Origin of the sequence: Pseudomonas sp. EA_5y_Pfl2_R50 (assembly GCF_963970475.1) — a bacterium.
Lineage (GTDB): Bacteria > Pseudomonadota > Gammaproteobacteria > Pseudomonadales > Pseudomonadaceae > Aquipseudomonas.
Genome location: NZ_CAXAPT010000018.1, coordinates 1 through 89641 on the forward strand (window position 1 = coordinate 1; position 89641 = coordinate 89641).

An 89641-nucleotide genomic window follows, 5' to 3' on the forward strand; every position below is an offset into this window, starting at 1 on the left:
TGTTTTTCGCCGGTAACCGACATGTACGCTGGTGTTGCCATGGGGTGCTCTCCTTGCGGATAAAGTTAGGGTGCCCGGGAGGCGATATCGCCCGGTGGGTGGCTGACTGTTATCAAGGAGCGTGCCAGGTTTGCTGTGACCCCCGAAAATGCGAGGTAAAAACGCTGTAAAGTGCATGTTTCGAGATGTTTCGTGTCGGTTTCAGGCAAAAAGTGCGCAACTTCTTGCGCAGTGGTGTGCAAGAAGTTGCGCACTTGGCTACAGGTGCCGGTACATGGGCGTTCTATCGAATCGTGAGGCGAAAATCGGCGAACAGGTGCGCAAAAAGTTGCACATACAGGCGTCTTGCCATCATTTTGTAAATCGAGTTCGGCCTGGAAATGACCATTCCATCGATTTTTTTTGCCATTCCCGACTGGCCTGCCAGCCCTGAATAGTCGGGAAGTCCCATCCCAGAGCCTTCCCGCCCACCCCGCCGGACAGACCCGAGGGTTAAAAGCGTCTTATAAATGAAACACCGCCCTCGGCTATACTCCCCCACATTTCGATCAGGCACGAGGAATCACTGTGAAGAACTGGACGTTGCGCCAACGCATTTTGGCGAGCTTTGCGGTGATTATCGCCATCATGTTGCTGATGGTCGTTGTCTCGTATTCGCGATTGTTGAAGATTGAGGCCAGTGAAAACAGCGTGCGTGATGACGCGATTCCCGGCGTCTACTACAGCTCGATGATTCGTGGCGCCTGGGTCGACAGTTATCTGCAGACGCAAGAACTGCTCGGACTCAAGGAAGGTCAAGGGGTTTCCAGCGAGGACGCGGCGGACTACAAAGCGTTCGAGGCGCGTTTGCAGGAGCAGATGGCGAACTATCGCAAGACCATGGCGACCGACGAGGATCGGAGCGAGTTCGCCGCGTTCGAGAAGTACCACGACGCCTACGTCCAGATTCAGGATGCCGTGCTGGACTTGCACACACGCAATCTGGAAGCGGACGCGGTCAGGATGTTCCACGAAAAGCTCACGCCAGCCTGGTATTCCGGGCGGATGAAGCTCAACGACATCATCGGCCAGAATAAAAGAGTCGCCGATCAGGCCATGAGCAACATTGACGATGCCGTGTCAGCGGCCAAAGTCAGCATGTTCATTTCCTTGCTGGTTGCCGTGCTCGCCGCCGGTCTGTGCGGTCTGCTGCTGATGCGCGCGATCATGGCGCCGATGAACCGCATCGTGCAGATCCTCGAAACCATGCGCACCGGTGATCTCAGCTCGCGTCTGAACCTTGAGCGCAAGGATGAGTTCGGCGCTGTCGAAACCGGCTTCAACGACATGATGACCGAGCTCACCGCGCTGGTGTCCCAGGCTCAGCGCTCCTCGGTGCAGGTGACCACGTCGGTGACCGAGATCGCTGCGACGTCCAAGCAACAACAAGCCACTGCCACCGAAACCGCTGCAACCACCACCGAAATCGGCGCGACCTCCCGTGAGATCGCCGCCACGTCGCGTGATCTGGTACGCACCATGACCGAAGTCTCCACCGCTGCCGATCAGGCTTCAGTGCTCGCCGGCTCCGGCCAGCAAGGCCTGGCGCGCATGGAAGACACCATGCATTCGGTAATGGGCGCGGCGGATCTGGTCAACGCCAAACTGGCGATACTCAATGAGAAGGCCGGCAATATCAATCAAGTGGTAGTGACCATCGTCAAGGTCGCCGACCAGACTAACTTGCTGTCACTGAACGCCGCGATCGAAGCGGAGAAGGCTGGCGAATACGGCCGCGGATTTGCCGTGGTGGCCACCGAAGTGCGACGTCTGGCGGACCAGACCGCAGTCGCTACTTACGACATTGAACAAATGGTTCGCGAAATCCAGTCGGCAGTGTCCGCCGGTGTGATGGGCATGGACAAATTCTCTGAAGAAGTGCGCCGTGGCATGTTCGAAGTGCAACAGGTCGGCGAGCAACTGTCGCAGATCATCCATCAGGTGCAGGCGCTGGCACCAAGGGTGCTGATGGTCAACGAGGGTATGCAGGCCCAGGCCACTGGCGCCGAGCAGATCAACCATGCGCTGGTGCAGTTGGGCGATGCCAGCAGCCAGACAGTCGAGTCGTTGCGTCAGGCCAGTTTCGCCATCGACGAACTGAGCCAGGTGGCCGTCGGGCTGCGCAGCGGCGTTTCGCGATTCAAAGTCTGATGAGCGAACTCATCGCCAAACGCGGTGCCGCGCCAGTGGCGAATCAGGCGTTGTTCCTGCTGTTTCGCATTGGCAGCGAGCGCTACGCCTTGCGCGCCACGGAAGTGGCTGAAGTGCTGCCGCGCCTGCCATTGAAACCGATTGCCCGCGCGCCGCAATGGGTCGCCGGGGTGTTTGCCTATCGCGGCGCCGTGGTGCCGGTGATCGACCTGAGTGCGGTGACCTTCGGTCATCCCGCCGAGGCGCGCACCAGCACGCGGCTGGTGCTGGTGCACTATTGTCCGGACGACTCACGACCGGCGCAATGCCTCGGGCTGATTCTCGAACAGGCGACCGACACGTTGCGCTGCAGTCCCGAGGACTTTCAGCCCTATGGCCTCGACAATCGCGAGGCGCCGTATCTTGGGCCGGTGCGCGAAGATGCGCAGGGGCTGGTGCAATGGGTGCGCGTCAATGACTTGCTCGATGATGCCGTGCGCCGTCTGCTGTTTCCCGATCCGCCACGTGATCCCGCGCAGCTTGAGGTGGCGCCATGATCGGCGACCAGCGCTTTTTCGACTTCCTCAAGGAACGCATTGGCCTTGATGTCGCTTCCGTGGGCCCGTCGATCATCGAGCGGGCCGTGCGCCAGCGCACGACGCTGTCGCAGGCGGCGCATGGCGAAGAATACTGGCAGTTGCTGCAAGGCTCGCGGGATGAACAGCAGGCGCTGATCGAAGCGGTGATCGTCCCGGAAACGTGGTTCTTCCGCTACCCGGAGTCCTTCGCCACGCTGGGCAAACTCGCCAGAAATCGCCTCAAGGAGCTGAACAACATGCGCGCGCTGCGCATTCTCAGCCTGCCGTGCTCCACCGGCGAAGAGCCTTATTCGATTGCCATGGCGCTGCTCGATGCCGGGCTCAAGCCCCATCAGTTCAAGGTCGACGGCATGGACGTCAGCCCGCTGTCGGTGGACAAGGCGCGACGGGCGTTGTACGGCAAGAATTCGTTTCGTGGCCAGGATCTGGACTATCGCGAGCGGCATTTCACCCCGGAACAGGACGGCCACCGCGTCAACGAAAACGTCCGGGAACAAGTGCGTTTGCAGGTCGGCAACGTCCTTGATCCGACGTTGCTGACCTGTGAGCCGGCGTTCGATTTCGTGTTCTGCCGCAACCTGCTGATCTATTTCGATCAGCCGACCCAGAAGCAGGTGTTCGAGGTGCTCAAGCGCCTGACCCATTTCGATGGGGTGCTGTTTATCGGGCCCGCCGAGGGCAGCCTGCTCGGGCGTTTGGGCATGCGCTCCATTGGCATCCCGCAGTCATTTGCCTTCAGCCGTCACAGTGATCCGCACCCCGAACCGTTGCCGGCGCCTGCTCCGGTCCTGCTGCCCGCCGTTGCGGCACCTCGCCACACACCGCCCGCGCTCGCGCGCATTCGCCCGTTTGCCTCGGTGACGCCCTTGACGACGGCGAACAAAAGCGCAAACCCGGACGCGGCGACCCTGCTGGCGAACATTGCCGCGCTGGCGAACGAAGGCAAAAGTACCGAAGCCCGGGCTGCGTGCGAGCAGTATTTGCGCAGCCACGAACCGGCGGCCCAAGTGTTTTACTGGTTGGGCCTGCTCAGCGATGTGGCCGGCCTGAGCCTCGAAGCCCAGGGCTTCTATCGCAAAGCGTTGTATCTCGAGCCGCAACACCCTGAAGCGTTGATGCACCTGGCCGCGCTGCTGCAAGCTCAGGGTGACAGCGCCGGTGCCAGACGATTGCAGGAGCGCGCCGCCCGCAGCGGCCGCACCGCCGACAGTGAGCGTAAACGATGATCCCGTCCGACACCTTGAACGTCACCCACGAAGACGCCCGGGCCATCGACGATTGCTGGAACCGCATCGGTATCCACGGCGACAAGTCCTGCCCGCTGCTCGAAGAACACATTCATTGCCGCAACTGCGCGGTCTATTCCGCAGCGGCCACGCGCCTGCTCGACCGCTATTCATTGCAACAGGACGAACGCGATCCGGTAGCGACGGCCGTCGAGTCCGACGTGAAAACCCGTTCGCTGCTGATGTTCCGTCTCGGCGAAGAATGGCTTGGGCTGGCAACGCGCAGCCTGGTGGAAGTCGCACCGATGCAGGCGATTCACTCGTTGCCGCACCAGCGCTCGCGGGCCTTGCTCGGTGTGGCCAATGTGCGCGGCGCATTGGTGGCGTGCCTGTCGCTGGTCGAACTGCTCGATCTGGATGGTAGCGTCGCGCCGACCACCAGCGGGCGAATCATGCCGCGCATGTTGATCATTGCGGCCCACGGCGGGCCGGTGGTGGTGCCAGTGGACGAGGTCTATGGCATCCACGCCATCGATGAGCGAATCCTTGATGCTGCCTCGCAATCCGGCGCGCAGAACAGTGCCAGATACACCCGTGGCGTCTTGCCGTTCCAGGGTCGCAGCCTGCGTTGGCTGGATGAAGAACAGCTGTTGTCCGCCGTGACCCGGAGCCTGACATGACCCCCGAGCAAATGCGCGATGCCTCGCTGCTTGAGCTGTTCAGCCTCGAAGCCGAAGCCCAGACCCAGGTGCTCAGCGCCGGCCTGCTGGCGCTGGAGCGCAACCCGACCCAGGCCGATCAACTGGAGTCGTGCATGCGCGCGGCGCACTCGCTCAAGGGCGCGGCGCGCATTGTCGGTATCGACAGCGGCGTCAGCGTCGCCCATGTGATGGAAGATTGTCTGGTCAGCGCACAGGAAGGGCGTCTGCTTTTGCGTCCGGATCACATCGATGCCTTGCTGCAAGGCACCGATTTGCTCATGCGCATCGCCACCCCGGCAAGCGCGCCACAGGCGCCGGACATTGAGGCTTACGTGGCGTTGATGGCGCGCCTGCTCGATCCGTCGGCTGCGCCCGCGCCGCTGGCTGCGCCAGTGATGGCCGAGTTGCAGCTTGAGCCGCCGCCAACCCCGGCGCCTCCGGTCGAAGCCCCGGTCGAGGTGCCCGAACCAGCGCCGCGCAGCAGCAAGCGCACCACCGAAGGCGGTGAGCGGGTGCTGCGAGTCACCGCCGAGCGCCTGAACAGCCTGCTCGATCTGTCGAGCAAGTCGCTGGTGGAAACCCAGCGCCTCAAGCCGCATCTGGCGACCATGCAGCGCCTCAAACGCATGCAGAACAACGGCCTGCGTGCGCTGGAAAACCTCAATGTGCATCTCAAGGAACATGCGCTGAGCCTTGAAGCGGTGGAAGCGCTGGAAGACGCACGGCGCCTGCTCGCCGAGTCCCAGCAACTGCTCAGCGAGAAAAACGCCGAACTGGACGAATTCGCCTGGCAAGCCAGTCAGCGCGCGCAAGTGCTCTACGACACGGCGTTGGCCTGCCGCATGCGGCCATTTGCCGACGTGCTCACCGGCCAGGTGCGCATGGTCCGGGATCTGGGGCGCAGTCTCGGCAAACAGGTGCGTCTGGAGATCGAAGGCGAAAAAACCCAGGTCGACCGCGATGTGCTGGAAAAACTCGAGGCGCCGCTGACGCATTTGCTGCGCAACGCGGTCGATCACGGCATCGAAACCCCGGAGCAGCGAGTGCTCCAGGGCAAACCTGAAGTGGGGCTGATCCGCCTGCGCGCGTCCCATCAGGCCGGTCTGCTGGTGCTGGAATTAAGCGATGACGGTAACGGCGTCGATCTGGAGAAGGTCCGCCGCAGCATCGTCGAGCGACAGTTATCCCCCGCAGAAACGGCTGCGCAATTGAGCGAAGAAGAGCTGCTGACCTTTTTGTTCCTTCCGGGATTCAGCCTGCGCGACAGGGTGACCGAAGTGTCCGGTCGCGGCGTCGGCCTCGACGCGGTGCAGCATATGGTTCGTCAGTTGCGCGGTGCGGTGGTGCTTGAGCAGACAGCGGGCGAGGGCAGTCGCTTCCACCTTGAGGTGCCGCTGACGCTGTCGGTGGTGCGCAGTCTGGTGGTGGAAGTCGGCGAAGAGGCCTATGCCTTTCCGCTGGCGCACATCGAACGCATGTGCGATCTGGCCCCTGAAGACATCGTGCAGGTCGAAGGCCGCCAGCATTTCTGGCACGAAGGCCGGCATGTCGGGCTGGTCGCAGCCAGCCAGTTGCTCAATCGTCCGGCCAGTCAGAACAGCGGCGAAACCCTCAAAGTCGTGGTGATCCGCGAACGCGATGCGATATATGGCGTAGCCGTAGAGCGCTTCATAGGCGAGCGCACGTTGGTGGTCTTGCCGCTCGACGAGCGTCTGGGCAAGGTGCAGGACATTTCCGCCGGCGCCTTGCTCGATGACGGTTCGGTGGTATTGATCGTCGACGTCGAAGACATGCTGCGCTCGGTGGACAAACTGCTCAACACCGGACGCCTGGAGCGTATCGCCCGCCACGGCAATCAAGGCGCCGAGGCCGCGCGCAAGCGGGTGCTGGTGGTCGACGATTCGCTGACCGTGCGCGAGCTGCAACGCAAATTGCTGCTCAATCGCGGCTACGACGTGGCGGTCGCGGTGGACGGCATGGACGGCTGGAACGCGCTGCGTTCGGAGGACTTCGATTTGCTGATCACCGACATCGACATGCCGCGCATGGACGGCATCGAGCTGGTCACGCTGTTGCGCCGCGACAATCGTCTGCAATCGCTGCCGGTGATGGTCGTGTCGTACAAGGATCGTGAAGAGGATCGCCGCCGTGGACTCGACGCCGGGGCGGACTATTATCTAGCCAAAGCCAGTTTTCATGACGACGCCCTGCTCGACGCAGTGGTCGAGCTCATCGGAGGAGCGCGGGCATGAAGATCGCAATCGTCAATGACATGCCGATGGCGGTGGAAGCGTTGCGCCGGGCGTTGGCCTTCGAACCGGAGCACCAGGTGGTATGGGTGGCCCGCAACGGCGCCGAGGCGGTGCAACTGTGCGCCGGAAATACCCCTGACCTGATTCTGATGGATCTGATCATGCCGGTGATGGACGGCGTCGAAGCGACCCGCCGGATCATGGCTGAAACGCCGTGCGCCATCGTTATCGTCACGGTCGACCGTCAGCAGAACGTGCACCGTGTCTTCGAAGCGATGGGCCACGGCGCACTGGATGTGGTCGACACCCCGGCCCTCGGCGCCGGCGACGCGCGGGAAGCCGCCGCGCCGTTGTTGCGCAAGATCCTCAACATTGGCTGGCTGATCGGCGAGAAAACGCCCCGCTCGCGACCGGCGCCGACGCCTCAGCGCAGCTCGGCTTCGTGCAAGCGTCTGGTGGCAATCGGTTCCTCCGCGGGCGGGCCGGCGGCGCTGGAAGTGCTGCTCAAAGGCTTGCCGAAGGATTTTTCCGCGGCGATTGTGCTGGTGCAGCATGTCGATCAGGTGTTCGCCGCCGGTATGGCCGAATGGCTGGCCAGCGCCAGCGGCCTGGACGTGCGTCTGGCCCGCGAAGGCGAGCCGCCGCAGAACGGCGTGGTGCTGCTGGCTGGCACCAATCACCATATCCGCTTATTGAAGAACGGCACGCTGGCCTACACCGCCGAGCCGGTCAACGAGATTTACCGACCCTCCATCGACGTGTTTTTCGAGAGTGTCGCCAGTTTCTGGAATGGTGACGCTGTCGGGGTTTTATTGACGGGGATGGGACGCGACGGGGCGCAAGGGCTTAAGCTCATGCGTCAACAGGGTTACCTGACCATCGCGCAGGATCAGCAAAGCAGTGCGGTGTACGGCATGCCCAAGGCCGCTGCGGCGATTGACGCAGCCGTGGAAATCCGTCCATTGCAAAAGATAGCGCCACGATTGCAGGAAATTTTCCCCAAATGAACAGGTTTATCCGCAATCCTGGCCCGCGCAATACTCAGGTGACCGCCCATGAATGACTTACAGATCGACGACATTAAAACCGACGAAAACGCTGCCATGGTGTTGTTGGTGGATGATCAGGCGATGATCGGCGAAGCCGTGCGCCGTGGGCTGTCGAACGAAGAGAACATCGACTTCCACTTCTGTTCCGACCCGCATCTGGCCATTGCCCAAGCGGTGCGGATCAAGCCGACGGTGATCCTGCAGGATCTGGTGATGCCCGGTCTCGACGGTCTGAGTCTGGTGCGTGAGTACCGCAATCACCCGGCGACCAAGGACATCCCGATCATCGTGTTGTCGACCAAGGAAGACCCGCTGATCAAGAGCGCGGCGTTCTCGGCCGGGGCCAACGATTATCTGGTCAAACTGCCGGACACCATCGAACTGGTGGCGCGCATCCGCTATCACTCGCGCTCCTACATGACCCTGTTGCAGAGGGATGCGGCGTACCGCGCGCTGCGGGTCAGCCAGCAGCAATTGCTCGACACCAATCTGGTCCTGCAGCGGCTGATGAATTCCGATGGCCTGACCGGGCTGTCCAATCGCCGGCACTTTGACGAATACCTGGAACTGGAGTGGCGCCGCTCGTTGCGCGATCAGAGCCAGTTGTCGCTGCTGATGATCGATGTGGATTACTTCAAGTCCTACAACGACAGTTTCGGCCACGTTGAGGGCGATGAGGCGTTGCGCAAGGTCGCCACGGCGATCCGCGACGCCAGCGCCCGGCCTTCTGACCTGCCGGCGCGTTATGGCGGTGAAGAGTTTGCCCTGGTGCTGCCGAACACCTCGCCGGGCGGCGCGCGGCTGGTGGCAGAGAAGCTGCGTCAGACCGTGGCGGCGCTGAAGATTCCGCACAATACCCCGGAGGAGGGGGCGAGCCTGACCATCAGCATCGGACTGGCGACCATGGTGCCGCAGGCGGGCAGCGATTGCCGGTTGCTGATTTCGGCGGCGGATCGTGGGCTGTACCTGGCCAAGAACAGCGGGCGTAATCAGGTCGGGATCGAATAGACACGCAATACCCCTGTGGGAGCGAGTCTGCTCGCGAAAGCGGCAGCACAGTCGACATTGATGTTGCCTGACGCACCGTCTTCGCGAGCAGGCTCGCTCCCACATTTGAAATGTGTCGAGCCAATGTCAAGTGAATGACCCTCACACCCGCCAGACGGGCTGCCGTGCCAGCCCGATTACGTTATACTCGCCGGCTTTCAAAAGTTCGCCAACGAGTGCTGCCCGTCATGGAAATCAACCCGATCCTGAACACCATCAAGGACCTGTCCGAGCGCTCCGAAACTATTCGGGGGTATCTTTGACTACGATCAAAAGCATGAGCGTCTGACCGAAGTCAATCGCGAGCTTGAAGATCCGAGTGTCTGGAACAAACCTGAGTACGCCCAGGAACTGGGCCGCGAGCGCGCTGCGCTGGCGCAGATCGTCGACACCCTCGACGAACTGAACGCCGGTCTGGCCGATTGCCGCGACTTGCTGGACATGGCCGTCGAAGAAAACGACGAAGGCGCAGTGGGCGATGTCGTCGCCGAGCTGGCCCGTCTCGAGGAAAATCTGGCCAAGCTGGAATTCCGCCGCATGTTCAGCCATGAAATGGACCCGAACAACGCCTACCTGGACATCCAGGCCGGTTCCGGCGGCACCGAAGCCCAGGACTGGGCCAACATCCTGCTGCGCATGTACCTGCGCTGGGCTGACAAACGCGGTTTCGACGCCACGATCATGGAACTGTCCGCCGGTGAAGTCGCCGGTATCAAAGGTGCGACCGTGCACATCAAGGGCGAATACGCCTTTGGCTGGCTGCGTACCGAGATCGGCGTACACCGTCTGGTGCGCAAGAGCCCGTTCGACTCCGGCAACCGTCGTCACACCTCGTTTTCTGCGGTTTTCGTCTCGCCAGAGATCGATGACAAGGTGGAAATCGAAATCAACCCGGCAGACCTGCGGATCGACACCTATCGTTCCTCCGGTGCCGGTGGTCAGCACGTAAACACCACCGACTCGGCTGTACGTATCACTCACGTACCGACCAACACCGTGGTCAGCTGCCAGAACGAACGTTCCCAGCACGCCAACAAGGACACCGCCATGAAAATGCTGCGGGCCAAGTTGTACGAGCAGGAAATGCAGAAACGCAACGCCGCGTCGCAAGCGCTGGAAGACACCAAGTCCGACATCGGCTGGGGTCACCAGATCCGCTCTTACGTGCTCGATGCGTCGCGGATCAAGGATCTGCGCACCAACATCGAACGCAGCGACTGCGACAAGGTACTCGACGGCGATATCGACGAATACCTGGAAGCCAGCCTGAAATCAGGGCTGTAAAAAGACGCGATACGGCATCGGCAGATTCAGTCCGATCCCTGTAGGAGCCAGCCCCGCTGGCGATCCCCGGGCCGCAAGGTCCGGGGGCAACGAACCTGATGGAATATCTAAAGACATGAGCGACCAACAACTCGACCCGCAAGCCCTGCAACAGGAAGAAAACTCCCTGATCGCCCTGCGCAAGGAAAAGCTTGCTGCCGAGCGCGCCAAGGGCAACGCTTTCCCGAACGACTTCCGCCGCGACAACTACTGCGATGCGCTGCAGAAACAGTACGCGGACAAGACCAAGGAAGAGCTGGCAGAGGCTGCAATCCCGGTCAAGGTTGCCGGTCGCATCATGCTCAACCGTGGCTCGTTCATGGTGATCCAGGACATGACCGGTCGCATCCAGGTCTACGTCAACCGTAAAACCCTGTCGGAAGACACCCTGGCCGCGGTGAAAACCTGGGACATGGGCGACATCATCGCCGCCGAAGGCACCCTGGCGCGTTCCGGCAAGGGCGACCTGTACGTCGAAATGACCAGCGTGCGTCTGCTGACCAAGTCGCTGCGTCCGCTGCCGGACAAGCACCACGGCCTGACCGACACCGAACAGCGCTACCGTCAGCGTTACGTAGACCTGATCGTCAACGAAGACGTGCGCCAGACCTTCCGCGTGCGTTCGCAAGTGATCGCGCACATCCGCAGCTTCCTGATGAAGCGCGACTTCCTCGAAGTCGAAACGCCGATGCTGCAGACCATCCCTGGCGGCGCAGCAGCCAAGCCGTTCGAAACCCACCACAACGCGCTGGACATGGAAATGTTCCTGCGTATCGCGCCTGAGCTGTACCTCAAGCGTCTGGTGGTTGGTGGTTTCGAGAAAGTGTTCGAGATCAACCGCAACTTCCGTAACGAAGGCGTTTCGACGCGTCACAACCCTGAATTCACCATGTTGGAGTTCTACCAGGCTTACGCCGACTACGAAGACAACATGGACCTGACCGAAGAACTGTTCCGTGAGCTGGCCCAGCTGGTTCTGGGCAGCACTGACGTGCCCTATGGCGACAAGGTGTTCCACTTCGGCGAGCCGTTCGTGCGTTTGTCGGTGTTCGACTCGATCCTCAAGTACAACCCTGAACTGACTGCCGATGATCTGAACGACATCGACAAGGCCCGCGCCATCGCCAAGAAAGCCGGCGCCAAGGTGCTCGGCTTCGAAGGTCTGGGCAAACTGCAGGTGATGATTTTCGAAGAGCTGGTCGAGCACAAGCTGGAGCAGCCGCACTTCATCACTCAGTACCCGTTCGAAGTGTCGCCGCTGGCTCGTCGCAACGACGACAACCCGAACGTCACCGACCGTTTCGAGCTGTTCATCGGTGGCCGTGAAATCGCCAACGCCTATTCCGAGTTGAACGACGCGGAAGACCAGGCCGAGCGTTTCATGGCGCAGGTGGCCGACAAGGACGCCGGCGACGACGAAGCCATGCACTACGACGCCGATTTCGTGCGTGCGCTGGAGTACGGCATGCCGCCAACGGCCGGTGAAGGCATCGGCATCGACCGTCTGGTGATGTTGCTGACCAACTCGCCGTCGATCCGCGATGTGATCCTGTTCCCGCACATGCGACCGCAAGCGTAAACGTTTCAGTTAAAAAGCCGCCTAAAACAGGCGGCTTTTTATTGCCTGTCTGGTACAAATGTATCAGTTGGTTAATTTTGCAATAGCAGAGGAAGTTCTGTCGTGATGGGTGCAATAGCTCAAGAAGGTGCAGCGGGTATCGCCACTGCGGTCGCTGAAAGTGTTCAGTACCAGGGCCGCAAGGCCAGCCGACAGGGCAGTGAGCAGCGTCGACAGGACATTCTCGACGCGGCGATGCGCATTGTCGTGCGTGACGGTGTTCGTGCGGTGCGGCACCGTGCGGTGGCTGCGGAGGCCGCTGTGCCATTGTCGGCCACCACCTATTACTTCAAGGATATCGATGACCTGCTCACCGATACCTTCGCCCAATACGTCGAGCGCAGCGCGGCGTACATGGCCAAGTTGTGGATCAACAACGAAGGCCTGCTGCGTGAAATGGTGGTCAGCGGCGACGGCAGTCCCGAGTCGCGCTCGCAACTGGCTGACGATATTGCGCGGTTGATGGCCGATTACGTGCACCGGCAACTGGTCAACCGTCGCGAGCATTTGATGGCCGAGCAGGCGTTCCGCCAGGAAGCGCTGCTCAACCCGCGTCTGGCGATTCTGGTGCGCTCGCATCAGCAGATTCTGCTGCAGGGCACCTGCCAGTTGTTCCAGGTATTGGGCTCGCGCGAACCGCAGCAAGATGCCAAGGTGTTGACGGCGATTATCGGACGGATGGAATATCAAGGCCTGCTCAACGACGCCGAGCCTTTGGCTGAAGAGGACATGCTCGGGATTCTGACGCGCTACATGCACCTGGTGCTCGCGTCGGTGTAATCCTTTGTTGCTTCATAGGGAGTATCGAATGAAAGCCTGGCGTGGCGTGCTGATCGCCTTGTCGTTCCTGCTGCTCAGTGGCTGTCTGGTGACCTTCAAGGAACCACTGGCCGCCACTGAGCCGGTGCCAAAAGGCCTGCTCGGCAAATGGTCGAGCACCAATGCCTGGGGCGAGCCGATGAACCTTGAACTGACGCGCCTGGGCAATGACCGCTATCAGGCTGTGACCTATTTCAAGGCCAAACCCCGCGAACGCGAGGCCTATCCGTTCACCGTATCGCGTCACGGCAGCCGCTGGTACCTGTCGGCGAAAGTCCCGGCGCAGTACGGCGGCCACTACACCATCGCCGGCTTCGAGCTCACCGACAAACACGAACTGGTGATCTACAACCTCGACCTCGAGCAGATCAATCAAGCGATCAAACAGAAAGCCCTCGACGGTCAGACCTTCCAGACCGACGAGGGCGACGGTGTGCAAGTCGACAGTAACCTCGACAAGGTCTTTGCTTACCTCGACGATCCGGCCAATTCCGATGTCTTCGTTGAGGCCGCGCGCTATCAGCGCCAGGCCAGCGCCAAATAATTCAGTTTCTACAGGAGTTTCGGGTGGACGATTACCAGCAGACGATACGCATGTTGTCCGATCGCATTGTGCTGGCGCAGACGCCGATCCGCGTACTCGATGCGGTCAAGTGGGATGAGAGCATCCGCAAGGGCTTCCTCAAGGCCAAAGGCAAGGAAATGCCGGCGGTGGATCGCGACTATTACCTCAATCGCCCGCTGAGCTTTGATTCGAGCAAGGTCAAACTGGAATTCCAGAACATCGAGCGTGACATCACTCGTCAGCTCGGTCAGTTCAACCCGGTCGGGCAGATCATGCGGCGCATGTGCAAGGAATACCGCATGGTGGTACGCATGCTCGAAGCGCGCGGTACCGAGGATTTCGGCCTGATCTCTCAGGAGCTGTACGGCGCCGCGTCCGATGCCTTCCACGCCGGTGACCCGACTCTGGCCGACCTTGGCCTGATGATGTCCGATTACCTCAACAACATCGATGGCCGAGGCGATCTGAAGGACGAGCCGAAAACCCTCACCGCCAAAGACGCCGTGCACCTGCTGCAAACCCGCCTGAACAAAGTGTTCGGTGAAGCTGAGGAAACCATTCGTGTGTTCGAGTCCGACGGCATCGTCGCTGACGCGGCGGCGGGTGCCGATTACATCAAGATTCGCACCGACGCGTTGTTTAACGACCGCGACGTGCGTGCGCTGGAAGTCCATGAAGGTCTGGTCCACGTCGGCACCACGCTCAACGGCCTGAACCAGCCGATCTGCACCTTTCTGTCCAAGGGCCCGCCGTCGTCGACGGTGACCCAGGAAGGCCTGGCGATCCTGATGGAAATCATCACCTTCGCCTCCTACCCGAGCCGCCTTCGCAAACTGACCAACCGCACCCGCGCGATTCACATGGTCGAGGAGGGCGCCGACTTCTTGCAGGTGTTCGAGTTCTTCCGCGAGCAAGGCTTCGAAATGGCGGAAAGCTATGGCAATGCCAGTCGCGTTTTCCGTGGCTCGACACCGAACGGTCTGCCATTTACCAAAGACTTGTCCTACCTCAAGGGCTTCATCATGGTTTACAACTACATTCAGTTGGCCGTGCGCAAGGGCAAGCTGGAGCAGATTCCGCTGCTGTTCTGCGGCAAGACCACGCTGGAAGACATGCGTACCCTGCGGCAGTTGGTGGATGAAGGGTTGGTGGTGCCGCCGAAGTACCTGCCGGATCAGTTCCGCGATTTGAATGCGTTGTCGGCGTGGATGTGCTTCTCCAACTTCCTCAATCACCTGAGCCTGGACCGGATCGAGGCGGATTACTCCAACATTCTCTAGACCACAACAATCTCCCCTGTGGGAGCGGGCTTGCTCGCAAAGGCGGCGTGTCAGGCAACTGATATCCTGAATGTTCAACCGCATTCGCGAGCAAGCCCGCTCCCACATTTGATTTGCGTTAACTCCATTTTTTTCGCGAGGTTTCACCGGATGAGAATCCTCGGCATCTTCTGCCTGCTTCTGACCCTTGGCGGTTGCAGTTCCCTGTTGTTCTACCCCGAGCCCGGACAGGTCTTCACCCCGGACAAAGCCAAACTCGACTACCGTACCGTGACGCTGGTCACCGCTGACGGCCTGAAGCTCAACGCCTGGTGGCTGCCGGCCAAACCGGGCGTCGAGGTCAAAGGCACTGTTCTGCACCTGCACGGCAACGGCGGCAATCTGCCGATGCACCTGGGCGGCAGCTGGTGGTTGCCGAAGAACGGCTATCAAGTGCTCCTGGTGGACTATCGCGGTTATGGTTTATCTGAGGGCGAACCGAGTTTGCCGGCGATCTATCAGGATATCGACGCCGCGTTCGCCTGGCTCGACAAGGCGCCTGAAGTCAAAGGCAAACCGCTGGTGCTGCTCGGTCAAAGCCTCGGCGGTTCGATGGCCGTGCACTGGCTGGTGCAGCATCCGGAACGGCAGAAACAGCTCAAGGCGCTGGTGCTCGACGGCGTGCCCGCCAGCTATCGCAGCGTCGGCCAGTACGCACTGAGCACATCGTGGCTGACTTGGCCGTTCCAGGTGCCGCTGTCGTGGCTGGTGCCGGACGGCGACAGCGCAATCAACTCGATGCCGCAACTCAACGGCGTGCCGAAACTGATTTTCCACAGCCTCGACGATTCGCTGGTGCCGCTTTCCAATGGCATCCGCCTGTACCAAGCGGCGCCGCCGCCGCGCGTCCTGCAACTGACCCGTGGCGGTCATGTGCAGACCTTTGGCGACCCGGTGTGGCGTCAGGTGATGCTGCGCTACCTCGACGATCCCGAGCATTTCAATGGCCTGCGCCGCCTCGGCGAAATACCGAATTACCCGCAACCCTCGAATTCTGAAGATGAGAGTCCGCAATGACTGAAGAACGTAACGCCATCCCGCTGATCATCACCGGTATCTGCAGCATCCTCGGCACCGTCGGGGCGCTGTGGTACTACGGCTATCTGCATTTCGCCAAACCCGAGGATGCGTTGCTGCTCAATGAATTCACCATGCTCAAGACCGTGCCGGGCGAAGACTACAAAGTCTCGCTCGCCCCGGCGCCGCAAGTGGCGCAATGCATTGATGGCGTGCTGGTGTTGTTCGATACCGAGCAGAAAGGCCTGACTGGTGTGCTGATCAATGCACAGAAAAAAGCCGTGCGTTGCATGGGCGAAGAGACCCCGCAGAAACTGCAAGAGTGATTCTGCTGGTGCAGCCCTCACCCTGACCCTCCCGAAACGTCGGACCGCCCAGAGGGAGAGGGGCCGCAATTTCAGCTCACACCAAAAAGCCCCGCCTGATCACTCAGGCGGGGCTTTTGCATTGCAGCTGGGAGCTTAGTTCGAGCTGACCGCCGAACGCGGCATCACTGGCTGGTTGTCGTTGGAAATGGTCACTTCCACACGACGGTTCATCGCACGGCCGGAAACGCTGCCGTTATCGGCAACCGGGTATTCCTTGCCATAACCCTGAACCACGATGCGCGAAGGATCTACGCCCATCTTGATCAGCGCAACCTGCACGGACGTGGCACGACGCTCGGAAAGCGATTGGTTGTACGAAGCAGTGCCGGTGCTGTCGGTGTAACCCTCGACGATCACTTTGCGATCCGGGTTTTCCTGAAGGAACTGCGCCAGTTTGTTGATGTTGACCAGGCCGCTGGATTTCAGGTCAGCCTTGTTGGTGGCGAACAGCACGTCACCGAAGGTCACCAGCGTACCGCGATCAGTCTGCTTGGCATTCAGGCTGTCCTGCAGCTGTTTGATCTGCTGGTCACGAGCATCCAGACGCGCCTGGGCACGTTGGGCAGCGGCGTTCTTCAGGTTGTTCTCAGCGGTGCGCAGAGCGATGGTCTGCTTGGCCACTTCCACGCGCTGGTTGGTCAGATAGGCCAGTTGGTCGACCTTGGCCGCGTCTTGCTTGTCCAGGTAGGCCTTGTCGGCCTTGTCCAGGTAATCGCTGGCGTCTTTGGTTTCCAGTGCCGCGACTTTGCTCGCCTGCGGGTTGGCTTGCAGACCGGCGTAGTTGGTACGTGCCTGTTCCAGATTCGGGTTAGGCGGCGTCGAGCACGCAGCCAGAGCAACACTTGCGGCCAGAAGAGCGGGGATCATCAGTTGCTTACGCATAATTTTTTCGTCCTTTCTATCGATAAAGTTTCAGCGTTGCGGTCGGGATGCGCGCTTACTGCACGGTGCGCTGACTTTCCTGACGCAGTTCCTGAACACCTTTCTGGGAATCCTTCACTGCCTGTTCGGCTTTCATCGCCTGAGCCTTGCGTTCGGCGACGCGAGCGTCCCATTCGGCTTGTTCGGCGAGGGTGCGCGCTTCGTCATACTTCTTGTCGTGCATGGCGATTTCGGCTTGTTTCAGTTTGTCCTGCGCTTGCTTCATTTCGACGGCGGCGAATTCGGTACCGCCAGCGCTGACGGCGCTGTTGACTGCCGATTGGGTCACGGCATATTGCTCGGTCGGTGGATTACCGGCGCAACCGGCCAGTACGAAACTGGTGCCGATGGCCAGGGCGGCCAGTTTCAGACCGCGCAGGTGTGTAAACGACATTGGGTTTTTCATGGTCTTCAACTCCATTAGGCATCTCCTGAAAACAACTGAATCCATCCTGGTCGAGGAGCCGAAAAGCGTCGTATGACAGGCGTTTTTGAAACGCTCGTTCCAGGCGTGGTTAATGGCTCCGACCGGCGGCGTTTTTCAAAAGTTCAGAAAAGATGGCCTATCGCCAAAATAATTTTTGACTGAATGGACAAGGCTCTAAAGCGGGAACTTTGGCGGGAGGACGCGGTACGCGCGGGCGTTTTCAATACCGGAAACACGTCGTTATGGAGTCAGAAATTCAGGCCATGCGGGAGTGAGCCTGCTCGCGAAAGCAGTGGGCCAGGCAGCATCGATGTCGGCTGATATACCGCTTTCGCGAGCAAGCCCGCTCCCACAGTACTGATGCGTGTTGTGTCAGTGTTTCTGCTTGCCGGCAGCCGCCGAGAGATCATGCAAATGGCGGCGCGATAGCGCGAGAAAACGCGGTGTAGGCCCGACATCTTCATACAGCGGGTCACCTTCCTCATCGGTCGCCACCACCGTCGAACCCTTCACATACGGCAGGCTCGCTTCAAACTCTTCGAGCGCTGCGCCGATCAATTCGCCGAGCAGTTCTTCGGCATGCCGTTTGGGATACATCTCGGCAATCGCCGCCAGTCGTGCGGCGGCTTCGACATCCAGATGAATCGTGTAGCCGGTGTCGGTCAGGCGACCCTTGGCGTTTTCTTCCCAATGCTGGGCGAGTTCACGAATTTTCATGATGACCTCATTTCGCGCCTGCTCATGGCAGGTCGGGGTGAGTGTCCGGCAGGGCCGGCGGCAAGCCGTTGTGTGGCTTACTGTTGAGACTAGCTTTCGCCCGCAAGGTTTAAAGTCACTTCGTCGGCTGCTTGTAAGAAGCGTCGCAGAGCGGCACTCTCTAGGTCATGCACTCGTTTCTGAGCCGTCCGGATTACTGCTGGGGAATTGCTGATGACCGATATTGATGCACGCTTGCGCGAAGACGTTCACCTGCTCGGAGAGCTGTTGGGCAATACGATTCGAGACCAGTACGGCGAAGCCTTCCTCGACAAGATCGAGCAGATTCGCAAAGGCGCGAAAGCCGATCGCCGTGGTTCGATGGACGCTGAGCTGAGCGCCAGCCTGAATCAATTGAGCGAGGACGAATTGCTCCCGGTGGCGCGGGCGTTCAACCAGTTTTTGAACCTGGCGAACATCGCCGAGCAGTATCAGTTGATCCACCGCCGCGAAGAGTCCCGGCCTGCGCCGTTCGAATCCCGCGTGTTGCCTGAATTGCTTGCGCGTTTGCGCAACGAAGGTCACAGCGCCGAATCGCTGGCCCGGCAACTGTCACGGCTGGAAATCGAACTGGTGCTGACCGCGCACCCGACCGAAGTGGCGCGGCGCACGCTGATCCAGAAGTACGACGCGATTGCCGCGCAACTCGCCGCGCAGGATCACCGCGACCTGACCAGCGCCGAACGCGAACAGATCCACACCACCCTGCAGCGGCTGATCGCCGAAGCCTGGCACACCGAAGAGATTCGCCGCACGCGACCGACGCCAGTTGATGAAGCCAAATGGGGTTTCGCGGTGATCGAGCATTCGCTGTGGCAGGCGATTCCCAACCATATGCGCAAGGCCGACAAGGCTCTACATGAAGCGACGGGCCTGCGTTTGCCGCTGGAAGCTGCGCCGATTCGTTTCGCCTCGTGGATGGGCGGCGACCGTGACGGCAACCCCAATGTCACCGCAGCAGTGACCCGCGAAGTGCTGCTGCTGGCGCGCTGGATGGCCGCCGATTTGTACCTGCGCGATGTCGATCATTTGGCTGCCGAACTGTCGATGCAGCAGGCCAGCGATGCCCTCAAAGCCCAGGCCGGCGACAGCGCCGAACCGTACCGCGCGGTGCTCAAGCAATTGCGCGAACGCCTGCGTGCGACGCGCAATTGGGCCCACGCCGCGTTGACCGCGCCAACACCGGCACCGGTCGATGTGCTGCACAACAACCGCGATCTGCTCGACCCGCTGGAGCTGTGCTTCAACTCGCTGCACGAGTGCGGCATGGGCGTGATCGCTGATGGTCCGTTGCTCGATTGCTTGCGTCGGGCGGTGACGTTCGGCCTGTTCCTTGTGCGCCTGGATGTGCGTCAGGATTCCTCGCGGCACAGTTCGGCGATGACTGAAATCACCGATTACCTCGGTCTGGGTCGCTATGAGGATTGGGACGAAGAGCAGCGCATCACCTTCCTGACCGGCGAACTGAGCAATCGCCGGCCACTGCTGCCGGCGCATTTCAAACCGTCCGCCGACACCGCCGAAGTACTCAACACCTGCAAGGAAATCGCTGCTGCACCGGGCGCCTCGCTCGGTTCCTACGTGATCTCCATGGCCGGCGCTGCTTCCGATGTGCTCGCCGTGCAACTGTTACTCAAAGAGTCTGGCGTGCTGCGGCCGATGCGTGTGGTACCGCTGTTCGAGACCCTCGCCGACCTCGATAACGCCGGGCCGGTCATGGAGCGGTTGTTGCTGTTGCCGGGTTATCGCGCGCGGTTGCAGGGCCCGCAGGAAGTGATGATCGGTTATTCCGACTCCGCCAAGGATGCCGGCACCACGGCGGCGGCGTGGGCGCAATATCGTGCGCAGGAGCGCTTGGTGGAAATCTGCCGCGAACAGCAAGTCGAACTGCTGTTGTTCCACGGTCGCGGCGGCACCGTGGGTCGCGGCGGTGGCCCGGCCCACGCAGCGATTCTGTCGCAGCCGCCGGGTTCGGTGGCGGGGCGTTTCCGCACGACTGAACAGGGTGAAATGATCCGCTTCAAATTCGGCCTGCCGGACATCGCCGAGCAAAACCTCAATCTCTATCTGGCGGCGGTGCTCGAAGCGACATTGCTGCCGCCTCCGCCACCGACCCCTGAATGGCGCCACTTGATGGACGAATTGGCGGCGGACGGTGTCAGTGCATACCGCCAGGTGGTGCGGGAAAATCCACAGTTCGTCGAATACTTCCGCCAGTCCACACCGGAGCAGGAGTTAGGGCGTTTGCCGCTGGGCAGTCGTCCGGCCAAACGCCGCGCCGGTGGCATCGAAAGCCTGCGGGCTATCCCCTGGATCTTCGGCTGGACGCAAACACGATTGATGTTGCCGGCGTGGCTCGGTTGGGAATCGGCGCTGAGCAAAGCGCTGGAGCGTGGAGAGGGCAAGCTTCTGGGGCAGATGCGCGAGCAGTGGCCGTTCTTCCGCACGCGCATCGATATGCTGGAAATGGTCCTGGCCAAGGCTGACGCGGACATTGCGCTGTCTTACGACGAGCGTCTGGTCGAGCCGGATCTGCTGCCGTTGGGCGCGCAGTTACGCGACCTATTGTCGCAGGCGTGCGCGGTGCTGCTCGGCTTGACCGGGCAGTCGCAGCTACTGGCACATAGCCCTGACACCCTCGAATTCATCCGCCTGCGCAACACCTACCTCGACCCGCTACATCTATTGCAGGCAGAACTGCTGGCGCGTTCGCGACAGCAGAATGTCGAGCAGGGTAGCCCGGTGGAGCAAGCACTGCTGGTGTCTGTGGCGGGGATTGCCGCCGGTTTGCGCAATACCGGCTAAGGTTTCTGGCGTGGCGAGCGGCACCGGCAACATGCCCCGGTTGCCGCTTGGCCTGACGGGCGAAAGTGCCATCAAGCGACAGTTAATGATGGGGTTGCGACTTGGGTCACCATGTCGCGAGGTCGCGGCGGGCGTCGGTTTCTCCGACTTTTGGCGTCTTGTGTGGGCGCAGCCTGCTGTGTATCTTGATCAGCCTTTGGCCGTTTGTGCGGCCACGACCCGTATTTTTAAGATTGGCCCCAAGAGGCGAATCCTGTTGTTTTCTATATAAAAAATTGAGGAGCACATCGATGCGCGTCATTCTGCTGGGAGCTCCCGGGGCCGGTAAAGGTACTCAGGCAAAGTTCATCACCGAGAAATTCGGCATTCCGCAAATCTCCACCGGCGACATGCTGCGTGCTGCGGTCAAGGCCGGCACTCCGCTGGGCGTTCAAGCCAAGAGCATCATGGATGCGGGCGGCCTGGTGTCGGATGACCTGATCATCGCGCTGGTGCAGGATCGCATCGCTCAGCCAGACTGCGCCAACGGCTTCCTGTTCGACGGCTTCCCGCGCACCATTCCGCAGGCCGAAGCACTGGTCACTGCCGGCGTCGAGCTGGACGCCGTGGTGGAAATCGCCGTTGAGGACGAAGAAATCGTTCAACGTATCGCTGGCCGTCGTGTTCACGAAGCCAGCGGCCGCGTTTACCACATCGTCTACAACCCGCCGAAAATCGCTGGCAAAGACGACATCACCGGCGAAGAGCTGGTACAGCGCAAGGACGACACCGAAGAAACCGTGCGTCATCGCCTGTCGGTCTACCACTCGCAGACCAAGCCGCTGGTAGAGTTCTACCAGAAGCTGTCGGCTGCCAACGGCAAGCCGAAGTACAGCCACATCCCTGGCGTCGGTTCGGTGGATGCGATCACCACCAAGGTGCTGGCAGCGCTGAGCTGAAAAGTCTGAACCGCAGCATCATCCACGGCCCGCTTGCGGGCCGTAGTTGTTTATACTGACGCACTTTTTCCCACACCTGTTTTGGAAACATCGATGAGCACCTTGCTGGCCCTGGACACCGCGACTGAAGCTTGCTCCGTTGCCTTGCTGCATGACGGCAAGGTCACGAGCCATTACGAGGTGATCCCGCGCCTGCATGCGCAGAAGCTGCTGCCGATGATCCAGCAACTGCTGGCCGACGCCGGCACCACACTGCAAGCGGTCGACGCGATTGCCTTCGGTCGCGGGCCGGGTGCGTTTACCGGTGTGCGAATTGCGATAGGCGTGGTGCAGGGTCTGGCGTTTGCGCTGGATCGCCCGGTGTTGCCGGTGTCCAACCTTGCCGTGCTGGCGCAGCGTGCGTTGCGTGAGCATGGCGTGAGCCAGGTCGCGGCGGCCATCGATGCGCGGATGGATGAAGTGTATTGGGGCTGCTACCGCGAGACGGCGGGGGAGATGCGACTGGTCGGCACCGAAGCAGTGTTGCCACCGGAAGTTGCCGCACTGCCGGCGGATGCGAGTGGCGAGTGGTTCGGTGCTGGCACCGGTTGGGGCTATGGCGAGCGGATCGCCGTCAATCTGACGGGCTCCGACGCCGGCATGCTGCCCCATGCAGTAGACCTGCTGACCCTGGCGCGTTTCGCCTGGGAGCGTGGCGAATCGATCCCGGCTGACGATGCGCAACCGGTTTACCTGCGCGATAAAGTCGCCACCCCCAAGGCTCGTTGATTCACTCGATACCGAGTTACCCCTTCGCGAGCAGGCTCGCTCCCACAGGTACAGCGTCGTTCTTGTGGGAGCGAGCCTGCTCGCGAATGGCTTTCTGCCGCCAACACCAATCGTCAGTTTCTAACCCTCGCTTTAAACCTTTTGCGCTTTATGTGTTCTAGTTATCACTCGGCGGTTTGCTAAGTCGGTCAGGTGCCGCTAAATTGCCATCATCGATACCGAGCATGAAATTATGCGTATAGACGGCCTTTCCTCTCAGTCCTATCCCATCAAGCGCAAGCCTCGCAAAGGCCCTGTGAGCGTGGATGAATCCGTCGACGATATCGACGGCGAGCTGGAATTCCCGACTGAAGAGCAACTGGCCGCCCGTGCTGCCGCCAAAGCCGCTGCGCAACGCCTGAGCAATCTGCCCGCCCGCCAACAAGACATGATCTACCACCGCGCCATGAGCAAAAGCGTAGCGATGGCCCTCGCCAGCTACCTGAGCACCGCCGGTTTTGTCGATTGGGATGCGGACGTGCTGGGCCTCGATCTGTACATCTGATGGCGCTGCCTTACTACCTCGGCTGCCCGTCCTGGAGTGAAAGCGCCTGGCGCGAGTATCTCTACCCGCAAGACGCCAAAACCTCCGATTTCCTCGGGCTGTATTCCCAAGTGTTCAACGCCGTCGAAGGCAACACGACCTTCTACGCCAGCCCGTCGCCGGCCACTGTGCAGCGTTGGGCCGAAGTCATGCCGGAACACTTTCGCTTTACCGCCAAATTCCCCGGCGACGTCAGCCACAGCGGTGACTTGCGTGAGCAACTGACTGCCGCCGAAACCTTCCTGCAATTGCTCAAGCCCCTTGGCGAACGCGTCTCGCCGTTGTGGCTGCAACTGTCGAAGAGTTTTACCCCGCATCGGCTGCCGGAACTGGCAGCATTCATCGATGCACTGGATTGCCCGCTGGCGGTGGAAGTGCGTCATGAACAGTTCTTCGCCAAGGGTGAGAGCGAACGGCTGCTCAATCGCCTGCTGCTGGATCGTGGTGTCGAACGCATTTGCCTTGATCCACGGGCGTTGTTCAGTTGCCTCTCGACCGAGTCTTCGGTGATCCACGCGCAATCAAAAAAACCACGTGTGCCAACGCGACCGGCGGCGTTCACGCAGTCCCCGCAGGTGCGCTTCATCGGCCATCCCGAACTGGAAGCGAATGACCCGTTTCTGGTGCCGTGGGTGGCGAAAATCGCCGAGTGGATCGAAGAGGGGCGCACGCCATACATCTTCCTGCACACCGCCGACAACCTGTTGGCGGCGAAGCTGGCGCAACGTTTTCACACGCAATTGATGCAACGTTTGCCTGGCCTGCCATCCCTGCCTGAGCTATACAGAGAGCCCGCCGCCGAGCAACTTGGCCTGCTCTGAGGCGGATCTTTTCCTGCCCAGGAGCCTGTCGATGGACGCCCAAGCTCAAGAACAAGTCCGTAAAGCCCACGCCTTCAAAGCCCTGCATGAACGTCCGGGGCTCTTCATCATTCCCAATCCGTGGGATGCGGGTTCGGCGAAGATGCTCGCCAGCCTCGGCTATCCGGCACTGGCAACGACCAGCGCCGGATATGCGTTTTCCCAGGGCAAGGCCGATGGTGCGTTGAGTCTCGATGAGACATTGGCCAATGTTCGTGCGATTGTCGCCGCGACGGATCTGCCAGTGGCGGTGGATCTGGAAAACGGTTTTGCCGATGCGCCGGTCGAATCCGCTCAAAGCCTGATTCGTGCCGCCGAGGCGGGCGCGGTTGGCGGCTCGATCGAAGACGCCACGGGCCGCCCGGATGCGCCGATCTATTGTTTCGAACATGCCGTGGCGCGCATCGAAGCCGCTGTCGCTGCCGTGCGCACCCTGCCATTCCCCTTCATTCTGACGGCCCGTGCGGAAAACTATCTGCACGACAATCCCGACATCAACGACACCATCCGCCGCTTGCAGGCTTTCGCCGAGGCTGGCGCCGACGTTTTGTATGCGCCGGGTTTGCGCAACGCCGAAGAAGTGCTGGCGGTGGTGCGTGCGGTGGCGCCGAAACCGGTGAATGTGTTGATGTCCGGTGGCTTGAATCTGACCGTGCAGGCGCTGGCAGAAATGGGCGTGCGCCGGATCAGCACTGGCTCGGCACTGGCATTGGCGGCGTTCGGCGAATTCTTGCGCGCCGCTGAAGAAATCCAGCAGTCCGGCACGTTCGGATTTACCTCGCAATCGATGCCTTATGCCAAGGCCAACCGCTTTTTCAAGGGCTGAACATGGGGCGATGGATCTTCGGCTTGGTGCTGCTGATGATTGGCGGCGCTGCGATCAGCGTCTGGCGTGGCTGGCTGGACATGCCGCCGCAGTGGAACCCCTGGGCGCCGCTGGATGTGAAAGCCACGCCCAACTGGCTGACCGGCTACAAGCTGATGCGCCTGCGCAGTGACCCTGAACGCTGCGCGCAGGCGCTGAGTAGCGCTGAGCTGCGCGTCACGCGCCAAGCCGACAGTCCTGACGCCAAGTGCCCACTGATCGCTGCCGTGCGCGTGCAGGGCGGCGAGGTGGCGCTGAGCAGCAGTTTCCTCGCCAGTTGTCCGCTGGCCGTCGCCTACGCAATGTTCGAGCACCACACCCTGCAACCCGTCGCGCAAGCTGTTTACGGTGAGAAAGTCGTGCGTCTGGATCACCTTGGCAGCTTCGCCTGCCGCAATGTCTACAACCGCGAGAGCGGCGCGCTCAGTCGCCATGCCAGCGCCGATGCGCTGGACATTGCCGGGTTCCGGCTGGCGGATGGGCGGGTGATCAATGTTCTGAAGGACTGGCCCCGACAAAATCAGGATGCGCAGTTTCTACGGCAAGTGCGCGACGGCGCCTGCGAGGCGTTCAGTGTGGTGTTGAGCCCGGACTACAACGCCGCCCATCGCAATCACTTTCATGTCGATGTCGGCCGCTGGAGTGTCTGTCGCTGAGGATCAGGCGGCCAGGCGAACGTTCTGCAGAACGATAGGGCGTGCCCAGCCATTATCAAAGTCCAGCGCCTTCTGCTGCTCGACAATTTCTTCTGGCGGGAACGGCGGATAAGGTTTTTGCAGCAGATCCAGATCGAATTCGGCAATCGGCAGGTACAGCGGTTTCTTCTGCGGTGCTGCGCCCGGTTCCGGGATCGGCTGGCCGTTGTTGATCACCACCGGGCGCACCCAGCTGCTGTCGAAATCCTGCTGCGCTTGCTGAGCCTTGATTTCTTCCGGCGGGAACGGTGGGAACGGCTTGTCCAGCAGCTCGGTTTCGAATTCGGCGATGGGCAGGAACAGCGGCTCAGGCGGGCGCACTTCGGTTTCAACCACCTCGCACTCGCGCTGACTGACGATGTGCGCGTGCAGTTCACTGCCCAGGGTCGGTTCTTCAGGACTGCTCAGGTCGACCGGTGGAAACGTGCCGCAGGCGGGTACCACATCACTCGTCTGTTCGGCCATCGCCTGGGCAAAGAAATCCTGCCACAGTTGACTGACGCCGCTCAGTGCTTGAGTGTTTTGACGGCTAAAGTCGCCATGGGGCGAAATGTAGCCAATCGATGTGGGAAGAATGCCTGACATTTTTTTCGGTTGACGCTCAGCTCTGGCAAAATGTGCGTTGAATGAGTTATCGGCGGTTTTTGCCGCTCCTTGAATTTTTGAGCGTGTTTTCCATGATTGAGCAACCCGCGGCCTGCCGCATCCATGTCCAGGCCCTCGGCCCGACGTTTGAAGCGCAAGCCGGGCAGTGGGCCGAGCGACTCGGTCTGCCGCTGGAAGTGGCAGACGGCGAGTTTGCCTTGCAGGTCGGCGAGCAGGGGTTGCAGTTGCAACAGCTTGGCCCGGAGGCGCCGGGGCCGGTGCGCGTTGACTTTGTCGAAGGTGGCGCGGCACACCGGCGGCTGTACGGCGGTGGCAGCGGGCAGATGATCGCCAAGGCCGTCGGTATCGCCCAGGGCGTGCGCCCGCGGGTGCTGGATGCCACGGCGGGGCTCGGCAAGGATGCGTTCGTGCTGGCGAGCCTCGGCTGCGACATGAGCCTGATCGAGCGCCAGCCCCTGATCGGCGCCTTGCTGGAGGATGGCCTGGCACGGGCGGCGGAAGATTTTGACGTCGCGCCGATTGTGGCGCGGATGAAATTGCTCAAGGGCAACTCCATCGAGGTCATGCAGCACTGGGAGGGTGAGCCTCCGCAGGTGATTTATCTCGACCCGATGTTTCCGCACCGTGAGAAGACTGCGCTGGTGAAGAAGGAAATGCGCCTGTTCCGCCCATTGGTTGGCGATGATCCCGATGCGCCGGCGTTGCTCGAAGCAGCGCTGGCACTGGCGACGCACCGGGTGGTGGTCAAGCGACCGCGCAAGGCGCCGTGCATCGCGGGGCCGAAGCCGAGTCATGCGCTGGATGGCAAATCCAGCCGCTATGACATTTACCCGAAGAAAGCGCTCAAGCCCTGAGACCGAGTCGCGCCAATCGCTGGCAAGCCAGCGATGGCGTCAGTGCCGACACTGCAGAAATCAGGGCCGATAGGCGCGCATAAACAACGCCACAACTTCCTGCACATGGCTCTGCGCTGCCTCTTCCGTCAGCGGCTCCCCACAGCCATACAGCAACCGAAAATTCCCCGCCCCCTTGATCAGGCAGAAGAAATGCTCGGCGGCATTGCGCGGCAGATCAATGCTCAGGGCGCCGGTCTCGTGGATGCGCGTCAATAAACGCTCCATCCCCTGCACCATGCGCTGCGGGCCGGCCTCGAAGAAGATCAGTGAAAGCTTCGGATCCTGACTGCCCAGCGCCATGATCAGACGGTGCAGATTCACCGATTCATCGCTGTTGATCAGGTGATGAAAACCTCGGGCAATGTTCAGCAACACATTCTCTACGGCGATGCCTTCGGGCAATTCGAAGAACAATGGCGGTAATTGCTCCTCGCATTTAGCGACCACGGCAGCGGAGAACAGCGTCTCCTTGTCGTTGAAATGGCTGTAAACGGTCAGCTTCGAAACGCCCGCCTCGCTGGCGACCGCGTCCATGCTGGTGTTGGCATAACCATGACTCAGAAAGAGGGTTTTCGCCGCGTCGAGGATGGCTTGGCGCTTGGCCAGATCCTTGGGGCGGCCCGGACCGTTTGGAGCTGAAGGATTGTTCGACATTCTTCGCTTTTAATACTGGACTGGTGAGTTTGCTATTAATAACATACCCGCCAGTATAATTATTCCAAGCACCATTAGCGAAAGGTCCGTCACCATGTTCCGTCATGCACTGCACCTCACGTGGCCCTTTGCATTGCCCGTCAGTCTGGCGTTTTTGTTATCGGCGTGCGGTCAGGAAGTGGCGACCCCAGTCACCGTGCGACCGGCCTTGGTGGTGCAGCCAGAGCCTTCGGCGCAGGCGATGGAAAGTTATCCGGGCGAGGTGCGCGCCCGCTACGAACCCGATCTGGCGTTCCGTATCGGCGGTAAAGTCAGCCGACGACTGGTCGATGAAGGTCAGCGTGTAAAGGCCGATCAACCCCTCGCTGAACTCGATCCGCAAGACGTGCGCCTGCAACTGGAAGCCACGCGCGCTCAGGTCGCCGCTGCCGAAGCCAATCTCAATCTGGTGCGTGCCGAGCGTGATCGCTATAAAACACTGATGGATCGGCAGATGGTCAGCCGTTCGGCCTACGACAACGCCGAAAACCTTTACCGCTCCGGTGAAGCCCGCCTCAAACAAATCAAAGCCGAATTCAACGTATCGACCAATCAGGCCAGTTACGCGGTATTGCGTGCGCCGCAGGATGGCGTGGTCGCCAAGCGCTCGGTGGAAGTCGGCCAGGTGGTTGCCGCCGGGCAAACCGCCTTCACCCTCGCCACCGATGGCGAGCGCGAAGTGCTGATCAGTCTGCCGGAGCAGAGCTTCGGCCGCTTCAAGGTCGGTCAGCCCGTGACTGTCGAGCTGTGGACGCAGCAAAATCAACGCTTCACCGGACAAATCCGTGAACTGTCACCCGCCGCCGATCCACGCTCGCGAACCTTCGCCGCACGGATTTCTTTCAACAGCGGCAAAGTCCCGGCCGAGCTGGGCCAGAGCGCCCGGGTGTTTGTGCAATCGGCCGATAGCGTGTCGCTGTCGGTGCCGCTCTCGGCACTCACGGCGGAAAACGGCGCGACCTACGTCTGGGTCGTCAACGGCAACAACACCTTGAAGAAAACCCCGGTGCGTATCGGCCCGTTCGGCGAAAAGACCGTGCCGGTACTCGAAGGGCTGAGCGCCAGCGACTGGGTGGTCGCCGCCGGCGTGCATGTGTTGCTCGAAGGGCAGCAGGTGCGACCGGTGGATCGCTCCAACCGTGTGGTCAATCTGGCGGACAAGGAGTAAGTCCCGATGCGCTTCAACCTTTCCGAATGGGCGCTGCGTAATCGCCAGATCGTATTGTTCCTGATGCTTTTGCTGGCCATCGTCGGAGCGTTGTCCTACACCAAGCTCGGCCAGAGTGAAGACCCACCGTTCACGTTCAAAGCGATGGTGATCCAGACCCGCTGGCCGGGTGCGACCGCCCAGGAAGTCTCGCGCCAGGTCACCGAGCGCATTGAAAAGAAACTCATGGAAACCGGTGAGTACGAGCGTATCGTCTCGTTCTCGCGCCCTGGTGAATCGCAAGTCACGTTCATCGCCCGTGACTCGATGCATTCCAGGGAAATCCCCGACCTTTGGTATCAGGTGCGCAAGAAGGTCGGTGATATCCGTCAGACCCTGCCGCCGGATATTCAGGGGCCGTTTTTCAACGATGAATTCGGCACTACGTTCGGCAATATCTATGCGCTGACCGGTGACGGTTTCGACTACGCGGTGCTCAAGGATTACGCTGACCGCATCCAGATCCAGCTGCAACGGGTCAAGGACGTCGGCAAGGTCGATCTGCTCGGGCTGCAGGACGAGAAAATCTGGGTCGAACTGTCCAACGTCAAACTGGCGACCCTCGGCTTGCCCCTGGCGGCGGTGCAACAAGCGCTGCAAGAGCAGAACGCGGTGTCCACCGCCGGGTTCTTCGAAACCGGCAGCGAGCGCTTGCAGCTACGAGTCTCCGGGAATTTTCAGACTGTCGATGAGATCAGGAACTTCCCGATCCGCGTCGGTGATCGGACCTTCCGCATTTCCGATGTCGCCGATGTGCGTCGCGGTTTCAATGATCCACCGGCACCGCGCATGCGCTTCATGGGCGAAGACGCCATCGGTCTGGCCGTGGCGATGAAGGACGGCGGCGACATTCTGGTGCTCGGCAAAGCGCTGGAAGGCGAGTTCTCGCGCATCCAGAAAAACCTTCCGGCCGGCATGCAGCTGCGCAAGGTCTCCGACCAGCCGGCAGCGGTGAAAACCGGGGTGGGCGAGTTCGTCCAGGTGCTGGTCGAAGCGCTGGCGATTGTCTTGCTGGTGAGTTTTTTCTCTCTCGGCGTGCGCACCGGCATGGTCGTCGCACTGACCATTCCGCTGGTGCTGGCGATGACCTTCGCCTGCATGTATTACCTCGGCATCGGCCTGCACAAGATTTCCCTCGGCGCGCTGGTACTGGCGCTGGGTTTGTTGGTGGACGATGCGATCATCGCCGTGGAAATGATGGCGATCAAAATGGAGCAGGGCTTCGACCGCATCCGCGCGGCGAGTTACGCCTGGACCAGCACCGCGTTCCCGATGCTCACCGGTACGTTGATCACCGCTGCCGGGTTCCTGCCGATTGCCACGGCGCAGTCCGGTACCGGCGAATACACCCGTTCAATCTTCCAGGTGGTGACCATTGCGCTGGTCGCGTCCTGGGTGGCAGCGGTGATGTTCGTGCCGTATCTGGGGGAAAAACTCCTGCCGGATCTGGCGAAGATTCATGCGGCCAGACATGGAGCCGGCGATGGTCAGCCAGACCCTTACGGCACGCCGTTCTACCAGCGCGTTCGACGTCTGGTCGAGTGGTGCGTGATGCATCGCAAGACCGTGATCGTGCTGACGGTAGGGCTGTTCATCGCCTCGGTGATGTTGTTCCGTTTCGTTCCGCAGCAGTTTTTCCCGGCTTCCAATCGACTGGAGTTGATGGTCGATTTGAAGTTGGCGGAAGGCGCGTCGCTGGCCAATACCACCGGTGAGGTGAAACGGCTGGAGGCGATGCTCAAGGATCACGCCGGCATCGATAATTACGTCGCCTATGTCGGCACTGGCTCGCCGCGTTTCTACCTGCCGCTGGATCAGCAATTGCCGGCGGCGAGCTTCGCGCAGTTTGTGGTGTTGGCGAAGACCATCGAGGAGCGTGAAGCGCTGCGCAGTTGGTTGATTGAAACCCTCAACGAGCAATTCCCGGCGTTGCGTTCACGGGTTACGCGCCTGGAAAACGGCCCTCCGGTTGGCTATCCAGTGCAGTTCCGCGTCACCGGTGAACACATTGAAGAAGTCCGCGCACTGGCTCGCAAGGTCGCGGCCAAGGTTCGCGAGAATCCGCATGTGGTCAATGTGCACCTGGATTGGGAAGAGCCGAGCAAAGTCGTGTACCTGAACATCGATCAGGATCGAGCTAGGGCGCTGGGTGTGAGCACGGCCAATCTGGCGAAATTCCTGCAGAGCTCGTTGACCGGTTCGAGTGTCAGTCAGTATCGCGAAGACAACGAATTGATCGAGATTCTGCTGCGCGGCACCGTGCATGAGCGTACCGAGTTGTCGTTGTTGCCGAGTCTGGCGGTGCCGACGGATAACGGCCGCAGTGTGGCGTTGTCGCAGATTGCCACGCTGGAATACGGCTTTGAGGAAGGGATTATCTGGCACCGCAATCGTCTGCCGAACGTGACGGTGCGGGCGGACATTTATGGCAAGGAACAGCCGGCGACGCTGGTGAAGCAGATCATGCCGACGCTGGATTCGATTCGTGCCGAGTTGCCCGATGGTTATCTGCTGGATGTCGGCGGCACGGTGGAGGACTCCGAGCGCGGGCAGAAGTCGGTGAATGCCGGGGTGCCGATGTTCATCGTCGTGGTGCTGACCTTGCTGATGGTGCAGTTGCGCAGTTTTTCGCGCACGGCGATGGTGTTTCTGACGGCGCCGTTGGGGTTGATCGGGGTGGTGCTGTTCCTGATGGTGTTCCGTCAGCCATTCGGGTTTGTGGCGATGCTGGGGACGATTGCGCTGTCGGGGATGATCATGCGTAATTCGGTGATTCTGGTGGATCAGATCGAGCAGGATATCGCCTCGGGTTTGAAGCCTTGGCAGGCGATTATCGAGGCTACGGTTCGACGCTTCAGGCCGATTGTGTTGACGGCGTTGGCGGCGGTATTGGCGATGATTCCGTTGTCGCGCAGTGTGTTTTTTGGGCCGATGGCGGTGGCCATCATGGGAGGGTTGATTGTGGCGACGGCGCTGACGTTGTTGTTTTTGCCGGCGTTGTATGCGGCCTGGTTCAGGGTTCGTCGGGAGGTTTGATCTTTTGTGACGTGGCGGCCTTCGGGCCGACCGTGTTCTTGGGGTTTGGGTGAATATCCGTTGCTTCGGGTGTTGGGGCTGGCGGTTTTGCCCTTACGGCGAGTCCCTTTGGCAAGCGCCCCAAAGGAACCAAAGGTCTGTGCCCTGACGTCCGGCCCTCGCCAAGGCTCGGGTTCCTTCGCTCCGGGTTCATCCGGGGGCATCGCCTACGGTTTGCTTCGCTGCACCTCCTCTCGATGCTTTCCCCGTATGAATCCCTCCACTCAGCCTCCCGACGGGCTCTGAGATCAACATCAAGGTCAAAAGCAGGCGAGCTGACACTCGGCCTAGTGTTGGCGCGTTAGTGTGGGAGCTAGCTTGCCAACGATGGCGGCCTGACAGCCGACCACGCTCTGCCTGATTCAACACCATCCACCTGTGGGAGCGGGCTTGCTCGCGAAGGCGGCCTGACAGCCGACCTGATTCCTGCAGATGTACGCCATTCAAAGATTTCTCTCGCGGAGTGACCGGTGAATCGCGTCTTCGAGCAAGTCGATTCGCAAATCTGACCCTCACAAAAAGCCCGCTGAACCGGTGACGGTCAGCGGGCTTTTTGTCGTTCAGAACATTACAGCGTACCAAACACCTTCTTCGCCAGGCTGGTCGCCGCAGCGGCGGGGTTCTGGCGGATGGTTTGTTCCTGTTTGCCGATCATTTCGAACAAGCCATTGAGCGCTTGCTCAGTCACGTAGTTTTCAACGTTGGCGCTCTTCGCGTCGACAACGCCAAACGCAGCCGCCTGTCCAGCGAACGAGTTGTACTTTTGCGCTACGCCAACCTTGTCGGTCGCCTGTTTGACGATTGGCAGGAACTTGGCGCGGATCTGTTCGCGGCTGGATTTGTCCAGGTATTGCGTGGCCGAGTCATTGCCGCCGCTGAGGATGCTTTTGGCGTCTGCCACGCTCATTTTCTTCACGGCGTCGACGAGGATCGGCTGGGCCTGGGTCACGGCGCTTTCGGCTGCCTTGTTCATGGCGGTTTCCAGTTCTTCGACCTGGGCGCCCATGCCGAAGGCTTTCATCTTGCTCGCGGCTTTACCGAGTTTGCCCGGCAGTTCAATCTTCACCTCGGGGTTGTTGCTGAAACCGCCCGGTGTACCCAGTTGCTTGACGGCGATTTGCGCGCCTTGGGTCAGGGCATCCTTGAGGCCGCCGGTAGCGTCTTTTTGCGACAGGTCACTGAGCGACAGGGCCAGCGCGCTGGCGGAGATCATCAGGCCCGCGCACAGGCCGGCGAAGCGAAGGGTAGGGCGGAACATGGCAGCTTCCTTGATAGGCAATTAGCGAATGGCGTCGACGCGGATTTTCAGCGGCTGCGGATCGTTGCCGTCGAGGTGCACGGCGTGGTTTTCGGTGGTGATGAACATCAACTCGCCGTTGACTTCGATGCGTGCGCTGACCGCGTAGCGGTGGCCGGGTTTGACCTGGGCTGGATCGTAACTCAAGTGAAACGGCAGCGGCACCTGGCCTTTGATCGGGCCTTTTTGCTCGTCCAGCACGACGGCTGGCGCATCGGCCAGCGAGACGTCTTGCAAGCTGACGCTCAGGGTGGCGCTCGGTGGCAGGGCGATGCGCTGCAGGTAGAACACTTCACCGTCGAGTCCGACCTTGCCGGCAGGTGTGGTCGATTGGCAGGCGCTCAGGAGTGTGGCGGCGGCGAGGGTTAGCAGTTTCTTCAAGGTACATCTCCTTTCAATGTTGGAGCTGGCTTGCTCGCGAAGACGGTTTCTCATTCAACACAGGGGTTGTTTGATCCACCGCTTTTGTGAGCAAGCCCGTTCCCACAGTTTTCTTGCGTCAGACTTGAGTGTCCATGGCCGGTTGGTCTGCGGCGTCTTCACTGCGATGCAGCGCCACCTGACGGATCGACAAGCGAATCTCCGCCGGCAACACGCGTTTGGCCGCACCTTCGGCCAGCTCGCCGAGCAGTTCGTGATAACTCAGTTTGCCAGCCTCGTCGCGGCGCAGCACGTCGAGGTCGAGCATCGTCTGGATGAAGTGGCGGAACAGACTCTTGTCGAAGAACTCCGGGGCGTTGAGGCCGTGGAGGATCGACAGGCGCTGGGCCATGACCGTGCACAGGTCTTCCAGTTCTTCGGCGCTGATGCTGTTCTGGCCGCTGTTGAGCAGCAAGGACACGGTCATGTAGAAGCGCTGCAAGGTCTGCGCGATGCTCTTCGACAGCAATGTCAGGAGGACGAAATGCCGCGAACTCGGCGCAGGGCGCAGATAGACGTCTTTCTCGAAACGCAGCAGGCCTTGCTCGACAAACGCTTCCAGCCACTGATCGACTACGGCGTCGAGTTCGTCCAGCGTCCAGCGGATGAACAGCTCCGACTGCAAGTACGGATAGAGCGCGCGGGTGTAGCGCAGGATCTGTTCGCGGCTCATGCGCGAGGTGCTCTGGAAGAAGCTCGCCAGCAGCGACGGCAGCGCGAAAATGTGCAGCACGTTGTTGCGGTAGTAGGTCATCAGGACGGCGTTCTGCTCGTCCAGATAGAGAATTTTACCCAGCGCATCGTTCTGCTCGGCGAGCAGATCCATGTCTTTGACGTGCTCGATCAGCGCGCGGCCATCGCCTTCCGGCAGCGTGGTGTGCGGCGAGTACGGAACCCTGCGCAGCAGTGCCAGATACAGGTCCAGCACCCGCGCCATGGCGCGATCATCCAGCGCCAGACGCGTGGTCGACAGCAGTGCCAGTGCCACCAGGTTGACCGGGTTGATCGCCGCCGCTTCGTTCAGATGCTGCGCGACTTTTTCGCCGAGGCGATTGGTGGTTTCGTTCAGCCACGCCGGTTTGTACTGCGGGCCAAGGTCCTGCTGGCGCCAGTCCGGCTGCTCGCTGTCGAGAAATTCCGCCAGTTTGATCGGTTCGCCGAAGTTGACCGCGACCTGACCGAAGCGCTGCTTGAGCGCGCCGATGACTTTGAAGATGTCGAAGATCGATTCTTTCTTCTTGCTCGCGCCACGCAATTCGCCGAGGTAGGTGCGACCTTCCAGAACGCGCTCGTAACCGATGTACACCGGCACAAACACGATCGGCATCCGCGACGAGCGCAGGAAGCTGCGCATCGTGATCGCGAGCATGCCGGTTTTCGGTTGCAGCATGCGTCCGGTGCGTGAGCGGCCGCCTTCGACGAAGTACTCGACCGGGAAGCCTTTGGTGAAGAGGGTGTGCAGGTATTCGTTGAACACCGAGGTGTACAGCGGATTGCCCTTGAACGTGCGGCGCATGAAGAACGCGCCACCACGCCGCAACAGGCTGCCGATCACCGGCATGTTCAGGTTGATCCCGGCGGCGATGTGCGGCGGGGTCAGGCCGTTGCGAAACAGCAGGTACGAGAGCAGCAGGTAGTCGATGTGGCTGCGGTGGCACGGCACGTAGATTACTTCGTGCCCCTGCGCGACTTTCTGCACGCCTTCGATGTGGTTGACCTTGATGCCGTCGTAGATCTTGTTCCAGAACCAGCTCAGCACCACTTCGAGAAAACGGATGGCGGTGTAGGTGTAGTCCGAGGCGATCTCGTTGCCGTAGCGCAGGGCCAGGGCCTTGGCTTTTTCCGGGGAGATGTTTTCGCGCTCGGCTTCGTCGAGGATCGCTTGCTTGACCAGTGGCTGGTTGAGCAGGCCTTTGACGAGGTTACGGCGGTGGGAAATGTCCGGGCCGATGACGGCAGCTTTCAGATTGCGGAAGTGCACGCGCAGAATGCGCTGGGCCATACGCACGGTGCGTTCGTGGCCCTTGTTGTGTTCGATCAGTTCACGCAGATGAATTGGCGCGGAGAACTGCACGCGGGTCTTGCGGCCGAGGACGATGATGCTCAGCAGCCGGCGCAGGCGTCCGGTGACCGCCCAACTGTCGGCGAACAGTAACTTCCACGGACTGTTTTCGCTGTCCGGCGACTGGCCCCAGAACACGCTGACCGGAATGATCTGCGCGTCTTCGGCGGCGTTCTGCGAGAGGGCGCTGACCAAGCGAGTCAGGGTCGGCGGCGCGCCGCGTTTGTCCTGGCGACCGAGCCAGTCCGGGTCCGGCGTCAGGTAGAAAAACGCCGCCGGCTCGATCAGCGAACCCACCGACACCGCCAGCACCGGGCGTGGCAGGCCGGCCTTGGTGCACTCGGTGTCGACCACCGCCAGATCAGTCAGCGAAGGATTTTGCAGGACGTAGAACACCGGACGACTGCGGTCGAGGTTGAGGGTGAACGACGACTGGTTGATCGTCTCCGAGCGAACCCAGAGGTACAACAGTCGGCGCAGGGTGCCAAACACAAGACGGCGGAACGGGGAACGGGTCATACGGCTTCTGCGTGAGTGAATAAAACCGAGCGTTTGCTCGGGAGGGCGATAGTGTGCCGTATAAGCTGAAAATCGGCAAAAAAGCGGCGAAGTAATCTCCTGTTGAGACTTTTCGCACCTGTCATATACTCGGCGGTCTGTCGCCGGGGCCCTTTTATGGACGTCGGACGCAGGCTGACGTTCCGCAAAGGCTTTCCTGCGAAAAGCCTGTTCAATAATAAAAAAGGAGTATGAACAGATGGCAACACGTGAAACCGGCAACGTGAAGTGGTTCAACGACGCCAAGGGCTACGGCTTCATTCAGCGCGAAGACGGAGTGGACGTGTTCGTGCACTACCGCGCGATTCGTGGCGAAGGGCATCGGTCGCTGACCGAAGGCCAGCAAGTCGAATATGCGGTGATTACTGGCGAGAAGGGTTTGCAGGCTGAGGATGTTGTAGGCTTGTAACAGCAGCTTCAAGTTTCAAGCTGCAAGCCACAAGCGATAAGCAGTTCCGCTTGAGGCTTGCAGCTTGCAGCTCAGAACTTGCAGCTGCTTTTAAGCCGTTTTCCAGGTGATTTCTTCTTCACCGTCTGCGCTGATGCGAATCCAGCGATCCGCCGTTTCCTCACCTTCTTCCTCGACCCACGTGCCCGGCGCGCAGCGCACTTCCACGTTCAGCGCAGCAAAGGCGGCGCGGGCGCAGGCGATGTCGTCGTCCCATGGCGTCTGGTCGCTTTCCAGGTACAGGCTGTTCCACTTGCCCACGGCTTTTGGCAGCCAGGTCACCGGCACGTTGCCGGCCTTGCATTTGTAAGTCTGGCCTTTCTGTACCCAGTCGCTGCATGGACCAAGGGCTTCGCCGAGCCAGGCCGAAATGGCCTTGTGGTCGACGTCGGCGTCTTTCAGGTAAATCTCGATGTCCGGTTGGCGCATGGATATCCTCACTGCGGGTCTGAAAAATCCATTCGCGGATTTAGCCGGCCCCGGGCGTTTGCCCGGAACCAAAAGTTATTGAAGAACGAAATAATCGTAGCGCATCGACACGGTGGTCACGAACGGCTCGGCCTGTTCGATCACCGCCGCACGCCGCTCGGCACTGGCGCGCCAGCCGTGGGGTGTCATCGCCAACAGGTTGGCGCGATCCTCGGGCCTGGTCAGCGTCAGCTTGAATTCCAGGGTCTCACTGTGCGCCAGCGCCATGCCTTCCGGCACCAGGGCCAGATGCTTGTCGTCCGTGTACTCGCGCACTTCGTCGTACAGGCGTTCGCGCAACTCCATCAGGTGGCCGCTGGTCGGGCCGACTTTCATCAGACCGCCGCCGACACTGAGTAGACGCTTGGCTTCTTCCCAGTCCAGAGGGCTGAACACGCTGGCGAGAAACTGGCAGCTACCGGATGCCAACGGCACGCGGGCCATGCTGGCGATCAACCAGCTAATCGCCGGATTGCGTTTGCACGCGCGTTTGACCGCTTCACGAGAAATATCCAGCGCGTAGCCATCCGAGTCCGGCAGGGCCTCGGCGATCTGCGCGGTGTAATAACCCTCGCCGCAGCCGATGTCGACCCAGCGATCCGGCGCATAACTCGCCGCCAGCTCGGCCAGACGCCTGGCCACTGGCGCGTAATGGCCGGCGTTCAGGAAGTCACGGCGGGCTTCGACCATGGCCTGGTTGTCGCCAGGATCGCGGCTGTTCTTGTGCTGCACCGGCAGCAGGTTCAGGTAACCCTGCCGCGCACGGTCGAAGCGATGGCCGGCGGGGCAGACCACGCCGTTGTCCACCGCGTTGAGCGGTTCACTGCAAATGGGGCAAGCGAGCATCAGGCGAGCAACTTGATCAGGGTCTGGTAGTAGATCTCGGTCAGCACGTCGAGATCCGCCGCCAGCACGCGCTCGTTGACCTGGTGGATGGTCGCGTTGACCGGGCCCAGTTCAACCACTTGTGTGCCCATGGTCGCGATGAAACGGCCATCGGAAGTACCACCGCTGGTGGACGCCTTGGTCTCGCGAGCAGTGATGTCCTTGATGCTCGACGACACGGCGTCGAGCAGCGCGCCGGGTTCGGTGAGGAATGGCAGGCCGGACAGTGCCCAGTCGATGTGCCAGTCCAGATCGTGCTTGTCGAGGATGTCAGCCACGCGTTTCTGCAGGCCTTCGACGGTCGATTCGGTGGAGAAGCGGAAGTTGAACACCGCGACCAGATCACCCGGAATCACGTTGGTCGCGCCGGTGCCGGAGTTGACGTTGGAGATCTGGAAGCTGGTCGGCGGGAAGAAATCGTTGCCGTGATCCCAATGCTCGGCGGCCAGTTCGGCCAGCGCCGGAGCCGCGAGGTGGATCGGATTCTTCGCCAGATGCGGATAGGCGACGTGACCCTGAATGCCTTTGACGGTGAGCCTGGCGCCCAGCGAGCCGCGACGACCGTTTTTCACCACGTCGCCAACCAGCGTGGTGCTCGACGGTTCGCCGACGATGCACCAGTCCAGACGCTCGTTGCGCGCGGCCAGACGCTCGACTACCGCTTTGGTGCCGTGGTGCGCCGGGCCTTCTTCGTCGCTGGTGATCAGGAACGCGACCTTGCCTTTGTGGTTCGGGTAGTCGGTGACGAAGCGCTCGGCGGCGACGGTCATCGACGCCAGGCTGCCTTTCATGTCCGCCGCGCCACGGCCGCAAAGCATGCCGTGCTCATCGATCACGGCGTTGAACGGGTCGATCTGCCACGCCGTGACCGGGCCGGTCGGCACCACGTCGGTGTGGCCGGCGAAGCACAGCACCGGGCCGTCGTTGTTGCCGTGGGTCGCCCAGAAGTTATCCACATCTTCGATGCGCATCGGCTCGAGGGTGAAACCGGCATCGCCCAGGCGCTGCATCATCTGCTTCTGGCAATCGGCGTCGACCGGCGTCACGGACGGACGGCGGATCAGGTCGATGGCAAGTTGGAGGGTCGGCGAAAGGTCGGCGTGGGCCGTCATGGAAAACTCCGAAGATCATGAATGTGGGCGCGGACTGACTGTGGGAGCGGGCTTGCTCGCGAAAGCGATTGATCAGTCAACATAGATGTTGAATGTTACAAAGCCTTCGTGAGCAAGCCCGCTCCCACAGGGGATACGGTTATCACGCCAAGCCCCGCAAAATGGCGGTTATCTTAAAGCAAAACGGCGACCATTGGCCGCCGTTTAGTGCATCGATGAGGATTTAGACGACTGGCGCCGGCTCAGGCTTGGCCACCGGTTTGGGCAGTGACGACAGGAACGCCATGATCAGCGCCGCCAGATACGGCAGCGACTGCACCAGCAGCATCACCACCCAGAAACGCATGTCGTTGCTCGGCATGCCGTTGACCAGGAAAATCCCCAGCGCCGCGCCCCACAACAGCAGCATGATGAACAGCTCTTCCCGTGCTTCGGAAATCGCCACCCAGAAGCCATGGTTGTCGGCGTTTTTCGGCGTGCGGAAGAACGGAATGCTGCTGGTGAAGAAGCCGTACAGCACCGCTTTGGCGATGGTGTGCGACAACGCCAGCCCGGCCAGTGCCGCGCAGAAGGCATCTTTCAGGTTCACGCCGACGGCGCGACGGTAGAGGAAGATGATCTTGCCGACCTTGAACACGAACAGCGCCAGCGGCGGAATTGCGAAGATCAGCAGCGGCGGATCGACCCGTTGCGGCACGATGATCATCGCCGCCGACCACAGCAGCGCGCCAACAGTGAAGAAGATGTTCATGCCGTCCGCGACCCACGGCAACCAGCCCGCGAGGAAGTGGTAACGCTGGCCGCGCGTCAGCTCGGTGTCCTTGCCACGCAGCAGGCTGCCGGTGTGGCGCTTGATGATCTGGATCGCGCCATAGGCCCAGCGGAAACGCTGCTTCTTGAAGTCGATAAACGTATCCGGCATCAAGCCCTTGCCGTAGCTGTCGTGGTAGTAAGCCGCCGACAGGCCTTTCTCGAACACACGCAGACCGAGCTCGGCGTCTTCACAGATGCACCAGTCGGCCCAGCCCAATTCTTCCAGCACCGAGCGACGGGTCATGGTCATGGTGCCGTGCTGGATGATCGCGTCACGGTCGTTACGGGTGACCATGCCAATGTGGAAAAAGCCTTTGTACTCCGCGTAGCAGAGCTTCTTGAAGGTGCTTTCGTTCTGGTCGCGATAATCCTGCGGCGACTGCACGACGGCGATTTTCGGGTCAGCGAAGTGCGGCACCATGTGCTTGAGCCAGTTCGGGTGCACGCAGTAATCGGAGTCGATCACGGCGATCACTTCGGCATCCTTGGCGGTGTGCGGGATCAGGTAGTTCAGCGCGCCGCCCTTGAAACCGGCCAGCGGCGAGACGTGGAAGAACTTGAAGCGCGGGCCGAGGGTTGCACAGTAGTCGCGTACTGGTTCCCACACCGCCGGGTCCTTGGTGTTGTTGTCGATGATCAGGACTTCGTAGTCCGGGTAATCGAGGGCGGCGAGGGCATCGAGGGTCTGTTTGACCATCTCCGGCGGCTCGTTGTAGCACGGCACATGGATCGAGACTTTCGGGCGATAGCTGGAGTCGCCCTCGACCGGCAGGAATTCGCGCCGACGTTTGTGAATCCAGACGGCTTCGGCCAACTCATGCGCTTCGGTCAGCAAGACGATAAACACCCCGAGCGCACCCAGCGCCAACAGGAAACCGACCGTCAGACTGAACCACGTGCTGTATTGCAGGCTGTAGTCGTAGCCGATCCACACCAGCACCGATCCGCAAAGGAAAGCGATGAAGGTCAGGAAGACCCGCCCACGCTGACGCAGGGCCGAACCGTCGATCATCAGCAAGGTCAGCGACAACAGCGCCAGTACCACCGAACCCACCGCCAGCACGCGCCATTGCGGGATCGCGACCACAGGGCCTTCGAAGTTGAATTTTTGCTGGCGCGCAGCGTTGAACACACCCCAATACGCGCCAACCGAACCTTCGTCGCTGGCCTTCCACGGCTGGTCAAACGCTTCGATCACAAAATAGTTGAAGCCTTGGCGGTTGAGCTTGTTGACCAGATTGCGCAGATAGATTGCCTGATCCGCCGGCGACGCATCGGCGCCACCGCGCATGCGGCCGTTGCTCGGCCAGCCGATCTCGGAGAGCAGCAGCGGTTTTTTCGGGAACATCTTTTTCAGGTCGCGGGCGCGGTCAAAGACGAACTGGCCGGCCTTGTCGACCGGGATGAATTCCCAGTACGGCAGAACGTGGGCGGCGATCAGGTCAACGTGCCTGGCCAGTTCCGGATGTTCTTCCCAGACGTGCCATTGCTCAGACGTGGTCACCGGTACTTTCACCGCTGCGCGCACACGATCAAGCAGCACGCTCAGCTCCTGGGCGGTGATTTCCTTGCGGAAGATCGCCTCGTTACCCACCACCACGCGCACCACACTGCGCGAAGTGTTGGCCAGTTCGATGGCGCGGGTGATTTCCCGTTCGTTGCGTTCCTGGTCCGGGCTGATCCAGATCCCGAGGGTCACGCGCAGACCGAACTCCTCGGCGAGTTTCGGGATGTCCTGCAGGGAGCCGTCGACCGAGTAGATGCGGATGTTGTCCGTCAGCTTGCTCATGATTTCCAGATCGCGGCGCATCTCCTCGTCAGACGGATACTGATCCTTCTGGGGGAATTGTCCTTGCTGAAACGGCGAATAAGAGAAGCCGGAGATCTGTTCCGGCCAGTTCGGCGCCGAGACCGGGCGGTTGATCAGCGCCCAGAAACCGGTGAACAGCGCGGCGATTGCCAGAACCACCACCAGGTTGAGTCCAAATTTACGCGATGACATAGCTATTTCGGGTTCCAAAGGCTGTGGAACGAAGGAACGGTCGGCTTACGCCAAAAGGGCGCGAATCCTACACCGGCATTCCACCAGTCGTACACCAAACAGGGAAATGCCCGACTTTGGGCAGCCGGCTTTGACTTAAGTTCTTACACTTGTAGTTCGAAGCTTAAAACTTGTCGCCGTGTAGCCCTATAATGCGCGCCGGTTTTTGGGGTAATGGTCATGAGTACAGAAGATCCGCGGTTTGCAGGCATCGCCCGTTTGTATGGCATCGAAGGCATGGAGCGCTTGCGCGCGGCCCATGTGGCGATTGTCGGCGTCGGTGGTGTCGGTTCCTGGGCGGCGGAAGCCATCGCCCGCTGTGGCGTCGGCGAAATCTCGCTGTTCGACCTCGACGATGTCTGCGTCAGCAATGCCAACCGCCAGTTGCACGCCCTGGACAGCACCGTCGGCCAACCCAAGGTCGAGGTCATGGCCGAGCGCCTGCGCGGGATCAACCCGGATTGCACCGTGCATGCGGTGGCGGACTTCGTCACCCGCGACACCATGGCCGAATACATCACCCCGAACATCGACTGCGTGATCGATTGCATCGACGCGGTCAACGCCAAAGCGGCACTGATCGCCTGGTGCAAGCGCCGCAAGATCCAGATCATCACCACCGGCGGCGCGGGCGGGCAGATTGATCCGACGCTGATTCAGGTGTGCGATCTCAACCGCACGTTCAACGATCCGCTGGCCTCGAAAGTGCGTTCGACGTTGCGCCGGGATTACGGGTTCTCTCGCACCATGACCCGTCACTACAGCGTGCCGTGCGTGTTTTCCACGGAGCAGCTGCGCTATCCGAAACCGGATGGCAGCATTTGCTTGCAGAAGAGTTTTGTTGGCGATGGCGTGAAGCTGGACTGCGCTGGCGGGTTCGGCGCGGTGATGATGGTAACGGCGACGTTCGGCATGGTTGCGGCGACCAAGGCTGTGGACAAGATTGTGGCGGGAGTGCGGCGCCCAGCGGATCGCATTAAACCTGAGGTTTGATCGGTGAGGCTGATGGCCTCTTCGCGAGCAGGCTCGCTCCCACATTGAAATGCATTTCCCTGTGGGAGCGAGCCTGCTCGCGAAGGCGATTAACCGGCCAACTCATTCATTCGCTGGAGCACGGCATTCAGGCCATTGCTGCGCGATGGCGATAACTGCCGGGAAAGGCCGAGTTGACTGAACCAGTCTGGCAAGTCCACCTGCTGCAACTCGACGGCCGATAACCCGTTAACCCGCAACAGCAACAATGCCACCAATCCGCGAATCATCCGCGCGTCGCTGCTGGCGCTGAACTGCCAGTGACCGTCACGCAATTCCCCAACCAGCCACACCTGGCTTTCACAACCATGCACCCGGTTGGCCTCGCACTTGTCCGCGTCATTCAGCGCCGGCAAGCGCTCACCAAACTGCATCAACAACCGCGCGCGCTGTTCCCAACCGGCAGCGCTCTGAAAAGTTTGCAGTGCCTCGGCAGCGTCGACCGGCAAGCTCATCGCAGCAACTCCAGCGCCTGATCCAGTGCTTCAAAGAATCGCTCCAGATCCTCAGAATCGTTGTACAGCGCCAGCGACACACGAATCGCCCCGGCCAGCTCATAGCTTTTGAGCAGCGGCATCGCACAATGATGCCCGGCGCGCACAGCAATGCCTTGCTCGGTCAGCAAGTGCGCCAGATCGGCGTTATGCACGCCTTCGACGACAAAACTGGCCAGGGCCAATTGCGGCTTGCCGAGCAAGCGAACGCCGTTACGCGCCGCGAGGCCACGCAGCAAATAGTCATGCAACGCCGCTTCATGGGCGGACACCGCGTCCTGATCAAGCCCGGCCAGATAATCGAGCGTCGCGCCGAGGCCGATGACACTGGCAATCGGTGGCGTACCCGCTTCAAAGCCCAGCGGTGCAGGGCGGAAGCGCGAGTCGTGATAGTTGGCTTCCAGCACCATTTCGCCACCGAACTGCCGTGGCTTCAACAGCTCGAGCGCCGCGTTGCGCCCGAACAGTACGCCCAGGCCATCGGGGCCATACAGTTTGTGGCTGGAAAACACGTAGAAATCGCAACCCAACGCTTGTACGTCATGCCGACCATGCACCACGCCTTGGGCGCCATCGACCACAGTCAGGGCGTTCTGCGCCTTGGCCATGCCCAGCAGAGCGGGCAGTGGCTGCCAGGCACCGAGGACGTTAGACAGCTGACTGACGGCCAACAAGCGCGTGCGCGGACCGATCAGATGCACCGCTGCGCCGAGGTCGATCACGCCATCAGCATTCAGCGGCAGAATGACCAGCTTCAGGCTGCGTCGTTGAGCCAGTTGCTGCCACGGCAGCAGGTTGGCGTGATGCTCCAGGGCGCTGATGACAATTTCATCGCCCGGCTGGAAAAGATGTTCCAGGCCATAGGCCAGGAGATTCAGCGCGCTGGTGGCGCCATGGGTAAAGATGATCTGCCCGCTGTCACCGGCATTGAGCCATTGCGCGACCTTCAGCCGACTGTCTTCGAACGCCTGCGTGGCGTGGGCGCCGGGCAAGTGTTGCGCACGGTGCACATTGGCTGCGCCGTTGGCGTAGTAATGCGTCAATGCGTCGAGCAGGGCTTGGGGTTTTTGCGTGGTGGCGGCGTTGTCCAGATAGGTCTGGTCTTGCCGTTGCAGCGCGGCGATGGCCGGGAAATCGGCGCGCCACGGGGAGGGAATCATCATGTGTATACGCCTGACCCAGTGGGAGCGAGCCTGCTCGCGAAGGCGTCCTCGAGGACGCTAAAAGCTTCGCGAGCAGGTCGAACCGTCGCTCCCACAGGTTATCAATGTGCCGCTTAGTTGTGAGCGTGCAGCGCTTCGTTCAGTTCGATTGCCGATTTGTGGGTTTTGCATTCCACAGCACCGGTTTCCGAATTGCGACGGAACAGCAGGTCGGTCTGACCGGCCAGCTCACGCGCCTTCACAACTTTAACCAGGTTGTTGTTTTCGTCCAGCAGCGCAACCTTGGTGCCGGCGGTCACGTACAGGCCCGACTCAACAGTGTTGCGGTCGCCCAACGGAATACCGATACCGGCGTTGGCGCCGATCAGGCAGCCTTCGCCAACCTTGATCACGATATTGCCGCCGCCCGACAGGGTGCCCATGGTCGAGCAACCGCCGCCCAGGTCCGAACCCTTGCCGACGAATACGCCAGCGGAAACGCGACCTTCGATCATGCCCGGGCCTTCGGTGCCGGCGTTGAAGTTGATGAAGCCTTCGTGCATCACGGTGGTGCCTTCACCGACGTAAGCGCCCAGACGCAGACGTGCGGCATCAGCGATACGCACACCGGCCGGCACCACGTAGTCGGTCATTTTCGGGAACTTGTCCACCGAGAATACTTCCAGCAGCTCGCCGCGCAGACGGGCTTCGAGTTGCATTTCCGCCAGTTCGCTCAGGTCGATGGCGCCTTGGCTCGTCCAGGCAACGTTCGGCAGCAGCGGGAAGATACCGGCCAGGCTCACGCCGTGCGGCTTGACCAGACGGTGCGACAGCAGGTGCAGCTTGAGGTACGCCTCAGGCGTCGAGGTCAGCTGCGCGTCTTCGGCCAGCAGGGTGGCGACCAGCGGCTTGTGGCTTTCAGCCAGACGGGTCAGCAGCTTGCCTTGCACGGCGTCGATGCCTTTCACGGCTTCAGCCAGTTGCGCCGCCTGGGCGGTGGTGAAAGTGATGGCCTGGTTCCCTTCGGTGTAACCGAGGATTGGCGCAACAGCGGCGACCAGTTCGGCCGAAGGGTTGAGCAGTGGCTGGGCGTAGAACACTTCCAGCCATGCCCCTTGACGGTTCTGAGTGCCGACACCAAAGGCGATGCTGAACAGGGAATTGGACATGTAAATACACCTCTACAAAGAGTGACGGGCTGCTTGCTTCAGAGCGGCCGCGTAGATATCTGGCTTGAAGCCAATCAGGGTTCGGTCACCGAGATCGAGCACCGGGCGCTTGATCATCGAGGGTTGAGCGAGCATCAGTTCGATGGCTTTCGACTGGTCGAGATCGGCTTTGCGTTCGTCTTCGAGTTTGCGAAAGGTCGTGCCTGCGCGGTTCAACACCGTTTGCCAGCCGTGTTCGTTACACCATTGGGTCAGGTGCTCACGGTCGATGCCGGCGGTTTTGTAATCGTGAAAGTCGTAGCTGACAGCGTGTTCATCGAGCCAGGTGCGCGCCTTCTTCATGGTGTCGCAGGCTTTGATGCCGAAAAGGTGCAACGTTTTACTTGATACGGTCAAGGAATCGCCCCCTTTACAGGTGCTGGAGAAAAAATGGTGACGGATTATGCCATGACCAAACGGTTTCGTCGGCCACGGTTGTCGTAACGCTGCAAAACCTGTGGGATCGAGCCTGCTCGCGAAGAGTCCTTGTCAGTCAAAATCTCTGTTCATGACACACCGTATTCGCGAGCAGGCTCGCTCCCACAAGGGGACTGCGTTCCAACAGTGCGACATAGGTGCAACGGTCAGACACAGCCTAAGCGGCTAATATGGCAGTTCAACGCTGTCGATTGTCTGAGATTTCCGCTTTATGCAAACCGCTTACACCGTCCTGATCCTGCTGATGCTGGTCAGCGTTTCGCGTCTTGTCGGACGGGTCATCCCGCTGCCCTTGCCGCTCGTACAAATCGCGGCAGGCGCCTTGCTTGCCTGGCCGACGCTGGGGCTGCACGTGGCGCTGGACCCCGAACTGTTCCTGTTTCTGTTCCTGCCTCCGTTGCTGTTTTCCGACGGCTGGCGCATGCCCAAGCGCGAGTTCTGGCACCTGCGCGGCCCGATCCTGACGCTGGCGGTCGGTCTGGTGCTGTTCACCGTGGTCGGCGCCGGCTACTTCATTCATTGGTTGTTGCCGTCAATTCCGTTGCCGGTGGCCTTCGCCCTGGCGGCGGTGTTGTCGCCGACGGACGCGGTCGCCGTTTCGGCCATTTCGCAAAACCGCTTGCCGACCCCGCTCATGCATATCTTGCAGGGCGAGGCGCTGATGAACGATGCCTCGGGCCTGGTGACTTTCAAGTTCGCACTGGCCGCCGCTATCACGGGCGTGTTTTCGCTGACCAATGCCAGCCTGACTTTTGTCCTGGTGGCGCTCGGTGGGTTGGCGGTCGGCGTGGCACTGAGCTGGCTGGTCGGGCGCCTGCGTGCGTGGATGATCGCCCGCGGCTGGGACGATCCGGCGACCCATGTGGTGTTCATGTTGCTGCTACCGTTTGCCGCCTATGTGCTGGCCGAACGACTGGGCGCTTCGGGCATTCTTTCGGCGGTGGCGGCGGGGATGATGCAGAGCTGGCTCGATCTGTTGCCGCGGCAGACCAGCACCCGCTTGCTTAATCGCAGCGTCTGGTCGCTGCTGGAGTTTGCCTTCAACGGTCTGATCTTCTTGCTGCTCGGCCTGCAACTGCCGGACATCATCAAAGCCGTGGTCAGCCACGAACCGACGCTGTGGCCGACGTTGCTGTACCGGGGCCTCGACGTGGTGGCGATCTTCCTCGCGCTGGTGCTGTTGCGCTTTATTTGGGTGCAGAGCATCTGGCGTCTGTCAGTATTGCTGCGGCGTATGCGCGGCAAGGGCGACCTGACGCAAGTGCCGACAGCCCGTTCCTGCTGGCTACTGACCGTCGGCGGTGTGCGCGGGGCGGTGACGCTGGCCGGTGTGATGTCGGTGCCGATGTTGATGGGAGCCGAGGCGTTCCCTGAGCGTGACCTGCTGATTTTCATTGCGGCCGGGGTGATTCTGTTGTCGCTGATCTGCGCCTGTATCGCCTTGCCGTTGCTGCTGCGCGGTATCGAAAAAAGCCCGGACGACAAGCGGCGACAGGAGGTGCGCGACGCTTGGCGCAAGACGGCTGAGGCGGCGATTCATGCGCTGGAAACCGAAGAGGTCGGCCCGCAGGATGCTGCGCAGGCTGCGCTTTCGGCGGAGCTGAAGGCGCGGATCATGTCCGAGTATCGCCATCAGCTCGACGTGTTCAACGATTCGGCGGAAGCCCAGGCGCTGGCGTTCCAGATGGATCTGCTGGAGCGCCGCCTGCGTTTGAAGGCGCTGCGGGCGCAGCGTCTTGAGCTGTATAGCCTCAGCCGCCATCACCAGATCGGCGATGACGTGTTGCGTGAGGTATTGGGTGAGCTGGATTTGAGTGAAGCGAATCTGGGGCAGGTCAAGTGACCTGCGTCCTGCTTATTCGCTCTGCGCCTCGGGTTGCGGATAAACCTGGCTGACAAAAGCCTTATCCGCATCGCTCAGGGTGTAGTTGAAGTCAACTTTGAAATCCCCAATCGTCCATTGCTGTCTGATTTCATAGTGCATGATGGATTTTGAATCATAGGGTGAGAAGTTAACTTCGCTAAGATCCAGAAGATTAAGGAAAGCGGCGTCGACCTGTTCTTTTGTGGGGGCATAAACAGGATTGCTTTCATCCAGTACACCGCGCGATTGATATAAGGCCGGTTTGTCCCATGGGATATTGCATTGCGGATGCAAGTGTTCGTGTTCCAGTCCCAGCATATGTCCGAACTCGTGAATGATATTCGGGATGTAACGGTCCCACCAATAATCCGTACCGATGTGCATGGTGGGCTCATCAGGATCATCGATCAGTAACGCATCTGTACCAATCGTCGATGCATAGTAAGAGTAGGTGTTACTGCTGATGCGAATGTCGCCCTGCGTGCCTTCCACAAAGTCGAAGTTGAGATTGATATGAGTCTCCCAGGCAGCGGCGGCGTCCTTGACGGTTTGTTTGAATTTCTGGTCGCCGTTGAGGAAGGCAATCCTGAGTGTGCGGCCTGGGGTCCAGAATTTGGTGTGTTTGCCCACCGAGCGTTTTTGTCGGCCAGATGTCGAAGACGGCCGGTTGTGCGGGTTTTCATTAATTGCCTTTTCATAGGCATCGGTAATGTTGCCCGGCTTTATAACTTCGCAAAGCACTATGCTTTCCATGCGTATAAGTTCCATGTTTGTCTGGATGGTAAGTTTGAGTTGCGCTGCGAAGAATAACGCCGAGATTGAACTTGGAGAAGTTTAATGGTGTTTTTATGTATTGCTGTATGTTGGGGGTGCTCGCACGACATTGCATCGTGCGAGCGCGGTGTTATCAAGAAGGATGACGAATAATAAAAGCCTTTATCCGTTCGGCGGCTTCAACGCATTCAGCCAATGGTGCAACGAGTGCCATGCGCACGCGACCGGCCCCTGGGTTCACACCGTCCACTTCGCGCGACAGGTAAGAGCCTGGTACCACGGTGACATGTTCTTCGGCAAACAGATCCCGGCAGAATGCCGCGTCGTCACCCTGTACGTTCGGCCACAGATAGAAGCTGCCGTCCGGGCGCTGCACGTCCATCACCGGACTTAGGATTTCCAGCACGGCGTCGAACTTCTCGCGGTACAGCGCACGGTTGGCGCGGACATGGACTTCATCATTCCAGGCGGCGATGCTGGCCAGTTGGGTTTGCACCGGCATGGCGCAGCCGTGGTAAGTGCGATAGAGCAGGAAACCCTTGAGAATCTCGGCATCACCCGCCACAAATCCGGAGCGCAGGCCTGGCAGGTTGGAGCGCTTGGACAGGCTGTGGAACACCACGCATCGCTTGAAGTCCTGGCGGCCCAGTTCGACGCAAGCGCTGAGCAGGCCCGGTGGCGGGGTTTGCTCGTCGAAGTACAGTTCGCTGTAGCACTCGTCGGCGGCAATCACGAAGTCGTGTTCGTCGGCCAGGGCGATGAGCTTTTTCAGCACGTCGACCGGGATCAGCGCACCGGTCGGGTTGCCCGGCGAGCAGAGGAACAGGATCTGGCAGCGCTTCCAGATGTCCGGCGAAACGGCGTCGAAATCCGGGTTGAAGCCGTTTTCGTCCAGGCATGGCAGATAGTGCGGCTTGGCCCCGGCGAGGAACGCCGCGCCTTCGTAGATCTGGTAGAACGGGTTCGGGCTGACGACCAGTGCGTCGTCGCCACGATTGACCACGGTCTGGGTGAACGCGAACAGCGCTTCACGGGTGCCGTTGACCGGCAGCACGTTACGCGCCGGATCGATCCAGCCGGTCGGTACGCCGAAACGACGCTCGCACCAGCCGGCGATGGCTTCGCGCAGGGCCGGGATGCCGAGGGTGGTCGGGTACACCGCCATCTGGTCCAGACTGTGGGCCAGCGCCTCGGCGACAAAACTCGGCGAACGATGTTTCGGTTCGCCGATGGACAGCGCGATAGGACGCATGTCCGGATTCGGCGTCACCGTGCCGAGCAGGGCGCGGAGCTTTTCGAACGGGTAGGGCTGGAGCTGGTTCAGAGCGTTGTTCATTGGGGCCTCTTTCAATCTGCAAGAGAATCCCCTCGCCACAGGGGATTGTGTGTTCCAGGGAAATGCAGGGGGCTGCTTTCACAGGGGAAGGGGTGTTCAAATACCGATGCGTGAAAGCTTGATATCTGGTTCCTGATTGACGCTCAACTGCTCAACGATCGCATCCTGCAAGCGGCTGCACAGCAGCGGATCGGACAGCGGCTGGTTATGGGCGTCGGTGATGAAGAACACGTCCTCGACCCGCTCGCCCAGGGTGGCGATCTTGGCATTCTGCAGCGAGAGGTCGAATTCCAGGAATATCCCGCCGACGCGCGCGAGCAGGCCCGGGCGGTCAGGTGCGGTGAGTTCCAGTACCGTGACCGGGCGCTGGGCGTCATTGTGGATCGTCACCTGCGGCGCAAAAGCGAAATGCTTGAGCTGGCGCGGCACCCGTCGCTGGATGATCGTCGGGTAATCATCAGGGTTGCGCAGGGCTTCGGTCAGGCCTGAGCGGATCTGTTTGACCCGTTCCGGGTTGTCGCCAATCGAGTCGCCATCAGCGTCGAGCACGATGTAGGTGTCGAGGGTGAACTGGCTGCTGGAGGTGATGACCCGGGCGTCGTGAATGGTCAGGTTGAGCTGGTCCATCGCGGCCACGGTTACAGCGAAGAAATCGTGCTGGTCTGGCGCATAAATGAAGATCTGCGTGCCGCCCTCGAACTCGCGCTGGGTGGTTTCCTTGATCAGCACCAGCGGACCGCCATCGGCCGGCTGCTGGAGGATCGCGTCGCTGTGCCAGGCCACGTCGCCGGCGGTGTGGCGCAGGAAATAGTCATCGCCCAATTGCGCCCACAGCTGCTCGACGTCGTCCGGATCGGTACCGCCGCGAACCAGAATGTCCAGCGCGGCGCTTTGCGTCTGGCGAATCTGCTCTTCGCGATCCACTGGATTTTCCAGACCACGGCGCAGGGCGCGCTTGGTCTCGGTATAGAGCTGACGCAACAGGCTGGCACGCCACGAGTTCCACAGCGTCGGGTTGGTCGCGTTGATGTCGGCCACGGTCAGCACATACAGATAGTCGAGGCGGGTTTCGTCACCGACTGCCTGCGCGAAATCGTGGATCACCTGCGGGTCGGACAAATCCTTGCGCTGGGCGGTGGTCGACATCACCAGGTGGTTCTGCACCAGCCAGACGATCAGGCGGCTGTCCCATACCGGCAATTGATGACGCTGGCAGAACGCCTCGGCATCGACCGCGCCGATCTCCGAGTGATCGCCGTGCCGACCCTTGCCGATGTCGTGGTACAGGCCGGCCATGTAGATCAGTTCAGGCTTAGGCAGTTTGGCCATCAGCTTGGCGGCCAGCGGGAATTTTTCCGACACCTGGGTGTACTGCAACTTACGCAAGTGCTTGATCAGATTCAGCGTGTGCGCATCGACTGTATAAATGTGGAACAGGTCGTGCTGCATCTGCCCGACGATAAACCCGAACTCCGGCAGGTAGCGCCCGAGAATGCCGTAACGGTTCATCCGCCGCAGGTTGCGATGGATGCCGATCTTGCATTTGAACAGCTCGATGAACAGGCTGGTGTTGCGAATGTCGTTGCGGAAATTGTCGTCGATCAGGTGACGGTTTTCCCGCAGCAGACGGATGGTGTCGGCGCGCACGCCTTTGATTTCCGGCTGCTGGGCCATCAGCACGAAGATTTCAAGCATGGCGAACGGCGTGCGGCGGAACACGTTGTCGTTACGTGCTTCGATGTAGCCGTCATGAAGCTGGAATCGCGCGTTGATCGGCTCTGGCGGCGCTTCGTCTTCGGGGGCGAGGATGACTTCCTCGAAGTGCTGGATGATCAGGTCGCTGAGCTGGGCAATGCTCATCACCACGCGGAAATATTGTTGCATGAAGTTTTCGACGGCCTGCTTGGCGTCGTCACCTTCGAACCCGAGCAGGCCGGCGATGGTGCGTTGATGATCGAACAGCAAACGGTCTTCGGAACGTCCGGCGAGCATGTGCAGGGCGTAGCGCACTTTCCACAGGAACTCCTGCGAAGAGGCGAGCAGGGCGTTTTCACTTTCGACCAGAAAGCCTTCGCCAGCGAGGGCGCGCAGGTTCAGCGTGCCGTATTGGCGCCGGGCGACCCAGAGAATGGTCTGAATGTCGCGCAGGCCGCCGGGCGAGCCTTTGACGTTGGGCTCGAGGTTGTATTCGGTGTCGTTGTACTTGTGGTGGCGAGCCTTCTGTTCGGCGCGCTTGGCGAGGAAAAACTCCTTGGCCGGCCACATGTGTGCAGTGCTGGTGACATCGAGCATGCGCTGACGCAGACGCTCGGGGCCACAAATGGTGCGGCTTTCCATCAGGTTGGTGACGACTGTAAGGTCGGCGCGGGCCTCTTCGGCGCATTCATCGACCGAGCGCACGCTCTGACCGACTTCCAGGCCGATGTCCCACAGCAACGTCAGAAAACGTTCGATGGAGTCGCGGAAAATCTCGTGATCGGCGCTGTCCAGCAGAATCAGCAAATCGATGTCGGAATAGGGGTGCAGTTCACCTCGGCCATAACCACCGACCGCGACCAGCGCGATGTCGGCGTCTTCACTCCAGTTGAACTGCTCCCAGGCCTTTTGCAGGATGTTGTCGACGAACCAGGCGCGATCTTCGATCAGCCGGCGGATGTCGCGGCCGCTGCGAAAACGCGCGTCGAGAACATCGCGGGCCTGGCGGATCGCTTTTTTGAACGCCGCAATGGGACTCGCTTTCAGGGCCAGTTCAGCCTGGAACTGGCCACGGTCGAAGAGTTCGGGGTCCACCTGCGGCATCGATTGGCTTTCCTTCTATAAAAGGCTGGGAGCGTTGAGTGGTTCAGGCCGAAACGCGCGGGATGGTGTCATCAGCGCGCAGGGTGAAGATTTCGTAACCGGTGTCGGTCACCAACAGTGTGTGTTCCCATTGGGCCGAGAGTTTGCGGTCCTTGGTGATCGCGGTCCAGCCATCGCCCAATACCTTGGTGTCGGCTCTGCCCTGGTTGATCATCGGCTCGATGGTGAACGTCATGCCCGCCTTCAGTTCCAGGCCGGTGCCGGCGCGACCGTAGTGAAGGATCTGCGGTTCTTCGTGGAAGACCTTGCCGATGCCGTGGCCGCAGAACTCGCGAACCACCGAGAAACCGTTCTTTTCAGCGTGCTTCTGGATGACTTCACCGATGTCGCCGAGGCGGCAGCCAGGCTTGACGATTTCGATGGCCTTGTACATGCATTCCTGAGTGACCTGCGACAGGCGCTCGGCCCACACCGGCACGTCGCCGACGTGAAACATGCGGCTGGTGTCGCCGTGGTAGCCGTCCTTGATCACGGTGACATCGATGTTCAGTGTGTCGCCGTTTTTCAGTGGCTTGTCGTTCGGGATACCGTGGCAGACCACATGGTTGATCGACGTGCAGATCGACTTCGGATAGCCCTTGTAGTTGAGCGGGGCAGGGATGGCCTGTTGCACATTGACGATGTAGTCGTGGCAGATCTGGTTCAGTTGATCAGTGGTCACGCCCGGTTTGACATGTTCGGCAATCATTTCCAGCACATCGGCGGCCAGTTTGCCGGCGACGCGCATGCCAGCGATGTCCTCGGGGGTTTTGAGGTTGACGGTCATACAGGCTCTCTCTGCGCTCGGCGGCGCTTGCTGATACAAATAGGGGCGCGGCTGTTCGTTTTGCGACCCTGAAAAACGCGATTCTATCAGACGCCCGGCGCAAATCCGCGCCGGTGTGCATCGCTTCTCTCTATACAATGGTGCGCGTCAGGCCTGTTCCAAGGGGGCTGCGTGCATGTCGTTGGGGTGATTGCTGATTTCTGGTTTCGTTTCTGTCAGCCCTGTGGTATAAAATGCGCCGCTTTCCGGGGATGCCCCGAAAGGCTTAAATCCACACACGTGTCGACACGATGACCTGGGTGCTTTTGGCTTTATGCCATTGGTTGGTCATTGGGATACGTGGAGGCCAAACCCGACTTATCAAGGAACTATCATGTCCCAAGTCAATATGCGCGATATGCTGAAGGCCGGTGTGCACTTCGGTCACCAAACCCGTTACTGGAATCCGAAAATGGGTAAGTACATTTTCGGCGCGCGTAACAAGATTCACATCATCAACCTTGAAAAAACCCTGCCAATGTTCAACGAAGCTCTGACTTTCGTAGAGCGTCTGGCCCAGGGCAAAAACAAGATTCTGTTCGTCGGCACCAAGCGTTCCGCTGGCAAGATCGTTGCTGAAGAAGCAGCACGTTGCGGTTCGCCTTACGTCGATCACCGCTGGTTGGGCGGCATGCTGACCAACTTCAAAACCATTCGTGCTTCCATCAAGCGTCTGCGTGACCTTGAAGTTCAAGCTGAAGACGGTACTTTCGCCAAGCTGACCAAGAAAGAAGCGCTGATGCGCTCCCGTGACCTGGAAAAGCTGGATCGCTCCCTGGGCGGCATCAAGGACATGGGCGGTCTGCCAGACGCACTGTTCGTGATCGACGTTGACCACGAGCGCATCGCGATCACCGAAGCCAACAAGCTGGGCATCCCGGTAATCGGCGTTGTCGACACCAACAGCAGCCCGGAAGGCGTTGACTACATCATCCCAGGCAACGATGACGCAATCCGCGCTATCCAGCTGTACATGGGTTCGATGGCAGACGCAGTAATCCGTGGTCGCAACAATGTTGCTGGCGGCACTGTTGAATTCGCAGCTGAAGAAACTCAGGCTGCAGCTGAGTAATTGACGCCCTGGCGTTGACTCAGTAAGCAAAAAGGGGGCTTGGCCCCCTTTTTGCCACCTCGAAAACCGTTTGTTGGTAGCGCAGCTACAGGCTCTGTAACGTGCAGCTGCTACAAGGTGGTTCGGGAAGAATTGAACGCCCGTTCGATCGGGTGGAATGGTTGAAAACCTATCCAAGAGGAATTTGAAAATGGCAGCAATTACTGCAGCGTTGGTTAAAGAACTGCGCGAGCGTACCGGCGAAGGCATGATGGATTGCAAGAAAGCCCTGGAAAAGGCTGACGGCGACATCGAAAAAGCCATTGATGACATGCGTGCTTCGGGCGCGATCAAGGCTGCGAAAAAGGCTGGCAACGTTGCCGCTGAAGGCGCAATCGCTATCAAGGACGACGGTAAAGCTGCCGTTATCCTGGAAGTGAACTCGCAGACCGACTTCCTGGCTCTGCAAGATGACTTCAAAAACTTCGTTGCTGCCAGCGTTGAAAAAGCCTTCGCTGACAAGCTGACCGATGCTGCTCCGCTGATCGCTTCGCAAGAAGCTGCTCGTGAAGCACTGGTTGCCAAAGTAGGCGAAAACGTCAACATCCGTCGTCTGACCCGTATCGAAGGTGACGTTGTAGGTTCGTACCTGCACGGCAACAAGATCGGTGTTGTTGTAGCTCTGAAAGGCGGTGACGTCGAGCTGGCCAAAGACATCGCGATGCACGTAGCTGCAAGCAATCCTGAGTTCCTGCTGCCTTCGCAAGTTTCGGCTGAAGCGATCGAGCGTGAAAAAGCTGTGTTCCTGCAGCTGAACGAAGAAAAAATCAAAGGCAAGCCAGAAAACATTGTTGAGAACATGGTCAAAGGCCGTATCAGCAAGTTCCTGGCAGAAGCGAGCCTGGTTGAGCAGGCGTTCGTCAAGAACCCTGAAATCAAGGTTGGCGAGCTGGCCAAGAAAGGCGGCGCAGAAATCGTTTCCTTCACTTACTACAAGGTAGGCGAAGGCATCGAGAAACCGGTCGACAACTTCGCTGAAGAAGTTGCTGCCCAGCTGGCTGCCGCCAAGCAATAAGACGGTTTTTCAACTGTCGCCCGAAAGAGGCTGCCCGCTCACGCGCGCAGCCTCTTTTCAGATGGGGTAGCCAATTTTTATTTGGTTTGCGCCTGGAACTGACTTACAAAGCCATGTTCCGATGGCGCTGAAGCAGCGCCACGCTAGAGTGAACGCAGCTGAAAACAGCTCGCAAAGAATTTTTTAATACGCCGCAGGAGAGATTCGCAATGGCTCAGCAGGGCAGTGGTTATCAGGCTCGCTATAAACGCATTCTACTCAAGCTTAGCGGCGAGGCCCTGATGGGCTCGGAAGAGTTCGGGATCGATCCGAAAGTGCTGGATCGCATGGCGCTGGAAGTCGGCCAGTTGGTCGGCATCGGCGTACAGGTCGGTCTGGTGATCGGCGGTGGCAACCTGTTCCGTGGCGAAGCGCTGAGCAAAGCTGGTATGGATCGGGTAACAGGCGACCACATGGGCATGCTGGCCACTGTGATGAACGCCCTGGCCATGCGTGACGCGCTGGAACGTGCCAATATCTCGGCCATCGTGATGTCGGCCATTTCCATGGTTGGCGTGACTGATCACTATGATCGTCGCAAAGCCATGCGTCACCTGAACTCCAAAGACGTGGTGATTTTCGCGGCCGGTACCGGCAATCCGTTCTTTACTACGGATTCGGCAGCCTGCCTGCGTGCAATCGAAATCGACGCCGATGTCGTGCTCAAGGCGACCAAGGTCGATGGCGTCTACACCGCTGACCCGTTCAAGGACCCGCATGCCGAGAAGTTCGATCATCTGACTTATGATGAAGTGCTGGATCGCAAGCTGGGTGTAATGGATCTGACCGCTATCTGCCTGTGCCGCGACCACAAGATGCCGCTGCGCGTATTCAACATGAACAAGCCTGGCGCCCTGCTGAACATCGTACATGGCGGCGCTGAAGGCACCCTGATTGAGGAAGGTCAACAATGATCAGCGAAATCAAGAAAGACGCTCAAGAGCGCATGCATAAATCCCTGGACTCTCTGGCCCATGCATTTGGCCAGATCCGTACCGGCAAGGCTCACCCAAGCATTCTGGGTAGCGTGATGGTGCCGTACTACGGCGCAGACACCTCCATCACCCAGGTCGCCAACATCACTGTAAAGGACTCGCGCACCCTGCAAGTCGTGGCGTTCGAGCGCAACATGCTCGCGGCAGTCGATAAGGCAATCCAGAGCGCTGGTCTGAACCTCAACCCGACCAACCTGGGCGAGTTGCTGCTGATCTCCATGCCAGCACTGACTGAAGAGACTCGCAAGGGTTTCACCAAGCAGGCGCGCAGTGCCGCTGAAGATGCTCGTGTTGCCGTGCGCAATATCCGCCGCGATGCTCTGAGCGAGCTGAAGAAGCTGGTCAAGGACAAGGAAATCAGCGAAGACGAAGAGCGTCGTGCCGCTGCCGACATTCAGAAGCTCACCGACAAGGCCGAGGCTGACATCGACGCGGCTACCAAGCAAAAAGAAGCGGATCTGATGGCCGTATAAGGTTCGAGCTTTTAATGGACAAGACCAAGCAGACTGCGCCGTCCGCGGTGCCGCGCCATGTCGCGATCATCATGGATGGTAACAATCGCTGGGCTAAAAAACGCTTTATGCCGGGTGTTGCCGGGCATAAAGCGGGCGTGGATGCGGTGCGTGCGGTGATCGAGGTCTGCGCCGAGGCGAAGGTCGAGGTGCTGACGCTGTTCGCGTTCTCCAGTGAAAACTGGCAGCGTCCGGCCGATGAGGTCAGTGCCTTGATGGATCTGTTTTTCAAGGCATTGCGTCGTGAGGCCAAGCGTCTCAACGACAACAACATCAGCCTGCGCATCATCGGCGATCGCTCGCGCTTCCATCCTGAGCTTCAGGCGGCGATGCGCGAAGCTGAAGCCATGACGGTCGGTGCCAACCGCTTTGTCCTGCAGATCGCTGCCAACTATGGTGGTCAGTGGGACATTGCGCAGGCAGCGCAGCGACTGGCGCGTGAAGTCCAGGCCGGCCATCTGCGCCCGGAAGACATCACCCCGGATTTGTTGCAGACCTGCCTGGCAACCGGCGATCTGCCGCTCCCGGACCTGTGCATTCGCACCGGTGGCGAGCACCGCATCAGTAACTTCCTGCTGTGGCAACTCGCCTACGCCGAGTTGTACTTCTCCGACCTGTTCTGGCCGGACTTCAAACACGATGCCATGCGCAATGCGCTGGCCGATTTCGCTTCGCGCCAGCGTCGCTTCGGTAAAACGAGCGAACAGGTCGAAGCTGGAGCCCGGGTTTAATGCTTAAACAACGAATCATCACTGCCCTGATCCTGCTGCCGATTGCCTTGTGCGGTTTTTTCCTGCTCGAAGGCTCCGGTTTTGCGCTGTTCATCGGTCTGGTCGTGAGCCTGGGTGCTTGGGAATGGGCGCGTCTGGCAGGTTTCGCTGCGCAATCTTTCCGCGTCGGTTTTGCCGCCGTGGTCGCCCTGATGCTGTTTGTCATGTACATCCTGCCTGGCCTTGCGCCGTGGGTGTTGGGCGCATCAGTGCTCTGGTGGATCGTGGCGACCTGGCTGGTGCTGACCTACCCGCGTTCGAGCGAGCATTGGTCCAGTGCCGCCACCAAACTGGTGATCGGCCTGTTGATCCTGTTGCCGGCCTGGCAAGGCCTGGTGCAGATCAAGCAGTACCCGCTGGGTAACTGGCTGATCATGGCCGTGATGGTGCTGGTCTGGGGCGCGGATATCGGCGCTTACTTTTCTGGCCGGGCCTTCGGCAAGCGCAAGCTGGCTCCGCAGGTCAGTCCTGGTAAAAGCTGGGAAGGTGTCTATGGTGGCCTGGCCCTGAGCCTGGTCATTACCGCCATTGTCGGGCTGGTGCGCGACTGGACGGTGGCCGAGTTGCTCAAGGGCTTGATCGGTGCGGCATTGATCGTGTTCATTTCGGTGGTGGGCGACCTCACCGAGAGCATGTTCAAGCGTCAGTCTGGCATCAAGGACAGCAGTAATTTGCTGCCAGGTCACGGTGGCGTGCTGGATCGCATCGACAGCCTGACCGCCGCCATTCCGGTATTCGCCGTGCTGCTGTGGATGGCCGCACCGTGAGCCGCCCGCAACAGATCACTGTTCTGGGGGCAACCGGCTCCATCGGTTTGAGTACTCTCGACGTCATTGCGCGTCATCCGGAGCGTTATCAGGTTTTTGCCCTGAGCGGCTTCACCCGGCTCAGCGAGTTGTTCGCCTTGTGCGTGCGCCATGTGCCGCAGTTCGCGGTGGTGCCGAAATCCGAAGCTGCGCGCAACTTGCAAGATGATTTGCGTGCAGCCGGGTTGCCGACCCGCGTACTGGTCGGGGAGGAGGGCTTGTGTGAGGTTGCCTCTGCCCCTGAAGTCGACGCGGTGATGGCGGCCATCGTCGGCGCGGCGGGGCTGCGCCCGACGCTGGCTGCGGTCGAGGCTGGCAAAAAGATTCTCCTGGCCAATAAGGAAGCGCTGGTGATGTCCGGCGCCTTGTTCATGCAGGCGGTGCGCAAGAGTGGCTCGGTCCTGTTGCCAATCGACAGCGAACACAACGCCATTTTTCAGTGTATGCCTCAGGATTTTGCCCGCGGTCTGGGCAAGGTCGGTGTGCGGCGGATCTTGCTGACAGCTTCTGGCGGCCCTTTCCGGCAGACGCCGATGATCGAACTGGCGCATGTTTCACCTGATCAGGCCTGTGCACACCCGAACTGGTCCATGGGGCGCAAGATTTCCGTGGATTCGGCCAGCATGATGAACAAGGGGCTTGAGCTGATCGAAGCGTGCTGGTTGTTCGATGCCAAGCCTGCGCAGGTCGAGGTGGTTATCCATCCGCAAAGCGTGATCCACTCGCTGGTCGACTACGTTGATGGTTCGGTATTGGCCCAGCTGGGTAATCCGGATATGCGCACGCCCATTGCCAATGCCCTGGCATGGCCGGAGCGTATCGACTCTGGCGTGGCCCCGCTGGATCTCTTTGCCATTGCGCGACTGGATTTCGAAGCGCCGGACGAGGAACGTTTTCCTTGTCTGCGTCTGGCGCGACAGGCCGCTGAAGCGGGTGACAGCGCCCCGGCGATGCTGAACGCGGCCAATGAGGTGGCTGTGGCAGCGTTTCTCGACGGACGGGTTCGCTATCTGGAAATCGCGAGTATCATCGAAGAAGTCCTGAACCTCGAGCCCGTGGTTGCACTGGACGATCTCGATGCGGTGTTCACGGCCGACGCGAAGGCTCGGGTTCTGGCCGGGCGATGGCTGGCTCGTCAGGGTCGATAGGTTTTGCAGCACAATGGCTTCATGCGGCACTGAACGGGATTGCGGAGAAAATAGATGAGCGCGCTCTATATGATTGCCGGCACCCTGATCGCTTTGGGTGTGCTGGTCACCTTTCACGAATTCGGCCACTTCTGGGTCGCGCGTCGCTGTGGCGTGAAGGTTCTGCGTTTCTCCGTTGGCTTCGGCATGCCGTTGCTGCGCTGGCACGACAAGCAAGGGACCGAGTTTGTCGTGGCGGCGATTCCGTTGGGTGGCTACGTCAAGATGCTCGACGAGCGCGAAGGCGAGGTGCCGGTCGATCAGCTTGATCAGTCGTTCAATCGCAAAACGGTACGTCAGCGTATTGCCATTGTTGCCGCTGGCCCTGTCGCCAATTTCCTGCTCGCTTTGGTGTTTTTCTGGGTGCTGGCCATGCTCGGCAGCGAGCAGGTGCGCCCGGTCATCGGTGCGGTGGAGTCCGGCAGTATTGCTGCCAAGGCCGGTTTGAGTGCCGGTGAGGAAATCGTCGCCATTGATGGGGAGCCGACTTCCGGTTGGGCGGCGGTCAATCTGCAGTTGGTACGTCGCCTCGGCGAGAGCGGTTCTTTGCAGTTGGTGGTGCGTGAGCAGGGCTCGACGGCGGATGCGCCGCGGGAGCTGGCGCTGGACAATTGGCTCAAGGGCGCTGATGAGCCGGACCCGATTCGCTCGCTGGGTATTCGCCCTTGGCGTCCGGCCTTGCCGCCGGTGCTGGCCGAGCTTGATCCGAAAGGTCCGGCCCAGGCAGCCGGGTTGAAAACCGGTGATCGCTTGCTGGCGCTCGATGGTCAGGCGCTGAATGACTGGCAACAGGTCGTTGATACCGTTCGCACGCGTCCTGATACCAAAATCTTGCTGCGCGTCGAGCGCGATGGTGCTCAAATCGACGTCCCTGTCACCTTGGCAGCCCGGGGTGAGAGCAAGTCGCCAAGCGGTTATCTGGGTGCCGGGGTGAAAGCTGTCGACTGGCCACCGGAAATGATCCGCGAGGTCAGTTACGGGCCGTTGGCTGCGATTGGCGAGGGTGCCCGACGCACTTGGACCATGAGCATCCTGACACTGGATTCACTAAAGAAAATGCTGTTCGGCGAGCTCTCGGTAAAAAACTTGAGTGGACCGATAACCATTGCTAAAGTGGCGGGCGCTTCTGCCCAGTCGGGCGTCGCTGATTTCCTGAATTTCCTTGCTTATCTGAGTATTAGCCTGGGAGTTCTGAATTTGCTGCCCATTCCTGTACTGGATGGGGGGCATTTGTTGTTTTATCTGATCGAGTGGGCGCGTGGTCGTCCCTTGTCGGATCGGGTGCAAGGTTGGGGGATACAGATCGGGATCAGTTTGGTGGTCGGGGTGATGTTGCTTGCTCTGGTCAACGATCTGGGTCGACTGTAACGCTTCGCTGAATTGCGAATCTGCCGCATTTTGCGGCAGTTTGTTTATTGCCAGTTGGAATAAGAAAGGACTTCATGAAACGTCTGCTGCTAACTGCGGTTCTCACCGTATTGATGATCGCCGAAGTTCACGCCGAGTCCTTCACTATCTCTGATATTCGCGTCAACGGCCTCCAGCGGGTCTCCGCGGGTAGTGTCTTTGGTGCCTTGCCGTTGAACGTCGGCGAGCAGGCGGATGATCGTCGCCTGGTGGAATCCACTCGTGCGTTGTTCAAAACCGGTTTCTTTCAAGATATCCAGCTGGGCCGCGAAGGCAACGTTCTGGTAATCACTGTTGTCGAGCGCCCGTCGGTCGCCAGCATCGAGATCGAAGGCAACAAGGCGATCTCCACCGAAGACCTGATGAAAGGCCTCAAGCAATCCGGTCTGGCCGAAGGCGAGATCTTCCAGCGTGCCACCCTCGAAGGTGTGCGTAACGAACTGCAACGTCAGTACGTTGCCCAGGGTCGCTATTCGGCCACCGTTGATACGGAAGTGGTATCGCAACCGCGTAACCGCGTCGGTCTGAAAGTGAAGATCAACGAAGGCACCGTTGCGGCCATTCAGCACATCAACGTGGTGGGCAACACGGTTTTCCCTGAAGAAGACCTGACTGACCTGTTCGAACTGAAAACCACCAACTGGCTGTCGTTCTTCAAGAACGATGACAAGTACGCTCGCGAAAAACTGTCCGGTGACCTGGAACGTCTGCGCTCCTATTACCTGGACCGTGGCTATATCAACATGGATATCGCCTCGACCCAGGTGTCCATCACCCCGGACAAGAAACACGTCTACATCACTGTCAACGTCACCGAAGGCGAGAAGTACACCGTTCGTGACGTCAAGCTCAGCGGTGACCTGAAAGTCCCTGAAGACCAGATCAAGTCCCTGCTGCTGGTGCAGAAAGGCCAGGTGTTCTCGCGCAAGCTGATGACCACCACGTCCGAATTGATCACCCGTCGTCTAGGTAACGAGGGTTACACCTTCGCCAACGTCAACGGCGTGCCTCAGCCACACGACGACGACCACACGGTCGACATCCTGTTTGCTGTCGATCCAGGCAAGCGCGCCTACGTCAACCGCATCAACTTCCGCGGCAACACCAAGTCCGAGGACGAAGTGCTGCGTCGTGAAATGCGTCAGATGGAAGGCGGCTGGGCTTCGACCTACCTGATCGATCAATCCAAGACCCGTCTTGAACGTCTGGGCTTCTTCAAGGAAGTCAACGTTGAAACCCCGGCTGTGCCAGGTGTCGACGATCAGGTTGACGTGAACTACGCCGTTGAAGAACAGGCTTCCGGTTCGATCACCGCCAGTGTCGGTTTCGCCCAGAGTGCCGGTCTGATCCTCGGTGGTTCGATCACCCAGAACAACTTCCTCGGTACCGGTAACCGCGTCAGCGTCGGCCTGACCCGAAGCGAATACCAGAGCCGCTACAACTTCGGCTACGTTGACCCGTACTGGACCGCAGATGGCGTGAGCCTGGGTTACAACGCGTTCTATCGCACCACTGACTACGATGACCTCGATGTCGACGTTGCAAGCTATGCGGTAGACAGCCTGGGTGCTGGCGTAAACGTCGGCTACCCGATCAGCGAGACTTCGCGTCTGACCTTTGGTTTGTCCGCTCAACAGGACGAGATCAAGACAGGTACCTATACCGTTGACGAGATTTTCGACTTCGTTAACAAGGAAGGTGACAAGTACCTTAACTTCAAGGCTTCGGCCGGCTGGTCCGAGTCGACCCTGAACAAAGGCGTACTGCCGACCCGTGGCCGTTCCCAGAGCCTGACCCTGGAAACCACCATTCCGGGCAGCGACCTGTCGTTCTACAAACTTGATTATCGCGGTCAGCTGTTCCAGCCGATCTCCGAGAACTACACCCTGCGTCTGCACACCGAATTGGGTTATGGCGACGGCTACGGTTCGACTGACGGCTTGCCGTTCTATGAAAACTACTATGCTGGTGGTTTCAACTCGGTTCGTGGCTTCAAGGACAGCACCCTCGGCCCGCGCAGTACGCCGAGCCGTGGTACCAACCCGGGTACGCTGGCTGACCCGGATCAGGACCCGCTGCCGTTCGGTGGTAACGTTCTGATCCAGGGTGGCGTCGAGGTTCTGTTCCCGCTGCCATTCGTCAAGGATCAGCGTTCCCTGCGCACTTCGGTATTCTGGGATGTGGGTAACGTATTTGACTCGCAGTGCAAGGACACTACCAATGCGAACGGCTCGTCGTCGAACACCAAGTGCAACGACATCAGCTTGAGCAATATGGCCAGTTCCGTCGGTGTGGGTGTGACCTGGGTCACCGCACTGGGTCCTCTGAGCTTCGCGTTGGCCATGCCGATCAAGAAACCGGATGACGCTGAAACTCAAGTGTTCCAATTCTCCCTCGGCCAGACCTTTTAAGTGTCTGACCCAAGATAACGACAATGGATTTTGTAGGAGTGCATCGTGCGTAAGTTGACTCAATTGGTTCTCCTGGCCTCCGTACTGGTGGCAGGCCCGGCATTTGCCGACATGAAAATCGCCGTTCTGAACTATCAGATGGCCTTGCTCGAATCCGACGCTGCGAAGAAGTACGCCGTGGATGCCGAGAAGAAGTTCGGTCCACAACTGACCAAGCTGAAAACCCTGGAAAGCAGCGCCAAAGGCATTCAGGATCGTCTGATGGCCGGTGGCGACAAGATGCAGCAAGGTGAGCGTGAGCGTCTGGAACTGGAATTCAAGCAAAAGGCTCGTGACTTCCAGTTTCAGTCCAAGGAGTTGAACGAAGCCAAAGCCGTTGCGGATCGCGAAATGCTCAAGCAACTGAAGCCGAAACTGGACAGTGCAGTGGAAGAAGTCATCAAGAAAGGTGGTTTTGACCTGGTGTTCGAGCGTGGCGCAGTGATCGATGTCAAACCTCAGTACGACATCACGCGCCAGGTTATCGAGCGCATGAATCAGCTGAAGTAACCCATGACCGTGACTATCAAGCTCGGCCAGTTGGCCGAGTTCCTCGGCGCCACCCTGCGTGGCGACCCCGAGAAGCAAATTACTGGGCTAGCCACTTTGCAAGAGGCTGGCCCAGCTCAGTTGAGCTTCCTGGCAAACCCCCAATACCGTAAATTCCTCACCGGTTCGCAGGCAGCAGCCTTGTTGCTCAAAGAGGCCGATGCCGAAGGTTTTGCCGGTGATGCGTTGGTGGTACCAGATCCTTATCTGGCCTATGCACGCATCTCGCATTTGTTCGATCCCAAGCCGAAAGCCATCGCCGGTATCCATCCTTCGGCGGTGATTGCGGCGGATGCGGTGGTCGATGCCAGTGCCAGCATCGGACCCTTCGTGGTGATCGAGGCCGGCGCGCGTATTGGTGCGCACGTGACACTGGGGGCGCACTGCGTCGTCGGTGCTCGCAGCGAAATCGGCGAGGGCGGCTGGCTCGCTCCGCGGGTGACGCTGTATCACGACGTGCGCATCGGCAAGCGTGTAGTGATCCAGTCGGGTGCTGTTCTAGGTGGTGAAGGCTTCGGCTTTGCCAACGAAAAAGGCGTCTGGCAGAAAATCGCCCAGATCGGTGGCGTAACCATCGGCGATGATGTGGAGATCGGCGTAAATACCGCCATCGACCGCGGTGCGTTGGCTGATACCGTGATCGGCAATGGCGTGAAACTCGATAACCAGATCCAGATCGCGCACAACGTCCAGGTCGGTGATCACACCGCCATGGCCGCGTGTGTCGGTATCTCCGGCAGCACCAAAATTGGCAAGCATTGCATGCTGGCCGGTGGCGTTGGTCTGGTCGGGCATATCGATATTTGCGACAACGTTTTCCTGACCGGGATGACCATGGTGACTCACTCGATTACCGAGCCGGGCGCCTACTCTTCCGGCACAGCCATGCAACCGGCGGCCGAATGGCGCAAAAGCGCGGCCCGCATTCGTCAGCTCGATGACATCGCGCGACGTTTGAAACAACTGGAAAAGCGCGTAGGGGAAGTGACCCCTGACGGCAATGCTTCATCAGATGGCTGATACCATTTCCATATCAAGTGTGCACAGCCTCTAGACTGCCTCCTTGATTTGCTAGAGGAGTGCGCGTCAGTCGCGCTCCCAATCTTTACATAGGCTTCCCCACGAAATGATGGACATCAACGAGATTCGCGAATACCTGCCTCACCGTTACCCGTTCCTGCTGGTGGACCGAGTGGTGGAACTGGACACTGAAGGCAAGCGCATTCGCGCCTACAAGAATGTCAGCATCAATGAACCGTTCTTCAATGGTCACTTCCCGGCGCACCCGATCATGCCGGGCGTGCTGATCATCGAAGCGATGGCTCAGGCTGCCGGGATCCTCGGTTTCAAAATGCTCGATGTGAAGCCTGCCGATGGCACGCTTTATTACTTCGTCGGCTCCGACAAGCTGCGCTTCCGCCAGCCTGTGTTGCCGGGCGATCAGTTGATCCTTGAAGCCAGGTTCATCAGCTGCAAGCGTCAGATCTGGAAGTTCGAATGCCAGGCTTCGGTCGACGGCAAGCCGGTCTGCTCGGCTGAAATCATCTGTGCGGAACGCAAGCTATGAGTTTGATTGACCCTCGCGCAATCATCGATCCGTCTGCCGTTCTGGCTGACGGCGTCGAGGTCGGCCCGTGGTCGATCATCGGCGCAGGTGTGGAAATCGGCGAGGGTACCGTGATCGGGCCGCATGTGATCCTTAAAGGCCCGACCCGCATTGGCAAGCACAATCGCATCTATCAGTTTTCTTCGGTAGGCGAAGACACGCCCGATCTGAAATACAAGGGCGAAGAGACGCGTCTGGTGATCGGTGACCACAACGTCATCCGTGAAGGTGTGACCATTCACCGTGGCACCGTGCAAGACCGTTCGGAAACCACGCTGGGCGATCACAACCTGATCATGGCCTATGCCCACATCGGGCATGACAGCGTTATCGGCAACCACTGCATTCTGGTCAACAACACGGCGCTGGCCGGCCATGTGCACGTGGATGACTGGGCGATCCTCTCCGGTTTCACCCTTGTGCACCAGTATTGCCACATTGGCGCCCACAGCTTTTCCGGCATGGGTACTGCCATCGGCAAGGACGTTCCGGCGTTCGTGACCGTCTTCGGCAACCCCGCCGAAGCGCGCAGCATGAACTTCGAGGGCATGCGCCGTCGTGGTTTCAGCGAAGACGCGATCCACACCCTGCGTCGCGCCTACAAAACCGTGTATCGCCAAGGGCTGACGGTCGAGCAGGCCCTGGCTGAACTGGCTGAGCCTGCCGCACAGTTCCCGGAAGTCGCGGTGTTCCGTGATTCCATTCAGTCGTCGACTCGCGGCATCACCCGCTGATCATGGCCAGTCTGCGTATTGCGCTGGTGGCCGGTGAAGCTTCCGGTGACATTCTTGGCGCCGGCCTCATGCGCGCCCTCAAGGCACAGCATCCGGCGGTCGAGTTCATCGGCGTCGGTGGCCCGTTGATGCAGGCTGAAGGCCTGACTTCGTACTTTCCCATGGAACGCTTGTCGGTCATGGGACTGGTGGAGGTTCTCGGTCGTTTGCGTGAGCTGCTCAAGCGCCGCAAAGACCTGATCGCCACGCTGATTGCCGAGAAACCGGATGTGTTCATCGGCATCGATGCCCCGGATTTCAACCTCAATATCGAACTCAAGCTGCGCCAGGCCGGGATCAAGACCGTGCATTACGTCAGCCCCTCGGTGTGGGCGTGGCGGCAGAAACGCGTGCTGAAGATCCGCGAAGGCTGCGATCTGATGCTGACACTGCTGCCATTCGAAGCAAAATTTTACGAAGAGAAAGGCGTACCGGTGCGGTTCGTCGGCCACACCTTGGCCGACACCATTCCACTGGAGGCCGATCGCGCTGCGGCGCGTGCCGAACTGGGCTTGCCTGATGGCCCGCTAGTGGCGCTGATGCCCGGCAGCCGTGGCGGGGAAGTTTCCCGTCTCGGTGCGCTGTTTCTCGATACCGCCGAGCGTCTGCGCGCCATGCGTCCGGGCTTGCGCTTCGTCATTCCGTGCGCCAACCCCGAGCGCCGCGCGCAGCTTGAAGAGCTGCTCGCCGGTCGTGATCTGCCGGTGACCTTGCTTGACGGCAAGTCGCATCTGGCCTTGGCTGCGTGCAACGCCGTACTGATCGCTTCCGGCACCGCGACCCTTGAAGCGCTGTTGTACAAGCGGCCGATGGTGGTGGCGTACCGGTTGGCACCGCTGACCTTCTGGATTCTGAAACGGATGGTCAAGAGCCCGTATGTGTCGCTGCCGAACCTGCTGGCCCAGCGTTTGTTGGTGCCGGAACTGTTGCAGGATGATGCGACGGTCGACGCGCTGGCGCAGACCCTGTCGCCGCTGATCGAAGGCGGCGAAGAGCAGACCCGCGGCTTCGACGAGATTCACCGCACGCTGCGGCTGGATGCCTCCAATCAGGCGGCGGATGCCGTCCTCAACCTGATCGGTCAATCACGATGAGCAAGACAACCCTGCAGATGGGCCTGGATTTCACCTTGGTCGCCGAAGTCGAAGAACTGGTGGCAGGTGTCGATGAAGTCGGTCGTGGCCCGTTGTGCGGCGCGGTGGTGACGGCGGCAGTGATCCTCGACCCGAACCGGCCGATTCTAGGTCTGAACGATTCGAAGAAACTCACCGAAGCCAAGCGCGAAAAGCTCTACGACGAAATCATCGAGAAATCCCTGAGCTGGTGCATTGCCCGCGCCGAAGTCGAGGAAATCGACGAGCTGAACATCTTGCACGCGACCATGCTGGCCATGCAGCGCGCGGTTGCCGGCCTGCACATTCAGCCAAAACTGGCGATGATCGACGGTAACCGCTGCCCGCAACTGCCAATGCGCGCCGAAGCGGTGGTGCAGGGCGACGGCAAGGTACCGGCCATTGCTGCCGCGTCGATTTTGGCCAAGGTCAGTCGCGACCGTGAAATGGCTGCATTCGAATTGATCTATCCGGGCTACGGCATCGGCGGCCATAAAGGCTACCCGACGCCCGTTCATCTGGAAGCGTTGGTGCGTCTCGGTCCGACGCCGATTCACCGGCGCTCCTTCGCCCCGGTGCGGCAGGCTTACGAGGCACTCGAAGGTCTGACGCAGGTTTAGTCGCAAGGCTGATGTTTTGTTCGAGGCCCGGTACAATCCGGGCCTTGTTGTCTCTATGTAACTGGACAGGATCACTATGCCGGCTTCATTCGTTCATCTACGCCTGCACACTGAATACTCCCTGGTCGACGGGCTTGTGCGGATCAAGCCGCTGGTCAAGGCCCTGACCGGCATGAACATGCCGGCGGTGGCGGTCACCGACCAGAACAACATGTGTTCCCTGGTCAAATTCTATAAAAACACCATGGGCGCAGGCATCAAACCGATCTGCGGCGCTGACTTGTGGCTGTCTAACAAGGACCCGGACGCACCGCTGAGCCGGCTCAGCCTGTTGGTGATGAACGCCAAGGGCTATCGCAACCTCACCGAATTGATCTCGCGCGGCTTTATCGAAGGCCAGCGCAACGGCATGATCATCGTCGAGCGTGAGTGGGTGGCCGAGGCCAACGAAGGCCTGATCATGCTGTCCGCCGCCAAAGAAGGCGAGATCGGCATGGCCATGATCGGTGGTAACCCCGCCGAAGCCGAGGCTTTGGCGCGTGAATGGATGGCGGTGTTCCCGGACCGGTTCTATCTGGAAATCCAGCGCACCAACCGTCCCAACGATGAAGAGCAACTGCACGGCGCGGTGGCCCTGGCCGACAAGCTTGGCGCGCCGCTGGTGGCGACCAACGATGTGCGTTTCATCAAGCAGGAAGACTTCGCCGCCCACGAAACCCGCGTGTGCATCGGTGAGGGCCGCGCCCTCGACGACCCGCGGCGTTCGAAGAACTACAGCGATCAGCAATACCTGAAAAGCGCCGAGGAAATGATCGAGCTGTTCAGCGATATTCCCGATGCGATTGAAAACACTGTCGAGATCGCCAAGCGCTGCAACATCGAAGTCAAACTGGGCACGCACTTTCTGCCCAACTTCCCGATTCCCGATGGCATGACCATCGACGAATATTTCCGCAAGGTCTCCTTCGACGGTCTCGAAGAGCGACTGGCGGTGCTGCTGCCCAAAGACACTACCGAAGACTACGAAGCCAAGCGTCAGGTCTACGTCGACCGCTTGAATTTCGAGCTGGATATCATCATCCAGATGGGCTTCCCCGGTTACTTCCTCATCGTGATGGACTTTATCCAGTGGGCCAAGAACAACGGCGTACCGGTAGGTCCTGGCCGTGGATCGGGTGCCGGTTCGCTGGTGGCCTACGTGCAGAAGATCACCGACCTCGACCCGTTGGAATACGACCTGCTGTTCGAACGTTTCCTTAACCCGGAACGGGTATCGATGCCCGACTTCGACGTCGACTTCTGCATGGACGGTCGTGATCGGGTGATCGACTACGTGGCGGAGAAATACGGTCGCAACGCGGTGAGCCAGATCATCACCTTCGGTTCGATGGCCGCCAAGGCTGTGGTGCGCGACGTGGCGCGGGTGCAGGGCAAGTCCTACGGTCTGGCGGATCGTCTGTCGAAGATGATTCCGTTCGAAGTCGGCATGACCCTGGAAAAAGCCTACGAGCAGGAAGAAATCCTCCGTGACTTCATCAAGGTCGATGAAGAGGCGGCGGAAATCTGGGAGATGGCGCGCAAGCTAGAAGGTGTAGTACGTAACGTCGGTAAGCACGCCGGTGGTGTGGTGATCGCCCCGACCAAGCTGACCGACTTCTCGCCGATCTATTGCGACGAGGCCGGTGACGGCCTGGTAACCCAGTTCGACAAGGACGACGTTGAAGCGGCTGGTCTGGTGAAGTTCGACTTCCTCGGTCTGCGAACGTTGACGATCATCGACTGGGCACTGAAAACCATCAACCGTGACCGCGCCAAGGTCAACGAGCCGCCGCTGGATATCGCGTTTATCCCGCTGGACGACAAACCGACCTACACGCTGTTGCAAAAAGCTGAAACCACCGCAGTGTTCCAGCTTGAGTCGCGCGGCATGAAAGAGCTGATCAAAAAGCTCAAGCCCGACTGCCTGGAGGACCTGATCGCACTGGTGGCCCTGTTCCGTCCGGGTCCGCTGCAGTCCGGAATGGTGGACGACTTCATTAACCGTAAGCACGGTCGCGCCGAACTGGCGTATCCGCATTCGGATTACCAGTACGAAGGTTTGAAGCCTGTTCTGGCGCCGACTTACGGCATCATCCTGTATCAGGAACAGGTGATGCAGATTGCCCAGGTCATGGCCGGTTACACACTCGGCGGTGCGGACATGCTCCGTCGCGCCATGGGTAAGAAAAAGCCCGAAGAAATGGCCAAGCAGCGCGGCGGTTTCATTGAAGGTTGCGCGACCAACAACATCGACGCTGACCTCGCGGGTAACATTTTCGACCTGGTAGAGAAATTCGCCGGTTACGGCTTCAACAAATCCCACTCCGCTGCCTACGGTCTGGTTTCGTACCAGACCGCTTGGCTGAAAGCGCACTACCCGGCGCCGTTCATGGCAGCGGTACTGTCGGCGGATATGCACAACACCGACAAGGTCGTGACCTTGATCGAGGAAGTGCGCACGATGAAGCTGCGCCTCGACGCGCCGGACGTGAATACTTCGGAGTTCAAGTTCACGGTGAACGACGACGGCCGCATTGTCTACGGCCTCGGCGCGATCAAAGGTGTCGGCGAAGGCCCGGTCGAGGCCATCACCGAAGCGCGGCAGGCCGGACCGTTCAAGGATCTGTTCGATTTCTGCGCCCGTGTCGACCTCAAGCGCATCAACAAACGTACTCTCGACGGCTTGATCCGTAGTGGTGCGCTGGATCGTCTTGGCCCTTATTTCCACGACGAACAAAAGGCTTATCAGGCCAACATCGACCGCAATCGCGCCGTGCTGCTGGCGGCGATGGAAGAGGCGATCAAGGCGGCCGAGCAGACCGCGCGCACCCACGACAGCGGTCACGCCGACCTGTTTGGCGGGCTGTTTGTCGAGGAAGACGCCGACGTTTATGCGTCGCATCGCAAGGCCAAGGAGCTGACCCTCAAGGAGCGTCTCAAGGGTGAAAAAGACACCCTGGGCCTGTACCTGACCGGTCACCCGATTGACGAATACGAAGGCGAGATCCGCCGTTTCGCCCGTCAGCGCATCATCGACCTGAAGCCGGCGCGGGATACGCAAACCGTGGCTGGGATGATCATTGCCCTGCGCGTGATGAAGAACAAGAAGGGCGACAAGATGGGCTTCATCACCCTCGATGACCGTTCGGGGCGGATCGAGGCGTCGCTGTTTGCCGATGCGTTCCATTCTGCGCAATCGCTGTTGCAGACCGACGCAATGGTGGTGGTCGAGGGCGAAGTCAGCAACGACGACTTCTCCGGCGGCCTGCGCCTGCGGGTCAAACGTGTGATGAGCATGGAAGATGCGCGCACCAACCTTGCCGAGAGCCTGCGTCTGAAGCTGCAAACCCAGGACCTCAAAGGCGATCAGCTACGCTGGTTGGGGGAATTGCTCAAGCGTCATCGCGGCGCGTGCCCGATCACCATGGAGTACACCAGCCCGGATGCGAAGACCTTGCTGCAGTTCGGCGAGACGTGGCGAATCGACCCGGCAGATGCCTTGATTCAGGCTCTGCGTGACCAGTTCGGGCGAGACAACGTCTTCCTCCAATACCGTTGACCGGCGAGTGCCATCATGGCGCATGCCCGCAACCTGAATTTTTAATCTCGACCTCAGCGCGCCTCTCCCTTAAGGTAGGGCGCGAATAGACAACCGGCCGGCCCAAGCTCATTTGGGACACGACCCAAGACGGACGCCTATGAACCCGAATTTTCTAGATTTCGAACAGCCGATCGCCGACCTGCAAGCCAAGATCGAAGAGTTGCGCTTGGTCGGTAATGACAATTCGCTGAATATCGGCGATGAGATCTCCCGCCTGCAGGACAAGAGCAAAACGCTGACCGAAGACATCTTCGGCAAGCTGACCAGCTGGCAGATCGCACGCCTGGCGCGTCACCCGAAACGCCCGTATACCCTCGACTACATCGAGCACATCTTCACCGAGTTCGACGAACTGCACGGCGACCGTCACTTCTCTGACGACGCAGCCATCGTTGGCGGTATCGCCCGTCTGGAAGACCAGCCGGTGATGGTCATCGGTCACCAGAAGGGCCGTGAAGTGCGTGAGAAGGTGCGCCGCAACTTCGGCATGCCGCGTCCTGAAGGCTACCGCAAGGCTTGCCGCCTGATGGAAATGGCCGAACGTTTCAAAATGCCGATCCTGACCTTCATCGACACCCCGGGCGCCTATCCTGGTATCGACGCTGAAGAGCGTAACCAGAGCGAAGCGATTGCCTGGAACCTGCGTGTGATGTCGCGCCTGAAGACCCCGATCATCGCCACCGTTATCGGTGAAGGTGGTTCCGGTGGTGCACTGGCCATCGGCGTCTGCGATCAGTTGAACATGCTGCAATACTCCACCTACGCGGTGATCTCACCGGAAGGTTGCGCTTCGATTCTGTGGAAAACCGCCGAAAAAGCGCCGGACGCCGCTGAAGCGATGGGCATCACCGCCGAGCGCCTCAAAGGCCTGGGCATTGTCGACAAGGTGATTGGCGAGCCTCTGGGCGGTGCGCACCGTGACCCGGCCGCCGCTGCTGCATCGATCCGCGCCGAGCTGAGCTCGCAACTGGCGATGCTGAAGAAGTTCGATAACGAAGCGCTGTTGAAGCGCCGTTATGATCGACTGATGAGCTACGGTCTCTAAGTCGACGGCAATACCCAATGTGGGAGCGGGCTTGCTCGCGAAAGCGGTATCACAGTCGACGTACTGGTTGAATGTTGAGACGCCTTCGCGAGCAAGCTCGCTCCCACATTTGATTGGGGCATAGAGGCAGATATGAGTCAGCTCTCGTTTGATTTGTCCGCGCGAGTCATGCGCAGCCTCAAGCCATGGCGCAACGCCGCTCATTGGCGCATCGCCTTCTCCGGTGGTCTTGATTCCACTGTCCTGTTGCATCTGCTCGTCCATCTCGCAAAATCCGAATCTTTCCCTCCGCTAAGCGCTGTCCATATCCATCACGGTCTTCAGACTGTGGCTGATGCGTGGCCGCAACATTGCCAGACAGTTTGCGATGCACTGGGTGTGCCGCTGCTGATTGAACGGGTGACGGTGCGGCCGGGGGCGAGTCTGGAGCGGGCGGCGCGGGATGCACGGTACTCGGTGTTCACTGCGCTGACGCAAACCGATCAGGTATTGCTGACCGGACAGCATCGTGACGATCAGGCAGAAACCCTGTTGTTCCGCCTGTTGCGCGGTGGCGGTGTGCGCGGGTTGTCCGCGATGCCGCCACAGCGCGTGGTGGGGCAGGGGATGCTGGTTCGGCCCTTGCTCGATATCACTCGCGCAGAGCTGGAGGCATACGCCCATGTGCATGAACTGGTGTGGATCGAAGACCCGTCTAATCAGGATCGGCAATTCTCGCGCAACTATCTGCGCCACCAGATCATGCCCCGCCTGACAGAGCGCTGGCCACAAGCGCAGGCGAGCATGGCCCGCAGCGCGGCGCATCTGCGTGAGGCGCAGGGCTTGCTCGATGAGCTGGCGAACATGGATCTGGCCCTGGCTTCGACCGCGCATGAGTTCGAGTGGCTGGGCTTGCATTCGCTGCAACTGGCACCTCTGGCCGCGTTGTCTGCCGCCCGCCAGCGGAATGCGTTGAGCCACTGGCTCGAGCCGCTGACCCGACTGCCCGACACTGACCATTGGTCGGGTTGGGAGTGTCTGTGCAACGCCGCCGCCGATGCTTCGCCGATCTGGCGACTGGCCGATGGCGAGTTGCAGCGCAGTGCCGGGCGTCTGTGGTGGCTCAGTGGTAACTGGCTGCGCACACCGATGATCGGCGGCGAGTGGCAGACCCCGTCGGCAGCGCTACGCTTGGCCGATAACGGCTCTGTCATGTTCACCGGACAGGCGCCTCGCGGGGCGCTGCGCATTGGCTACAGACAGGGCGGGGAAGTGATGGCTGTGGCGGATCGTGGCCATCGCGATCTCAAGCGTCTGCTGAATGAGCGTGCAGTGCCGGGATTCGTGCGTGGCAGATTGCCGCTGCTGTTTCGCGGTGACGAATTGATCGCGGTGGCGAACCTGCCGGGCCTTGATGGCCATTTGCAGGAAGGCTGGACATTGCATTGGCGGCCAACAGACGAAGATCAAGGTTTGAGCTGAAAGGAGCATTCCGGTAGACTACGCTCCCTTCTTGATACAACTTCTGTGGATTCGCCTGAATTGCAGGAGTTGCCGATTACCAAGCAGTCTTTGCTGGGCGATTCCAAAAAATGTGTAGCGAGCAACGTACCGGTGTTTCATCTGCCGGTCTGTCCCAACGCGGCGGTTTTTTTGAAAGGTGCACTGTGATTAATGCAGGTGATCGGGGGCTTCGGCCTTCCTTCGCTTTCCCCGGCGGCTCGTACCGCTTTAACGCAGACTTCTAGGGTTTTTCATGACGCGCTACATATTCGTCACGGGCGGTGTTGTTTCTTCATTGGGGAAAGGCATTGCATCGGCATCATTGGCGGCCATCCTGGAGGCGCGGGGACTTAAGGTCACCATGCTGAAGCTGGACCCGTACATCAACGTCGACCCGGGCACCATGAGCCCGTTCCAGCACGGTGAAGTGTTCGTCACCCACGACGGCGCCGAGACTGACCTGGACCTGGGCCACTACGAGCGGTTCATCCGCACGACCATGACCCAGAACAACAACTTCACCACCGGCCGTGTCTACGAGCACGTGCTGCGCAAAGAGCGCCGTGGTGACTACCTGGGTGCAACCATCCAGGTGATCCCGCACATCACCGACGAAATCAAGCGCCGCATCATCAAGGGTGCCGGTGACGCTGACGTGGCAATGGTCGAGATCGGTGGCACCGTCGGTGACATCGAGTCGCAACCGTTCCTCGAAGCCATCCGTCAACTGCGTTTCGAGGTCGGCGCCAAGCGCGCGATGCTGATGCACCTGACGCTGGTTCCATACATCGCCACCGCTGGCGAAACCAAGACCAAGCCAACCCAGCACTCGGTCAAGGAACTGCGTTCGATCGGCCTGCAGCCAGACGTACTGGTGTGCCGCTCCGATCACCCGATCGACGTCTCGTCGCGTCGCAAGATCGCTCAGTTCACCAACGTTGAAGAACGTGCGGTGATCGCGCTGGAAGACGCCGACACCATCTACAAGATCCCGGGCATCCTGCATTCGCAAGGTCTGGACGATTTTGTCGTCGAGCGTTTCGGTCTGCAATGCGGCAGCGCCGATCTGTCCGAGTGGGACGCGGTGGTTGATGCCAAGCTGAACCCGGAACACGAAGTGACCATCGCGATGGTCGGCAAGTACATGGAACTGCTGGACGCCTACAAGTCGCTGATCGAAGCGATGAGTCACGCCGGCATCAGCAACCGCACCAAGGTCAACCTGCGTTACATCGATTCCGAAGACATCGAGAACCAGGGTACTGCGCTGCTCGAAGGTGTCGACGCGATCCTCGTTCCGGGCGGCTTCGGTCTGCGCGGCGTGGAGGGCAAGATCACTGCCGTTCAGTACGCTCGCGAAAATAAGGTTCCGTACCTGGGTATCTGCCTGGGTATGCAAGTGGCGGTCATTGAGTTCGCTCGCAACGTCATGGGCTGGAAAGACGCCAACTCCACCGAGTTTGATCGCGCCAGCGGCCATCCGGTTGTCGGTCTGATCACCGAATGGGAAGACGCGACCGGCGCCGTTGAAGTGCGTACCGAATCGTCCGACCTGGGCGGCACCATGCGCCTCGGCGCTCAGGACTGCCTGCTCGAAGCCGGCTCCAAGGTGCACGACTGCTACGGCAAGGACGTGATCGTCGAGCGTCACCGTCATCGCTACGAAGTGAACAACAACCTGCTGCCACAGCTGATCGAAGCCGGCCTGAAAATCTCCGGCCGCTCCGCTGACGCGGCGCTGGTTGAAGTGGTTGAAGCACCGGATCATCCATGGTTCGTCGCCTGCCAGTTCCACCCTGAGTTCACCTCGACACCACGCGATGGCCACCCGCTGTTCAGCGGTTTCGTCAAAGCAGCGTTGGCTCAACACCAGAAGAAGGCGTAACCCCGATGGCACAGAAGATCATCCGCGTCGGCGACATCGAGATTGCCAACGACAAACCCATGGTGCTGTTCGGCGGCATGAACGTGCTGGAAAGCCGTGACATGGCCATGCAGGTTTGCGAAGAGTATGTGAAGGTCACCGAAAAACTCGGCATCCCTTACGTGTTCAAGGCCAGTTTCGACAAGGCCAACCGATCTTCTGTGACCTCTTATCGTGGTCCTGGCCTGGAAGAGGGCATGCGCATCTTCCAGGACATCAAACAAGCCTTCAGCGTGCCGATCATCACCGACGTCCACGAGCCTGATCAGGCCGCGGTCGTCGCTGAGGTCTGCGACATCATTCAACTGCCGGCCTTCCTGTCGCGCCAGACCGATCTGGTCGTCGCGATGGCCAGGACCAATGCAGTGATCAACATCAAGAAAGCCCAGTTCCTCGCGCCTCAGGAAATGAAACACATCCTGAACAAATGCGTGGAAGCGGGTAACGATCAACTGATCCTCTGCGAGCGTGGTTCGAGCTTCGGCTACAACAACCTCGTGGTCGACATGCTCGGCTTCGGCATCATGAAGCAGTTCGAGTATCCGGTATTCTTCGACGTGACCCACGCGCTGCAAATGCCGGGTGGTCGGGCCGACTCCGCTGGCGGTCGCCGTGCACAGGTTCTGGATCTGGCCAAGGCCGGCATGAGCCAGGCGCTGGCGGGTCTGTTCCTCGAAGCGCACCCGGACCCGGACAACGCCAAATGCGACGGCCCTTGCGCCTTGCGTCTGGACAAACTGGAGCCATTTCTGGCTCAGCTCAAGGCTCTGGACGAACTGGTGAAGAGTTTTCCGACGGTAGAAACCGCGTAACACTCAATTCTCCGGTAAAGTACCGCACGATTTGTCGCACATGCCCTCGGGCATGTGCGTTGTCGTCTGCAAGCTGCCCGCTGCACACCACTTGCCGACGGTAAAAAGATTTCCTCTAGCTGCGTCGTTTTCGTCAACTTTGGAGTGTTTACAACAATGGCAAAAATCGTCGACATCAAAGGTCGTGAAGTTCTCGACTCCCGTGGCAATCCCACCGTGGAAGCGGACGTGCTTCTCGACAACGGCATCATCGGCAGCGCTTGCGCGCCATCCGGTGCATCCACTGGCTCGCGTGAAGCGCTCGAGCTGCGTGATGGCGACAAGAGCCGTTATCTGGGCAAGGGCGTGCTCAAAGCGGTAGCCAACATCAACGGTCCGATCCGCGATCTGCTGCTGGGCACTGACCCAAGCGACCAGAAAGCGCTGGATCAGGCGATGATCAAGCTCGACGGTACTGAAAACAAAGCGACCCTTGGCGCCAACGCCATCCTCGCCGTCTCCCTGGCTGCGGCCAAGGCTGCTGCGCAGGACCAGGACCTGCCGCTGTACGCGCACATTGCCAACCTGAACGGTACCCCGGGTGTTTACTCGATGCCGGTGCCGATGATGAACATCATCAACGGTGGCGAGCACGCCGATAACAACGTCGACATCCAGGAATTCATGGTTCAGCCGGTTGGCGCCAAGTCTTTCTCGGAAGGTCTGCGCATGGGCACCGAGATTTTCCATCACTTGAAAGCCGTGCTGAAGGCCCGTGGCCTGAGCACTGCCGTTGGCGACGAAGGCGGTTTCGCACCGAACCTGGCCTCCAACGAAGACGCGCTGAAAGTGATCTCCGAAGCTGTCGCCAACGCCGGTTACAAGCTGGGCACCGACGTGACCCTGGCGCTGGACTGCGCGGCCAGCGAATTCTACGAAGACGGCAAATACAACCTGTCCGGCGAAGGCCAGGTGTTCACCGCGGAAGGTTTCGCCGACTACCTCAAAGGTCTGACCGAGCGTTATCCGATCATCTCCATCGAAGACGGTCTGGACGAGTCCGACTGGGCGGGCTGGAAGATCCTCACCGACAAGATCGGCGAGAAGACTCAGTTGGTAGGCGACGATCTGTTCGTGACCAACACCAAGATCCTCAAAGAAGGCATCGATAAAAAGATCGCCAACTCGATCCTGATCAAGTTCAACCAGATCGGCACCCTGACCGAAACCCTGGAAGCCATCCAGATGGCCAAGGCTGCCGGTTACACTGCAGTGATCTCGCACCGTTCCGGCGAAACCGAAGATTCGACCATTGCCGACCTGGCCGTGGGCACTTCGGCTGGCCAGATCAAGACCGGTTCGCTGTGCCGTTCCGACCGCGTTTCCAAGTACAACCAACTGCTGCGTATCGAAGAGCAGTTGAATGGCAAGGCCAAGTACAACGGTCGCAGCGAGTTCCGCGGCTAAGTACCAACTGATGGAAGGACAGCGGATTGTGTCGAAAAAGTCGTGACAGCGATGGATTTGCCACTAATCTGATGCCTTAACAGCACAAGCCTGGGTTTTCCAGGCTTCGTGCTATCAGATGCTTCAAAGTTTTGGCGTGGCTGTCTTTTTTCACTGGATACCTGATATTCGATGCGCAGTCCTTACTGGTTGTTTCTCGTTTTGCTCTTGCTGCTGGCCGGTCTGCAGTACCGCCTGTGGGTGGGCAATGGCAGTCTGGCGCAGGTTGCCGAGCTGAGTCAGCAGATTGCTGATCAACATGCCGAGAACGAAGGTTTGCTGGAGCGCAACCGAGTGATGGACGCTGAAGTCAGCGAGTTGAAAAAGGGCATGGAGACCGTTGAAGAACGGGCTCGTCACGAACTGGGCATGGTCAAGGACGGTGAAACCCTTTACCAGCTGGCCCAATGATCAATTCCCTGCCGGCCTTCTGGGCCGTGATTCCTGCCGCGGGCGTCGGTGCCCGAATGGCCGCGGACCGTCCCAAGCAATACCTGCAACTGGGCGGGCGCACAATTTTCGAACACAGCCTCGGCTGTTTCCTCGATCACCCGAGCCTCAAGGGGCTGGTGGTCAGTCTTGCTGTTGATGATCCTTATTGGCCCAACCTGCCGTGCGCCAGCGATCCGCGAATTCAGCGGGTTGAAGGCGGGGCCGAGCGTTCTGGCTCGGTACTCAATGCCTTGCTGCACCTGCATGCGCAGGGTGCCGATGATGAAGATTGGGTGCTGGTGCACGATGCGGCGCGACCGAATCTGAGTCGTGATGATCTCGACAAGTTACTGGATGAACTGGCGGATGACGCTGTGGGCGGTTTGCTCGCGGTGCCAGCGCGCGACACGCTCAAGCGCGTCGACAAGCACGGTCGGGTTGTTGAAACCGTTGATCGTAGCGTGATCTGGCAGGCGTACACACCACAGATGTTTCGCCTCGGTGCCTTGCATCGGGCGCTGGCGGACAGTCTGGTTGCGGATGCCGTCATTACCGATGAGGCATCGGCGATGGAGTGGGCCGGTCTGAAGCCGCGTTTGATTGAAGGGCGGGCGGATAACCTCAAGGTCACCCGGCCGGAAGATCTGGAGTGGTTGCGCCAGCGTTGGGCGAATCGCCGCTGAGTGCAGTGGAAACCTTTGGAGTGTCTTCGCGAGCAGGCTCGCTCCCACGTTTGAATTACGCCGAACACGAATTGTGTATCCACTGAAGATTCCCTGTGGGAGCGAGCCCGCTCGCGAAAGCGATAGTTCAGGCAACCCATCACTCAGCTTCTGTACTCCGGCCGCTCAGCCAATCCTTCCTTAAGAAAATCCACCAGCTTGCGCACCTTCGGCGACAAATGTCGCTGCTGCGGATACAGCGCCCACACCGCCGTATTCGGTGGCTGATGCGCCTCCAGCAACGAAATCAACGCACCACTGTGCAAGTGCTCAAGCACGTAATAGTCCGGCAACTGACACAATCCCACCCCTTGTAATGCCGCATCGAGCACCGCTTGCCCACTGTTGCAACGCCAGTTTCCCTGCACGCGCTGAGAAAATTCCCGCCCGTTCTGTTCCAGTTGCCAGATGTCCGAGCTGCCGATCAGGCAATTGTGTCGACTTAATTCCGACAAACTGTGTGGGCGTCCGTACCTTTCAAGGTAGGAAGGTGACGCGCACAAAAACATGCGGCGGGGCGCCAGCCGTGCGGCGACCAAGCGCGAGTCCTGCAACCGACCCAGGCGAATCGCCAGATCCAGCCCTTCATGCACCAGATCCAGTTGGCGATTGCTCAGCTCGATATCGATGCGCAACTGCGGATACTGCCCCATGAAGCGCGTTACCAGCGGCACGATAAAACGCTCGCCGTAGGCCACCGCGCACGTCATGCGCAGCATGCCTTTCGGTTCGCTGGTCAGATCGCCGACTGCACGCAGCGCCTCTTCGCGACCATCCTGCAAGCGTTGGCAGTGCTGGAGGAACGTCTGCCCGGCCTCGGTCAGCGTTACGCGACGGGTACTGCGATAGAGCAGACGTGTCTGCAGACGTTCTTCCAAACGCACGATTTGTCGGCTGATGTGCGAGGAGGACACTCCAAGTCGTTCGGCGGCAGCAGTGAATTGGCTGCATTCGGCAACGGCGACGAACTCATCGATGCCTTCCCAGCGATTTTCGGACATCAGGATTATCCCTGTATGGCAATAATGTTTTGCTTTTGTCCGGATTATTCACCAAGAAGCGCTGAACTACACTGGGCGTGTGGTTTTTTATTCAATGGATTTACTGGAGAGTCAGCATGATCAAGTCGCGCGCCGCCGTTGCCTTCGAGGCCAAGAAGCCGCTGGAAATCGTAGAAGTCGATGTCGCCATGCCCAAGGCGGGTGAAGTGCTGCTGCGTGTTGTCGCTTCCGGTGTTTGCCACACGGACGCCTACACGCTGTCCGGTGCTGACCCGGAAGGTATCTTCCCGTCGATCCTCGGTCACGAAGGCGGCGCCATCGTTGAAGCCATCGGCGAGGGCGTGACGTCGGTTGCCGTTGGCGATCATGTTATTCCGCTGTACACCCCGGAGTGTGGGCAGTGCAAATTCTGTAAGTCGGGCAAGACCAACCTGTGTCAGGCGATTCGCGCGACTCAGGGCAAAGGCTTGATGCCAGACGGCACTTCGCGCTTTTCCTACAAGGGCGAAACGATTTTCCACTACATGGGTACTTCGACGTTCTCGGAATACACCGTGCTGCCGGAAATCTCCGTGGCCAAAATCTCCAAAGACGCGCCACTGGAAAAGGTCTGTCTGCTGGGCTGTGGCGTCACCACCGGTATCGGTGCAGTGCTCAACACCGCCAAGGTCAAACCGGGTGACACCGTGGCCATCTTCGGCCTCGGCGGTATCGGTCTGTCGGCAGTGATCGGCGCGGTGAAAGCCAAGGCAGCGCGCATCATTGCCATCGACATCAACCCGGCCAAGTTCGAAATCGCCAGGCAACTCGGTGCTACCGACTGCGTAAACCCGAAAGACTTTGATCGTCCGATCCAGGAAGTGATCGTCGACATGACCGATGGTGGCGTCGACTTCTCCTTCGAATGCATCGGCAATGTGCAACTGATGCGCGCAGCGCTCGAGTGCTGTCACAAAGGTTGGGGCGAGTCGGTGATCATCGGCGTTGCCGGAGCCGGCCAGGAAATCGCTACCCGTCCGTTCCAGTTGGTGACCGGTCGCGTCTGGCGCGGTTCGGCATTCGGCGGTGTCCGTGGCCGTACTGAATTGCCGAGCTACGTCGACATGGCGCAAAGCGGCGAGATCCCGCTGGACACGTTCATCACCCACACCATGGGTCTGGAAGACATCAACAAGGCCTTCGACCTGATGCATGAAGGCAAGAGCATCCGTACCGTCATTCATTTCTAAAAGCAGCGCCAAGCTAAAAGCTTCAAGCTGCAAGTAAAGGTGTATCTGCCTTGTCTTGACGCTCGAAGCTTGCCGCTTGTAGCTGGGAGAATCCCATGAGTCTGGAAAACATCTCCTGTCAGAAAAGTTTTGGTGGCTGGCACAAACGCTATCGCCATCGTTCCGACGTGCTCGGTTGCGACATGGTGTTTGCCGTGTACCTGCCACCGCAGGCCGAGCAGGGCGGCAAATTGCCGGTGCTGTACTGGTTGTCTGGCCTGACCTGCACCGACGAGAACTTCATGCAGAAGGCCGGCGCGATGCGCATGGCTGCTGAACTCGGCTTGATCATCGTTGCCCCGGACACCAGCCCGCGCGGCCCGGATGTGCCGGGCGATCCGGATGGCGCCTGGGATTTCGGTCTCGGTGCCGGGTTTTATCTGAATGCCACGCAGGAGCCGTGGTCGCGGCACTATCGGATGCATGACTATGTCGTGCAGGAATTGCCTTCACTGGTTGAAGCGCATTTCCCGGCATCGGACAGACGCAGTATCAGCGGCCACTCCATGGGCGGCCACGGTGCGTTGGTTTGTGCGCTGCGTAATCCGGGTCGCTATCAATCGGTATCGGCGTTCTCGCCGATCAACAATCCGATGGATTGCCCGTGGGGTCAGAAGGCGTTCTCGCGCTACCTGGGTGAAGACCGTTCGAAGTGGAAAGAATGGGACGCTTGCGCACTGATTGCCGAGGCGGATGAAAAACTGCCGCTGCTGGTCGATCAGGGTGATCGCGACGACTTCCTTGAAAAACAGCTCAAACCCGAAGCCTTGCAACAAGCCGCAAAACAAGCAGGCCATCCGCTGGAGTTACGCCTGCAACCGGGCTACGACCACAGCTATTTCTTCATCTCAAGCTTCATAGACGACCACTTGCAGCATCACGCACGCGCCCTTGAGGCCTAATGCAGGTAGAATCACGCCCTGACAAAAATCGGGGCGTTTTTTTATGCGTATTGGCCACGGCTATGATGTGCACCGTTTCGCTGAAGGCGATTTCATTACTCTGGGCGGCGTGCGCATTGCACATGGCTTCGGGCTGCTCGCTCATTCCGACGGTGACGTCCTGCTGCACGCCTTGAGCGATGCCTTGCTCGGCGCCGCTGCGCTGGGTGATATCGGCAAACATTTCCCGGACACCGACCCGCAATTCAAGGGCGCCGACAGCCGTGTGCTGCTGCGTCACGTCGTGGCGTTGATCCACGCCAAAGGCTGGAAAGTCGGCAACGTCGATAACACCATCGTTGCCCAGGCGCCAAAAATGGCCCCGCATATCGAATCGATGCGCGCGCTGATCGCGGCGGATCTACAAGTTGAGTTGGATCAAGTGAACGTGAAAGCTACCACCACCGAAAAACTTGGGTTTGTCGGTCGCGAAGAAGGTATCGCCGTGCACTCCGTTGCCTTGTTGCTGCGCGCATGAATGAACTGCAATTGCTCGGCCCGCGAGCCTATGGTGAAGCCCTCGGCACTGCGGTACTGAAAGCCATCGCCGAAGATTTTCAGGTCGATGAAGTCCTCGACATCCCTTTCAGTGGCGACGGTGAGCACCTGTGGATTTGGGTGGAAAAGCGCGGCCTGAACACTGAAGAAGCCGCGCGACGTATCGCCAAGGCTGCCGGCGTGCCATTGCGCACCGTCAGCTATGCTGGCCTCAAGGATCGTCAGGCGCTGACCCGTCAGTGGTTCAGCGTTCAGTTGCCGGGCAAGGCTGATCCGGATCTGACGGCGGCGGAAAACGATACGCTGAAGATCCTCAAGAGCACTCGCCACAAGCGCAAGCTGCAACGGGGTGCGCATTCGGCCAATGGTTTTACGTTGCGTCTGACTCAGTTCGACGGCGACAAGGCTGCCATCGAAGAGCGCCTGCAACTGATTGCCAGACAAGGCATCCCCAATTATTTCGGCGCCCAGCGTTTTGGTCATGACGGCGGCAATGTCGTCGATGCGCGTTCCTGGGCGGCGCGCAAAGCACTGCCGGAGCAGCGCAATGTGCGTTCGCGTCTGCTGTCGACTGCACGCAGTTTTCTGTTCAATCAGGTTCTTGCCGCGCGGGTCGCCGACGGTACCTGGGATAAAGCCCTGGTCGGCGATCTGCTGGCGTTCACGGACAGCCGCAGTTTTTTTCCGGCGGGTGAGGCCGAATGTAGCGATCCGCGTCTGGCGATTCTCGATCTGCATCCGACCGGCCCGCAGTGGGGCGAAGGTGACTCGCCGACCGCAGGCGCGGTCCATGATCTGGAGCAGGGGATTGCCGCCGGTGAAGCGGAGCTGCGCGATTGGTTGATTCACGCCGGCATGAGCCACGAACGTCGCATCCTGCGGCTGCCCATTGGCGGGTTGACGTGGCATTATCCCCAGCCTGACATTCTGCAACTGGAATTCGTCCTCCCGGCCGGATGCTTCGCCACCGTATTGGTGCGCGAACTCGTTGATCTGGTGCCGGTGGGGCAGACGGACAGCCCATGCGTATTCTGATTTCTAACGATGATGGGGTAACCGCACCCGGTCTCGCCGCGCTTTATGCTGCGCTGGCGGATTACACCGAATGCGTGGTTATCGCCCCGGAGCAGGACAAAAGCGGCGCCAGCAGTTCGCTGACGCTCGACCGTCCGTTGCACCCGCAATACCTGGCCAACGGCTTTATCAGCCTCAACGGCACCCCGACTGACTGCGTGCACCTGGGCCTCAATGGTTTGCTGGAGCGTGAGGCCGACATGGTGGTTTCCGGTATCAATCTGGGCGCCAACCTTGGTGATGACGTGCTGTATTCCGGAACAGTGGCGGCAGCGCTTGAAGGGCGTTTCCTCGAGCGTCCGTCATTCGCTTTTTCCCTCGTCTCACGTCAGGTGGATAATCTTCCTGCGGCGGCCTACTTCGCGCGCAAACTGGTCGAGGCCCATGCCGGGCTCGATCTGCCGCCGCGCACGGTGCTCAACGTGAATATCCCCAATCTGCCAATCGACCATATTCGTGGTATTCAACTGACCCGCCTCGGCCACCGCGCCCGGGCGGCGGCACCGATGAAAGTGGTCGACCCCCGTGGCAAGGCCGGTTACTGGATCGCCGCTGCCGGTGATGCTGAAGACGGCGGCCCGGGCACTGATTTTCACGCGGTGATGCAGGGCTACGTGTCGATCACTCCGTTGCAGCTTGATCGCACCTTCAACGACGCCTTCAGAAATCTCGATGGCTGGCTGGAGGGACTGCGCTGATGGCTCGCGAACACGAAGACCGACTGCGCAGCGGCATTGGCATGACCTCTCAGCGCACGCGGGAGCGGTTGATCCAGCGTCTCTACGAAGAAGGCCTGTCCAACGCCAAGGTGCTGGAAGTCATCCGCCGTACACCGCGACACCTGTTCGTCGATGAAGCGCTGGCGCACCGGGCGTATGAAGACACAGCGTTGCCGATTGGTCACAACCAGACCATTTCCCAGCCTTATATGGTGGCGCGCATGAGCGAGTTGCTGCTGGAGGCGGGCCCGCTGGACAAAGTGCTGGAGATCGGCACCGGTTCCGGTTATCAGACTGCCGTGCTGTCGCAACTGGTCGAGCGGGTGTTCTCGGTTGAGCGCATCAAGGTATTGCAGGATCGGGCCAAGGAACGTCTGGTCGAGTTGAACCTGCGCAACGTGGTATTCCGTTGGGGAGATGGCTGGGAAGGCTGGCCGGCGCTGGCGCCATACAACGGCATCATCGTCACTGCCGTGGCCACCGATGTACCGCAAGCCTTGCTCGATCAACTGGCACCGGGCGGGCGCATGGTGATTCCGGTCGGTTCCGGAGAGGTGCAGCAATTGATGCTGATCGTGCGCGAAGAGCACGGTTTCTCCCGACACGTTCTAGGCGCAGTGCGTTTCGTTCCTTTATTGAACGGGCCGCTCGCCTGAGCATTTGTTTGCGGGCGCTGAATTCCTTCCCGCGGCTTCGGTCTTACACCGGCGGCCAGAGTTTAAACGCCGCCGACTGGTCACTTGCAAACGTGTGCGCGAAGCGATTTCGCTTCATTGAGGGTAAAGCCGATTCGGGCCGTTATACTTGCGACACTTCATGCCCGAATACGGCATTCCAAATTTTTCAGCCACCACAAAGGGAGCGGCGGGTGAGTCTCACAGTCATTGCGCAGCGTATGGGTAACACGAGCTTTCAGCGCCTGGTGACTGGCCTTGTCTTGAGCACCTTGCTGGTCGGTTGCTCCAGCACCAAATCGGGTAACGTGCGCGTGGTTGATCGCAACAATGCGGTTGCTCAGCGTCCTACAGTCACGACCGGACAGTATGTAGTCCGTCCGGGCGATACGCTGTTCTCCATCGCGTTTCGCTACGGTTGGGACTACAAAGCCCTCGCTGCCCGGAACAATATTCCTACGCCTTACACGATCCACCCGGGTCAGAAAATTCGCTTCGACGGCCGCACTGGTTCAACGTCGACAGCGGTGGTGAGCAACGCCAGTTCTTCACCTTCTTCGTCGAGCAAAACCACGGTTATCCGGCGCCAGGCGAATGGCACGACGACCACTACAACTACCGGTTCCAGGGGCGTTGTACCGTCCGTCGCCAACAAGCCGGCACCCGCTCCACTGCCTCCGGCAGGCCCAGCCCCGACCGGCTGGGGATGGCCATCTAATGGCATTCTGATTGGTAAATTCTCTTCAAACGGTAGTTTGAATAAAGGAATTGATATCGCCGGAGATTTGGGACAGCCTGTTTTAGCTGCGTCTGATGGGACGGTGGTTTACGCCGGGAGTGGCTTAAGGGGCTACGGCGAATTAGTCATCATCAAACACAGCGAAACCTACGTCAGTGCTTACGGACATAACCGCAGGCTGTTGGTTCGGGAGGGACAGCAGGTCAAGGTCGGACAGACAATTGCCGAAATGGGGTCAACGGGTACAGACCGGGTGAAACTGCATTTTGAGATTCGCCGCCAAGGTAAACCTGTAGATCCGCTGCAGTTCCTGCCAAGACGTTGATTTGTAAGCCAGCCTGTTCCGTCGCGTAGAGGGGACAGGCTCCAGCGCTGCCAAGGATAAAGGCGTCGCTTGAGCTTGGGGTCGAACTCACCAAAGGACTATAACAATGGCTCTCAGTAAAGAAGTGCCGGAGTTTGACATCGACGATGAGGTTCTCCTTATGGAGACCGGCATCGATTCGGATTCGATGTCGAATGATGAAGGGGCTGCTCCACCTTCCGTTCGTTCCAGATCCAAACACTCCGCTTCACTTAAACAACATAAGTACATCGACTACACGCGGGCACTTGATGCCACGCAGTTGTATCTCAACGAAATCGGCTTTTCCCCATTGCTCTCCCCGGAGGAAGAAGTTCATTTTGCGCGCTTGTCGCAAAGTGGCGATCCTGCGGGACGCAAGCGCATGATTGAAAGTAACTTGCGGCTGGTGGTGAAAATCGCCCGGCGTTACGTCAATCGGGGGCTGTCGCTGCTGGATCTGATCGAAGAGGGCAACCTCGGATTGATCCGCGCGGTGGAAAAGTTCGATCCCGAGCGCGGCTTCCGCTTCTCGACCTACGCGACCTGGTGGATTCGTCAGACCATCGAGCGCGCCATCATGAATCAGACCCGGACCATCCGGTTGCCGATCCATGTGGTCAAGGAGCTCAACGTGTACCTGCGGGCTGCACGGGAGCTGACGCAAAAGCTCGATCACGAACCTTCACCCGAAGAAATCGCCAACCTGCTGGAAAAACCGGTGGGCGAGGTCAAGCGCATGCTCGGCCTGAACGAGCGGGTTTCTTCGGTCGACGTCTCGCTGGGTCCGGATTCGGATAAAACCCTGCTGGACACCCTTACCGATGATCGTCCGACCGATCCGTGCGAACTGCTGCAGGATGACGACCTTTCGCAGAGTATCGATCAATGGCTGTCAGAACTGACCGACAAGCAGCGCGAGGTGGTTGTACGCCGCTTCGGTCTGCGAGGCCATGAGAGCAGTACGCTGGAAGACGTCGGCCTGGAGATCGGTCTGACCCGTGAACGGGTGCGGCAGATCCAGGTGGAAGGTCTCAAGCGGCTGCGTGAGATCCTCGAGAAAAATGGCCTGTCGAGTGAGTCGCTGTTCCAGTAAGCGTCTTGAAGGACCGCCCACACAAAGCCCCGACTGGTTCGGGGCTTTTTTGTTATCGATTTACAACCGTTGGTCTGATCGAGATCTATGTAGTCATTTTCTGTAAGTCATTGCTTACTCTTTCGTAAGTGTTCGTTATTTTTACACAGCGGTAGAAACCGATCAGGCTAAACGAAGATCATCAACTCATTGAAATACAAGGTTATTTTTTATTGTTAAATGTTGATGACAGCCGATTTTGACGGGTGGGGCCAATTGCTCTCGCCAAGGAACTCTCTAATATCGGGGTTGTGTCGACGGACAGACACGCCCTTCAAGGAAGAGGGGAACGGACATCGCAGGATGCGATTCATCAGGACGATGAAAAGGAATACAGGGAATAGGGAAAAAATGTGGGCGGGTCATACCGCCCCTTTTTTTGCCTGTAGAAAAGTGAAATCTGCCTGTCTAGTCCTGAAATAGGTTTACACCTGTTTCAGTCTCAAAACGCCCGATGCACCGCATCGGGCGTTTTGTATTTCAGGGACAAGTGAGGTCGCTTACGGTTATAAATTTCTATCGATTCTTCAAC

The 89641-nt window shown here is 59.7% G+C and carries 79 protein-coding genes; 58 read left to right on the top strand and 21 right to left on the bottom strand.

The features are described from left to right. The first annotated feature begins 567 nt into the window (after positions 1–567). The 14 genes from AACY19_RS24395 (at position 568) to AACY19_RS24460 (ending at position 16030) form a co-directional block, all read left to right on the top strand. Positions 568–2190 carry a methyl-accepting chemotaxis protein gene (locus AACY19_RS24395; RefSeq protein ID WP_339454143.1) on the top strand — a complete coding sequence of 541 codons (1623 nt, stop codon included), beginning with the start codon at positions 568–570 and terminating at the stop codon, positions 2188–2190. Continuing rightward, entirely contained in the window at positions 2190–2726 is a 537-nt protein-coding gene (locus AACY19_RS24400; RefSeq protein ID WP_339454144.1) for a chemotaxis protein CheW, read from the top strand. Before AACY19_RS24395 ends, AACY19_RS24400 begins: the two co-directional genes overlap by 1 nt. Further along, on the top strand, positions 2723–3994 hold the full coding sequence (locus AACY19_RS24405) for a CheR family methyltransferase (protein WP_339454145.1): 1272 nt from the start codon (positions 2723–2725) through the stop codon (positions 3992–3994). Before AACY19_RS24400 ends, AACY19_RS24405 begins: the two co-directional genes overlap by 4 nt. Continuing rightward, positions 3991–4674, top strand: a complete 684-nt coding sequence (locus AACY19_RS24410) for a chemotaxis protein CheW (RefSeq protein WP_339454146.1) — start codon at positions 3991–3993, stop codon at positions 4672–4674. The genes AACY19_RS24405 and AACY19_RS24410 overlap by 4 nt, the downstream gene beginning before the upstream one ends. Next, the gene (locus AACY19_RS24415; protein ID WP_339454147.1) at positions 4671–6947 is read left to right on the top strand and encodes a hybrid sensor histidine kinase/response regulator; all 2277 of its coding nucleotides are present in this window, start codon (positions 4671–4673) and stop codon (positions 6945–6947) included. Before AACY19_RS24410 ends, AACY19_RS24415 begins: the two co-directional genes overlap by 4 nt. Next, positions 6944–7954 carry a chemotaxis response regulator protein-glutamate methylesterase gene (locus AACY19_RS24420; protein ID WP_339454148.1) on the top strand — a complete coding sequence of 337 codons (1011 nt, stop codon included), beginning with the start codon at positions 6944–6946 and terminating at the stop codon, positions 7952–7954. The genes AACY19_RS24415 and AACY19_RS24420 overlap by 4 nt, the downstream gene beginning before the upstream one ends. Positions 7955–8002: 48 nt before the next feature. Continuing rightward, positions 8003–9004, top strand: a complete 1002-nt coding sequence (locus AACY19_RS24425; RefSeq protein WP_339454149.1) for a diguanylate cyclase domain-containing protein — start codon at positions 8003–8005, stop codon at positions 9002–9004. Positions 9005–9231: 227 nt separating this feature from the next. Beyond that, positions 9232–10327, top strand: a protein-coding gene (gene prfB / locus AACY19_RS24430; protein WP_104995687.1) for a peptide chain release factor 2 whose coding sequence is annotated in 2 segments (ribosomal slippage) — positions 9232–9303 and positions 9305–10327 — 1095 coding nt in all. Because the reading frame shifts where the segments join, the coding sequence is not laid out codon by codon here. Between the two features lie 115 nt (positions 10328–10442). Beyond that, positions 10443–11945 carry a lysine--tRNA ligase gene (gene lysS, locus AACY19_RS24435; RefSeq protein ID WP_194933266.1) on the top strand — a complete coding sequence of 501 codons (1503 nt, stop codon included), beginning with the start codon at positions 10443–10445 and terminating at the stop codon, positions 11943–11945. Positions 11946–12050: 105 nt separating this feature from the next. Continuing rightward, a complete protein-coding gene (locus tag AACY19_RS24440; protein ID WP_339454150.1) occupies positions 12051–12764 on the top strand; it encodes a TetR/AcrR family transcriptional regulator in 714 nt (237 codons plus the stop codon). Between the two features lie 28 nt (positions 12765–12792). Then, positions 12793–13347, top strand: coding sequence for a hypothetical protein (locus AACY19_RS24445; protein WP_339454151.1), 555 nt, complete (start codon positions 12793–12795; stop codon positions 13345–13347). A 50-nt stretch (positions 13348–13397) separates the two neighbouring features. Further along, positions 13398–14648, top strand: a complete 1251-nt coding sequence (locus AACY19_RS24450) for a flavohemoglobin expression-modulating QEGLA motif protein (RefSeq protein WP_339454199.1) — start codon at positions 13398–13400, stop codon at positions 14646–14648. A 150-nt stretch (positions 14649–14798) separates the two neighbouring features. Then, a complete protein-coding gene (locus tag AACY19_RS24455; protein WP_339454152.1) occupies positions 14799–15704 on the top strand; it encodes an alpha/beta hydrolase in 906 nt (301 codons plus the stop codon). Further along, the gene (locus tag AACY19_RS24460) at positions 15701–16030 is read left to right on the top strand and encodes a hypothetical protein (protein WP_122609620.1); all 330 of its coding nucleotides are present in this window, start codon (positions 15701–15703) and stop codon (positions 16028–16030) included. The genes AACY19_RS24455 and AACY19_RS24460 overlap by 4 nt, the downstream gene beginning before the upstream one ends. Positions 16031–16165: 135 nt before the next feature. Here AACY19_RS24460 and AACY19_RS24465 read toward each other — a convergent pair whose 3' ends face one another. From AACY19_RS24465 to AACY19_RS24475, 3 genes are all read right to left on the bottom strand, one after another. Continuing rightward, a complete protein-coding gene (locus tag AACY19_RS24465; protein WP_339454153.1) occupies positions 16166–16954 on the bottom strand; it encodes an OmpA family protein in 789 nt (262 codons plus the stop codon). Between the two features lie 55 nt (positions 16955–17009). Continuing rightward, positions 17010–17414 carry a DUF4398 domain-containing protein gene (locus tag AACY19_RS24470; protein ID WP_339454154.1) on the bottom strand — a complete coding sequence of 135 codons (405 nt, stop codon included), beginning with the start codon at positions 17412–17414 and terminating at the stop codon, positions 17010–17012. Between the two features lie 378 nt (positions 17415–17792). Next, positions 17793–18137 (bottom strand): hypothetical protein, encoded by a 345-nt coding sequence (locus AACY19_RS24475; protein WP_008078374.1) that lies wholly within the window; start codon positions 18135–18137, stop codon positions 17793–17795. Between the two features lie 213 nt (positions 18138–18350). Here AACY19_RS24475 and ppc point away from each other — a divergent pair, with 213 nt between their 5' ends. The 7 genes from ppc (at position 18351) to AACY19_RS24510 (ending at position 25651) form a co-directional block, all read left to right on the top strand. Then, a complete protein-coding gene (gene ppc, locus AACY19_RS24480) occupies positions 18351–20981 on the top strand; it encodes a phosphoenolpyruvate carboxylase (protein ID WP_339454155.1) in 2631 nt (876 codons plus the stop codon). Between the two features lie 290 nt (positions 20982–21271). Further along, positions 21272–21919, top strand: a complete 648-nt coding sequence (adk, locus tag AACY19_RS24485; RefSeq protein ID WP_242204972.1) for an adenylate kinase — start codon at positions 21272–21274, stop codon at positions 21917–21919. Positions 21920–22012: 93 nt separating this feature from the next. Then, entirely contained in the window at positions 22013–22687 is a 675-nt protein-coding gene (gene tsaB / locus AACY19_RS24490; RefSeq protein ID WP_339454156.1) for a tRNA (adenosine(37)-N6)-threonylcarbamoyltransferase complex dimerization subunit type 1 TsaB, read from the top strand. A 232-nt stretch (positions 22688–22919) separates the two neighbouring features. Beyond that, positions 22920–23231, top strand: coding sequence for a hypothetical protein (locus AACY19_RS24495; protein WP_339454157.1), 312 nt, complete (start codon positions 22920–22922; stop codon positions 23229–23231). Then, complete coding sequence (locus tag AACY19_RS24500; RefSeq protein WP_339454158.1) at positions 23231–24091, top strand: DUF72 domain-containing protein; 861 nt, start codon at positions 23231–23233, stop codon at positions 24089–24091. The genes AACY19_RS24495 and AACY19_RS24500 overlap by 1 nt, the downstream gene beginning before the upstream one ends. Positions 24092–24122: 31 nt before the next feature. Beyond that, positions 24123–24956, top strand: coding sequence for an isocitrate lyase/PEP mutase family protein (locus AACY19_RS24505; protein WP_339454159.1), 834 nt, complete (start codon positions 24123–24125; stop codon positions 24954–24956). Between the two features lie 2 nt (positions 24957–24958). Continuing rightward, entirely contained in the window at positions 24959–25651 is a 693-nt protein-coding gene (locus AACY19_RS24510; RefSeq protein WP_339454160.1) for an extensin-like domain-containing protein, read from the top strand. 3 nt (positions 25652–25654) lie between these two features. Here the strand turns inward: AACY19_RS24510 and AACY19_RS24515 are convergent, their stop codons facing one another. Then, positions 25655–26275 (bottom strand): energy transducer TonB, encoded by a 621-nt coding sequence (locus AACY19_RS24515; RefSeq protein WP_339454161.1) that lies wholly within the window; start codon positions 26273–26275, stop codon positions 25655–25657. Between the two features lie 92 nt (positions 26276–26367). On the opposite strand from AACY19_RS24515, the gene AACY19_RS24520 reads away from it, so the two are divergent. Continuing rightward, positions 26368–27150 (top strand): class I SAM-dependent methyltransferase, encoded by a 783-nt coding sequence (locus tag AACY19_RS24520; protein WP_339454162.1) that lies wholly within the window; start codon positions 26368–26370, stop codon positions 27148–27150. Positions 27151–27210: 60 nt separating this feature from the next. Here the strand turns inward: AACY19_RS24520 and AACY19_RS24525 are convergent, their stop codons facing one another. Continuing rightward, on the bottom strand, positions 27211–27846 hold the full coding sequence (locus tag AACY19_RS24525) for a TetR/AcrR family transcriptional regulator (RefSeq protein ID WP_339454163.1): 636 nt from the start codon (positions 27844–27846) through the stop codon (positions 27211–27213). Between the two features lie 94 nt (positions 27847–27940). On the opposite strand from AACY19_RS24525, the gene AACY19_RS24530 reads away from it, so the two are divergent. Both AACY19_RS24530 and AACY19_RS24535 read left to right on the top strand, forming a co-directional pair. Beyond that, positions 27941–29053, top strand: a complete 1113-nt coding sequence (locus tag AACY19_RS24530) for an efflux RND transporter periplasmic adaptor subunit (protein ID WP_339454164.1) — start codon at positions 27941–27943, stop codon at positions 29051–29053. A 6-nt stretch (positions 29054–29059) separates the two neighbouring features. Continuing rightward, complete coding sequence (locus tag AACY19_RS24535; RefSeq protein ID WP_339454165.1) at positions 29060–32128, top strand: efflux RND transporter permease subunit; 3069 nt, start codon at positions 29060–29062, stop codon at positions 32126–32128. Positions 32129–32735: 607 nt separating this feature from the next. Here AACY19_RS24535 and AACY19_RS24540 read toward each other — a convergent pair. From AACY19_RS24540 to plsB, 3 genes are all read right to left on the bottom strand, one after another. Further along, positions 32736–33425: a DUF4197 domain-containing protein gene (locus tag AACY19_RS24540; protein WP_339454166.1), complete on the bottom strand. Its 690-nt coding sequence runs from the start codon at positions 33423–33425 to the stop codon at positions 32736–32738. Between the two features lie 21 nt (positions 33426–33446). Continuing rightward, positions 33447–33845, bottom strand: coding sequence for a YbaY family lipoprotein (locus AACY19_RS24545; protein ID WP_339454167.1), 399 nt, complete (start codon positions 33843–33845; stop codon positions 33447–33449). A gap of 118 nt (positions 33846–33963) precedes the next feature. Beyond that, positions 33964–36465: a glycerol-3-phosphate 1-O-acyltransferase PlsB gene (plsB, locus tag AACY19_RS24550; protein ID WP_339454168.1), complete on the bottom strand. Its 2502-nt coding sequence runs from the start codon at positions 36463–36465 to the stop codon at positions 33964–33966. Between the two features lie 238 nt (positions 36466–36703). On the opposite strand from plsB, the gene AACY19_RS24555 reads away from it, so the two are divergent. After that, entirely contained in the window at positions 36704–36913 is a 210-nt protein-coding gene (locus tag AACY19_RS24555) for a cold-shock protein (protein ID WP_007908870.1), read from the top strand. Between the two features lie 90 nt (positions 36914–37003). Here AACY19_RS24555 and AACY19_RS24560 read toward each other — a convergent pair whose 3' ends face one another. The 4 genes from AACY19_RS24560 to AACY19_RS24575 all read right to left on the bottom strand — a co-directional run bounded on the left by AACY19_RS24560 (position 37004) and on the right by AACY19_RS24575 (position 42232). Continuing rightward, complete coding sequence (locus AACY19_RS24560; RefSeq protein WP_122609637.1) at positions 37004–37381, bottom strand: hypothetical protein; 378 nt, start codon at positions 37379–37381, stop codon at positions 37004–37006. 75 nt (positions 37382–37456) lie between these two features. Next, entirely contained in the window at positions 37457–38266 is an 810-nt protein-coding gene (locus tag AACY19_RS24565) for a putative RNA methyltransferase (protein WP_339454169.1), read from the bottom strand. Continuing rightward, positions 38266–39417, bottom strand: a complete 1152-nt coding sequence (gene dapE, locus AACY19_RS24570; RefSeq protein ID WP_339454170.1) for a succinyl-diaminopimelate desuccinylase — start codon at positions 39415–39417, stop codon at positions 38266–38268. The genes AACY19_RS24565 and dapE overlap by 1 nt, the downstream gene beginning before the upstream one ends. 223 nt (positions 39418–39640) lie before the next feature. Continuing rightward, positions 39641–42232: a glycosyltransferase gene (locus AACY19_RS24575; RefSeq protein WP_339454171.1), complete on the bottom strand. Its 2592-nt coding sequence runs from the start codon at positions 42230–42232 to the stop codon at positions 39641–39643. A 213-nt stretch (positions 42233–42445) separates the two neighbouring features. Between AACY19_RS24575 and tcdA the strand changes: the two genes are divergently transcribed. Further along, positions 42446–43264: a tRNA cyclic N6-threonylcarbamoyladenosine(37) synthase TcdA gene (gene tcdA / locus AACY19_RS24580; protein ID WP_339454172.1), complete on the top strand. Its 819-nt coding sequence runs from the start codon at positions 42446–42448 to the stop codon at positions 43262–43264. A gap of 89 nt (positions 43265–43353) precedes the next feature. Here tcdA and AACY19_RS24585 read toward each other — a convergent pair whose 3' ends face one another. The 4 genes from AACY19_RS24585 to AACY19_RS24600 all read right to left on the bottom strand — a co-directional run bounded on the left by AACY19_RS24585 (position 43354) and on the right by AACY19_RS24600 (position 46450). Next, positions 43354–43758 (bottom strand): SufE family protein, encoded by a 405-nt coding sequence (locus AACY19_RS24585; protein ID WP_339454173.1) that lies wholly within the window; start codon positions 43756–43758, stop codon positions 43354–43356. After that, entirely contained in the window at positions 43755–44960 is a 1206-nt protein-coding gene (locus tag AACY19_RS24590) for an aminotransferase class V-fold PLP-dependent enzyme (protein WP_339454174.1), read from the bottom strand. The genes AACY19_RS24585 and AACY19_RS24590 overlap by 4 nt, the downstream gene beginning before the upstream one ends. A gap of 113 nt (positions 44961–45073) precedes the next feature. Further along, complete coding sequence (dapD, locus tag AACY19_RS24595; RefSeq protein ID WP_041478134.1) at positions 45074–46108, bottom strand: 2,3,4,5-tetrahydropyridine-2,6-dicarboxylate N-succinyltransferase; 1035 nt, start codon at positions 46106–46108, stop codon at positions 45074–45076. A 12-nt stretch (positions 46109–46120) separates the two neighbouring features. Beyond that, positions 46121–46450, bottom strand: coding sequence for an arsenate reductase (locus AACY19_RS24600; RefSeq protein ID WP_339454200.1), 330 nt, complete (start codon positions 46448–46450; stop codon positions 46121–46123). A gap of 346 nt (positions 46451–46796) precedes the next feature. Here AACY19_RS24600 and AACY19_RS24605 point away from each other — a divergent pair, with 346 nt between their 5' ends. Beyond that, positions 46797–48428 (top strand): Na+/H+ antiporter, encoded by a 1632-nt coding sequence (locus AACY19_RS24605; protein WP_339454175.1) that lies wholly within the window; start codon positions 46797–46799, stop codon positions 48426–48428. Positions 48429–48440: 12 nt separating this feature from the next. Here AACY19_RS24605 and AACY19_RS24610 read toward each other — a convergent pair whose 3' ends face one another. From AACY19_RS24610 to map, 4 genes are all read right to left on the bottom strand, one after another. Continuing rightward, entirely contained in the window at positions 48441–49202 is a 762-nt protein-coding gene (locus AACY19_RS24610) for a hypothetical protein (RefSeq protein WP_339454176.1), read from the bottom strand. A 154-nt stretch (positions 49203–49356) separates the two neighbouring features. Next, complete coding sequence (gene dapC / locus AACY19_RS24615; protein WP_339454177.1) at positions 49357–50559, bottom strand: succinyldiaminopimelate transaminase; 1203 nt, start codon at positions 50557–50559, stop codon at positions 49357–49359. Positions 50560–50655: 96 nt separating this feature from the next. Continuing rightward, positions 50656–53358 (bottom strand): [protein-PII] uridylyltransferase, encoded by a 2703-nt coding sequence (locus tag AACY19_RS24620; RefSeq protein ID WP_339454178.1) that lies wholly within the window; start codon positions 53356–53358, stop codon positions 50656–50658. A 43-nt stretch (positions 53359–53401) separates the two neighbouring features. Next, on the bottom strand, positions 53402–54184 hold the full coding sequence (map, locus tag AACY19_RS24625; protein WP_339454179.1) for a type I methionyl aminopeptidase: 783 nt from the start codon (positions 54182–54184) through the stop codon (positions 53402–53404). 373 nt (positions 54185–54557) lie between these two features. On the opposite strand from map, the gene rpsB reads away from it, so the two are divergent. From rpsB to ispD, 23 genes are all read left to right on the top strand, one after another. Next, entirely contained in the window at positions 54558–55295 is a 738-nt protein-coding gene (gene rpsB / locus AACY19_RS24630) for a 30S ribosomal protein S2 (RefSeq protein ID WP_003222119.1), read from the top strand. A 190-nt stretch (positions 55296–55485) separates the two neighbouring features. Next, positions 55486–56349: a translation elongation factor Ts gene (gene tsf / locus AACY19_RS24635; RefSeq protein ID WP_093436595.1), complete on the top strand. Its 864-nt coding sequence runs from the start codon at positions 55486–55488 to the stop codon at positions 56347–56349. Between the two features lie 209 nt (positions 56350–56558). Continuing rightward, entirely contained in the window at positions 56559–57302 is a 744-nt protein-coding gene (gene pyrH / locus AACY19_RS24640; RefSeq protein WP_003222124.1) for a UMP kinase, read from the top strand. Further along, positions 57299–57856, top strand: a complete 558-nt coding sequence (gene frr, locus AACY19_RS24645; protein ID WP_339454180.1) for a ribosome recycling factor — start codon at positions 57299–57301, stop codon at positions 57854–57856. Before pyrH ends, frr begins: the two co-directional genes overlap by 4 nt. A 14-nt stretch (positions 57857–57870) precedes the next feature. Next, positions 57871–58626, top strand: coding sequence for a polyprenyl diphosphate synthase (gene uppS, locus AACY19_RS24650; RefSeq protein WP_122591351.1), 756 nt, complete (start codon positions 57871–57873; stop codon positions 58624–58626). Further along, positions 58626–59432, top strand: a complete 807-nt coding sequence (locus AACY19_RS24655) for a phosphatidate cytidylyltransferase (RefSeq protein ID WP_339454181.1) — start codon at positions 58626–58628, stop codon at positions 59430–59432. The genes uppS and AACY19_RS24655 overlap by 1 nt, the downstream gene beginning before the upstream one ends. Next, entirely contained in the window at positions 59429–60619 is a 1191-nt protein-coding gene (ispC, locus tag AACY19_RS24660) for a 1-deoxy-D-xylulose-5-phosphate reductoisomerase (protein WP_339454182.1), read from the top strand. The genes AACY19_RS24655 and ispC overlap by 4 nt, the downstream gene beginning before the upstream one ends. Before the next feature lie 54 nt (positions 60620–60673). Then, a complete protein-coding gene (gene rseP, locus AACY19_RS24665; protein WP_339454183.1) occupies positions 60674–62026 on the top strand; it encodes a sigma E protease regulator RseP in 1353 nt (450 codons plus the stop codon). A gap of 74 nt (positions 62027–62100) precedes the next feature. Continuing rightward, entirely contained in the window at positions 62101–64476 is a 2376-nt protein-coding gene (bamA, locus tag AACY19_RS24670; protein WP_339454184.1) for an outer membrane protein assembly factor BamA, read from the top strand. Between the two features lie 45 nt (positions 64477–64521). Then, on the top strand, positions 64522–65025 hold the full coding sequence (locus AACY19_RS24675; protein ID WP_003222140.1) for an OmpH family outer membrane protein: 504 nt from the start codon (positions 64522–64524) through the stop codon (positions 65023–65025). Positions 65026–65028: 3 nt separating this feature from the next. Beyond that, entirely contained in the window at positions 65029–66084 is a 1056-nt protein-coding gene (gene lpxD / locus AACY19_RS24680; RefSeq protein WP_339454185.1) for a UDP-3-O-(3-hydroxymyristoyl)glucosamine N-acyltransferase, read from the top strand. 106 nt (positions 66085–66190) lie between these two features. Next, on the top strand, positions 66191–66631 hold the full coding sequence (fabZ, locus tag AACY19_RS24685) for a 3-hydroxyacyl-ACP dehydratase FabZ (RefSeq protein WP_025110881.1): 441 nt from the start codon (positions 66191–66193) through the stop codon (positions 66629–66631). After that, on the top strand, positions 66628–67404 hold the full coding sequence (gene lpxA, locus AACY19_RS24690; protein ID WP_123452068.1) for an acyl-ACP--UDP-N-acetylglucosamine O-acyltransferase: 777 nt from the start codon (positions 66628–66630) through the stop codon (positions 67402–67404). The genes fabZ and lpxA overlap by 4 nt, the downstream gene beginning before the upstream one ends. Positions 67405–67406: 2 nt before the next feature. Then, positions 67407–68537: a lipid-A-disaccharide synthase gene (lpxB, locus tag AACY19_RS24695; protein WP_445262324.1), complete on the top strand. Its 1131-nt coding sequence runs from the start codon at positions 67407–67409 to the stop codon at positions 68535–68537. An 11-nt stretch (positions 68538–68548) separates the two neighbouring features. After that, positions 68549–69175, top strand: a complete 627-nt coding sequence (gene rnhB, locus AACY19_RS24700; protein ID WP_007908845.1) for a ribonuclease HII — start codon at positions 68549–68551, stop codon at positions 69173–69175. A 76-nt stretch (positions 69176–69251) separates the two neighbouring features. Next, entirely contained in the window at positions 69252–72773 is a 3522-nt protein-coding gene (gene dnaE, locus AACY19_RS24705) for a DNA polymerase III subunit alpha (RefSeq protein ID WP_339454186.1), read from the top strand. A gap of 139 nt (positions 72774–72912) precedes the next feature. Beyond that, a complete protein-coding gene (locus tag AACY19_RS24710) occupies positions 72913–73860 on the top strand; it encodes an acetyl-CoA carboxylase carboxyltransferase subunit alpha (protein WP_007908843.1) in 948 nt (315 codons plus the stop codon). A gap of 132 nt (positions 73861–73992) precedes the next feature. Next, a complete protein-coding gene (gene tilS / locus AACY19_RS24715; RefSeq protein WP_339454187.1) occupies positions 73993–75321 on the top strand; it encodes a tRNA lysidine(34) synthetase TilS in 1329 nt (442 codons plus the stop codon). A gap of 274 nt (positions 75322–75595) precedes the next feature. After that, positions 75596–77227, top strand: coding sequence for a CTP synthase (locus AACY19_RS24720; RefSeq protein ID WP_339454188.1), 1632 nt, complete (start codon positions 75596–75598; stop codon positions 77225–77227). A 5-nt stretch (positions 77228–77232) separates the two neighbouring features. After that, complete coding sequence (gene kdsA, locus AACY19_RS24725) at positions 77233–78078, top strand: 3-deoxy-8-phosphooctulonate synthase (protein ID WP_339454189.1); 846 nt, start codon at positions 77233–77235, stop codon at positions 78076–78078. A 156-nt stretch (positions 78079–78234) separates the two neighbouring features. Then, positions 78235–79524, top strand: coding sequence for a phosphopyruvate hydratase (gene eno / locus AACY19_RS24730; protein WP_339454190.1), 1290 nt, complete (start codon positions 78235–78237; stop codon positions 79522–79524). A 171-nt stretch (positions 79525–79695) separates the two neighbouring features. Next, entirely contained in the window at positions 79696–79974 is a 279-nt protein-coding gene (gene ftsB / locus AACY19_RS24735; protein WP_339454191.1) for a cell division protein FtsB, read from the top strand. Continuing rightward, the gene (gene ispD, locus AACY19_RS24740; protein WP_339454192.1) at positions 79971–80678 is read left to right on the top strand and encodes a 2-C-methyl-D-erythritol 4-phosphate cytidylyltransferase; all 708 of its coding nucleotides are present in this window, start codon (positions 79971–79973) and stop codon (positions 80676–80678) included. The genes ftsB and ispD overlap by 4 nt, the downstream gene beginning before the upstream one ends. A gap of 143 nt (positions 80679–80821) precedes the next feature. Here ispD and AACY19_RS24745 read toward each other — a convergent pair whose 3' ends face one another. Further along, positions 80822–81718 (bottom strand): LysR substrate-binding domain-containing protein, encoded by an 897-nt coding sequence (locus tag AACY19_RS24745; RefSeq protein WP_339454193.1) that lies wholly within the window; start codon positions 81716–81718, stop codon positions 80822–80824. A 116-nt stretch (positions 81719–81834) separates the two neighbouring features. On the opposite strand from AACY19_RS24745, the gene AACY19_RS24750 reads away from it, so the two are divergent. The 8 genes from AACY19_RS24750 (at position 81835) to rpoS (ending at position 89070) form a co-directional block, all read left to right on the top strand. Beyond that, entirely contained in the window at positions 81835–82947 is a 1113-nt protein-coding gene (locus tag AACY19_RS24750) for an S-(hydroxymethyl)glutathione dehydrogenase/class III alcohol dehydrogenase (protein WP_339454194.1), read from the top strand. Between the two features lie 95 nt (positions 82948–83042). After that, a complete protein-coding gene (fghA, locus tag AACY19_RS24755; RefSeq protein ID WP_339454195.1) occupies positions 83043–83888 on the top strand; it encodes an S-formylglutathione hydrolase in 846 nt (281 codons plus the stop codon). A 43-nt stretch (positions 83889–83931) separates the two neighbouring features. Further along, positions 83932–84405, top strand: a complete 474-nt coding sequence (gene ispF / locus AACY19_RS24760; RefSeq protein WP_007907189.1) for a 2-C-methyl-D-erythritol 2,4-cyclodiphosphate synthase — start codon at positions 83932–83934, stop codon at positions 84403–84405. After that, positions 84402–85460: a tRNA pseudouridine(13) synthase TruD gene (gene truD / locus AACY19_RS24765; protein WP_339454196.1), complete on the top strand. Its 1059-nt coding sequence runs from the start codon at positions 84402–84404 to the stop codon at positions 85458–85460. Before ispF ends, truD begins: the two co-directional genes overlap by 4 nt. Next, positions 85448–86197, top strand: a complete 750-nt coding sequence (gene surE, locus AACY19_RS24770; protein WP_339454197.1) for a 5'/3'-nucleotidase SurE — start codon at positions 85448–85450, stop codon at positions 86195–86197. The genes truD and surE overlap by 13 nt, the downstream gene beginning before the upstream one ends. Positions 86198–86238: 41 nt before the next feature. After that, a complete protein-coding gene (locus AACY19_RS24775; protein WP_169841266.1) occupies positions 86239–86874 on the top strand; it encodes a protein-L-isoaspartate(D-aspartate) O-methyltransferase in 636 nt (211 codons plus the stop codon). Positions 86875–87086: 212 nt separating this feature from the next. Beyond that, positions 87087–87956 carry a peptidoglycan DD-metalloendopeptidase family protein gene (locus tag AACY19_RS24780; protein WP_339454198.1) on the top strand — a complete coding sequence of 290 codons (870 nt, stop codon included), beginning with the start codon at positions 87087–87089 and terminating at the stop codon, positions 87954–87956. 106 nt (positions 87957–88062) lie between these two features. Then, entirely contained in the window at positions 88063–89070 is a 1008-nt protein-coding gene (rpoS, locus tag AACY19_RS24785) for an RNA polymerase sigma factor RpoS (protein WP_103486013.1), read from the top strand. Positions 89071–89641: the final 571 nt, after the last annotated feature.

Coding starts and splice junctions, on each gene's coding strand:
- dnaE (WP_339454186.1), top strand. CDS start 69,252: ATGCCGGCTTCATTCGTTCATCTACGCCTGCACACTGAATACTCCCTG.
- AACY19_RS24510 (WP_339454160.1), top strand. CDS start 24,959: ATGGGGCGATGGATCTTCGGCTTGGTGCTGCTGATGATTGGCGGCGCT.
- tsaB (WP_339454156.1), top strand. CDS start 22,013: ATGAGCACCTTGCTGGCCCTGGACACCGCGACTGAAGCTTGCTCCGTT.
- ppc (WP_339454155.1), top strand. CDS start 18,351: ATGACCGATATTGATGCACGCTTGCGCGAAGACGTTCACCTGCTCGGA.
- AACY19_RS24605 (WP_339454175.1), top strand. CDS start 46,797: ATGCAAACCGCTTACACCGTCCTGATCCTGCTGATGCTGGTCAGCGTT.
- rseP (WP_339454183.1), top strand. CDS start 60,674: ATGAGCGCGCTCTATATGATTGCCGGCACCCTGATCGCTTTGGGTGTG.
- kdsA (WP_339454189.1), top strand. CDS start 77,233: ATGGCACAGAAGATCATCCGCGTCGGCGACATCGAGATTGCCAACGAC.
- tilS (WP_339454187.1), top strand. CDS start 73,993: ATGAGTCAGCTCTCGTTTGATTTGTCCGCGCGAGTCATGCGCAGCCTC.
- AACY19_RS24460 (WP_122609620.1), top strand. CDS start 15,701: ATGACTGAAGAACGTAACGCCATCCCGCTGATCATCACCGGTATCTGC.
- lpxB (WP_445262324.1), top strand. CDS start 67,407: ATGGCCAGTCTGCGTATTGCGCTGGTGGCCGGTGAAGCTTCCGGTGAC.
- AACY19_RS24745 (WP_339454193.1), bottom strand. CDS start 81,718: ATGTCCGAAAATCGCTGGGAAGGCATCGATGAGTTCGTCGCCGTTGCC.
- AACY19_RS24455 (WP_339454152.1), top strand. CDS start 14,799: ATGAGAATCCTCGGCATCTTCTGCCTGCTTCTGACCCTTGGCGGTTGC.
- ispF (WP_007907189.1), top strand. CDS start 83,932: ATGCGTATTGGCCACGGCTATGATGTGCACCGTTTCGCTGAAGGCGAT.
- AACY19_RS24525 (WP_339454163.1), bottom strand. CDS start 27,846: ATGTCGAACAATCCTTCAGCTCCAAACGGTCCGGGCCGCCCCAAGGAT.
- AACY19_RS24500 (WP_339454158.1), top strand. CDS start 23,231: ATGGCGCTGCCTTACTACCTCGGCTGCCCGTCCTGGAGTGAAAGCGCC.
- lysS (WP_194933266.1), top strand. CDS start 10,443: ATGAGCGACCAACAACTCGACCCGCAAGCCCTGCAACAGGAAGAAAAC.
- AACY19_RS24555 (WP_007908870.1), top strand. CDS start 36,704: ATGGCAACACGTGAAACCGGCAACGTGAAGTGGTTCAACGACGCCAAG.
- AACY19_RS24505 (WP_339454159.1), top strand. CDS start 24,123: ATGGACGCCCAAGCTCAAGAACAAGTCCGTAAAGCCCACGCCTTCAAA.
- rpsB (WP_003222119.1), top strand. CDS start 54,558: ATGTCCCAAGTCAATATGCGCGATATGCTGAAGGCCGGTGTGCACTTC.
- dapC (WP_339454177.1), bottom strand. CDS start 50,559: ATGAACAACGCTCTGAACCAGCTCCAGCCCTACCCGTTCGAAAAGCTC.
- rpoS (WP_103486013.1), top strand. CDS start 88,063: ATGGCTCTCAGTAAAGAAGTGCCGGAGTTTGACATCGACGATGAGGTT.
- AACY19_RS24415 (WP_339454147.1), top strand. CDS start 4,671: ATGACCCCCGAGCAAATGCGCGATGCCTCGCTGCTTGAGCTGTTCAGC.
- tcdA (WP_339454172.1), top strand. CDS start 42,446: ATGGTCATGAGTACAGAAGATCCGCGGTTTGCAGGCATCGCCCGTTTG.
- truD (WP_339454196.1), top strand. CDS start 84,402: ATGAATGAACTGCAATTGCTCGGCCCGCGAGCCTATGGTGAAGCCCTC.
- AACY19_RS24475 (WP_008078374.1), bottom strand. CDS start 18,137: ATGAAAATTCGTGAACTCGCCCAGCATTGGGAAGAAAACGCCAAGGGT.
- fabZ (WP_025110881.1), top strand. CDS start 66,191: ATGATGGACATCAACGAGATTCGCGAATACCTGCCTCACCGTTACCCG.
- AACY19_RS24425 (WP_339454149.1), top strand. CDS start 8,003: ATGAATGACTTACAGATCGACGACATTAAAACCGACGAAAACGCTGCC.
- AACY19_RS24470 (WP_339454154.1), bottom strand. CDS start 17,414: ATGGAGTTGAAGACCATGAAAAACCCAATGTCGTTTACACACCTGCGC.
- AACY19_RS24710 (WP_007908843.1), top strand. CDS start 72,913: ATGAACCCGAATTTTCTAGATTTCGAACAGCCGATCGCCGACCTGCAA.
- pyrH (WP_003222124.1), top strand. CDS start 56,559: ATGGCTCAGCAGGGCAGTGGTTATCAGGCTCGCTATAAACGCATTCTA.
- lpxA (WP_123452068.1), top strand. CDS start 66,628: ATGAGTTTGATTGACCCTCGCGCAATCATCGATCCGTCTGCCGTTCTG.
- AACY19_RS24410 (WP_339454146.1), top strand. CDS start 3,991: ATGATCCCGTCCGACACCTTGAACGTCACCCACGAAGACGCCCGGGCC.
- adk (WP_242204972.1), top strand. CDS start 21,272: ATGCGCGTCATTCTGCTGGGAGCTCCCGGGGCCGGTAAAGGTACTCAG.
- ftsB (WP_339454191.1), top strand. CDS start 79,696: ATGCGCAGTCCTTACTGGTTGTTTCTCGTTTTGCTCTTGCTGCTGGCC.
- AACY19_RS24420 (WP_339454148.1), top strand. CDS start 6,944: ATGAAGATCGCAATCGTCAATGACATGCCGATGGCGGTGGAAGCGTTG.
- dapD (WP_041478134.1), bottom strand. CDS start 46,108: ATGTCCAATTCCCTGTTCAGCATCGCCTTTGGTGTCGGCACTCAGAAC.
- dapE (WP_339454170.1), bottom strand. CDS start 39,417: ATGACGGCCCACGCCGACCTTTCGCCGACCCTCCAACTTGCCATCGAC.
- AACY19_RS24530 (WP_339454164.1), top strand. CDS start 27,941: ATGTTCCGTCATGCACTGCACCTCACGTGGCCCTTTGCATTGCCCGTC.
- AACY19_RS24750 (WP_339454194.1), top strand. CDS start 81,835: ATGATCAAGTCGCGCGCCGCCGTTGCCTTCGAGGCCAAGAAGCCGCTG.
- AACY19_RS24540 (WP_339454166.1), bottom strand. CDS start 33,425: ATGTTCCGCCCTACCCTTCGCTTCGCCGGCCTGTGCGCGGGCCTGATG.
- AACY19_RS24720 (WP_339454188.1), top strand. CDS start 75,596: ATGACGCGCTACATATTCGTCACGGGCGGTGTTGTTTCTTCATTGGGG.
- lpxD (WP_339454185.1), top strand. CDS start 65,029: ATGACCGTGACTATCAAGCTCGGCCAGTTGGCCGAGTTCCTCGGCGCC.
- AACY19_RS24655 (WP_339454181.1), top strand. CDS start 58,626: ATGCTTAAACAACGAATCATCACTGCCCTGATCCTGCTGCCGATTGCC.
- fghA (WP_339454195.1), top strand. CDS start 83,043: ATGAGTCTGGAAAACATCTCCTGTCAGAAAAGTTTTGGTGGCTGGCAC.
- eno (WP_339454190.1), top strand. CDS start 78,235: ATGGCAAAAATCGTCGACATCAAAGGTCGTGAAGTTCTCGACTCCCGT.
- ispD (WP_339454192.1), top strand. CDS start 79,971: ATGATCAATTCCCTGCCGGCCTTCTGGGCCGTGATTCCTGCCGCGGGC.
- AACY19_RS24600 (WP_339454200.1), bottom strand. CDS start 46,450: ATGAAGAAGGCGCGCACCTGGCTCGATGAACACGCTGTCAGCTACGAC.
- surE (WP_339454197.1), top strand. CDS start 85,448: ATGCGTATTCTGATTTCTAACGATGATGGGGTAACCGCACCCGGTCTC.
- frr (WP_339454180.1), top strand. CDS start 57,299: ATGATCAGCGAAATCAAGAAAGACGCTCAAGAGCGCATGCATAAATCC.
- uppS (WP_122591351.1), top strand. CDS start 57,871: ATGGACAAGACCAAGCAGACTGCGCCGTCCGCGGTGCCGCGCCATGTC.
- AACY19_RS24495 (WP_339454157.1), top strand. CDS start 22,920: ATGCGTATAGACGGCCTTTCCTCTCAGTCCTATCCCATCAAGCGCAAG.
- map (WP_339454179.1), bottom strand. CDS start 54,184: ATGACCGTCAACCTCAAAACCCCCGAGGACATCGCTGGCATGCGCGTC.
- AACY19_RS24610 (WP_339454176.1), bottom strand. CDS start 49,202: ATGGAAAGCATAGTGCTTTGCGAAGTTATAAAGCCGGGCAACATTACC.
- AACY19_RS24560 (WP_122609637.1), bottom strand. CDS start 37,381: ATGCGCCAACCGGACATCGAGATTTACCTGAAAGACGCCGACGTCGAC.
- AACY19_RS24450 (WP_339454199.1), top strand. CDS start 13,398: ATGTTGTCCGATCGCATTGTGCTGGCGCAGACGCCGATCCGCGTACTC.
- AACY19_RS24520 (WP_339454162.1), top strand. CDS start 26,368: ATGATTGAGCAACCCGCGGCCTGCCGCATCCATGTCCAGGCCCTCGGC.
- AACY19_RS24405 (WP_339454145.1), top strand. CDS start 2,723: ATGATCGGCGACCAGCGCTTTTTCGACTTCCTCAAGGAACGCATTGGC.
- AACY19_RS24445 (WP_339454151.1), top strand. CDS start 12,793: ATGAAAGCCTGGCGTGGCGTGCTGATCGCCTTGTCGTTCCTGCTGCTC.
- AACY19_RS24515 (WP_339454161.1), bottom strand. CDS start 26,275: ATGTCAGGCATTCTTCCCACATCGATTGGCTACATTTCGCCCCATGGC.
- plsB (WP_339454168.1), bottom strand. CDS start 36,465: ATGACCCGTTCCCCGTTCCGCCGTCTTGTGTTTGGCACCCTGCGCCGA.
- AACY19_RS24440 (WP_339454150.1), top strand. CDS start 12,051: ATGGGTGCAATAGCTCAAGAAGGTGCAGCGGGTATCGCCACTGCGGTC.
- AACY19_RS24535 (WP_339454165.1), top strand. CDS start 29,060: ATGCGCTTCAACCTTTCCGAATGGGCGCTGCGTAATCGCCAGATCGTA.
- tsf (WP_093436595.1), top strand. CDS start 55,486: ATGGCAGCAATTACTGCAGCGTTGGTTAAAGAACTGCGCGAGCGTACC.
- AACY19_RS24590 (WP_339454174.1), bottom strand. CDS start 44,960: ATGATGATTCCCTCCCCGTGGCGCGCCGATTTCCCGGCCATCGCCGCG.
- AACY19_RS24775 (WP_169841266.1), top strand. CDS start 86,239: ATGACCTCTCAGCGCACGCGGGAGCGGTTGATCCAGCGTCTCTACGAA.
- AACY19_RS24585 (WP_339454173.1), bottom strand. CDS start 43,758: ATGAGCTTGCCGGTCGACGCTGCCGAGGCACTGCAAACTTTTCAGAGC.
- AACY19_RS24465 (WP_339454153.1), bottom strand. CDS start 16,954: ATGCGTAAGCAACTGATGATCCCCGCTCTTCTGGCCGCAAGTGTTGCT.
- AACY19_RS24620 (WP_339454178.1), bottom strand. CDS start 53,358: ATGCCGCAGGTGGACCCCGAACTCTTCGACCGTGGCCAGTTCCAGGCT.
- AACY19_RS24575 (WP_339454171.1), bottom strand. CDS start 42,232: ATGTCATCGCGTAAATTTGGACTCAACCTGGTGGTGGTTCTGGCAATC.
- AACY19_RS24400 (WP_339454144.1), top strand. CDS start 2,190: ATGAGCGAACTCATCGCCAAACGCGGTGCCGCGCCAGTGGCGAATCAG.
- AACY19_RS24565 (WP_339454169.1), bottom strand. CDS start 38,266: ATGCTCGCTTGCCCCATTTGCAGTGAACCGCTCAACGCGGTGGACAAC.
- bamA (WP_339454184.1), top strand. CDS start 62,101: ATGAAACGTCTGCTGCTAACTGCGGTTCTCACCGTATTGATGATCGCC.